Origin of the sequence: Candidatus Methanarcanum hacksteinii, assembly GCF_964305265.1 — an archaeon.
GTDB classification, from domain to species: domain Archaea; phylum Thermoplasmatota; class Thermoplasmata; order Methanomassiliicoccales; family Methanomethylophilaceae; genus Methanarcanum; species Methanarcanum hacksteinii.
Genome location: NZ_CAYATA010000002.1, coordinates 115344 through 230686, shown reverse-complemented (window position 1 = coordinate 230686; position 115343 = coordinate 115344). Strand labels below are relative to the sequence as shown.

The following is a 115343-nucleotide window of genomic DNA, read 5'->3' as shown; positions in this document are numbered from 1 at the left end:
AGGGTGAGCATGTGATCAAGCTCAAGGATCTTACCGGCAAGAACATCCAGGTCGTCGAATATTCGGACGATCCTGCACAGTTCGTGAAGAACGTGTTCCACATATACGATCCCCAGAAGGTCGAGATCGAGCAACGTGGAAACATCACGCATGCGACGGTCACAGTGGATCCCAAGCTCAAGGGCAGGGCGATCGGAAAGGCTGGAAAGAACCTCCGTATCGCAAGGGACATCGTCAACAGACACCACGAGATCCAAAGCATCAGCGTTGACTGATCGATCATCCCCACGGTCAGGGAATTCAAACCTCTTACAATTCTTCTTATTTTCAGTTGAGCGGTATGCGCTCCACTTCCAATCTATCCGCAGTAGGATATTCTTCCGAGATGTAGCATTTGAACGGGAGTTCGTCTGCCAATTCCTCGACGATCCATGAGGCTATCTCGATCCTATTCCTCTCTGAATCAATAAAGATCAATTCGTCTGGCACATCATATTGGTCTTTCATGTATGCGTCGGCTGCATCCAGATCATCCGCATAGATCAATCCCTTCAATATCGTTCCATCCTCTGTGACGATATCATATTCCTTAGCGATGTGGTTGGCGCGTCTGATGAGCCTGTTGCGTAATTGGACACCGTCCTTGAACGATGAGGAACAGAAATGGATCGATATGTCGGGGTACTTCTCGATCATCCTCATCGCTGTTTGTTCTGAACCCAATATGGCTGATGAGGTCTCATCCTTCAGTTCGTACCCCATCTCATCCATCATATCCCAATTGCTCTCGGAGAATTCGAGCTCATTCAGGTTGATGAATCTCACGCCGATGGAGCCCGCATAGGAGATGAGCGATGATAGCTCATCCTCATGATCAGGCAATGCTGGCACCTCCATCCCGACATCGATATCCATCTTGGCAATCTCGGAGAGATTCGTCTTCTCCAAGTTCTTCCAATTCTTGAGGGGTGGATGGAAACGTATCTCATCGAGTCCTGCTTCGATGAGTTTGGAGATCTTCTCCACATCCATTGTGGAGGTGTAAAGGTGGATGTGATGGTCATCTCCGAAATGTTCCTTCAGCATCCTGATCGCATTGATCGTGCGATCGATGCAAAGCAAAGGATCTCCGCCTGTGATACCTGTGCCTGTGGCATCCATGGATTCGGCTTCTGAGATTATCTCGGATCTGTCCGATATCCTCATCTCATTGGCATATATGACGTCCTTTCCCTTCTTTTCGAACGATACCGGACAGTAGAAACAGCCTGTGTTGCACCTTCCAGTGATGAACAGCACCATCTTACTTCCCTCGATGCAGTGTTCGCATCCCTTCGCCAATGTTCCGTTACATGCAGAACCGCATCCTTGACGCAATATGCCCATGGTATCCGCATGGGTATTGGATTTTAATAACGTGTGCACGATGTATGTCCGATCACATGAAGAAGGACAGCAGAATCGTGTTGGCTTTGGATGAGACTGACGGAGAGAAAGCCCTCTCCATCGTCAATCAGGTGGCGGATTATATCGATGCGGTCAAGATCAATTGGCCGTTGGTCCTGACCGAGGGCCCAGAGATGATAACCAAGTTATCCGAGATCACCGACGTCATATGCGATTTCAAGGTCGCGGACATACCTAACACGGTCTCTCTCATTGTCAGCAATTCCGTGAAGAGGGGGGCTTCCGCAGTCATCGTACACGCATTCCCCGGAGAGGATTCGCTCCAAGAGGCAGTGAAGGCCGCAGGCGATGCTGAGATATACGCTGTGACCGAGATGAGCCACCCTGGAGGAAAGACATTCACTGCATTGCATGCGGAGGAGATGGCGATGATGGGCGTCAGATGCAATGTCGCAGGTTTCATCGCACCGGCCACTCGTCCTGAGCGTATCGCTGCGATAAGGAAGATCATCGGCGACAGGAAGATACTCTCGCCAGGCGTAGGTGCTCAGGGAGGTTCCGCTTCATCCGCCATACAGGCTGGTGCGGACTATGTCATAGTCGGCCGTGCGATCTACAAGGCCGATGACCCTAGGGCAGTTGCCGAGGGAATCTTCAAGGAGATAAAGGCTGTCCTCTGATGGCCCTCTCATATCTATTTATTATTATATCGCGCGTGTCGCAAACCTATTATATATAATTGTCAATCGTCGCCCTATTCCACATAGCGGAGAATATAGAATGCTAAAAATCGGCAAAAAAACGAGTGACTCTCAGGAGACTGAGAGTGTGTCCGCACCCAAGAATGGGGGCGGAAATTGGTTCAAGAAGAACCAGCACATCGTTGCCATTGGCGCCATACTACTGATCGCATTTCTGATCAGGTTCATTGACGCTGCAGGACTATGCATAGGTAATGATTATGCGTTGTCAGGCGGAACGAGTGCTTCAGAACATCTGCACAGAATAACCAACATGCTCACTGGCGGAGCCATCTTCGGTCTCGACGGTGCTTTGAACTATCCGTTCGGTTCAGCTGATGCGAACCCCCCGCTCATGGATCTCATCATGGGTGCATTCGCATTCATCCTGAATGCATGTGGAATGAGTGCATCCGCAGCAGCGGGCGCTTCACTTGCATGGGGTGCAGTGATATTCGGAACATTCGCAGTCATACCTGCATACCTCCTCGGAAAGGAGATCCTTGAGAGCAAGGTGGCAGGCTATCTCACCGCAGTATTCGTTGCATTGTGCCCTATCGCAATCTCACAGACAGTGTTCTCCAACGGAACCGAGATCGGTTTCGTCATGTTCTTCACCCTGTTCATGTTCTATTTCCTTTTCAAAGGGATCAAAGCAATGGACAACGGGGAGTCAACAACGAAGTACATGGTGCTTACAGCTGTCTTCTCTGCAATAGTATCCTTCTCATGGATCGGCGCACGTTCGCTGTACGTCACGATCATCCTGATGATGGTTGTCCAGCTTCTGATCGGCCGTTTCAAAGGAAGGGAACTCATGTCAACGGCGATCTACTATTCCGTGCCTGTTCTGGTCGGTACGTTGGTCGCTACGATATTCTATGCGATCAACGGGCTCCTCGTATCCGTATATCTCGGAACGCTCCTGATGGTCGTCATTAGCCTTGTCTTCTGTGTTCTCTTTGCAGCACTGAAGGAAGTGCCCTGGACGATCACCATACCTGCGTTCGTCGTCGGTGCGATCGTTCTCTTCGTCGCATTATCATTCATCGCACCTGGAATCTTCGGTGACATCGTCGGAGGAATCTCTGGATTCGTAGGAACGTATGCTACGCTCATATCGACCACACTTGGGTTCTCCACTGTCGCGACATATTTCGGTTTCGTCACGATGTGGTTCGGTCTCTGTATGGCCCTCTACAGGATCTACATCCTCCCCAAGAACATCGATTCCCGTGCATTCGTATCCATCTTGGTATGGATGATCGTAGGCATGCTCTTCGCGATCACATCGAAAGACAACGCAGCCATATTCGCATGCACATACGCGGTTGGTTTCGCAGCGGTCATCATTTGGATCTGCTCCAGGATCGACTTCAAATCATATTGGGCATCGATCAGGAATGCCGATTTCAGGACTGTGTGGAAGAAGATCATAAAACCCGCACCATTCCTCGCAGTGGTCGGCGCAGTCGTTCTCATACTCGTCCCCAACTGCATGTATGCATTGGATGCAGGGGTCGCTAACAACGATTCGTCCAACCCAGCATTCCAGGGCTCAGTCAACTATTTTGTCAAGACCAGTGATGATTACGCATACAACGACTTCTTCTCGCACTACAAGGACGTGGAAGGAAAGGGCGGACTCGTCACATGGTTGGATTATTCTGCTGACGCGGCGACATTCGGTAACTTCAATGTCGTCACAGACAACAGAGGTAACGGAACATCCGCAATGGCCAACATACTGTTGTCCAACGGTTCTAACGGTTCAACGGTCGCAGCCATGCTCTACTATCTCGTCACATACGTAGGAGTGGATGAATGCAAGACGATCCTTGGTTCCAACTATGATGAGATCAAGAAAATCATAGAGAATCCCTCAGATTACAGAGAGGATGTCATAACGAACACCGACAGATACGGAATCGTTTCATCCAACATCTCTGATGAGAATGTATCCTACCTCTCCGCAGTAGCATACCTCAGGGACAACAACACATCGTACGAGATCTCAGAGATGTACGACAAGCTCTCAGCACAGAGCGGAAAGGACATAACATATGTCATGGCATCCGGAGAACTCATCCCCATCTCATATGGAAGTGAGACCACATTTATCGAGTTGGCGATGCTCAACGGTTATGCGTACAGTGTGATCAACGAGAAGAATTACAGCTACGTTTCCGTACCTCAATTCTACTCTGCAGGTTCACTCTTCACAAGCTACGCGGTCTATGACTTCACAGAGAGTCTCACCAACACATTCCTCTGGAGAGCATACGTCGGTATGTCGCCTGCAGAGGCAGGATTCTCAGGCTCATACGCCTCAGTCTCCTACATCTCGGCATTGTCCCGTTCTGACGGTACATACAAAGCTGTGCCTGGTTACGGTCTCGCTAATTTCGAGGTCGACTACAGCACGTACTACGTCAGCTACAACGCCGCAGACGATGGAAGCGGCAAGTGGGAGAAGATGCTCTACACAGAGGCTATCGCACTTCAGGAGAAGGATGGCGGATTGATCAACTATCTCGCAGGATATCCTGTGATGATGAAGTACATCTCATCCAACTCCAAGAAGGTCAGCGGTACCGTCTCGATCTCCGGAGAGAAGGTCAGCGGCGTTCGTGTCGCAGCCTTCGACTCAGAGGGAGTTCAGCGCTATACAACATTCACAGACTCCAACGGAGAGTACACGATCGTTCTCCCCACACAGATGTTCGATGCGAACAGTGGTGCTAAGATTGTCTACTCAGTAGGTTCGAAGAACGTCACTGGAGGAACACAGATCAGGTCCGTCGATTACACAGGTCAGACGACAGTCGACATCACTGTGACGGATGTGACATCACTTTCAGGAAAGATCGTTACAGAGAATGTCAACGTTGAGAACTATCTCGTCGAGATGGTCGGAACCGCAAGCGGCAAACTCTACAATGGAATGGGCGAGACGGATAAGGAATTCAAATTCTCCAACATCGTCCCTGATACGTACAACATCACGATCAAATCGATCGATGGAAAGATAACCTATGCCACAAAATCCTACACGACCGCCATAGGGGCCAATGACGGTCTCAGCATCGATCTCGACAAGTCGAAGATCACACTCACAGTCAAGGATGAGGCAGGAAATCTTGTCAAGGACATCTCCGTCGGAATCAAATCAGGTTCGACGGTGTTCAAGGGAACGACCGATGAGAAAGGTGTCGCAACATTCTACGCATCCGCTGGAAAGTACACATATGAGGTCTTCACGAAAGGATATGTGACGATCACTGATTCAACACTTGATGTGGAGAAGAGCAAGGAGAAATCCGGTTCATTCTCTGTCGTCACGACCAAGGATGTCAAGGTGGAAGGAGCGAAATCCGGATTCATCTACGGCAACTCATACAACGGTTCATTCACTGACGGTGTCGCAAAACTCCCTGTCGGACTTGCTAACGAGGCATCATACACCATCTACTCCGTCGATAAGGTCGGAGAAGGTGCAAAGGTCTCATGGGCAACCACCAACGGAAGCGATGTGACACTCACGCCTGTCAACGGTTACGCCATCACAGGAAAACTGAAGTCAGGAAGCGATGGAGTGACAGGAAAGATCACATTCATCGCCGATGATGGAAAGAGAATCACAGTTTCCGCTGATTCGAACAACGGATACACAGCAATCCTCCCCGCAGGAACATATGATGTGTATGCCGAGAGCGGTTCGAAGATATCGATGGACAAGCTTGAGGTCAAGGAATCCGCGACAAAGGACTTCGAAGTCAAATCCGGTAAGACCATCTCAGGAAACGTCTACTGGTATTCATCCAGCTACAAGCTGCAGTTCGCTACCATCAAGATAGACCTCACGATCGATGACAAGAAGAACACAGTCTACACATCGACCGATGCCAACGGAAAATACTCATACGTCATACCTACAGACGCTAAGTACAAGATCACAGCGATGCTCGAGAAGGACGGTCAGTTCTACTTCGAGGATCCTGAGGACAAAGAGAAGAAGGTCTATGAGAAATCCCTTGGAGACAACGAGTCCGGTGATTTCACCACGAAGGTCGACAAGATCACGATCGTCAACAAGAACGACTTCACGATAAAGGTGGAAGGAAAGGAGATCGAGAAGGACAAATCGCTCGAATTCGATTACAAGTCCACATCATTCTCCGTATCAGTTGATTACGCAACAGGATACTACTTCAGCGGAAACGTCTACATCTTGCCGACAGACAAGTATGAGATGAAAGTTGATGCGAAAGAGTACAAGTCCGTAACATTCACAGATGTCTCATCCACAGATGTGATATCGGTGACAGCTGCCGAGGATGGTAAGTACCACAAGGACTCACAGAAGGACGGAAAGGCACTCTACTACTTCCAGGTCGGAGACAAGTACACAGTCAAGGTCACGGATGCTGACAAGAAGAAGATCGCATACCTCGCTCTCGATATCAACGGAGAGACGAAGGATGGAGAGAGTCTGAAGGTAGAACTCGCCGATTCCGCTAACATCAAAGGATATGTCGGTATCGGAGGAGACGGAACCATAACATTCGATTCGAAGGACATCTACAAGTTCGATGTGAAATCCGGAAGGTATGACGTTGTCATGCCTGTAGGCGAACACTCGATCGCTGTCGATGTCACTAATAACGATCACGTCTACAACGGCACATTCAAGAAGGAATTCGCAGCTGGAAACAACGTCTTCAACATGGCAGTCCTCGGCGGAGAGCTGAAGGATGATACAAGTGACGTCTCCATGAAACTCGACATCACCAAGATGAGCGAGATAACTGAGAACACTCAGAGAGCGAAGATAACGTTCAAGGCGGACATCACTGTCGCAGAAGGAAACAAGAGCACATACCTCCTCAGCGGAGGAAGTGATTGGTTCAATGTGACCTTCTACTCCGATGAGGGACTCACACAGCAGATCACATCTGTCAACGATAAGGCTACCATCTATGGAGAGGGTATGATCAAGGTCAGCAAGGTCGCATCATGCTCTGAGAACCTCTCGGTCATACTGAAGGATCTCAACGGCAAGGAAGTCTGCAAGGGCACCTTCACAGAGGAGAACTGGCAGAAGACCACACCTAAGGATGACTCCACGAAGGTCAACTATGGAAAGGATAAGGTCAACGAGGCCGAGTACATGTACTCCATAGATGTCGTTAACGGTGACAACTTCAAGAAGACATTCAAGGCCAAGGTAACGGACACATTCGACCTCAGCAAATATGTGGTCACATTCCTCTATGGAGACAAGGTGTCCAAGGCCATCGACAACGATGGAAAGGCGATCGATGTGACGATGGAAGTCAATGGTTACTCCACACTCACGGTCTACGTGAAGGTGACGTTGATCAACGGCGAATCCAGCGACATAAAGACCATGAAGGTCAACACAGAGATCAACTTCGTCGGCGACTACAAGGTCACCACCGATGAGGAATCAGGCGTTGCCATCACAGGAACCAATGCGAAGGTCGTGTCAGAACACCTTGACGCATTCGCTTCAGTGAAGCTTTCTGCAGATGGAAGGGGACTCATCAACGAGAAATCATCGATACCCGCATACGTGTGGATATTGGTGGCAGCGATCCTGGTGATGCTTGTCCTCATTGTCTGGCTCGGAATCAGAAGGGGGGTGTTCACACGCAAAAACTAAGCTCATTAGCAGTAATCGCGATGGTCATCGCAGCCGGAGCATTATGCTTCTGTTTTGTCGCAGACGAATCGGATGCAGAAGCAGCAGGAAACACGGTCAGTGCAAGTGCCGACTTCGGAAAGGTCGGCACAAGCATCACCTTCACATTGAACGGTGATTCCGCATACGACTACAAGATATACAGGATGGACGGAGACTCTGAGAAGGATAAGAAGACAGGAACACTCAGTGGAGAGAGTTCCTACTCAGCAACTGTCGATGTCACACTACCGAGCAACGAAGGCAACTACAAGTATGACATCGTGTACCTCGATTCCGAAGGCAAAACGGTCTTCAAGGATTCGATAACCATCAAAGCAGTGAAACCGATCACATTGAAAGCCACCATCACCAACAACGGTGAGAGCACGATCAGTCTGTATGTCCACTTCCTCGTGAAAGAGGACGGTAAGGCAGTCAAGGTCGAAGGCAGTGAGAAGATCATCGATGTCGATGCAGGGAAGAGCAAGGATGCAACATGTGAATACATCACGAAGAACGCATCCAGTGTTGAGTTCTGCGTATCATCTGACAGCGACTCCGCAAAGAGTCTCGTCACTGGTCTGGACACATGGAAGACAGCATACGGATCCGATAATGATTACACATTCCTTATCGTATTCCTTGTGATCGTCATCGTGATCATGGCAGCTGTGATGATTTGGATCATCCGCAAACCTGTGGTAAACACTGGTAAGCCCAGATCAAGACGCTGAAAAAATGAGGGGGACACCCCTCCTCTTTATTTTATTATTTAATTATCTATAATATAGACTCAATTCTCTTTGAGTTTGTTGAATGAGGACATGACCGTTGCATTGGTCATCTCCGAACGTGTCCTTTCCAAGATGCCTCTTGCGATATCCTGTTTCCTTCTTATAGGCACGATCGCATCAGGCACGTCGAAGTTCATCACTTCGTTACCGATCTCTTCCATTATCTCGAAGTAGTATGATGCTTTGGCCATATCGCCCTTCATCAGATATGTGAGGATTATCCTTCTCAGTTCACCGATCACATCTGCAAGACCTAGCATCCACGATTGCGGTGTGATCTTCAAGGATTCGAATGATGGGATGTCCTTCTTCCTGACGATCGCCGATAATATCAACGCTTCAGAGTATTCCATCATGGCATCCTCCACTACGGCAGAATATAATACGGACGGCTCATCCTTGAGTTTCGATATCATGTCTCTGACGGATGCTTTCAATTCGCCCTGTATGGACATGAATTCCTCGCCTTGATGGATCGCATGGATCATGTTCTTCGTCCTTCTGATTATGGAACGTGACATTGCGATCGCAGATTCGCGTTTGACCTCTATCGCCGTCATCTTCTTGTTGATGGATTCGATGTTCTCGGTCAGTCCTTTCATATTCTGTATATTGAGGGGCGATATGATAAATGTTGCAATATGAAACGGCCCTATAATGATGAAAGGAATGTGTTTTTAGTCATTATCATGAACAATTCCTCATCTAGACGTTCCTGATATGCATCCTTCTCGGGGAATGTGAATGATAGGTCGTCATAATTGACTTCCATCAATGTAAGTGCCTCAGGTCTAGCTATTCCGAACTGTATGTCCTCTCCGTCAAGCGCTCTGCGAACATCATCGAGTGTCCTTCTTCCTCTTGCGACGGAATCTATCGCAGCCGATATTTTCCTGATCATGTTCCAAAGGAAGTATTGCGAATGGAAGATGAGTTCAAGATAACCGACCTTTTCGATGACATCTATGGAATCCATGGTGGTAACCGTAGGTTTGTCCTCATAGACCTTGCAGAATCTGATGAAATCGTGTTCGCCTATGAACAATCTGGCGCATTCCTTCGCAAGATCGATATCCAGGCCGTCGGATGGGAGTACATATCTGTACACCCTGCTGTTGGCAAAACGAGGGTTGAAATCAACACTCACGTCAGTAATCCCGCGATAGAATATGCTCTTTGAAACTGAATTCAATGCTCTTAACAATACGATGTTGTCATCGAAATCGGTGTTGATAGCGATGACGTTATCCAAGGCATTCACGCCTGCATCCGTTCTGCTGGACGGTTTTATGTCGAACCATTCCATGTCTCTCTTTGGATGGACCATAATGAGGTCGGAGATCACATCTCCGACCACTGTTCTTAGTCCTGGTTGATATTGGGAGCCACAGAATCCTGCTCCCATATATGCGATCTTTATAGCAACTCTTCTCATAGCCCGCGGAGTTGTTTCATGTGGTCCACTCTTCTTTGGACCAAGGCTCTGGTGCCGATATCATGGCGCACGGTGATGTGGTCGCATTTCACATATCTCAATGCGTTCTCGCAGTTGGATTCCGCCTCCTCCATCGTCTGTGCAACGCCCACTATACCTATGGATCTGGATGTTCCAGTGAGTAATTTGCCGTCCTTCTGATCGACGTTGGCGAAATATGCTCTTGCGCCACACCTTTCGATGCTATCGATGTCCACAGAGATCTCCTTCCCAGAGACGGATTTCACACCGTATCCCTCAGGCACGACATATTTGCAGACGGTAGCATCATCATAGAATTCCACATTATCGGCGAGTGTCCCCGTCGCCATCCTGTAGCACACATCGACGAAATCGCTCTTCAGGAGTGTTAGGACGTTCATCGCTTCAGGGTCCCCGAATCTTGCGTTGATCTCGATGATCTTCGGACCGTTCACAGTGAGCATGAATTGACCATACATAGGTCCGCGGTAGGGACAACCCTCTTCGGCCATGGCATCGACTATGTCTTGGATGATGTCAAGTGCCTCTTTCCTCTCCGATTCGGTGATGAATGGCAGGAGATGACCTGCATCTGTGTATGAGCCCATGCCTCCGGTATTCGGTCCGACATCTCCCTCGTATGCTCTCTTGTGATCCTGTACCAACGGCATCGGCGTAATGTTCTTCCCATCACAGAATACCATCTGCGTGAATTCCTCGCCAACAGCTTTCTCCTCGATTATGACTCCAGCGCCGCCTATGTTCATGTCGAAGATCTCATTGATGTAATCCATGATGTCCTGGAATGAGTGCAGGTGTTCGCCCTGTACCTTCACACCTTTACCACCGGTCAATCCGATGGGTTTCACGACAATCTCATGGTCCACATTCTTCACATATTCTTCCGCATCCTTCGCATTGTCGAATGATGCGTATGCAAGATTGCCTTTGATGTGATATTTGTCGACGAGACCCCTCATGAATGATTTGGACGTCTCTATCCTCGCAGCGGCCTTAGTGGGTGATGCACATAGGATGCCTTCATTCTCCAACGCATCCACGATGCCCACTTCCAATGGGGCCTCAGGTCCGATGAATGCTAATCCTACACCATTCTCCTTGGCATACTCGCATATCCTCTTGACATCCTTCTCGTCGCATAGGAGATATCCCTCAGCTCTATTGATGATGCCTGGATTCGCGTTCTTCATCACGGAGTAGATCTCTCCTCCTGATCTGTACAGTGCTTCCACAGCGGCGTGTTCGCGTCCGCCTCCGCCTACAGTCAATATCTTCATCTTATCACAGCTCCATCGCATTCAATACATCATCCAATCCGAGGTCTTTCTTCACACTGGTCTTGAACATGTGTTTGTTGCCCCCGGTGAGTTTCTCATAATCCTTCATAATCGTCTCAGGATCGACATCGACCGCATCAGCGATATCTATCTTGTTCAATATCGCTAAGTCCGAGTGTATGAATATGTCCGGATGTTTCCTGACCATATCATCACCTTCGGTCGTGGAGATGACAACCACTCTGTAGTCAGTCCCCAATGGGAAGTCTGCCGGACATACGAGGTTTCCGACATTCTCGATGAACAGCACGTCTATGCTGTCGAGATCCATTGTGTGTAACCTTTTGTGGATCATATTGGCGGTCAGATGACAGTCCTTGCCTGTGTTGCAGTTGACCGCTTTGATACCTGAGATCTCCATCCTCGTGAAATCATCTGCACCTGTCACATCGCCTGCTATGGCGGCCACTCTCAATCCCTTCTCTCTGAGCTTCTCAGCCAGTTTGATGATCATGGCGGTCTTACCGGCCCCGATGGAACCCATGAAATCGACTGATACTATGTTGTGATCCTTCAACATATGATAGTTCTCATGGGCTGTTTTGCTGTTCTCTCTAAGAACGTCGAATTCCATTCCGACGTCGGTAATCATGTGCATGGTCTACCGAATGGAGACGGCGGTTATAATATGAACGTTCGATGGGATTTGCCATGTCAGGACATGGTGCATCGTGCGTAATCTTCCTTATAAATAAGGAATATCTATGGAGGTCCGAACAGCATGACCTATTCAGCCGAGTTAACCAATAGATTGGAGTCCCTGGGCATCACCGAGGGATGTAAGATTTCTGTAGAGACGGACGGTAAGACATACACTGGGGTATTGATGCCCCATCACGAGTTCAGTGCACCCGATGTGGTCGTTCTGAAGATGAAGAGCGGATACAACATAGGTGTGAGGGTCACCGAAGGGACACGCATGGAGATGATCGAGGAACCGATCATCAGAGAGAAGAAGGATGTCGAGATCGAGGAGAAGAAAGGACTCCCGACATTGGTGCTCATCGGTACCGGAGGTACGATCGCATCCTATGTGGATTACAGGACGGGTGCTGTGCATCCCGCATTATCGACATCGGATATGGTGAATGCGGTACCTGAGATCAGAGAGATCGCGAACGTCCGTGCGAAGGTATTGTTCTCCATATTCTCTGAGAACATGAACATCGAACATTGGCAGGAATTGGCCAAGGCTGTGGCCGATGAGATCGACAATGGTGCGGATGGGGTCATAATACCCCATGGTACGGATACCATGGGTTACACCGCAGCAGCGTTGTCATTCATGCTCGGAGATGTTCCGAAACCTGTTGTATTGGTAGGTGCACAGAGGTCATCCGACAGACCATCTTCCGATGCATCCACGAATCTCATGGCATGTGCACAGTTCTGTACAAAATCGAACAAGGCAGGCGTATACGTCGTCATGCACGATACCTCTGGGGATGATTCATTCGCTGTTCACATAGGCTCCAGGGTAAGGAAGATGCATACGTCGAGGCGTGATGCATTCAAGAGCATCAATACCGTTCCTGCGGCCAACATCGATAAGGATTGGAAGATAACCCTGAACATGGACCTTCCTTCCAAACGTGACGGGAAAGTCATCGTCAAAGAGGGGATGTGCAGTAAGACCGTTCTTTTGCAATACTATCCCGGGATGGATTCCGCATTGTTCGAGGATGTATTCATGAAGAGTGAAGGCGTCGTCATAGCAGGTTCCGGATTGGGTCACGTGAATGAGAACATGATCCCGTTGATAGAGAAGGCTGTGAAGAACGGAACGATTGTCGTGATGACATCACAATGTATCAACGGTCAGACCAACATGAACGTCTACAACACAGGAAGGGACCTGATATCAGCAGGCGTGATCTCGGTCTTCGACATGCTGCCCGAGACAGCATATGTCAAACTCTCATGGGCATTGGCGAATTATGATAAGGGACAGGTCAAGGAGATAATGAGGACTCCATTGGCTGGAGAGATGAGCGAGAGGAGAGTGTTCTGATGGCAGAGCCTGAGATGATATGCGGAATAGAGATCCACCAGCAGCTGGATACGAAGAAACTGTTCTGTGATTGTGAATCACACCTCTGCGAGGAAGGTCATGGATCCGTTTACAGGAGATTGAGACCTACCACATCCGAGACAGGGGAGATCGACAGGGCGGCATTGGCCCAATTCCAGAGGAATCTCGGTTACAGATACCAATCGGTCGACGGGGCATCATGTCTTGTTGAATTGGATGAGGAACCGCCACATGGTATAAACTCCAACGCGATGGAAACGACATTGATATTCTCCGAGATGATGAACGCACGTGTCGTCGATGAAGTGCATTTCATGAGGAAGATCGTGGTCGACGGATCCAACACATCCGGATTCCAGAGGACCGCATTGGTCGCTACCGATGGTGAGATCGATGTCAATGGAAAGAAGATCTCCATCCTCTCTGTTTGTCTGGAGGAGGATGCATGCCGTAAGGTGGAGACCACGGATGCGGAGATAACCTATCGTTTGGACAGACTGGGGATACCGCTTATCGAAGTTGCCACCGGACCGGATATCCGCACACCGGAGGAGTGTATGGAGGTCGCATTGAGGATCGGTACGCTTCTCAGGGCGACCAAGAGGGTGAAGAGAGGGATAGGTACCATCAGAGAGGACCTCAACATCTCGATCCCTGGTGGCGCACGCATAGAGATAAAAGGTGTGCAAGAACTCAGACTCCTCCCATTGTACGTGGAGAATGAGGTCAACAGACAGAAGATGCTCCTGAGGATAAGGGACATCCTTCAAGAGAGATCCGTCAAAGAGGTACCATTCGAACCTGTCGATGTAACGGACATCTTCAAGGATTGCGAATCCAAGGTCATACAAGGTGCATTGAAGGATAAGGGCAAAGTGATAGCCGTACGTCTCCCAGGATTCTCCGGTGTCATGAACGGGGATGGAGGCAAACTGCGTCTCGGTGCAGAGATGGCACAGAGGGCCAGGACAAAAGGCGTCAAAGGCATATTCCACTCCGATGAACTGCCTAATTACGGTATCGAGCAGAGATATGTGGATTCATTGCGCGAGTATCTCGGCATGGTGAATGAGCATGATGCGTTCGTGATATGCGCTGCCAAGGAGAAGAGGGCCAAGGATGCATTGGAGGTCGCGGTCGAAAGGGCCAACATAGCACTCAAGGAAGTACCCGAAGAGACCAGGGACCCATTGCCTGATGGTACGTCGAAATACTCAAGACCGCTCCCAGGAGCTGCGAGGATGTATCCTGAAACAGATGTTCCGCCCACGGAGATAACACGTGACAGGATGTCGCACATACGTGAGAATCTGCCCGAATTGCCAGAGGAGATCGAGAAACGTCTCGTCTCACAATACGGCATCAACGCTCAGCAGGCAAGACAGATCGTCCGTCAGGACAATACCGATCTCTTCGAGAAGATATCCAATGAGTACGATCTCACTGCTGTGGCTGCTACAACATTCCTGAACACATACGGTGAATTGGAGCACGATGGCATCGACATCTCACCCCTTACGGATGAGAAGGTGATGCAGGCATTCGGTATGCTCAAGGATGGATGCTTCGCCAAAGAGGCATTACCAACACTCCTCAGGGAGATGTGTGCGGGCACGGATGCGGAGAAGGCGATCAAGAAACTCGGATTGGAAGCGGTAGATTCCGATGAGGCATCCAAGATAATCGCCCAGATCGTCAAGGAACGTGAGGATTTCATCAGGAGCAAAGGCGGATTGGCAGCGATCGGACCTCTTATGGGTCCTGTCATGGGTGCACTCAGAGGGAAGATCGACGGTCAGAAGGCCAATGAGCTCCTGTCCGCAGAGATAAAGAGACTCATGGGAATCTGATGATCTTACGCTTTCCTCAACTCCAGGACGGAGAGCTTCTCGAAGAACAGGGGTAACTCCCCTGTGACCTTCACATCATATCTGGATATCAGTCCGTTCAATCTATCCTGATCCATCAATGATGACACTACGATAACGATACGTCCATTGGGATCGAGATGTTCATCCGACCCTTCAAGTAATCCGGGCAATGGGCCGATACCGTCGGATCCGCCGGACCATGCCTTTTCAAGTTCCCCTTCTTCATCCACTGGCAGGTATGGGAGGTTGAACACTATACAATCAAAAATCCCATCCACTTTCTCGTAGAGGTCGGAGTGCAATACGGTGATATCGACATCATTCCTTTTCGAGTTCAATATCGTGCATTCGACCGCGTGAGGATTCACATCCGCAGCGGTCACCGAACATCCATTCTTCGCACAATGTATGGACACGACACCGGATCCCGGGCCGATTTCCAATATCCTCTCCCCTTCCTTGACATCCAAAGATTCTATCAGAAGTATGCTGTCCTCCGACGGAGGATAAACCTCAGGGAGTACTGTGATCTCTATGTCGGGGTCGTATTCCATCATCCGTGAGAGGGCTTTCATCATTGATAAGACATGTTCCGTATCCGACATCCATCCAGCGTTCGATGGGTACAACGATTGGATTATCTATCTTGTAGGCGATATCCGCTCATGAACAACACATTGGATGTCCTTGCCATCGGCAGTCTTGTACGTGATGAATCCGGGAACATATTGCATGCCGATTCCACATCCACGCTCATCAAAGCGGATGGGAAACTGATCGTAGTGGATACGAGCAGCAAGGACATGAGGCCGTCACTGAAGATGTCCCTCAAACAGATAGGTGTCTTCGCCAAGGACGTCGATATCGTGGTATTGACGCACAACCATAGCGATCATACTGCCAATGTGGACATGTTCCCCAACGCCAAGCTGTACATCCATGACGGAGAGGATGTGAAACCCAAAGGGGCAGAGGTGATCGATGGGGATGTCACCATCGCCAAAGGCGTTGAATTGGTGTACACACCAGGACACACATGGGATTCCATGAGTGTATTCGTCAACGGCATCGACAGGAAGTATGCCATAGTCGGTGATGCTGTTCCGCTTCAGGATAACATAATCAAAGGCGTTCCGCCAGGTATCTGCGTATGCAAGGATGTCGCTATGAAAAGTATTAAGACGATATGCGATTACGCGGATGTGATCATACCGGGGCACGGGGCTCCGTTCAAGATCTGAGGAGAGATTACCATGTCAAGAGAGGTTCCAGAGGAGATTTACTACGAGTGTGCCAAATGTGATGACTTTACGACGCATGAGGTACTCAAAGGAAGGATTGGTAAGGCATCTCTGGAAGGGACATTCCGTTGCGAGGAATGCGGTAATGTGTTCTCAGGAACGATCAAGATGCCAAGGATGTGCAAGGTATCCGTCATAATCAGCGATGGCCCCGTATCCGAGAAGACCGAGACCGAGATAGAGGAAGGGGAGACCGTAAGGATCGATGACGAGTTCTTCCTCGAGGACGGGAGACGTCTCAGGGTATGTTCTATCGATCTCGGTGACGGTCAGAGGAGAAAGAGGGCACAGATCGAGGACATCAAGACCATATGGGCTCAACAATTCGATGTACTGAACGTCAAAGTCACTGTCAACGATAACCGCAAGAGCTATTCAAGACGCATCGAAGCAGAACCCGATGATGAGTTCGTCATCGGACACGTACTCACGCTCCCTGATATGGAATGTTACATCCATGCGATCAAGGCACGCGACCGTCTCCACTCCAAAGGGTCGGTAGAAGCGAGAGAGGTCGTCAGGATTTACGGTAAGATGAAGAGAAGGGTCGTTCCGATCATCGAATTCGAAGATGAGGACGAAGAGGATATTGAGTTCTGATACCCTCAACAGTATCTCTCATTCTTGAGTATGACATCCAATATGTCAGATATGTTGTCACTTCTTATGACATGATCCGCAGCCTCTACGGTGAGATCATCGGTAGGGTTGAATGCGATGCTCATCCCCGTTTCATCGAACATCTTGATGTCGGTGTATGAGTTCCCTATGGAGACGACCCTACTCGGATCGACACCGAACTCATCGATGAACGCTCTTGTGCGAATACCTTTGTCACCTAAAGTACAACCCTTCACATATCCTCCGGTGAGTCTTCCGTCATCATCGGTCAGGAGTCTCACTCCGGAATAACCATCGAAATCGTATTCGTTCGCGATCATCCTGGATGCTAATTCCAGTCCTCCGCTGCAGATCACGCATTTGATGTCATTGTAGTGGAGGCATGCCACGGTCTCTTGTATCCCTTTTATCCATGGTATGGTCCTCAGGATGTGAAAGATCCTTTTCTCACTGATATCGGGGTCGACACCGAACCACAGGGACAGGTCGCGTCTTATGAACTCATCCTCATCGATCTCGCCGGAATTGAAGGCGGTCAACGAATCCTCATTGCTCACGCCCATCTCGTCGTGGATGTATCCCCATGTGCTTCTAGGGACGGTAAGGGTGCCATCCATGTCGAATATCGCCAAGTCGTAGCGTCTTCCCATACGTCCGTGGATAATATCTGTCATAATAATCTTGACGTTATCATTTATACCACGATACACATCACGCATCGATGATAACGATAATAGGCACGATACATGTTGTGAACATAGCCGAGCCTATAATGTTCTTCATCAAACACATATGGCCGGATGCCGTGCTCGTCGAGCTGGATGTCACGCGTTACAATGCCCTCCAAGGGAATTCTTCGGAGACCGATGGCGACAAGGCGGACAAGATGTTCGAACAAACCGCGAAATATCAACAGAAACTCGCTGAGAACAACAGGTCCAGTGTGGGCAACGAGATGCTCACTGCCGTACAGACGGGTAAATTGGTCGGTGCGGAGATTGGTCTCATCGATGATGATGCGATGAGGACTCTCCAGAGGGCATGGGATGCCATGCCGTTCGGGGAGAGGTTCAGATACAGATTATCGGTGATACGTGACCGTTTCAAGGGACAGAAGGATGTACAGAGGATCATCGACGATTCTAAGTATGCGGACCAGGCCATAGAGGATATGCGCCGCAGGTACCCCAATTTCGTGAGGGTGCTCGTGGATGAGCGCAATGAGAAGATGTCCGCGCAGATCAGAGATTACGCAGAAAGATTCACCAATATCGTCGTCGTTGTGGGGGATGCGCATGTCGAAGGCATAGCCGATGCCCTTTCCGACCTGGAAGTGAGGAAGATCAGGCTCGCAGACATATTAGATAAGGACAGACTTGATAAGGTCAGAGCGTCATTATGGAACAGAGGAGAGGAGAATGAGGGTCAAGTTGTTGGCGTACACGCAGAACGCTGAGGCGATCTGTGCAGCTGCAGGTAAATCATGCTATTCCGAGAGATCATCGATGGAATTGGTCGATGCACCCAATCCGGGTAAGGTCCTTGGGAAGATCGTTGGGATGGGGCACCACTCTGTCATAGAGCATGCTGTCTTCACATTCTCCATCGAAGGGGTGTCGAGATCATTGACACACCAATTGGTGAGGCACCGTGTCGCATCATTCTCGCAGCAAAGTCAAAGATACGTGTCCATGGATAAGCCCACTTATGTGATCCCCAAGACTGTCGAGGCGGATCCCGAGCTCAAGAAGGAATTCGAAAGAACGATGTCGGAGATATGGGCATCATACAACAGATTGGTCGAGAAGATCCCTCCAGAGGATGCGAGATATGTCCTTCCGAACGCATGCACGACCAACATAACGATAACCATGAACGCTAGGGAACTGATCCATTTCTTCTCACTGAGGTGTTGTAACCGTGCACAGTGGGAGATCAGGGAGATGGCAGATGAGATGCTCAGACAGTGCAAAGAGGTCTATCCTGTGATATTCAAGGGCGCAGGTCCGCCATGTGTGAAAGGAGCATGTCCAGAAGGTAAGCTCACGTGCGGTGCGCCAAGGGTCGAATTCAGGGATTGAGGCCCATCCAACGGGACCTCGTCCGCAACTCACCCATCTAGGATACCTTTATATAACGAATTATCTTAATCCGCTTTACTCGGTGAAGATACATGGGAAGAATCAGACCCACATACATCAAGAGAGTAGCGATTGATCTCGTTAACAAGTACCCGAAAGCATTCAACGATGATTTCGAGAACAACAAAGCAATGGTTGGAAGCCTCACAGACGTCTCATCAGTCACGATGAGGAACAGGATCGCAGGCTATATCACACGCTATGTTGACCAAGTAGAGATCTAAACGCTTTACACCTCTCATTATTAAACCCTAAATTCCGCATTATGATGAGCTCGCGTGGGGTAGCTTGGATATCCTCTGAGATTGCGGATCTTATGACCCGGGTTCGAATCCCGGCGCGAGCGCCATCCTGTATCTCAGAGTTCATCATTCTGGGATTCTTCAGGCCATACTTTCCTGACTATCTCTGCATCGCCAGGGGGTAGGATCCTTGATACCTCTTCTTCAGGTACCATCAATTCCTTCGCCATGAGCGCAGCGGTCTTTCCAGCCTTTCCTCTTCCAGGGTGGATGACGAAATATTTGTTGGAGAGCCTCTTCATGGATTCGAGCGGGGCGCACATGACCTTCCTTGAATTCTCATAGGTTATCTCTCCCACAGCCAGTTCCATCGGAAGATGGTATTCATAATTCCTCTTGCCGCGTATGATGAATGCGCCTCTGGGAACGAACTCCCCTGCTTGAGGTGTCTTGCTGACCTGATCGGTGTACACCCAATATGCACTTCCATCCGTGAGTGCGGCCACCCATCCTTTGGATTGAGCCAAGGCATAGATGCATGCTTCCCTCAGATCCTCTTCCGGAGCATCCTTCCCTTTCTTTATGATCGTGGATGGGGCCCCATGAAGGTCTGCGTGAGCGTACAGATCATCCTCCTTCAGATGCTTCTTGACGATGTTATCGTTCGTATGTGCATCCTTACCTGCTATCACGAGTCTTCCGGACGGCGCTATGAACCATTTGTATCTCTCGAACCAGAACTGTTTCGTCGGCTGTACCTTGTTGGCCATTGCGGCCTTGGTCTTCGCTAATCCTGCTTCCTTCTTCGCAAGTTCATCCAAACTGACATCAAGTGCGTCTTTGGCCCTTTTGGCCTTCTCGTTTATGTCCTTGCTCTGTTGATAGATGATCGATGCATTGGAATCTATCCCTTCCGTGTAGTCCAAAGGTATCCTTATGTTGTCGAATTCAGCGACCACCCTGTTCTTGGACGGATCGATCTCTGGAACGAACGGTATCTTCAGTGCCCCTTCCTTGAGTTTCTCCCATGTGAGCTTCTTCGATTGTTCTGAGAGCACAGCTAGGAGTTCGGTAATCTGTTGATAGTTGGCGTATATCGCGTCAGCTTTCAGTTTGAGATCGTCCGATTCCTCCTTGTATTGTTCGACCGTCTCGGTCTGTTTGGAGATCCTCTTCTGGAGCTTCACTATCTCCGGATCCACATATTCCTCTGCTTCGGCCTTCTCGGTCTCTGTTATGAACGCATCTATGGCCTTCGAGGTAGTATCGAATCTCTGTGCGGTGTAGTTGGAATAGATCGACATCTCCATCGGGGATATGTCGATGATATCGTCCCCGGATCTGTAGAGGATCGATCCATCTCCTCTCATCATCTTCTCTACGACAGAGCTCATGGATTCGAACAATCTTTTGAGATCGTCATCGGAAAGCTCATCGACTCTGGTGTTCTTCGGTATGCCTGCTACCTCGCAAGTCTCCTCAGCATACTGCCCTCCGAGATTGATCCCGGTGGCCAATGTCCTCACGGCATCGGATGTGGATGATCTCATTATCTCCATGAACTCTTCGAACGGCGAGGATGTGGGATCGAATCTGCGCTTTGGCATGATGTAATCCTCGCCAGGTCTGACGCTCCTGTCCCTCATCGTCTTATGGATCAGACAATTCACTATCTTGCCATCGAGCACTAGAAGGACATTGCCTCCGCCGAACATCTCGAAGATGAGCTTGTAGTCGCGATCGGCTTTCAGGACCTCCATGATGACCACGCGGTCGAAACCAGCCTGATATATCTCTCCGATGCGTGCGTTATCTAAATATTTCCTGAGGAATGTAGCGAACGACTGCGGGGTGACCGGAGTCTCTGGTTTCCTCTCAGGGAGATACAACCATCTCTTATCCTTGAAGAAGACGTCCTTCTTTCCCTGTCCCTGAACGTTGATACGTAACAGGACATTGTTGCCCCATTGGAATATCTTGTCCATGTGCGCATCCTTCAGTACTGCCATCTCATTGACGACCGAACGGACATCGAAAGAACTCATCTCCTTCTTCATGGACGGGGTTAGGTCCAGAGATTGAGATAAAGATATCCCATAGGTGTTCAGAAAGATTTATCAAGTGAACCCACATTGTACGCAATCGTGCTGCTGTGGCTAAGGGGTATAGCGGCGCCTTGGTAAGGCGCAGGCCGAGGGTTCAATTCCCTCCAGTAGCTCCATTCATTCTAACAATATATGATAATGTGATTGGGAATAGGTTTGTGGAGGTATAGTGCTATGGCACTACGCCATCTCGACTCAAGCCATTTTGTAGAAGACGAACCCTGACCAGATTTTCGGGAAGAAGAATGTGGTCTTCTTCGGCATCCTCTTTCCGATCATGGAGAGTTTCCATATGGTGTCAAGGCTAGGGTCGTTGAGTATGACCGCAAGATCGTATTCCTTGTTATCCATCTTCTTCTTCACAGACGGATATTCGGCGTCATATGCGATCGTTGCCTTGTCCTCATCCGATTTGTAGATGTCCTTGAGGATCAGTTCCTGCAGCACATAGGTGTCAAGGCTCCACATGGGATCGTCACCACTGTTGTATCTTGCAAGGATGTACCTTCCCGAGCGGAACATGAGTCCCATCTCCCAATCCTTGAGCTCTGACATCATCTCGTCCGCTGAATCCACTTCCTTGGTCTCGAATCTCTTCTGTACCTTGGATATGACACTCTTATCCGAGATCTCATCGCTCTTTACAAGTCTGTGCGTGGGCCATATGACCAATCCGCCATCGTCGGATGCAACAAGTGTCGCCAGGACATACGATTTCATCTCGTCATCAGGATTCTCCAATGAGTAGTTCAACGCAGTCTCATATCTGTGGTGACCATCGGCGATGAGCATCTTCTGATCCGTCAATTCCTTGGAGATCCTATCTGTTATGTCTTTATCCGAAATTCTGAAGTATTCGTGTGTGACACCTGCATCATCCTTGAATGAATACAGAGGTACGGCAGCCTTCGCGATGGCATCGTTGAGATCCTTGCTGAATCCTTCGAATATACCGAATATCGATTCCAGGTGCGTCTCCATATCCCTGAGGAGATTCAAACGGTCGGCTTTGACCTTGGAGAACGTCTCCTCATGAGGGATTATGTTCCCATCATCGTATCTTTCCGTCTTCAACCTTCCAACGAATCCTGTTCTGACCTTGGTGACACCATGGTCATCGAACGTCTGCTTGTACAGGTAGAAGGAATCATCATCCTGTACCAATGCACCATCCTCGATCCATGATTCCAGCTGTTCCCTGGATCCTTTATATCTCTTGTCAGGATCGGGCATGAGTGTGAGCCTGGTGACATTGTGGGGTTTGTTCTGAAGCTCATTGAGATAATCCCCGCTGATGACATCGTAAGGCGGGGATACGCGGTCCTCTATGCTCTCGTCACCTTTCAATGACGGCCTGTATCCTTTGAATGGAAGGAATGTAACCATGGTACACCTACTCATGTGTACCATTGGCGGTTATTATAATATTCCGTTATCGGGACTGTCAACAGATCCTGGGCACGGGGTCCCCTGCCGGCGGTTCGAGTATCCTCTTGCCGCCGATCTCCGTCCTCAGTATGACTCTGGGGATGTCGGATTCAGTGGCATGACCTATGATCGCAGCATCCCTTCCAAGCGGATGTTTCCTGAGTTCCTTGACTATCTCTTCGGCCATATCAGGTACGCAGCCGATGACGACCTTCCCTTCGTTGCCGATGCTGAGCGGATCGATGCCGAGCATATCGCATGCATTCACGACTCCGTCCCTGAGGGGGATGTCCGCATATTCGATCTCCATGCCGATCTTCGATTTGGAACACCATTCATTGAGTGTGTTGGCCAATCCACCTCTCGTCGGATCCTTCATGGCAACGATCCCTCCGGTCTTCAATCCAGTCTCGATGAGTCCGTTGAGAGGTGCGACATCGCTCTTCACCTCGCTATCAAAACCGTATCCTTCGCGGAACGACAACAATGCGATGCCATGGTCCCCGACATATCCGGAGACGATGATGGCATCCCCTGGTCTGACGTTGCTGTCGGTCGCCCATCTCGAATCGACCTTCCTGTATTGCTCAGCAACCTCCAGGTTGCTGTCCATGTATTTCGATCTCTTGCCTATGGCAGATGTGCACATGACCATCTGGTCCACAGCACCGGCTTCGACAACCTTCGTATCGCCTGTAGCTATCGGTACGCCGCACCCTTCAGCTGTCCTGCCCATGGATTCCAGGACCTTATCGACGATATCGATGTCCAATCCTGCTTCAAGGATGAGTGAGCATGAGAGTGCTAAAGGTGTCGCACCCATGACGGAGATGTCATTCACGGTACCTGCGACGGATATGGAACCGATATCCCCTCCGGGGAAGAACAATGGTTTGACGGTGTGTCCGTCGGTGGTGAATACGACATCATCTATGACGGCAGAATCATCGAATGAGTCCAACGGGACCTCGGCTTTCATCTTTGGAAAATGCGACGTGATATGCTTCGCGAGGAATTCCTGCATGACCTCCCCGCCTGAACCGTGGTTCATTACGACCTTTGCCATGTCCGTGCAATCACCCATCCATGCGATAAAGGTTTCTTTTCCCATCGCTTTGCTATGATGGTCCGATATATGCGTCACATAGTCGATTTCACCGAAGTGGTCAGATTATGAAATGATTTAACTATCTGTTAATGAATTGATGTGGCGGGCCCATGTGGTAGCTTGGATCAATCCTGATGGTCTTCGGAACCATCGACTCGGGTTCGAATCCCGACGGGCCCATATCTTCGTGAGATGTGCTTGTAATCCACGGGATTCAGTCATATGATCGGGATCATCCACTGTTATACGTATCATCAGATATGCAAAATCATCCAGATACGGTCCATTCAGAATGAAGGTTCAATCACCCTCACGGAGTCCTTCCCATTCATAGATCAGGATCTCATTATCCATCATGGATTGGAACAGTTCCTTGTTACGAACGGATTCCCTATCTATGATCCTGACCTTGGTACCGAAGAGATCCTCCAGCTCATCTGTGAACTCGAAGATGTCCCTCATGCTGACGAGTTTTCCTGAATCCATGGACAGTTCGATCCTATCTTCCGCCCTAGATCCTGTGGACATATAGATGCGATCGACCCCATATCTCTCAGCGATAGGCCTTATGGATGCAGAGATATCTTCCATGTTCATCATTTCCGTCAAGTATCTGGGCAGATAATATCCTATCCGTTTGGAAACGTTTATAATGTTCGTGGATGTCGGCGCCTCATGGAGATCGCATGGATATTGGTCGTCATCGCCGGTTTTCTTGAACCGTGTTGGGTATTCACTATGGAGAAATCTAATAGTTTCAAGGATCTGAAGTGGGGAGCTCTCACGATGGTGTTGATGGTGTTCGACCTATATCTCTTGTCGATCGTGATGCAGACCCTGGGCGCAGGATTGTCATATGCGATCTGGACCGGTATCGGGGCGGTCTGTACATTCCTTCTAGGCGTGTTCGTGTATAAGGAATCGGCAACGTTCATCAGGATCGCATTCATATTCATGATAATCGCAGGTATCGTCGGACTCAATCTCACGTCGGAGGTGCTCTGATGGATAAGCGTTGGTCCATGATATTCATTGCAGGACTGATGGAGATAGTCTGGGCGGTCGCTATGGATTACTCTGACGGTTTCACAATTTGGTACTACGATGTCATCGTAGCCGTATTCTTAGCCGGTAGCACGATCCTTCTTGCAAGATCGCTGAATGCAGGATTGCCCATAGGCACCGCATATGCTGTTTGGACAGGGATAGGTGCAGTCGGAACATTGGTCGTTTCCACCATTCTCGGTAACGAGGTGCTGTCGGTGTTACGCGTGATATTCGTGATCATGATCATCGGCGGGATAATCGGACTTCAGGTCACGACAGGCCCAAGATCGGAATGATGAACACAGAGGATATCTCTGCATCCATAATACCTATCGCTGAGAGATATTGGGTGTGTTCACCTTCGGTTGTATTTGTATCATATTAAATTTATTGGATATGTCCAACAAATCTCATATCCTCTCTAAGCTGAAGGGATTCTTCATGAAGTCTATGACGTTCATCACAGTAATTCCCATGCTATTCACATGACAAGGTACATCATCGCCTGTTATCACAAGTTTTCTGAATCCATCGTTCAGTTTCAGGAATGGACTGATCTCCTGTTCCTTTTTGATGTCATCATCCATGTGGTATGCTGATTGTATGTAGTACCGGCGATCGCCTTTGTTCGCAACGAAATCGATCTCCAATTGTTTGTATTCCCTCTTTCCGTCGATGTACTCTCTGATCCCTATGACGCCGACATCCACAGCGAACCCTCTGTATCTGAGTTCGTTGTATATCGCGTTCTCCATCAGATGTGCATATTCGTCTTGTCTGAATCCGAGTTTCGCGTTCCTTATGCCTAGGTCGGTGGAGTAGTATTTGGAAGGCGTGTCGATATAATCCTTGCCTCTTATGTCGAACCGTTTGGATTCTTCGAAGAGGAACGCATCCTCCAAATGCCCAACGTATTCGGATACGGTATTCCATCCAACATCCAATCCTTTGGTACGTATGGAACATTGCATCCTGTATGGGTTGGTCAAGGAACCAATGGCTGAAGAGAGCATATCGAAGATTTTGTTCAGAACATCGGGGTATTGAATGCCCTTCCTTTCCACTATGTCGCGAACATACACTGTGGATATCAAGGACGAGAGGTAGTTCATCCTATCCTCGTCTTCTAGCCCTATTCCTTCTGGAAGGCCTCCAAAGGTAAGGTATCTCTTCCATGCTGCACGTTCATCAAGGCCAGATACAGGAAGATATTCAGAGAAGGATAGGGGTTGGACCCTTATCTCGGTGCCTCTTCCTCTGAATTCGGTGACAATGTCTGACGAGAGGAATTTCGAATTGCTCCCAGTAATATATACATCCAATCTGCTGTCCGCGCGGAAACCATTGATCAAATCTACGAACCCATCTGCCAATTGTATCTCATCAATCATCACGTAGTATTGGCCGTCATCCTTGATGCGGGAGCGTATCTCGTGATCCGGCCAAGATGCTTCGCCTTATCCGTTCCTTGGCACGTAATGAGAGCACTACTGCATCCAAGAAGGCACTCAAGAGGGACATGTTGGAGAATCCTGATGATCCAACAATCGCTGACAATACTTTGGATGATTATCTTTCCGTTCTCGAAAGACTCCATTTCACGGATTTCCAATCTGCTTTCAACCCGAACATGAGGTCCTCGGTAAGAGTCGGGAAGACACCCAAGAGGCATCTGGCGGATCCATCCCTTACGGCTGCGGCGATGGGGATGGATACGGAATCTTACATCAACGACTTGAACTCGTTCGGATATCTGTTCGAGGCATTGTGCGTGCACGATCTTAAGGTGTATGCCATGATGTCGGATGGGAAAGTGATGCATTACCGCGACGGCGACGGGAACGAGATCGACGCAGTGCTGGAGCTTCCGAACGGAAGGTGGGGGGCCTTCGAGGTCAAGATCGGGGCCCAAGAGATAGATGAGGGTGCCGAATCACTGCTGAAGATAGACAAGAAGATACGTAATCAGGAGAAAGGAAGGCCTCCGGAGTTCCTATGTGTGATATGCGGCATGACGAACGCCGTCTACCAAAGGGATGATGGTGTGTACGTGGTGTCGCCGACAGTTCTCGGACCCTAAAGGCTAGTATGCTTCTCCTCCTTCTTTTTAACGTAGATGTTGTCTACGTTCGATACATTAGACATTGCGATTATGATGGGTCTGTAGCTCCCTTGACTACTTCCAATCTCAGGCGAGAGCAGTTGGGCATAGATGCCGAATCGTATTCCTCAGTCTATTTCAGCCTCTCGACCGTAATCTCTCCGGTCAGGATCCTGTAATCAGTTTCGAAGTCGTTTCTTAAGAGATTTATCTTGTTTTCAGGTAAGTTCATTGAGAACATTTCTTTTCAACCCTGGGCTTTCTTCGAAACCCAAGGCGACTGACCGAAGCCCTGCGTACACGACGCTTATACACTGTAAAGTGGAAAGCCCGATGACGCAAGGCAAGATAGCTGAAGGGTGGAAGAAAAAGCACAGGAGGGTTAGAACTTATCTTCCATGTTTGTTTAATAATATTGATATACGGTTATTCACTTTTTTCACATCATGCGCATCCAGATCAATTCCATTGATTTCAGGGGTTCCTTGGTCAATGGCCCTGGTATCCGCACCCTTCTTTTCCTTCAAGGTTGTGATAAGCGCTGCGAAGGTTGTCATAATACAAGTACATGGGACGTTAACAGCGGGGCCTGGTATGATGTATCTGAACTCTCCAATATCATCCGTGAAGGATGTCATAATAAAAAGCTGACCATCGCCGGTGGGGAGCCTTTTTTCCAATACGAGGCTCTTCTTGAATTGGTCCGTTCTCTGTCTGATTTCGATCTCTGCATTTACACCGGCAGTAATTTGGATGAGGTTCCAAAGGAGATCATTCCGTTCTTAAAGTACATAAAAGTCGGAAGATATGACAAGAGCAAGAGATGTACGACTATTCCGTACATCGGCTCGACCAATCAGAGATTCATCTCTTTGAGGGATAATGATGAACAGTAATGTCAGGTATGAGAATGCCTCTCAACGCAAGACCTACGTCGGTTACATTTATGATGTCGGTGAAAGAGCGAAGAAGGATTCCATCCTATCGTCTCTGCCGAAGGACTGGTCGGGCCTCCATGGGGATGGGCACATCCATATCCATGACCTCGACGCCTATGGTATCACTTACAATTGTCTCACCTTCGATCTTTTGAGACGTTTCCCATATGATGATTTCAAAGGTTTGTCTGACCACAGGGCGATAATCAAGTTGTTTACCTACTACAAGGAATTGATATCCAAGGTCGGGAACGAACAGTCTGGAGGTATGGCCTTTGCCAATTTTGACCAGGATACGGCCACAATCCTCATCAAGATCGGTGTCGCTGAGAATGAGTCCAATCTAGAGCTACTTTCCGATAGCATTTCCGATTTCATCGAGTGGTGCAATGCTTCCCACGAACGTATGGGGCAGGTCAGCTATTATGTCACACTCAATATCGGTCTGGCTGAGGGCAGACTCGCATCATTCATATGTAAATCTGTCATCTGGGAATTCGGTTCCCTTCCGAATACCGTGTTCAAACCCAATATTGTATTCAAGGTCAAGGACGGAGTCAATTATTCGCCGAATGATCCCAACAGATATCTTCTGGAGATGGCTCTGGAGTGTACTTCCCGCAAGATGATTCCGACTTATCTACTCTGTGATTGTCCAGCTGATAAGGGTGTGGATCCTCATCTCCTATCTGTCATGGGTTGTCGTACGAGAGTGGTTTCGGATATCTATGGGCATACCGGGGCGATAGGTCGCGGAAACATCGATAACATATCCATCAATCTTCCCAGGCTGGCCTTCGAGACGCTTTCTGCGCCAATCTCCGAGAGGTTGTCCATATTCAGACAGAAATGGTTGGATCTAGCCCAGATTGTGGCTGACATCCTTCTGGATCGTTATTACAAGACTATAGAGATGGAGCCCTCCGATTATCCCACAGTGTGCAGATACGGTCTGTGGATGGAGGATTTGGACGATCTCGAAGATGTATTCAGGCATGGGACTCTTTCGATAGGTTTCATCGGTCTTTCGGAAGCCTTCGAGATAATGTCCGGCAAGAAGATCTACTCAGATCGTGAGCTCATGGAAGAGTCACTCGATTTCATATCCTTCATGCGTGATTTCACTGATTCCTGTACCGAGCGCTACAAGCTTAATTTCTCCTTGCTGGCGACCAGTGGGGAGCTCATATCCGGAAGGTTCTGTGAATTAGACAGTAAGGTCTATGTGCACCCTGTTTTGGAGAAGGGGTATTACACCAATTCCTTCCATATAGATGTGGACAGTGAGCTTACCTCTCTGGAGAAGATATCGTTGGAAGGACCATACCACCGTTACTGCAACGGTGGCAGCATCTCATATGTAGAACTCGGAGAGGCCCCGATAGGCAATACAGAGGGCCTCATGGAACTTTTGAAATGTGCCGTCGATAGCGGCACCAGATATTTGGGATTCAATTTCCCGCAGGATATCTGTAATAAATGCGGCGAATCAGGTGTCTTCGATAGGTGTCCCAACTGTAAGTCCAAGGATATCCTGAGGATTCGCCGTGTCAGTGGATATCTCGAGGTCCTCGATTATTTCGTCAGCGGGAAGAAGAACGAGGTCGCTAATCGTAGGAGGAACTGATATGGCGAAGCATCAAGGTATACATATCGCGATCGAAGGCATGGACGGCGTGGGTAAGAGCACTGTCTGCAAGATCCTCAGCGAGAGGACCGGGTTTAAGAACATCGATAAGCCACTCAGGTTCCTTTTTAACGATGAGGGCGATTATGCAGAGTACATCCGTATCCGCGACAAGGTCAACGCTCATTCCGATCGTGTGTTTACATCATGGTTCTACGGTCTTTCTGCCACTTATCTGTATGCCGAGCATGAGAATGAGGACATCATAACCGACAGACATCTCGTCTCCAATTTCATCTGGAGCGGTGAACCTGATAGTTATAGGGTTTTTGACATCCTTGTGGAGGTTCTAGGCTGTCCAGACCTTACCGTCATACTGAAGGCCTCTCAGGATACGATACTTGAGCGTCTCAATCGCAGGGATGTCTGTGATTCCGATATCCAGAAAGCTGCCAAGACGGATTATTTCTATTCCAAGGTGGATTTTTTCTTCCAGAGGTATCCGATGCCTCACATCGAGATAGTCACGGACAAACTCACCCCTGGGCAGATCTGCGATATCATTCTGGATAAACTCGTTGCGGAGGGTATCATCAGTGGCTGATGTTACCGTCGGTACCCTGTTCATCGACATGAAATATGTCTTCCTGTACCATAAGTTGGGCTTCATCGAGGTCTCTCCGGATATTTTCATGAAGAGTTACGGCGGATTGGAGATAACAATAGATTCCGAGAACCAATCGTTCTCTTATCTGGAAAGAGATTATCCATTAACATCTCACAGGGACTTCGTTATTCTGGAGCTTTTGGATCGTCTTCTGACCTTGGGATACGGCACCAGCGATATCAGTTTGAACGAATCTGGGATAACTCTGGGGGAACTGGATATTCGCTGTGAACAGTGGGGGGATGACTTCGAGGCGGCATTATCCATGATGAATTTCGAGGATGGCCAGGTTCTGTACGAATCTCGTCTTTCAGGCGGTCTCATAGATATCGAATATGTCTGGTTTAAGGAGGATTTCAGATTCACCAGAGGGCTTTTCGAGTCTGGAATCGAGCCGTTCCGTTTTCTCCCTTCGAATTCGCCTGAATCCTTAGAGGTGCTTGAATATTTTGTCATGAAGGGTGCCGTATTGATCTCTTACACCGGGAACGATAAGATGGTGGAGATCCCACAAGGGATTGAGCGCATCGACACAGGAGCTTTCTGGAACAATACATCGGTCGAAGAGGTCTGCATACCAGATTCCGTCAGGGTGATTGCTGGAGATGCATTCGTCTACTGTTACAACCTAAAGAAGGTCAATATTCCATCCAGCGTAGCGGACATGGGTGACGATCCCTTCGCAGGATGCCCGGATTTGATTCTGTCCAATGACAGTAAGGCATTCGTTCTGGAGGATGGTGTCCTTTTCACATCCGACAGGAAAAGACTAATCCATTACACTCCTAGCAAGCTGGATTCCGAATACAAGATTCCCGATACAGTACTTTGGGTGGGTAAGCACAGTTTCTATGACTGTAATAACCTCCGTCTTGTGATAGTAGGCAAGAATGTGGATTATATGGGTAATAACCCCTTTTCAGATTGTCACAACCTCATCCTTAGGAACGAGAGTCCTAATTTCACCTATTCGGACGGTGCGCTTCTCAATCGTAACGGGACGACCATTCTCCACTACTCCCAGGGTCGTGATTCTGATGATTATGTGATGCCGGATTCCGTCCGCACTGTCGGCCGCAATTCTTTTTGGAACTGTAAGCGGATCAGGAGGCTGGTAATCGGAAGGAACGTGCGTCAGATAGGTTACAATCCCTTCGCCAATTGTACCAATGTCATCGTGGAGTCCAAGAGCCCCATGTATTCGGTGCTGGACAACGTCCTTTATGATTCCAACGCACGTGAGACATTCTGCTGCAGTTCGGCCATGGCCAAGGACGGTATTGTTCTTCAGCCCTCGACCGAGGTCATCGGCCGTAATTCCTTCGCTGGATGCGAGTCTCTCAGATCGATCGTCATCCCCGCATCTGTCAAGGTGGTTTCCCGCGGTGCATTCAGTCATTGTACCTCGCTCAAGTCCGTGATTTTCGAGGGAACCCCTAGGGTGATAGAGAAATGGGCCTTCAGCCATTGTCCGAACCTTCGCAGGATCGAGATCCCCAAGGGTACGGAGTTCGGTAACGAAGTCTTCATCGATTCTCCGACGGAGGTGGTCAGATTATGAGGTCCATCGAAGTCTTCGGTGACAATAGATTGAACAATCTGATCTATGAATCAGACAACCTCCCCGTTCTGAAGGAACTTGTAAGGGAAGGTGTCAAGGCGGATACGATCATTGTGGATCCCCCTTATAACACTGCCATCCCGTATATCGGCTACAAGGATTCCGATTATTCGGAAGGGTGGCCTGCATTCATGTCCGAAAGACTTGCCTTGTCCAAGGATCTTCTCTCTCCTACCGGTGTAATGTTCATCAATATCGATGAGAATGAGCTTGTCTCTCTCCTCACCGTATGTTACAGGTTATTCGGTCAGGAGAACGTCAATGTGCTTGTCTGGCCCAAGGTTGATCCCAGGTTCGATGCCAACAGGGTCGAGAAGCCCGTCTTTAATGTCAGGTCTGCTCATGAGTACATCGTTTTGTGCTATAACGACAAGAAGAATACTGTTTTCAAGAATACCTGTTTCGGAAAACCTCTCGAATCCATTGTCTCCGGATTGGGTACGACATCTTCGGCCAAGGATGAGATTGCGGCGATTCTGGGAGATAGGGGCTGTTTCTCCACACCGAAGCCGATGGCTCTTTTTAGAGAGCTGATCAGGGTATCGTCTGGAAAGGATTCATTGGTGCTGGATTTATTCGCTGGATCCGGGACCACCGGTCACGCTGTTATGGATCTAAATGCAGAGGATGGTGGAGGCCGCAGATTCATTCTGATAACCAATAACGAGAGCGATATCTGCCGTTCGGTGACCGTGCCTCGTCTGAAGAAGGTCATCGAAGCCGAGCATTACGACTCAGGCTTTGCTTTCATCCATGAAGATTGATCAATTGTACTCTTCGCTGGAGCATTCCCTGTAAGGCAGCGCCTTGTATATCGCATCCAGGTGCTCGCACACCGTGTTCCCCAGATCGGTGCGACCACGAGGGCGCTGTTCCTCGGTAACGTCCCCACGGACGGGTATCTTGCGAGCAACACCACGAGGATGTACGCCGACAAGGTCTCCAAGGAGCTCGGCATCGACATCGATCTCCGCAAGTGCAGACGCACCTACGGTCAGCGGCTCGTCGATGCGGAGGCGTCTATCTCAGTGGTAAGTGTGGTGATGGGTCACCTCAGCACCATGACCACCGAGTAGCACTACGCACGCGTCAAGCACGCGGTCGCCGTCAAGCAGTCGCGAAGACGTTCGAGCACCTCGACGAGGTACTTCAGGAGTTCATGGACTCCCAGATGCCGAGAGGGTTCGATAGCAGGCGCAATGCGCCATCGGAGGTCGAATGAGACTAGGGGATTTCGTAAAATCTCCACGAAACCACTTAATTTCACCGTGGAAAATCGGCAGCCTTGCTACGTTTTTCGCGGGAGAATGAATCGCTATGGCGAGAGAGTACCTCCTCGCCATGAGGGTGCCAGAAAGATAAGATGGCGCCGAGAGAGAGATTCGAACTCCCGAGGTTTACACCAGTGGTTTTCGAGACCACCGCCATACCGGGCTTGGCTATCTCGGCTTACGGCTCGCAATAATCTACATATATATTAATTTGATTTAAACGCCCCATGAAGTTCTGCGCCCGTTGTGGTTGTAATATGGAGGACGATGTAGAGACATGTCCCGAATGCGGTATGCCACAGATGTCGACTCCGATCATCAATCTGGATAAGAGGAAGGATGGCGGATGGAAATGGTTGTATGCTTCCCTCATCGTATCTGGCGCAGTGATATTCTGTCTGACCTATTTCTTACAGTTCTACCTCATGCTGTTCTTCTTCCCGATATTCTTCATCGGGGGTCTCGGAAGGGAGGGCAAGGTGGAATACACGCTTCAAGGGATCATCATCGGTGCGATCCTGGGTTACATAATGGCTGTCGTCGCCCTTCTGGTGCAGAGTATGCTGTGATCCGATGAGAGAATCGTATGTTACCATCAAAGGGCCTTTGGAACACGAGGTCACGATAAAGGGCTCTAGATTCATCTCATGCATATTGCCGTGTAGCTCGGAGAGCGATCTCGAGGAAGGATTGTCATACGTCAAGGAGAGATATCCCAATGCTACGCATTACTGCTACGCGGCACGTTTCTCGAGTAATGAGAGGTTCTCGGATAATGGTGAACCGTCAGGTACGGCCGGAAGGCCGATGATCCAAGTCCTCCGTGGCAGCGGGGTAGATGACATCATGGCAGTGACGGTGAGGTATTTCGGCGGAACGCTGTTGGGTACCGGTGGATTGGTACAGGCTTATTCGGATACGACATCGGAGGCGATCGGTTCAGCGCAACCCGTAAGGATGTTGTATTGCGAAAGGATAGCTTTCAAGTGCGGTTATCAGGAATACAACAGATTCCTGTCCGAATGCAACGCACTCATATGCGGAAGACCGGAGGAATCGTTCACCGATGTCGTGGATCTGATCTCGAACGTTCCATTGGAGAATAGGGAACGTTTCCTCAGGATGGTCAACGATATAACGAGAGGGAATGTTCATATCCGTACTTTGGGCTATATCTATGCGGAGGGATGATCGAATGCTACAGGTCACTGAATTGGAAATGCGTATGTCGAAGAGGATCGTCAGATACGATGAGTTCAGGAAGACTGTCCCAATTCTCGTGAAGAAATACTTCGAATCACCTCGCATATGGCTCGATACCGGTTGCGGTACGGGCGGATCCATACGCGATAGTATCGATATATTCCGTGATACGCAATTCGTCCTTGCGGACCCATCATCAGAGAACATCGAGATCGCAAAGCACACGATGGCTGGTGAGCAGAGGTGCCTCTATGTCACGAATCCCACGGAGAGGTTGAATTTCGGCCCGGATACTTTGGATGTCGTGACATCGATATTCTCACATCACTATTATAGAGATGACGAAGGAAGGGTGACAGCAACCAGGAACTGTCACCGCATGCTGAAGAAGGGCGGATTGTTCATCGTATCCGAGCATACGTTGCATCCGGAGGATCAAGATGGATCCGACGCTCAATGGAAGGCGTACATGAGGGACTCCGGTCTGCCTGAGCCGTTCGTAGAAGATATGATAACAAGAAGATACAATGAATATTTTCCGCTCACAGAGGCGGCCTACATCCAATTATTAAATGATATCGGTTTCTCAGAGGTAGGCGTATTCTGGTCGACATGTTCGGACATAGGACTGTACGCCATCAAATGAATATCATGTTCAGTGACCTATGCGGCCATCATCACAGGATTAACTTTATCAATGACCCCATGGTACATAATATGCAATACCCCTTTATTGCAGGAAAATCAGATGGTAACGACCGTTAAGAGGGCAATCATAAGTGTATCGGATAAGAGCGGGATCGTGGATTTCGCAAAGGATCTATCCGAACTCGGTATCGAGCTAATTTCGACCGGCGGTACATACAGACTTCTCAAAGAGAATGGATTGGATGTTGTAGAGGTATCCGACGTGACCGGTTTCCCGGAGATGTTGGATGGACGCGTCAAGACATTGCATCCTAAGATCCATGCAGGGATATTGGCTAGGAGGGATCTCCAGGACCATATGCAGGCCATCAAGGACAAGGGCATAGAACCCATCGACATGGTCGTCATCAACCTGTATCCATTCAAGGAGACTGTTCTGAAAGAAGGTTCCACGTTAGAGGATATTGTCGAGAACATCGATATCGGTGGGCCGAGCATGATACGTGCCGCCGCGAAGAACTATCATTCGGTGGCTGTGGTGACATCACCTTCACAGTATCAACCAATCCTAGAACAATTGAGGGACAAAGGAGAGCTCGATGATGCTCTTCTGTCGAGACTGATGTCCGAGGCATTCATCACCACATCCAACTATGATGCTATGATCGCATCACAGATGAACGGAAGGTTCGGTACATTGTTCCCCGAATCCTATCCCGTGCCGATGGAGAAGGTGCAGGACCTCAGATACGGCGAGAATCCCAATCAGAAGGCCGCGTTCTATAGGGATCCATTCACACCTGGTAACACGGTCGCGAAGATGGAGAAGATCCATGGTAAGGAACTGTCATACAACAACATCCTCGATATGGACAAGGCACTCGATATCTGCATGGATTTCGAGAAGCCCACTGCCGTGGTCATGAAACATACCAACCCATGTGGATTGGCATCTGGAAATGATATCTATGAGGCATTCTCGACCGCATATGCCGTCGATCCTCTCTCAGCATTCGGATGCGTCATCTGTCTGAACAGGAATTGTGACATGAAGACTGCACACGATATCGCAGAGAAGTTCGTGGAAGTGGTCATAGCACCCGATTATGAACCTGGTGTATTGGAGCTTTTGGAGAAGAAGAAGAACATCCGCCTCATGAGGACGAATGCGCCGATCGGTCCCGCATACAGGGTCAGAGAGATGAAGATCAAGAAGGTGCAGGGAGGATATTTGGCGCAGACGGATGAGGATGTGCCTATCGATCCGAAGAATCTCGAGGTCGTGACGAAACGTGCTCCCACACAAGAGGAGATCGATGCGTTATTGTTCGCATGGAAATTGGCGAAACATGTGACATCGAACTGTGTGGTCTATGTCAAGGGCGAACGTGCCGTTGGAATAGGGGCAGGTCAGATGTCCCGTGTGGATTCGGCCAAGATAGCATCCATGAAGGCCAATGAACCCACAGAGGGTTCTGTGATGGCATCCGATGCATTCTTCCCATTCAGGGATGGTGTCGACGAGGCAGCCAGAGCAGGGGTCACCGCCATAATACAGCCTGGGGGATCCATAAGGGATGAAGAGGTCATCGATGCCGCTAATGAGCATGGGATGGCCATGGTCTTCACCGGTTGCCGTGTGTTCAGACACGGATGAAAACATCTTCCGTGCCCGAAAGGGCACGGAGTATTCATCTCACATCTTCTTTTCGTTCGAATATTGCATAAGGTCATCAGGGATTATAGGTCTCCCTTCCGCCTTGGCCTTCATGTGTCCGCCTGGGCCACCTCTTGCGATCCTAGCCTTCTCTATGCATTCAGGATCGTTGCATACGAATGCTGCATAGACCACGTTCGTCGATTTTTTACCACAGAATTCACAAGGGTAGTCATCGAAGTTTATTGCCATGCGGTTGTGATGGTCTAGCTTGGAATTAAGGGTTTCTCATTATGACGTGAAGCCAAGATAGTACAGTCATCATGTCTCTATATCTACGTGTATTCGGATACATATGCTCATGGCGGAAGTCATAGTCAAGATGAAATTCTGCAACAAGACGCACAGGATAACTGTGAAGATGAAGGATGATGGTGACCTTTCATTGCATGTCGCTACCGATTGTCCTGAAGTGAAATATTATGCAGAGTGCCTGGGAGATACAATCACCATGGAGGATATCACAGACATCTCTAGCAGCAGGATAATGAGCCCTGAGAATCTGGAGAAGGTGACGATGACGTGTCTTGCGCCCAACGGGATAATAAACGCCGCATGGTTGGAGACAGGTATGATGTCCAAGAAGTTGGCCAAGGACGTCAAAGAGAATGTCATAAGTTTCGAGCGGGTCGATGATGACTGAACATATCGATGACGATCTGCAATCATATTTCGATGGATTGATGAACGATCTGAATGAAGATAAGGATCGTTCTGATGAATTGGATGAGTTGTTCCAATGGACATTCCTAGGTGATGCTGAGGCGAAGAGGAGAGCATCATGGTGTGTTGCCAAGATGGCACAGAATGGGATACAGGATCAGAGGATCATAGATATCCTGGTGCCGTTGACCGAATGTATCGATCCGGATACAAGATATAATGTGGCATGGGGCATCGGAGAGATGGCCCGCATCGGCATCGGTGACGACAGATGCGTCAACATCATAATGGAATTGATGTGCGACCTTGACTCGAAGGTAAGGGCCAAAGCGTTCTGGGCAGCGACGATGCTGAGAGATGTGCTTGGTATCAGGGATGCGTCATTATCGGATAGGATCGACTCATCCGACATCCAATGAAGCCACGCGTGACATTGGAATCACACATAATGCTTAAAAAATATGGAGATGGTGGGCCCAGCCGGATTTGAACCGGCGACCTCCACAATGTCAATGTGACGTCATAACCCCTAGACCATGGGCCCGATATTCCCCTTGATACAATCCTTATTAATAAAGGTGATGGGTCAAATCCTCACGATCCGATCCAACTGGCCATGTTCATCCTTTCTTTATCGGTAGTTTTCCTTCGTATTCAGCATCCATGTCCTGTATCATCGACCATGAGCTGTAACACATGTGTGCCGTCAGACATCCGCAGATGATCGATATTATGCTTAGCATAACGGACATGTCATTGAATACGTTCATCGAGAGTATCAGCATAACTCCGAGCAGGATGTTGATCGTCATCTGCACGTCCTCCTCCATCCTGTAACACATGAATGCGATCATCATAACCGCGATGAACATCACGATGTTGACGGCATCGCCTATCTCATAAGACCATATGTTGTTGCCGATGGACATGCAGATGGTCTCTATCGCTACCAGCAGGAAGAGATATCCGCTTATCAGATACCAGCTTTTGAGGCACAATCCCGCTACGACCAGGATCAGTATCCCCAGGACCGCATATATGAAGGTACAGTCTCCAAGATAGAATAGGTCCAGCCTGTCCCCGAATGTATCGATACCGAACAACATCAGGAGTATCGTGCATAGGAAGTAGCCTGTTACAGGCCCGCTCAGACTAGAATTCTCAATCTGTACCATCTAGATTACTCAATGTAACATTCGTATTTAAAACAATAATCGAAGGCGATATATCCCAACATGCATTTCTCCCGATTCGCAGATGATAACGATAGGTATCGAAGGAACAGCACATACCTTGGGAGTAGGTATCGTGGACAGCGATAGGAAGGTCATCGCCAACGTCCTGGACATGTATAGGCCTCCAGAGGGAGGTCTGCACCCAAGGGAGGCGGCGAACCATCATGCGGATGTCGTTCCATCGCTCATCGTCAAAGCCTTGGACGAAGCAGGAGTGTCGATGAAAGAGATTGATTTGGTATCATTCTCGAAAGGCCCTGGATTGGGCCCTTGTCTGAGGGTTGCTGCGACCGCTGCGCGGTCACTCGCCGTCTCGTTGGGAAAACCGATCGTTGGCGTCAATCATTGTGTGGCGCATGTCGAGATCGGCAGGGCTACGACAGGATGCAAGGATCCTGCATTGTTGTATGCTTCAGGCGGAAATACGCAGATCATCGCATTCGCTAACGGGAAATATCGGATATTCGGCGAGACATTGGATGTCGGGATCGGAAATATGTTCGATAAACTCGGTAGGGAGTTGGGGCTCGGATATTACGCAGGCCCGACGATCGAGAAGTTGGCGAAGGAAGGCGACAAGCTTCTTGAATTGCCATATTCGGTCAAGGGCATGGATATATCATTCTCCGGGATAATGACCGCAGCCATCAATCTCCGTAAGAAAGGATGCCGTCTCGAGGACATCGCATACTCCGTACAGGAGACTTGTTTCTCAATGTTGGCGGAGGTCACTGAACGCGCTATGGCCCACGTAGGGAAGGATGAGGTCCTTTTGGGCGGAGGGGTGTCACAGAACAACCGTCTTCGTGAGATGATCCGCGAGATGGCCGAGGAACGCGGTGCGGAGATGTTCGTACCTGATAGGAGATTGTGTGTTGATAATGGTGCGATGATCGCATGGCTCGGCAATCTGATGTACTCGTCCGGTGTGAGGATGAGTCTGGATGAGACCACCGTTGAACAAAGATTCAGGACGGATGAGGTCAAGGTCACTTGGAGGAACTGAGCTGTTCCCCTATGATCCTGTCCAAGGAATCTATGAATTCCTCTTCTTTACCATGTTCGAATGAACCGCCGCTCGCTATCCTGTGGCCACCGCCCTCGCCTCCGACAGCTTTGCATGATTCGTACAATGCTGTCGATAGGTCCAACCCCTTGTCAAGGAGTGAGTTGGTCGCCCTGGATGATACTTTGACCTTGTTCTCTGAACTGTTCATGGCGATGGTAGGTTTGTTGGGATCCGCGAAATAACGCATCGCGATCCCTGCAAGCACTCCGCTGTAGCCAGATTCGCTGGAATCGAAATATTGGATGTTGTCCCTCTGTACGAGACCCTTCTTGTCGAGTTCCAGTGTCGAATTCAATATCTCATGATTGTATTCGTCTCTGAGTTCGATAGCTTTCACTAGTGCATCCCTGTCCTTGAGGCAGAGGCTTACGCCGAGTCCTTGGAACAACATGCGACCGCAGGCATCCATCAATTCGGCGAATGACTCCGCATCCATGCTCCAATCTTTGAGGAAATATCTCGTCTTCATGAGTTCCTTCATGACCTCGGATGTGACATCCTGTTGCGTGAGTCTCACAGCGATCATCGATGACAGTCTTCTCCTCTCGTCCTCGGTCAGTGTTATGAAATCAGATTCCTCGGGGATATCGGCATCCTTGAGCATCTGCAGGACGTTCTCACGATCCCCTGTTATGCCTCTGATGTACGGGTCGGTGCTTGAGTACAATGATTCTCTCAATTGTCCGGATGGGATCATGGATCCTTGTGTGACATTGATCAGACCTCTCCTCACACCCTCGTCCAAAAGATATGTGTTGAATCCGCTGAGGCCGTTCAGGTGCTGTTTGTCACCGACTATGCCTCCGAATGCGATCTGAACGAGATCCCAATTGTTCTCATCCATGGTTATCGAGAGAAGGAATGACATCGTGGCGCCACATGCGCCTACCATCCCATCGATGCCGTAGAGATGTGGGTTCGCGTAGAGTATCCTCTCGGCATCATCGCGTACCGTGTGGTGGTCCAGAACGATGATCTCTTTGTCAGAACTGTCAAGTTCCTTGATGTATGATGCACCAAGGTCTGCGATGAGAACACAATCCGATTCACAATTCAATATGATGTCCAGGTTCTCTGGATTGAGTGTTTTGAAGGTCGTGATCTGGAATTCCTTCTCAGCCCTCAATAACATATTCGCTATAATCCCTGCAGAGGATAGACCATCAGCATCATAGTGTGTGTAAACTTGTATGAATCCGTGGCTACGGATGACATCCGTAGCCTTGGATAAAACTGAAAGTAGTTTAGAAGGAAGGACGTTACCGTCCATAGATCCTCACTTGAGCATGAGCTCCGCTGTGTTGAGTGAGTATTTCCAGTCCTTCGGGAGAACGCCGTTTCTCTTGTAGTAGCGTTCGAGCCTTCTGATCCTGGCTTCAATCAACATGAGGCCTCTCTTGTTGGAGATGTCTCCACGGTTCTCTTTGAGGTGGACGTTGAGATCGATCGCCCTTCTCATGAGGTTGGAGAGGTCTTCCGGAAGTGCCGGTGCGACACCCTTCTCTTTCATGATCTGTGTGATCGTCTTTCCTGTTGCAAGTTTTACATCTGGAACTCCATACTGATCCCTGAGCACAAGACCGATCTTTGCAGATACGTTACCGTCCTTTGCCATTTTCACGATGATGTCCTCGATCTCGGTGGCAGAGATCGTGACCCATGTGGGGTTTTCGGTGATCAGTGGGCGTTTCGAACATGACTTGCCCTTTCTTCTTGCGTGCATTCTTGCCATAATTTATTCCTCTGAATAATTCAGGCGGCGAGGCTGATTCCCATTAATCCGTCCATATATTTAAAGAGATAAGTGAAATCGTAATCATTTCAACTGTGATTTGGCCCAATCGATGACCATTGAATATTCATCGGTATCGAAGGCTAGGTCGGAAGGAAGGTCCTTGAAGAATTCACTCCTCATCTCTCCATCCTTGACCTTGTCACCGATCAGACCTGCACAGACGTCACAGTATCCTATGTTCATCTTTCCGATGACAGTTATCCCATATCCGGATTCTTCCATGAATTCCCTGGTGGCAGCTTCCTCTATGGTCTCTCCGCTCTCTATCTTCCCGCCAGGCATCTCCCATCCATCCCTCTTCGTATTGAACACCATCAGGAATCCGTCATCTTTGAAAGCTACGCTGTAGACGCATCTCTGTTTCTCGACAACGATCATCGCATGGTCCTTCTCATATGGGGACAGATCGACGATCTCCAGGACCTTGCATCCTCTCTCCTTTAGACGTTTCGCCGAGGCCTCGAACACATCCTTCGGGTTCGCAGTGACATCCTCGGAACGAGCCTTTATGCTGACCATCCCGTATCTGGCGTTGAAGCGTTCCATATTGTCCACAAGTATGTCCGCTTGTCTCTTCTGAGCGACATCCTCGTACACGATATCCACGCCGGAGACGGCGAAGGAATACTCTTCGGGTTTCGTAGCATCACCAAGGATGGGCATCATGTTGTCCCTTCCCTTCGCTGTGTTAACAAGATCCCTGAACGATCTGGGTGCGAATTCGACACAGTAGACGACGCCCTCGGACACTATATCAGATACATGCGAGGATGTCGTTCCGCTTGCTGCGCCTAGGTACAGCACCTTGGAGTCCTTCTTGAATGGGAACGTCCTTCCACCACAGGAGATGTATGCGGCGAGTTTGCTTCTGTTAGGCATCCATTCCCTGTATTCCGTACCATGGATGTTGATGAGACGCTCACCGTACACTCTGACACCTGGATTGTGTGAAACTGTGTAGATGTTCTTCCTTTCGGAGAATACCCCTTCCATGGCCTCAAGGCGTTCCATATCGCCGGCTATGGCTCAATACAATAAATCTATTATCATGTTCGATTGTACGTATCGTTATGATAGATGTGCTCAGGGCCATGGCCGAGGAGGTCAAGAAGGCCGTCTCTTTAATTCCGGACGATCAGAAAGGCGTCAACATCTGTATTGGCGCGGATGGAACACCCACCGAGGAGATAGACAAGGTGGCCGAGAACGCGGTCCTGAGATACATAGCAGCCAACAACATCCAGCTGAATGTCCTCTCTGAGGAGATAGGTTATGTGGACAACGGGGCAGACGAGACGTTGGTCTTGGATCCGATCGACGGCACTACGAACTCGATCGTGGGCATACCGATGTATACGGTATCCATGGCGATAGGGAAGAGCTCATTGAACGACGTACACACGGCACTGATCTACAATCTTGCTACGGGAGAGGAGTTCATGGCCATGAAGGGCAAGGGTGCATACCAGAATGGCAAGCATATCCATGTGAAACGTGATTTCGTACAGGACAAGGTCAGGATGTCGATCTATCTCGGCAGAGGTGCGAATCCGTTGGCCTTCGCATTGGCCAAGAGGATAAGGTCGACAAGGTCGTTCGGGTGCTCATCCTTGGAGATGGCTCTGGTCGCTAACGGTGCAACGGATGGATTTCTGATGCAATCCGATAGCTACAACAGGTCCATGCGCGTGGTGGATATAGCTGCAAGCGCATTGATCCTGAGGGAAGCTGGAGGGGAGGTATACACATTGGACGGGAATCTACTCGACATGCCGTTCGACCTCACCACGAGAATGAACTTCCTTGCAGTATCGAACAGGATCGTATTCGATTTCGTGATGAACGGGAACATGATCCTGAGTCCTCAGCGCGGTAAGCTGAGATACGGTATATACGCCAACATGAAACTGAACGATGTTGTTGACGTGACCAGAAGAGTGGTCGATGCACTCGGCGATGAGGAATATGTCCTCGACGTACCGATCGCTGATGCGATGGGGTTGAAGGGCGTGCCCGTGGATCAGATGGACATCGATGCGCTCATAACCATCGGCGGGGATGGTACGATCCTTCGCGCACTGCATAACATAGAGGTGCCGGTGATAGGGATCAACGCAGGCGGTGTTGGATTCCTTACAGAGATCTCTAAAGATGAGATAGAAAGTGGTATCGCAAGACTTCTGAGGGGAGAGTATACGATACAGAGCAGACCGAAGATCGCTGTGATGTACAACGGTGAGATCATCGGAGAAGCCGTCAACGAAGCTGTGATCCATTCTGATTCCGTTGCGAAGATAAGACGTTTCAAGGTGTATGTGAACGATTCACTCACCACGGACATACGTGCTGACGGGATAGTGCTCTCCACTCCTGTGGGCTCCACATCATACGCGATGAGTTTGGGCGGACCGATAATGGATCACAGGGTGGATGCATGGTTGATGGTTCCTATGGCAGCGTTCCAATTCGCATTCAAGGAGATGGTGGTACCATCATCTGTCAAGATAACCATCGAAGCGGTGCTCGATAAGGGATGTCTTCTGGTGATAGACGGTCAGAACGAGTTCAACATCCCTGGTGGTTCGAAGATCGATCTGGTGAAATCATCGAGAAGGGCATTATTCATCGTCTTCGAAACGGATTTCTATTCACGTGTAAGGAAGAAATTGGTGAGTACCTTATGAAGAAGATCTATGCAGTGGATGTAGGGATGATCGATAGCTTCAACGAATCCGCCAAGTCATGCTATCCGGATGAGTTCCTTTGTATGGTCAGGCAGGAGGACGGAGTTGTGAATGAATTGGTACTGCTCCCCGGCACTGTGTACGGTGACAGTCACAGTTTCTTGAGCGAATGGATGTCGCCGGTGGATTACAGTCTCGCAGGTACTGCACATTCCCATCCAGGTTATGATAATAGTGCATCGGACGAGGACAAATCATTGTTCTCGAATATGGGCGGGATACATTTCATCACATGCCAACCATACGATCGCAGTAGCTGGAAGGCATACAATTCCAAAGGGGAAGAAGTGACCTTGGAGGTCATCTACCGATAGTCATGAGACTGGATGAGACGATCTCCTTCCCCATCTCGAGAAGGCTGACAGTGTAGGCCTTATCCCTTCCCTCTGCCAATATATCTACGGCGCGGTCATAATCCGAGAACCTTACAAGCAACCAACCATCATTGAATTCGACCCTCCATCCATCACAATCGGATATCTTGTCGTATTCAAGCGAATACAGATTGTCGCTGAGCTTCTTCGAAAGATGTTCCCTGCTCTCATAGTGTCTGACGAATCCCTTAGCGCTATAGTATTTGGGAATCTCATCGACCATATCGCAGATCATACTCTCCGAAGCCATCTTTCCCAATGTTATCGCGGCCATGATGCCGTCGGAACAATATGAGGTCGAAGGGAATATGAACGTTCCATCATCCGAACCTCCGATGTCCGCTTCCTTGTCCTTGGTCATCTCCGCCAAACTCTGTTTGCTAAGTGGGGAGTATATGACGTTGCATTTCAGCATGTCACTGACAACCATCGGTGTGTTGATAGGCACAACGACAGTCTTCGGTTTGAGATATCTCATCATTATGGCGAGCAGATTGCTTCCGGAGATGTATCTGCTCCCTTCGTCTATGGCTGCGATGCGTGTTCCATCCCCGTTGAATGCAACGCCTATTCCATCGGTATTGATCTTAGCGCTCTTCATGAGCAATCTCAGATTGATCTCATCCGGTGGCAATTCCCTTCCTGGTGATCTGCCATCCATCTGACAGTTCAGAGTGGTCACATCCGCACCAAGATCCGTCAATATCGACGGTGCGATCAATGAGCATGGTCCGGAGGCACAATCGATGGATATCTCGCAATCGACATCATCGGAATCATTCACGATGCTTCTCCTGTAATCCTCCAATGTCCCTGAGATCACATCATAGTCGCCTATGTTGTGTTCGTTGGTGACGGACTTCATTGTTTGTATCTGTCTGTCGATCTGTTCCATCTGTGATGCGGTGAACAGTCTCCCATCAGTATTGTAGAATGTGATCCCGCCAACACGTCCCCTGTCCTCAGGGTTGCCGAATATGACGTTACACCTTTGATTCTCTTTGCAGAATGGCATCACCATAGGAGGTATCACTCCAATGTCCAATATGTCGGAACCTACTGATCTGGCACCTGCTATGAAACTATTCATCATCATCATACTGCTGGGAGTGAGATCCCTTCCGACGGCGATGACATTGTATTGCATGCCTGCTGCTTTGCCATAGCTCACCATGTGTTCTGGCGTAAGTTCACCGTCGGACATCCCTTGGATGCTTGCAGTATTGACCATCTGCATATTCAGTTCCAGAGCATCGGTCGATATAAGCATATTGTTCGATCTATGCGATGGTATCGATTCAAGAGGTTGTTTTCTTCATATCGGATCATGATCAGAATGACGTGGCCAAGGCATAATCGATGCGAAATCAGGGAGGATGGTCACCCGATCGATACGATAGTTGATTAACCTCATCCGTATTGTCCAATCAATCGATGAGATGGTCGGATGTATTGCAAAGGTTGCGGGAAGGAACTGAGCGACGGTATGAAGTATTGTTCTAGATGCGGGACCCAGCAAAACATAGTATTTTCGGATCCAAATAATATGGATAGTGGAAATGTCGGATGGGCATTTCTAGCGATCCTGATACCGCCAATAGGACTCACACTTTGGATACTTTGGATGAAGGATAAGCCCAAGACCGCGAGGATGTTGTTCATCGGTTCGTTGATCTCTATATTGGGATATGTGTTGACCGTTCTGATATTGTCATCTTCTTTGAGATTGATGATCTATTTTCAATGATCATGCTTCAACCATGGCACATGTGGCACGTTTCTAACTTTCGTATTATTTCGAAATAATTGATAATATTTATATACTGATTAAAGGAATTAGAATACTGGTTCTAATTAGGGGCTGAGGGAAAAAAAATGGTTATGGAAAAGATTGATTTTGCCAAAGCGAAGAAGATCGCATTGACAAAGGGCCTTAAGCCTGGAAAGGTAAAAGGAACAGAAGGTGTTCAATTCACCAAAGGATCCAACAACAGACTCGACGTAATCTCATGGGAAGAGTTCGAAGCAGCGCTTTCCAAGAGGGGTTTGGCCATCTACGAGAGTGGCGGCTGGATGAAAATAATGAAAGCTTGATGGTCACAGGCCATCAATGACATGTCTGGCATTTTGATGCAATCAGACAATTCAAACACCTTTACGCAATCATGCGTTCAATTCTGATTCTTGATATTATTTAAATATGAAAATGTGATTGGCATCGCCACCGCAAGGGTTACCGAGCTTGGCCAAAGGTGCTAGATTCAGGGTCTAGTCCTTAGTGGTTCGTGGGTTCAAATCCCATCCCTTGCACCAATTTTTCACTAGTCAGATATTAGTTCCGGTGCAATGCGCTCGTTGCACAAGCGAAAGCATCGGAATCGTTCCAGACCTGATCGAAGAGATCGAGTAGGCCTTTGGTTGCCTCGCCCGACATGCACAGGTTCGAATCGATACGGTTAGAAGCGGTGATTCCAAGACCGTCCGTGGTGAAATCGATGGTACCATTGATAGAAAGCTCATCAGAAGTCTCGTTGTGGACATGGATTATTCTGGGCTGAGATGCATTGGGAATCTTGAGAGGTTTGATATCAACCTTCTTCTGATCCAATCAGCACATTCTTTAGAAACTGCGGATCGCTTCATCTCGTTGCGGAGTTTTATCTCATAATCATTGCCCGAGACACCCTTCTCGTGATCTATCTAGAATTCACGGGAGACCTCAGTCTGCTCATCGACGAAGGTAGGTTCTGTGAAAGGAACATCAGTAATCGATCTTGTTGAGCTCCTTCTTTAATGCGGCATAGGCACATATGGTAAAATATCCGGAGACGACCGATATCTTGGAACCCGAACTGATGCTCTGCTGAAGCTCCTCATAGACCTTCCCGTGCATTTTATTGCCAAGTATCTGGAATCATCCCAAAGTTTTGATCCAGCTGAACAGTTCTTTACTCCAGGTCGCATTTACGAATCTGGAGGAAGATATTGGTCGAAGATATAGGGTGCGGAAGCGATATCGACATCGCCATGGATCAGCAGAGATTCGTTAAGACCGAGGTCCTGAGAGATGCGGCCCAAAGGATGGTCGCCGGATGCAATGTCAAGAAATGCGATAAGAAGGTATTGACGGATGATTGTGCGATACAGGTCGCTGATTTCGTAGTCGGCGCCGTGAATTACAGATACAACAATGGGGACGACACATACTACAACATGTTATCCGAGAAGATAGTCATAGCCCGCATGTACTAAGGGCCACCAAAGGTCGCCGACATACGGGTCTTACTCTGACTGCCCATATTATGGCGATAACATATTTCATATCATCCATTGTAATCGTTTTGTTATCGATTTGTCACACCCTATTTAAAAAAACCTTTTAAAAAGATAGCGAATCGGGGCCGGTGGCTGGTGCTGGACCGAGGTCCGACGCACCGGTGCCGCCAGGCCCCTGTGTCACCCGCATCTTTCGCTCCCTGAAGGTCGCTCCGGGTGCGCAACGTCCACTCACGTGTCCGTCGGGCGACTAAAGGATTCAGCAGTGTCCTGCACAGAGGTACTTTCGTGTTCTTGGTCCGATCTCAGAAGCTTGATGTTCCTTGCTTCGGATAGTCGATGTTCTCCACTATCTCCTCTTTGCGGGAACCTTTTCTGTTGGCGGTATCGTTCATGCATTCTGAGCAGGTCAAGGGCCAGCAGTGGAAGTCGATACCTTTGATGGAATTCGAGGACGACGAGATCAAGTAAAGGTTGCAGAAGTATGAGCAAGAACAATTTTAAATGATTTCCAAACAGCTTTCACTCGACGAGTGAATAAACTCTGACCCTGGTTAGGGATAGTTTTATCCCTATCAGTTGTCGGCAGTTGTAATCCGGAAAGATTTTCCCGACAGCATCGGTGATATCTGTAATAAGTATTCTGGAGTATGCTTGCTGACCAATCGTAAGTTTGCTTAAAGACTATGGCCTAATTTGGTTGATAGAGTAAAAGATAGAGTGTTAGAAGTTTCACGCAGGTGTAAAGCGACATATCTGTCAAGGTCAGGCTCTATCGATGCTATCTTACCATTACCCTACCAATACCTTACCAAATTGGTATGGTATTTATATTGTCATAGACATCATTGAGTATGCACTTTCCTAGAAATCCTCCAAAGATCGATATCATCCTGTCAGATGAACAAAAATCTAAAGCAGTTCTATCTGAGGAGATCAAAGAATTCGCGAAGGATTTCAACAAGAAATATCTTCATTGGTCAGAGGTTCGTATGAGAGATACAGGGCCGTTCGATCCGGACACAGTGTGGGCAAGGATGAAATTGGTCCGCATGGACAATAGCAACACATTGGTATTCGGTAAGACGCATTATCGTTATCTCATATCTGATAGGGCGATGAAGATGCTTCATGAATTCGACATGAGGACGTCCGTTGGATCATTCCCTGATGTGATGGATCCGCATAAGAAGTCATACTATTCCATCAGTTCCCTGATGGAGGAATCCATCGCATCCAGCCAAATGGAGGGGGCGATCACTACAACCAAGCAAGCAAAAGAGATGCTGCGTAAAAACGCTCGCCCTAAGGATAAATCTGAACGGATGATCGTCAATAATTACAAGGCTATGCGTTTCATCAAAGATCAAACGGAACAGCCACTAACTCTAGAACTGATCAAAAGCATCCATAGGATCGTGACCGAAGGAACTCTGGATGAGAGATACATGGGGATTTTTCGTGATAATGATGATGTCGTTGTACAAGATCCATCATCTGGGGAGGTATTCCATCAACCCATACCGATGAATGAAATTGAATCCGCGATGCAACAGCTTTGTGATTTCATCAATGACGAAGGAGAATCCCTCCATCCGGTGATCAAAGGGATGGTCCTCCATTATGCAATCGCGTACATACATCCTTTCGAAGATGGCAACGGGCGTGTCGCACGCACATTGTTCTATTGGTATGAATTGAAGAGCGGTTACCAGTCGATGGAATATCTGGCTTTATCCAGATACATTAAGGATCACAAGGGCAAATATGAGGAATCATACGTGTTTGGAGAGACTGATGGCAACGATATGACATACTTCATACATTACAATCTCAAAGCATTGATGGATTCTCTTGATAAATTCGAAGATTATCTGAAAAGGAAGATAAGAGAGGAGCGTTCGACGATGATTGAACTATCCAATCATGGGTTGAACGATAGGCAGATCAGGATCATCAATGGCCTCATGGGTGGCGGAACGGTCACTGTAAGATCGATACAGAATCAAAATCAAGTATCCTTGAATACGGCAAGAGCCGATATTAGGCATCTGATTGAAGCAGGATTATTGATAGAGGCGGGGAGAGAAGTCAATATGAAGGTCTACTCTTGGTCAGGAAAGAAGGTTTGATATTTTTAATACCCTACCAATACCTTACCAAATTGGTAGGATCTAACACGTTGGGTCGACTACTCGGCGTTATGTTCGGGAGCAGTATGTGCAAATGCTCAAGATCAGAATAGATTAGAATTCAAGTGTGTCCTGATGACGAATTGAGTGGGGGCTGGTCGCCCCCACTCATGAGTTTCAGTATGATATGCCCTGCCAGATCATGGCATTGGCGACCTTTTCGAATCCGGCAATGTTGGCTCCTGCAACGAGGTTGCCTTCCATGCCGTATCTCTTTGCGGCCTCTGATGCCTGTTTGTAGATGCTTCTCATGATGTCATGGAGTTTCTCATCGACTTCTTCGAATGTCCATGCCATCCTGATGCTGTTCTGAGACATCTCGAGTGCTGATGTGGCCACACCGCCTGCATTAGCTGCTTTGGCAGGACCGAAGAGGACACCCTCCTTGAGGAATACGGCGATCGCACCAGGTGTGCTGGGCATGTTCGCACCCTCTGCAACGGCGAAGACACCGTTCTTCACGAGGATCTTTGCAGATTCTTCATCAAGTTCATTCTGTGTAGCACAGGGGAGAGCGATGTCACAAGGTATCGTCCATATCCCTTTGCAACCCTCAGTGTATTTCGCGGTCTTGGAGTAGTTGACGTATGTCTTGATCCTGTCCCTTTTGACTTCCTTGATCTCCTTCATGATCTTGTAGTCGATTCCTGCCTCATCGTAGATATATCCGTTTGAATCAGATATAGCGACGACCTTCGCACCCAGTTCTGTCGCTTTCTGAGTGGCATATGTCGCGACATTCCCTGAACCTGAGATGACGACGGTCTTGCCTTCGAATGATTTTCCGGCATCCTTGAGCATCTCGTTGGTGAAGTAGCAGAGTCCGTATCCTGTAGCCTCAGTCCTTGCGAGCGATCCGCCACAGGTGATCGATTTGCCTGTGAGGACACCTGTGTACTCGTTCTGAAGTCTCTTGTATTGTCCGAAGAGATAACCGATCTCCCTTCCGCCGACTCCGATATCTCCTGCAGGAACATCTGTGTCGGGGCCGATGTGCTTGGCGAGCTCCGTCATGAATGACTGACAGAACCTCATGACCTCATTGTCAGATTTACCCTTTGGATCGAAATCGGATCCTCCTTTACCTCCGCCTATCGGAAGTGTCGTCAAGCTGTTCTTGAAGATTTGTTCGAATCCGAGGAATTTGAGGATCGATAGGTTGACGGATGGGTGGAGTCTCAATCCTCCCTTGTATGGGCCTATGGCCGAATTGAACTGTACGCGGTATCCACGGTTGACCTGGACCTTTCCATTGTCATCTACCCATGATACACGGAACATGACGACCCTCTCGGGTTCGACGATCCTCTCGATGATGCCATTGGCCTGGATCTCAGGTCTTGCTTCAACGACAGGCTCCAATGATTCAAGGACCTCTTCTACGGCTTGGAGGAATTCAGGCTCATCTGCGTTACGCTTCTTGAGGCCTTCGAACACCTCTTTGAGATAGCTGTTCTTTATTGCCATTTGATTCACCTATTGGATGCTGTATTTCATCATTGTATTGAGTATTTGAACATAGCCCCGTTTTATTAGAAATCATTTAATCATTTTTGATGAAAAATGTTCATATGAGCGAATAAAATGAAAAATAATTAGACATATGTCTAATTTAAGAATAAATAAAAAAGGAGATGACGGCATGGCCGTCATCAGTTTTCTTTGGCCTCATCCTTCACGAATACATCATAGATCTCGTACGGACAATCGATTCCCTCTTCGACGAGTTCTGAGTAGATCGATTCGTTGAGTTCACCAGTCACTCTGATGTTGTCCTTGAAGTTCTTGATGTATACGGCAAGACGGAAGGACATGTACGAATAGTCGAATGAATCCAATCTCACGGATGGTTTGAATCCGTCCTGATCGGTCACGACATCAGAGTTGTTGTATGCGTGTTTGAGGATGATCTCCTTGGTCCTCTCGATTGGTGCATCATAATCCACATCGAAATAGAGATAGATTCTGTAGATGTCGGTACGTCCTGTGATGTTGACGATGGATGATGTGGATACAGCGCTGTTCGGGAGTATGTAGTGCTCGCGGTTGGTCCAATTCTTGAATTCACAGTTCAAGAGTCCGATGCGCCTGACCTCGTAGATGTTCTTCTCCGTACCGATCTGCACCATGTCCCCGACCTTGAACGGACGTGTGACCAGGATGGAGACGCCTCCGAAGAATTCGGTGAGTATGCCTTGCGCTCCGAGCGATATCGCGATACCGACGATACCCGCACCTGTCAATATGGCCATGAGATTCATGCCGAGTATGGAGAGGAATGCAGATACCGAACATACGGAGATGACGACCTTTCCGATCATACGGAACAGTGGGATCAATGTCGTATCCACTCCGGTAAGCTTCCCATTCCTCTCTGATTTGTGGAACAATGTGGAGATCAGGTTCTTGTATATGCTCCAGGCGATTATCGTTCCAAGGGCCACCAATATGAGGTTGGTCACGTCCTCGACAGCATTGATGATAACGTCGTACGCACCGAATACGATGAGTGATTTGCGTATACCGATGACTATGATGACGAGTATCATCATCCTTCCAGTCGTCTTTGTGATGTCCTTGCGGTCATCGTCATCATTCTTGAATATACGCGCCCATATCATCCTCAATGCGACATATGCGAGGCAGGCGATACCGCACCACATCACGAATGTTATGCTTGCAGATATCAACGGCGTGTTGAATGGTTCAGGCAACGGGTCGAATACTCCGAATATCTTGTTGAATCCCCCGCTGTCCGAATATTCGGGTTCTATCGTGAGTTTGACGATGATGTTGGTCTCTTCATTGACATTGGTAGCGAAGTTGAACACATTCACGTGGATGTTGACCGAATAATCCCCATGTTCGCTGTATTTGGTAGTTTTGATATCCGCCGTACATTTGGCTGCGTTGCCTTTAGCGATATGATATTCATTCGTTTCGACCGAACATGAATAGTTCTTGCTGGGATCGATCTTCACGGAGGTGGAGATGTAATCTGTGCTATTGTTCGTCATCATGATGCTTATGGTGGCGGAATCCCCCGCGGCAATACTGACGTTGTCATCGAATGTGGATAGCGTGATGCCGTTTACCGTCACGGCCGTGGATGCATCTGATGAATCCATCGCGATAGGGGATATCAAAGATATCGCGATGATTGCCAACAGTATGATGCTTTTATTCTTCATGTGATTCGACCCCCATGATATTCGTTATAGTCATGTGTCCTGGAATGCGTATGTCATTCTCGTAGAATTTCTTCAGAACGGTTTCACGGATCATTCCCATATCATCGAACGAATCCCCATAGTTCTTGAAGTAACAGGCAAGTGTGAGGACCATGGCGCCATGGTCATTCGTATCGGATACCACAACAACCGGTCCGTGCATATCCTCTTTGGCCTCCAGTACGTTCGGATTTTCTGTGGCCGCTTCTATGATGAGTCTCTTGGCCAATTCGATATCGCAGGTTATAGGGACTCTGACATTCAATGTGCTACGGTAGTTCCTGTTCACCCAACTGATGTTCGTTATAGGCTTCGATGTGAGCATGCTATTCGGCAAGGAGATGATGTCGTTGGAGTATCCTGTGTAGAATGTGGTCTTCATCACGCCTACGCTCTTGACGGTCAGTGTATCGCCGCCATCCACTCTTATCAGATCGTCCTTGATGAACGGACGTGTCATGAGCACTATCAATCCAGAGAAGAACTCATTGATGACTGGTTTCGCACCCAGGGATACACCCAACGTCGCAACACCTGCTCCAGCGATCATGCCTGCAAGATTGACGCCCAATTTGGATAGGATGTATGTGACCACTACCAACGTTATGATGATCTTCCCTAACAGATGCGTGAGCGGTAACAGGGATGTATTGATTTCCGTGTTGAACCTCTCCGCTCTCTTGAGAAGATACAATACGAATGCCTTGTACACATCCCATGCAACCATCGCGCAGGTGAATATGTACACGAAGCTCATGACCATCTCGATCGTCGCCAATAGTTTGTAATCCACAGCCATGACGCGTGCGAGATTGATGATCCCTGTGGCGATTATCATTATGAATACGCCTGATGTGAATAACCAACCGTTCACAGTGGATCCTTCAGTCGCGAATCTCCTTCCTATAGCTCTTATGACGACGGATCCGATGATGGAGACGACTATCGCAAGACCTATCCATCCTATTATCGTGAATGTGATGCACCACATCTCCGTATCAAACGGTTCTGGGGGTGTGAACAATCCCATCACCGTCATGTAGTATCCGTTGCTGGAGAGGCTGCTCACGGTCGTGACCGTGAATCTAAATTCGGATTCATGCGGTGTCATCTCCCCTCTAATCACGCTGATCTTCAACTCGATCTCATAGTCATCGTCCCTGCAGAAACTCTTGGGTGCAAGTACGCCATTGACGTTCACTGTCTTCCCAGCATCAACGATGATGTCATCTTCTATGTTCACCTTGATGGGGCTGTCATCAACCTGTGATATGTTCACCATCACAGGGACATCGTTGCCATTATGGATGTTGAGAGTGAAATCAGAACTGTCCAACACACTTATCTCAATGTTGCCTGCAAATGTCATCACTGTTACGTTGTCGCACTCAGTGCTTGCAGCATCATACGCTGATGATGTTGGCATCGACAGTATAGACACTATCAATATCAGTGTCAAGGCAACAATCGATCTCCATTTCATGACCGTTCATGTATTTGTCCTATAATAAGGTCGATGTATGGGTATTCAAACATATTAATAATAAATATATTATAATATAGAATATGTGCGACCGCGACCTTTTGTTGATAGCTGGTGTACTGATCGTATTGATCTCAGCATCCTATCAGGACCACAAGCATCGCGAAGTCCATGACATCCACTGGTGGATCATAGGGTCGATGGGAGTAATCAGCGTGATGTCGGATGCCCAAGGGGTCCACGGCATCATGATGGCGACGGCTTCTGCGATGATAGCGATAGGTATACTATGGTTGGACACGGGCAGGATGATGGGAACGATCTATTGGATCATCACTATGTGTCTTTTTCTGATACCGATATCATTCTCGTCCGATGACTGTATCGTGAGGATGGGGGTATGCATCATGGTGTCTTCCATCACATTCTATCTGATGTATGTCATGGGGATATTGAGGGGTGGCGCGGATGCGAAATGTATGATCGTCATGTCGATAGCATTCCACAGGGATGTCTCGTCATATTGTTTGACAACAATGGCAGGTTCGAACATGCCGTTCACCATGTCTTTGTTGTTCTATGCTACATCGTTCACTTCGTTGTATGCACTATCGATCATCATCGGTAATCTTCTGAAAAGGGATATCGGATTCCGTCCATGGCGCAGGATGGAGTTGGAAGAGGCAAAAGGATCACACGTATGGCTGAAACAGGATGTGGTGGATGAAAAGGTCGTGATTACAAGGGGTGGCGCGGATGAAGGCGCATACGACAGGTTGGGTTCAAAAGGCATCAAAGAGGTGTTGGTCACACCGATGATACCCTTCATCATACCGATCACTATGGCATTCGTGTTCATCACCCTTGCAGGGGATCCTCTTTGGTCGATGATCAGTTCTTTATGTTGAGATGGGCACCACAGCAGGCACATCTGTTACCATCAAGATTTTCCAGATCCACCATGTATCCCGTTCTTCTTATGACCTCGGTATCGCATTGCGGACAGATGGTATCGTTCCCGCCTTCCACCATGACATTCCCTAGATATACGAACTCGAGTCCCGCATTCATGGCGATCTCCTTGGCAGCGATCATCGTCTCGACAGGGGTCCAAGGGACATCATCCATCCCATTATCAGGATGGAATCTTGTGAAGTGGACAGGCACATCTGATGATAGCTCGTTCACGACCCATTCGGAGAAATCCGTGAGCTCCTCCATAGAATCATTGTAGCCTGGGATCAACAGGTATGTGATCTCGAGATGTACTCCGGATCCATACACCAATTTGGTGGTTCTGAGAACATCATCCAGGTTGGCATGGCATATATCTCTGTAGAACTCATTCCTGAATGCTTTTATGTCTATGTTCATAGCATTCGTTATCTTACATAGATCCTTCAGCGGCTCTTCGTTTATGAAGCCGTTCGTCACAAGTACGAGCCTGAGATCCGGATCGCATCTCATGACATCCTCTATGTATTCAAGCCAGATCATCGGTTCATTGTATGTGAAGGCGATCGAATCCATGCCTTCGGACCTGCACATGTCCACAAGTGCCTGAGGGGAGACATACGTTGTGCGTTTCTTCCCTGTCTCCCTTTGTGATATGGAGTAGTTCTGACAGTGCTTGCATGTCATACTGCAACCGATGCCGCCCACTGAGAAGATCTTGCTCTTGGGATAGTAGTGATTGAGAGGTTTCTTCTCTATGGGGTCCACGCAAAGTGATGATACCCTCCCGTAGCTGTATGCCTCTAGGAAATCCTCATTCCCGCGTCTTGTACCGCAGAGACCGTATTTCCCTATGGCGATCCTGCAGTTGTGTGGGCAGAGGTGGCAGATGTACCCATCATCGGTACGCTCATAGTACCTCGCCTCTATCTTGACAGGACTAGTAGCACCCATATCCAAGCCTCACGCATTCATCATCTTCCAGAAGGTATGCTCCGTCATCATCGGTGATGTGACCGATTATGGAGAAGAACACGCCCGTCTTCTGAAGCGTCTCTATCTCGCTCTTGGGGAATGTGAACATGAGTTCGTATTCTCCGCCCCAATTCAGTACAAGGTCCTTCTTTGGGATCCTCAATCTCTCACAGACCTCATCGACATCCTGATCGATAGGGAGGAACTCGTACACTAGCTCCATGCCGACATGACTCTGTTCGCATATCGTGTTGGCTGCGGTCGCGAGACCATCGGACAGATCGATGCAAGATGTCACCTTACCGCATTTCGAGAGTTCGATGCCCTCATAGATCAGTGGAACGGGAGTCATGAGCTTGAAGATGGCATCCTCGGCCTCCAGATTGTTCTCGATCGCTTTGAATCCTGCAGCCGCACCTCCCAATCCGCCTGTGACGGCGACTACATCGCCTATGTCTGCGCCATTGCGCATCATCGGTCTGCGTCCATCCATGGTCCCTAGTGCGGTGCATGATATCGCCCCATGGCCTGGTTTCGTATCCCCGCCTATGACCGTCGTTCCTGCGAACTCGGCGCATTGGTCTATGCCGCTCATGATATCGTACAATTCACTCTCATCCATATCATCAGGCATGGCCAACGAAGCGAGGATGCCGATCGGTCTGGCACCCATCGCAGCCAGATCGCTGAAGTTGACAGCTGCCGCCGTCCATCCGAATTTCTCATAGGACATGCCCTTGGGCATATGCCTTTCGAATGTTACTATGTCGGAGCATGCGACAACGTCCCCATCCGTGGGTATCACTGCCGCATCATCCGCAGTTCCCTTTATTCCAGGGGATGGTCTTATGACTCCCATTATGTTCTCGATGAGATGACGTTCGCCGACTTCCTTCAATGATGACATCATTGCGGAAATCCTGTCAAACGATATTAAGCATTCTTGTCGGGAATGTATCCCTATGTCTGCCAGAATTAAAGTATTATTATTGGAGTACGACATTACGAAGTCATATGGGGCGTATAAAGCGGGTTAAGAGGAATCCGTTCACCAAGATCGAGAGCAGATCACTTCACGTGTTGGGTGTGGTGCTCCTATTCACATCACTCCTTATGATACCAGCACTGGCTGTGGCGATCTGGCAGGATGAATCTACATTGCCATTCCTGATCCCGGTGATACCATGTGTCCTGATATCATCAGCTCTGATGATCTTCTTCAAGAATCCGAAGGTCATGCGCCCGGTGGATGGTATCGTCATGATCATAACCCTCTGGGCAGGGTTGTTCGTCGTAGGTACCATCCCATATCTGATCTATGGACTGTCATTCGTGGACGCGATATTCGAATCCGTTAGCGGATTCACCACGGCAGGTGCGACGATATTGCCGGATGTCGCATCATTGCCTCAGAGCATGTTGTTGTGGAGAGCACTCACCCAGTGGGTGGGAGGTATCATCATCGTCACGATGTTCATGTTCATCATGCCGATGGTCGTATCCGGCGGCCGTAGTCTGTTACAGAATGAGATGTCGGGTTCGGGTTCCGGTAACCTATATCTCAAGATGGAGAGTGCGGCGAAGCAGTATGTTTCCGTCTATGTCATACTGACGGCGGCATTCTTTGTAATCCTGATGCTTCTGGGCCTATCATGGTTGGAGGCTAGCACGATATCGCTATGCGTCATCTGTACCGGCGGATTCATGATAACGAGCGATAGTTTCGCATCATATGGCGTGCTCGTCAAGATAGCTGTCATGATCTTCATGCTGATCAGCGCCACCAACTTCTATCTTCAGTACAAAGTGTTCGTCAAACGTGAGTTCGGTGCCATCCGCAAGAATGAGGAGTTCCGTTTCATGGTATTGTTCTTCTCGGCCGTGAGCGCATTGGTACTCGTCACGATGTTCATGAACGGACGCGGGACCGGGAATGTATTGGAATCTGTTGTCGATGTCCTGTTCTCCGTGGTATCGATAGGTACGACTACGGGATTCACCACCGTGGACTATACGACCGGATGGCCATTCATCGGGATGTCCTTGTTGTTGGTGGTCATGTTCATAGGAGGTTCCACTGGATCCACCGCGGGAGGTATCAAGATCTCCAGAGCATTGATAGTGCTCAAATCCATGCTGAATGAGGTCAGACAGGCAGTCCATCCCAATGCTGTCTACAGCGTGAGGTTCGATGGCAGAGGTGCTGACGAAGGCGTCGTACGCAGCGCTACAGTCGTAGCGCTCATGTTCATAATAACCATCTTCGTGGGAGCTATGGTGATGGACATGGAGATGGAGATGGGCGAGGCACTCTTCGCATCATGCGCATTGGTCTCCGGTACAGGCCCAGGCATGGGAGCGTTGTTCGGTAACTATTGTGCGATGTCAGGCGGTATGAAGCTGTTCTCATGCGGTCTCATGTTCCTAGGACGTGTCGAGATCGTTGCCATATTGGTCATCTTCACCAAAGGATTCTGGAAGGAACTGTTGGGAATAAGCAGTATGCTCGAGTTCAGGGAGAAGGTCCTGAGCGTACCGCATATGATCGTATCCCGTATCATCCGCAAGAAGGACGATGCGACATCGGATGATATCGGTCCGGAACCAGAACAGGCATCCATACCGAAGGATTGACGTACATCTTCGCGCGCACGCATTATATACTTTCTACTGGTTAATGCGTTCAGTCCTATGATAGTGGATATAAAGTACGGAAAGGATGAGATTCAGAAGACGGAGATCCCGGACGAGAATCTCATAGGCATCTTCTACCCAAAGGATGTCACATGCGGTTCGCCAGATGAGGTCATCAATGAATCCATCGACAACCCGATCGGTTACGATTCTTTGGATGAGTTCCTCAACGGCGGAGAGGATATAGTGTTCATCGTCAATGATGGAACAAGACCGACACCAACAGCGAAGGTACTCGATGCGCTTTCGAAGAGGATGGATCTCAGGAAAGCGAGATACATCATCGCCACAGGCAATCATAGAGATATGACTCCTGAGGAGTACGATTTCGTATTCGGTAAGCACTACGATGAGCTGAAGGACAGGATCATCTGCCACAACGCGAAGGAATCGGAATGTGTCTACCTAGGCAACTCCAAGAATGGTACGCCCATGGAGATCAACAGGGTAGCTGTCGATTCGGACCGTTTGGTCATAATCACAAGCGTGGAGCCGCATTATTTCGCAGGTTACACAGGCGGTAGGAAATCGTTCCTTCCCGGAGTGGCTTCGTTCAGGACCATCGAAGCGAATCACAGATTGGCCATGAGGCCTGAGGCACAGGCATTGGCATTGGACGGTAACCCTGTGCACGAGGATATGATGGATGCCCTAGAACAGGTCAAGGGTAAGAAGATCTTCTCGATACAGATCGTCATGGATAGGCACCAGAGCATCTACAAATGTGCCTCTGGGGATCTGAATGGAGCATTCAAGACAGCGGTCGGATGGGCAGAAGAGGTGTTCTGCGTACCCATCCCAGAGAAAGCTGACATGGTGATATCCGTCGCACCATATCCGATGGATGTCGACCTATACCAATCGCAGAAAGCCTTGGATAACGGTAAATGGGCACTGAAGGAAGGCGGGAAGATCGTCATGGTCTCGAAATGCAGAGAAGGCATAGGCCATGAGACGTTCTTACAGCAGTTGTCATCCTCCAAGGATCCGAAGATCGTGCTGGAGAACCTCAACAAGGAGTATAAGTTAGGATACCATAAGGCCGCCAAGATGGCGGAGATCGCCACATGGGCCGACATCTGGGCAGTGACCGGATTGGACAAGAAGCTCATGAGTGATGCCAACATGACGCCCTTCGATACCGTCGACGATGCCGTGAAAGAGGCATTGAAGGAGAACAAGGATGCGAAGATAATCATCCTCATGGATGGAAGCGTCACAATACCGATGGTGAATTAGATGACATTTGAAACAGATAGATTGGAATTGGTCAGGAATGCTGTCAATGTATGTACGATGTGCGGATTCTGTAAGAGCGTATGTCCGTCATTCAAGGCCATTGGTTGGGATTCAGCATTGTCCAGGGGACGTATCGTACTGACATACGGATTGTTGAACGGAGAGATAGAACCTGACGACTCCGTCGTTGAGAACATGTACACATGTACGACATGTGCGGATTGTGTACGCAGATGTCCTTCGAAGGTGAAGATCGTCGATATAATCGAACTGTGCAGAGCGGATCTCGTGAAGAACGGTCACATCCTGCCGAAGCACAAAGCGATGTGCGATAACATTCTGAAATACAACAATCCGTACGGAGAGGAGAAATCTGTCGTTGAGACTCTTGGCAGGACTCCGAAGAAGGCGGAGATCGGTTATTTCGCAGGTTGTACCGCCACATACAGGTCGAAGAAGACCTCACAGGCCTCGCTCTCGATATTGGACAAACTCGGTGTCGATTATACGACGGTCGACGAGATCTGCTGCGGTTCGGTGATGCAGAGGGTCGGTTGGGATATCGAAGATGTGAAGAGATACATGCAGAAGAACGTCGATGCGATCACTTCGATGGGCGTAAAGACATTGGTACTCTCATGCGCAGGATGTTACAGGATGTTCAAAGAGGAATACCCGAAATTCGTGGATGTTCCATTCGAAGTCAAACACATGACAGAATTCCTTGCCGAGCAGGAACTCAAGCTCAAACCCATGGAGGGCGTGGTGACATATCACGACCCATGTCACTTAGGAAGGCACGCAGGCGTGTATGACGCACCCAGGAAGGTGATCTCCATGATCCCTGGTATCGAATTCAAGGAGATGGAGTTCAACAAGGCGACAAGCCATTGCTGCGGAGGAGGCGGAGGCGTACGTTCAGCATACCCCGAGGAATCCAAGAAGATAGCGGCCACAAGGGTGGACGAGGCTTTGGCTGTCGGTGCTAAGACGATCATCACGGCATGTCCGTTCTGCGTCAGTAACTTGATATTCGGTTCGGAGGACAAGGATGTCAAGGTCATCGATCTTATGGAGATCGTGGACGAACTGTTATGACGAAGGTCATGGGCATCCTGAACATGACTCCCGACTCATTCTCGGATGGTGGGAAGCATAAGGAGGATGCATTGGAATTCGCCCTAGGGATGGTGGATGCAGGTGCCGATATCATAGATATCGGCGGAGAATCCACCAGACCCGGGGCCACTCCCGTCGATGCTGACGAGGAGATCAGAAGGATCATCCCGATAATCAAGGAATTGTCATCGGTATCGGATGTCAAGATCTCCGTGGATACCATGAAGACGGAGGTTGCGGCCAAAGCGTTGGGTGCAGGTGCAGATATCATCAACGATGTCTACGGCCTTCGTGCCGATGGTATGATGGAACTCATAGCATCGGCTGGCGTACCTGCAGTGATAATGCACATGTCGGGCATGCCATTGACGATGCAGGATAATCCACTGGGAGTTGAATCCGATCAATCCATCGTCGATTTTCTAAGAGAGAGGAAGGAGTGCGCATTGGATCATGGCATCAGGGAGATCATAATGGATCCCGGGATAGGATTCGGCAAGACTCCAGAGCTGAACATGCACATAATCGACAACTCATCGGAGTATTCCCTCGGATGTCCGGTGTTGATCGGGGCTTCAAGGAAAAGATTCCTCTCATTGTATTATCCCGATATGGAAGCGGATGATGCTACAGTACGTGTGACCATGCGTGCCATAGGATCCGGTGCGGACATAGTCAGGGTACATAACGTACCTGCGATGGTCGACGCCATATCAAAGAAATAATTTCATCAATACGCCTGCGATGAACAATCCGCCCAGTGTCGTTGCGATCATCGCATAGAACTTGATATCCTTCTTCTTGTCTGCCTTCTCCTGTTCTATGAAGAGTTCTCTGCAATAATCGTCACAGAATTCTTCTCCGTATCTTATCGGGTCCCCGCAGTATCTGCAGTGATCATGTTCGGGCAGTTGCATATCCATATGAACGGTTGTTTGGTATTTAGGCATATCCGATAGTTCTGTTCTTTGTAGTCATCTTCATTTTTCACGTGTTCTGGATGAAGTATTATATTTATATTATATATTCATAATATCTTAGATATAATATGTGATATGATGATCCACGTAGGCTTCGAGGATGATGACAGATACGACCGTATGAGGCGGTTCGAATGGATGGATATCGACAGGATACAGTCCGCTCGCTGTATGGTCGTTGGTGCAGGGGCTTTGGGCAACGAGGTCATCAAGGACATGGTCCTTGCGGGATTCAAGAGGATAATGGTCGTGGATATGGATGATATCGTACCATCCAATCTGAGCAGGTGTCTGTTCTTCAGGGAGGCTGACGTGAAAGTCTCTGGAAAGGCGGAGATCGTAGCGAAGAGAGGTATGGAACTCGATCCGTCCTGTTCGATAACAGGTATACATTCCAATGTGGAGGATGTGGTCGATTGGGATTACGACCTGATCATCGGCTGTGTGGATAATCTCAAGGCAAGGATGCATGTCAACGCGCACGCATATCATCACGGGGTACCGTTCATCGATGGGGCCATAGATGGATTCATCGGGAAGGTACAGGTGATAGTTCCAGGGGGGCCGTGTTTGGAATGTACGCTCAATCGTACCCATGTGAAACTCATGGAGATGAGGTTCACATGTACAGGCAACGGGGAGGCATTCGTCCCTAAGAAAGCATCGGACATCACTACTGCATCAATCATCGCAGCGATACAGGTGAGGGAGGCATTGAAGTTGATGTCCGATAAGCAGGAGCTATGCATACGCGACATATTGTATTACGACGGAATGAGTGGGAACATGGGCATCTACACTGTACCTGTTTCCACCTCCTGTCCGAACCACAGGTGTGTAGATGAGTCTGATAATAACAGTGAAGAACATGGCTAACGGCTCCACGATAAGGATGGAGGTCGAGTTAGAGGATAGGATCGGAGAGATAATCTGTAGTGCTGCAGAGTATTGGAAGAAGGACGCAGGAGCATTCGTCCTGAAGAAGGGGAGATCATTGTTGATATCAACGATGACGATGCATGAAGCAGGCATCGTGACCGATGACATGCTGGAGATGATCCCGGATCCAGAGGGTGGAGCATGAGTTATCCGAAAGAGATCGTCCTTCGGAGACTGATCAATGAGTTGAGGGATTGTTCGGACTTCATGGATGGAAATATAGAGATAGATCCCGAGAACACTGAGTTACCATTGACCATAGGCATGAAGATAACGGACACATTGGCCTATGCGACAAGGGACAAGGTGGTCTCTGAACATGAATTCTCCGTGACGATAACCAAGGACTATGGTCAATGCAAGCCCGAGGTCAGGTGGAAGACCGAGATATTCCATCCGAATATCATGAGTCCGAAGGATGGAGGATTGGTATGCATAAAGATGTTGAACGAGTGGACCTATGGTACGAGATTGTCATCATTTCTAAATGGGATAATGACATTGTTGGTCGAGCCGAACGTTGCAAGTCCATTCGGGACGGATTCGTGCAAGAAGGCCGCTGAATTCTTCGCTTCGAAGGGAAAGGCAAGGATAAGCGCCAGCGTAAAGTGATATCATGAGGATCGTTTCATCGGACAAGGGATGTGTGGAGTACAGGAAGAGGATGGTGAGGTCAGCAAAGATATTCGTTCCGGAACATGTGTTGTCCGAGATGACTGACCATGCACAGGCTGGTCTTGATGAGGGGTCCGAGGTCATAGGGTTGATCATAGGCGAGGTCTATGAGGATGATGGCGGGAAGTATGCTATCATTCACAGGACGACGACATCGGTCCTTTTGGCAGATAGCAGACATGCAGAATTCGATGAGAGGTTCTTCGACGAGATGTTCGCTTCCATGGAATTCGTTGGACGTGAATGTGTGGTGGGATGGTATCATTCCCATCTCGATCTCGGCTGCTACATGTCACCAGTGGATGTGAGGACACAGGACGGGATATTCTCTGGAGAATTCGGATTCGCGATAGTGATCGATCCTGTCAGACGTGAATTGAAGGTGTTCGATACTACGATCGGAGATCCACAACCGATCGACATGGTCATAATGGAAGCTGATTAGACCCAAATCGCATGTCTTCTGCGCATGGCATCCTCATCCATGCCTTTCCTTTCCATGATGGATGGGACGAGACTGTCGAAGAATATGCTGACGCTATCCTCGAAAATCGTTCCGAGAGGCGCATACTTCGCATCCTTATTCCCGTTATGATCGACGATTATAGCAAGATTCGATGCATGTGCAAGTTTGTTCTTCGCATTACTGGTAAGACATGCGACTCTGCACCCTATGCGTCTTGCGATGTTAGCAGTCTGTACGGCGGACATGGTCTCACCTGTGTTGGAGATGAGGATGGTGAGATCGTCCTTGCTTATGATCGGTGTCGTCATATCCCCGATGAAATGTACATCGAGTCCTATCTGTACAAGACGTACTGCGAACAGTTGCCCTACGAGTCCAGACCTTCCTGCGCCATATATGAAAACGGTCTTGGCCTTCACAATCTCATCTATGAGCTTCGTCTGTGATTCAGCATCGATGGACGATACCGTTCCTCTGATCTGATCGAGGATGTATTCCAAAGAATCGTTGGACATCTCATTCCTCTGCGGCGGCAGATTCCTCTTTCCTCTTCATCCTGAGCGCTTTGGCGACCTTCTTGCTGAGGTATCTCTCGTGGATGATCCTCATGTACATCGCATCGTGTTCCAAGAGCGGTGAGGATGAGATGACCGTCATATCGGGCCTCATGTCAACGAGACACTCGGCGAGGGTCTCGAATTTGAGATCCCCTTTCTTTATCGGTGTAAGCCTGAGTTCATTACCGTCCGAGTGTTCAGCACCTGCGAAGAGTGTGTGCAGGTGACCGTTACAATACGGTTCGGCCTGTTCTATCACATATTGGAAGTCCTCGGTCTCAAGGAGCGATCCGCCTGTACGCGAGTGGTAGTGCGGCCAATTGATCACGGGGACAAGTCCTTTGATGTTATGGCAGACGTCCAACACCTGCTCCAACGAACCGAAGACCTCCTGCTGTCCTGTGATCTCTATTCCGAGCTTTGGTTTCAATCCCTCGTCCTTCCACCACTCCATGAGCGCATCCACATTGTTGTAGATGTTAGCTTCAGATGCCTCTTCGTCATTTATATCGCTGTAGAGTCCGAGGTTGGTGACGACGATATCTCCTCCCAAGGCATTCTCGATGAGAGCCGCGTGCCTTATGCTGTTGAGACAATCGTCGGTGAGGGGCGAGTCCGATGCAAGATCGATGTAATTCGGCGTATGTAGTGACACTCCCACATCCAATTCCTTCGCAAGATCGCCTATCTCATACAACTCACCGAAGTTAGATGCGAATGCAGATGTCATCTGCACGAGGATATCATCCTCCTCGACAGGGATATTCAGATCGGTGATGGGTTCTTCGTCACGTATGACTTCGATGATGAAACGACCTTCGAGATCCTTCGCGGGTATCCCGATATCTTCCTCGTCGGGATATATGTCCACGGTTCCAGATCTGACCATTTGAATCTCGAGAGCCGTGAGACTGAGGTTGTGGACATCCTCTATCCCATCTCTCAATGTGCGTCCTTTACAAGAAAGTGGTATTCCAGCCGGGCCGAATCTTATCATCTGTAATACACCGTGAATGGGCTTATTGCATACCTGTATAAATCCATGTCGAGAAAATGATATAAGCATGATCGATCATCGGCACGTACGCTAAGGTATGTGCCAGGCATATGTTGTACTCTGAAAATACATTCAGATTTGCATATTGGCCGTATCCACTGTGGGCACTTTCCCTTCTTATTAGAGTAATGTAAAAGGGGGCAACCTTTATTAACAACGTCCCCATTGAGCGGTTACCCAATGTCGGGAGAGTCAGTAAAATGAAGCCACAGAGTTTCAACAAAACAGACCCTTCTCTCATTGCTTTGATCGATGATCTTAAAGCAAAAGAGAGGGAGAACGGGGCTGCTATCTGGCGAGACATTGCTAAGAGGCTCGAGAAACCCAGGAGGAACTGGGCAGAGACTAATCTTAGCAAACTTGACAGATATGCCGAGGACGGACAGACGATCATAATCGCCGGTAAGGTCCTTGCGGCAGGTAGCATCAGTAAGAAGATCACAGTTGCAGCATATGCTTTCTCAGCAGCAGCGAAGGAAGCCATCGTAGCAGCAGGCGGAAAAGCTATCACGATTTCAGAGTTGGTAGCGGAGAACCCCAAGGGCTCTAACGTCAGGATCATGAGGTGATTTGGATGGTTACAGTCATTGATGGAAGGAACGCAGTGCTCGGAAGGCTTGGAAGCGTCGTCGCAGAGAGGATCATGAACGGTGAGGAGATCGTCGTTGTGAACTCGGAAGCAATCGTCGTCACAGGCGAGAGAGATGTGATCTTCGCAGATTACAAAGCAAGAGTGGACCGTGGAGATACGACAAAGAGGAAAGGACCGTTCTACCCCCGTAGGGCAGATCTTCTCTTCAAGAGGAGTGTCCGTGGAATGATCCCCTGGACGACAACGTCTGGTAGGGATGCATTCAGGAGACTTCACGTGTTCGTAGGCACACCGAAGCAGTTCGAAGAGGTCGACAAAGAGAAGGTCGACTTCGCAATGAAGAAGGTCACAGGCAAATACACTACCCTTGGAGCGATCTCAAAGTTCCTCGGTTCAAAGGTTAGGTGATTCCAATGGATTGCGTCAACACAAGCGGAAAAAGGAAAACAGCAGTTGCAAGGGCAGTCGTGAAAGAGGGTACCGGTAAGGTCACCATCAACAAGGTTCCGATCGCATTGTACACACCCGAGCTTGCAAGGCTCAAGATCCAGGAACCCCTCGGACTCGCAGGAGACAAATCGGCAAAGGTCGACATCTCCGTTACAGTCCAGGGCGGAGGAGTCATGGGCCAGGCAACAGCTGTCAGGACAGCTATCGCAAGGGGTATGTGCGAATTCTTCAAGGACGACGAGCTCGAGGAGACATACAGGTCATACGACAGATCCCTCATCATCAACGATGACAGAAGGAAGCTGCCTAAGAACCCGATGGGTCCTGGTGCACGTGCAAAGAAGCAGAAGTCATACAGGTGATTTGATAACATGATCATTCCCGTAAGGTGTTTCACATGCGGTAAGGTCGTTGGATCGGCCTATCCTGAATATGTAAGACGTGTTGGAATGGGAGAGGATCCTCAGAAGGTCCTCGACGACCTCGGTCTCGAGAGATACTGTTGCCGTAGGATGATCATTTCACACGCTAACCTCATCGAAGAGATCTCTACTCTTGGATGAAGGGCTTGCGATTCATCTAAATCCAAACTTTTTACCTTAAACCTTTTACACATGGGCCCGTGGGGTAGCTTGGTATCCTTCTTGCTTGGGGTGTAAGTAACTCCAGTTCAAATCTGGGCGGGCCCACCAGTATCTGTTGTGTTTTTATTCTTGTTTCATGATAATATGACCAATGATTATGGTTGGATGTTAAATCTAAGTACATAGTTATAGGGAACGATGATTCATGATGGTAACAAGGGGGGGGGGGACCTGAGCATCTTTGGAAAGGGAAGAGGCTCTATTGCTTCAAATGCGGCCATCAGTGGATATCACGTTCTGAGACGAGGCCGAACGTCTGTCCGAAATGTCACATCCGTCGTTATGATATCCCTCCTGATAAGTACACATGCAAGTCATGCGGAGCCGAATGGAAACCAGGATGTGTGGATGACATCTGTCCGAAATGTGGTCATGCGATCACGGAAGGAACGTCCGTAAGAGAACATTCATGCAATCAATGCGGTCACATATGGACATCCAGGAATTCTGAACCTCCGGTGAGATGTCCCAACTGTAAGACAAGGAATTGGAATGAACCGAAGGTCCCGCAGTTCCTTTGTCATAAGTGCGGTTATGTCTGGAAGAGCAGGATAGGGTATCCGAATATGTGTCCTTCATGTAGATCCAAGAATTGGGATAAGGACACATTCAAATTGAAATGCTTCAAATGCGGCCATAAATGGGTGTTGAACGAGGGGATGGAACCCGATTCCGTCACGTCATGCCCTTCATGCAGATCAAAGAAATGGAATCAATTGCCGAATACATCCGAATGCGTCAGATGCGGTAGATTATTCATCGTTGGAAGGAAGAGGAATGTCTGTCCGGAATGTCGCGGATCACCTGGATGTAAAAGATGCGAATGCGGTTTCTGTGGAGCTGAATGGATCTCGGAGAATGATAAGGAGGATGTCTGTCCGATATGCGGAGAGATATTGTCGAAGGAAGGTTCATCCGAGAAGTTGATCGAATTATGGAAGAATGAAGAGTATAGGCTGAACTATCTTTTCAAGGACGGTATCGGTTGTATATATCTCTGGAGAGGGAAGCGCCCAGAGGCATGCAGATACATGGAAAAGATGCTCGATAAGTGGAATCTTTCATTCAACACGGCCATAGGCCGTGCCAAGTCCGAAAGATACAGAAGATTTTGGGAATCAATCATAGAGGATATGCTGTCACACAAGGATGATTTCAGAGAGAACATCCCATACTTGATGCGGCGTTTGAGATTGGATCCGAAGCAATCGGAGATACTTGCGTTGCATTTCACGGGAATGAGCCTTGAAACGATATCTCTGAGATTGGGAAGGCCCCTCAAGGAAATCAGGCATGAATTCACGAGGATACAGGCCGCATACAATGAATGTGGGATAATTGTGAACGATTCAGTGTACACTGAGAATCCCATGTCGTTGTACGATCACGATCCACGAATCATTGGTACATGAAGTTACATAGATTCCTTAGATAGTAAATGGGAAGTCGAAAATGATACATTGTCTGTCATTTTGGATAGATAATCTATATGGTGATAACCAGAATTGGTTGTATCATCCATTGACCAGGGGTGTGCAGGGTTGATCGATGAGAATGATTATCAGATAGGAATGAGGCGTTTGGAACGCATCATAAATCAGAATCAGAGTTGTGAAAGCACTGATAATAATCCGATCAACCAATGCAAGCTCTGCGGATATGTTTGGAACACTGGGGGAAATGACGAGAAACCCAAGATATGTCCGTTATGCAGATCCACGCTATGGGATTGCGAAGAAGCCAGGAAGGTCAAGTGTTTAAGATGCGGATATATCTGGCTGACGAAGAAGAATCCTTCGAAGTGTCCATCCTGTGGGAGTAAGAGATGGAACAAGGAGACACTGGCGATCATCTGTAAGAAGTGCGGGATGCGCTGGGAGGACAAGGTGAAGGATGGGATCCCAATATCATGTCCTGTCTGTGGCGATCTTGAATCGGATGAGTATAAGGTCGGCAGGATCCGTAAGGAATCATTGAAGGACGTGACCGATCACAGAAAGAGAAGCATTCCTTTGAATGAGAAAATCCTCAAAGAGATGTGGGATACCGAAGACGATCTGTACAGAACAGTCCTCTTAAGAAAACATGGGCTTACGCCAGAGCAAGCAGATATAATCGTCAGATTCGATCGTGACGAATCCGTCCCCGAGATCGCATCCAGCATGGGTATATCTGTATCAGAAGTCATGGATTCCGTGATTCAGTACATGAAGCTCTGCGAATCGCTGGGAGTAAAGTCATGGAACTGATGTATGACAACAACTGTGGCCCGGTAGCAAGATATTCTGACGCACATCTGTTCCTGGTATTGGACATCCTTCAGAGGAGAGGGCATATCGGCAGGAAGGGATTGATGGAGGATACCGGACTCGGAGAAGGAAGCACCAGAGGGATGCTCAAGGTTCTGAAGGATTGGAAATGGGTCGAGATAAAACAGACCGGTGTCTTCATCACGGAATTCGGCAGGCAGAGTTTCGAGAAATTCAAGATGAGATACACGGACGTTCTCAATGTGAATTATGCCGAGGGAAAATATCAGCAGGGGATCATCATCGAAGGTGTGGCCTACAAGGTGACCAACGGGATGGAACAGAGGGATCTTGCCGTAAGGAATGGGGCGACTGGTGCCGCAACATTCGTGATGAGGGATGACAGAGTGATATTCCCGAAGAATTGGGATGTCGATAAGAACGATCCAAGATTCGCCGAGGAGATAAGGGCCGCCGGAATGAAGAACGAGGACGTATTGATCCTAGTGGATTCGAACGATGCGAATCGGCTTAGGGTGATGGCAGCAGCGGTCGGATTGGCGATGAGATGAGATCCTTAGGCTCTTGAGATCCTAGGGACACGAGGTTTCTTGAACAATCTGCCGATGTGGCGACATCGACTATAATTTTCTATTTCTGTTGTGCAGGGACACATAGTTCATTCCCTTCTCATCATGGAGTCTCATACAGAGAGTCGCCTTGCCTATCTGGGGTGCACCTGTTATCAATGTGATGGGGCGGAGAGATATGCTATGGAGTATCTGAGGATAGATGACCCGTTCTATCATGGGTAAAGGATGGAGTTAGAAGTTTATGAAAATTCGGAATCAGATTCCGATTTTGCATGAAATATCATTTTGACATGATCGATTTGAGAGTCTATGATATTGGTGCTGGCATCGGCGTAAAGCCATTATAATCAATGGAATTTGATTTGCTAGGGACGATACTATATATACGGATGTCTGAAATCAGACAATTTGTATTTTGGCCGTCAAAGGGGGTAGAATTCGAACAGGGGTTTATATGCTATGAAAATGCGTATAGTAAACGAACTTTCTTGAGAAAGCAAGAAGGCCTAGATCACACAGAACAAAGGAGGTGTGGTAAGTGTCTCTTAGAAATTTTCTGAGAGGTAAAGTCAGTAACAAGATTGCAAGGAAAGTTCAGGGCAATATCAATCGGTCTTATGAAAGGGTTGGTGTGCAAATGATAAACGATTTACATTAATGGAGATCAAAGGTGATTATCCATGCAAAAGAAAGTAATTGCAGCAATGGTGGCCTTAATGATGGTTGCCACAGGAATCGTCATTCTCGAGATGACACAGGAGTCCGATGCTAGTGCAACGGATGGGCTTGCGACATACAATTTCTTCTTTGCTAAGCAAGGAGATACAAGTTGGACAACGCATCAGGGAAGTGGATACAATGCATTCATTGCATTGAAGGCAGTTTTAGATAATGAGGAAACTGGGTACACAGCAAATGAGAATTATACAGCTACGGTTGATAATTATACAACAATCAACTCATCGTACGGGCAGTTTACATCAATTGATGGCTTGATTGGCTCCACATATTCTGTATTTATGTATTCGAAAGTAACGGAATCATGGATTCCTGGCCCTACAACAGCATTGGGATTTTATCAGGCATATAGTGACTATGATGCCAATCTTAGGACAGCAAACATAATCATTTATGATGGAGTGATCACAACAGCTCAGGCAATTGGAATAGCACTTCCTAGCGGAAACAATCTCGCTAGTATATATGATGTGACGACGACTAATGCATTTAAGGTAACATTCCATATTTCTATTGCAAACGTTACCGCTCGCCCAACTAGTGTGTCCGAAGCGGATTGGAATTATGCAGTAGTACATCAGGGGACATATTATGGATACGGATCCAACTGTTATCTGGCCCTTCAGAATGCTATTTCAAGTGCATACGGGAACAATTCCATGTACAACACTAGCAATGGGGGAATCAATGTCAGTAGTTATGGATATGTTTCATCGATGATGGGTGTCAAAGAGGCAAACACATCAACTGAAACTCAGTCGATTTGGGACTACTGGTCGATCTATATCGGTTCATCAATTGCCCAGGATGGTTCAAATTATTCACTGTTCACAGGTGGATTTTTGACTCCTTTGTCTGGACTTGGAAGCCAATACGAATGCAGTGAATTGTGCTATCAGTTCGTGCACTCAGTATACCCCTGAGTGAAACGGCCTTGCCTGCATATTGCAGGCAGGCCACCATCACATGAAAACAAACTAGGTTTGATAGCAATCAGCGTGAGAAGCCTGGTTAAAACCTTTTTCACTTATGGTTAAAGTTTGGAAAAAGATGATCAATCAATCATTTAATTTCTGGCGAGATGGCTAGCGATTGCAAGACGGATGGATTAACATCCATTATCAGCAGTCGTTGTTACTGTTTCACCTTATCATGGCCTGTAGTGAATTAGACGGATGGTGGGAAAATGAATAAGAAATTGATAGGTTTGGCATTAGTATCTGCAATCTTGATCTTTGGTTGCATAATGATTTTTTTATCTGATGCTGACGCCAACGCGGGTTCTGTGACTATAAATGGTTATTCTCCAGCTGATAATTATGTTAAAGCAGGGAACGAAGTGTATGGCATAGGGTATTATTTATTGGATAGTGAAGACAATCCAACTTATGCAACTTTTGTAGGAATTTGGAGACTCAGTGGAGATAATAATAGTGCTACCTTTACTATTGCTTCATATCTGATTAAATCAGAAAAAGGATATGAGGCTAAGTACGACAACACTCAGGCCGATGGGAGGATTCCAGTCACTAATGTTGAAGGTAAGTGTGTAAAAAACGGCGGAGAGGAAACTCTTCGTAGTTTACTTGGATATAGATGGAGTGAAACAACCGTGGATGAGGGCGGAAATACCATTTATAAAGAATATGGGGTTAGATTTTTTGGTAAAAATGAAGGGACTACTGTTAATTCAAATAGCGATAACCCATCTACGAGTAGCACCGTTTTGAAACTTACAATACCAGCTACCATTAAGACAATTTCTGGTAGTAATACTTTGAAAATGAATAAAACTTCTTTGGATTTCAAAGAACGTACAGCAGAACAAAGTTTATCAATCGGATCTGGTGTTATTTCTGCAAGTTATTCGGGGGAGGATGTCAATGAGATACGTTTCCCTGATAATACAATTTTCATGAAAGATGCATTCAGTAATACTACTCGTAATTTGGACATCTATATAGGTGCGAATAGTAAGTTTGTGGATGATTTGAATAATGTGGATAATGATGGCAATGAAGTGATTACTAAGTTAACGAACGGAAGGATATATTCTGAAACTCATTTGAGCAGTCTTCTAAATGGTCATGGTGCAGGAAGTAACAAGTTCTATCAGTCAGTTTCTGCTGGAATATTTGACGAGATGCCCACATATTTGGCTGGATACTATCTGAAGGATATGGATAACTTTATAGTGGACTATGCGAAAAATATTGGGGATAATTTGGATGCTTATGTCATCTTTGATGACAAAGTAAAGGACAAACTAGATACAACTGAAACAAGAATCCAAAAGGATGGAACCAAGATATCTTTAACAGTCGTTAAGAAAGATAGTAGCATCAATCTCCAGGTTCAGTATGAAAATAACATATCAAGGGAGAATGATGGCGTTTTTGACATTAGTAAGGTATCGAAGTCTACAATCATACAAGTAAAATTGACTGATTGGAATGTTATGTGCATGTTGGATGATAATACTGTTTTTAAAACAGTTATCGTCGAGGATGGTGCAACATTTAACATAGAGGGAACACCGTCTAAAGATGGCGTGGTGTTCAACGGTTGGCAATTGGGCGATTCGGATTACGATTTTGGTGCCCCAGTTAGGTCTGACCTTACTTTAGTCGCTAAGTGGGCCGATGGGTATCTCCTGACCATTTCTTCATTATCATCAATAGTGTCTGTTTCGGGTGTTGGCAACGATGATTTGAATGAATATGGGATGATTAAACCCAATGGTTCTATCAAATTATCATTGCCTGATTTTGAAAAGATTGAGATAAGGCAGTGGTCCATTGCCAGCGGTAATTCTGATGTGGTGGATATTGAAGCTCCTGGTGTATATGGAAACATATCTTTGTCAAATAATTACAGAGAGTTGACAATCTCATCAATCAATTCGGATGTTGTTGTGGATTTGGATGCCATTTATATTTCCGAATCCCATGCTCCTACGCACATAGTTTCTGTTAACACACCTTCAAACGTCGCTGATTTGGTACAGAAGTGGGCCATAGGAACTGGACAGACATCTAACAATCAGAATATGTGGGCTGGCGGATCAAGTGAGCCATTGATTCTTGGAGATTATGCATATGTGCGTATGGGAGCTTCACTGTTCAAGATCGATACAAATAATGGAAATGTTGTTGCCACTGCAGAGTCTGGGTTGACATATGCATTCTTCCATAACTTGGGGTACCTTGGTAATGGATACATCGTTGATTATGTGACAGAAAATGTATATGATATGGATTTAAAGTCTGCTGGATTCAAAGTATCAGGGAAGGTTGTATTCGATGATGCGAATAAGATTGCTTATTCATTCAGTCCAAAAGATGATGTAACCAACAGTTCAGCTAAGATTTCATTGTACAATCCTTACGTAAAGAGTATTGAGAGAGGTTATCTTAAACCGGTATGGACGAAGGATATTGATCACGGGCTGTACATCAATCAAGGTGGCCCATCTTTGCCCTTAATTCTCGACGGTAGTGTTTATTGGTTGTCAGGAGAGAAGTATGATGATGGGAAGAATAAGATATGGATCAGTGTTGCATCATATACTGGTGATTCGAAGATAGAATCTTGTGAGATAGGTGGATTAAAGGGCCTTCTTCTCGATAACGGGTGGATTACTACTGATGGTGAGTTGATTTACGTTACCAGTTATGGTGTTCCATTATTATCTGGTTCAGGCTTGGGCCAAGGCAAAGTGGCTGTATTATCAAAGGATCTCAAAACAGTGAAAACATTGTTTTTGAAAGGAAGTAGCGAAGTCACATCAGGCATGGTGTTTGTAGATGGTCTAGCATTTGTGAAGGTCGGCGCAGATGTGTATGTGTATAAAAAAGATGCCATCACTGGTGCTGCAGATGATGCAATACCTGAGGCACTTAATTCAATTAAAAGTGTAAAATCCCATGGTTCGATAGTTGTGAATAAATGTGGTACAGCCAATGAATATTACATCTATTATGCAACATATGATGATGGAAAAATCCACATCATCAAGTATGATTCAGAAACCAATGTTTTCACAGATTCTGTGATGAATGATCTTCACACATATTGTTCACAAGGAATAAGAGTTTCACAGAGCGGTAATCTAATCTACTATGATGACACAGGAAAATTGTATGGATATGTTTCAGTCAAGAACAACACATATCTTTATGTGATCGACGATGGTAGCAACAAGATACTCGTAGAGAGCAAAGGGGCGGACCCTGCATCCGCATTATCGTCGTCGGGATATGGTTTTGTGACCAATGGCATTTTAAACGGGGTAAAAATATCTGCAGATGGTGAATTTGATAGTAGTTATTCATTGTTTGTTTTAGATTATGGCGTGTGGAAACCTATCGATAATAAAGATTTGTTATCTCAGGAGCACGGAAATACCTGGCTTATCACAAAATCGAAAGATTCACTTCCAGATAATACTACTTCTTTGTCATTGGCAGGAACTGATGTTGCAGTAACCTTGGATTATGCGATTGGTAATAGAGTCGATGTCAATTTTGGAAATGTCAAAATCGAATCGCCATATGCTTCATACAATGGGATGGTAGTAAGAATCTTTACTGATACAACAGAGGTTTTGACAATCAAGTCGAATCCAGAAGATTTGAATATAATATCTCACGGCCCAGGTAATGTGAGTTATTCATTCGTGATGCCAAATCAGGATGTTATTTTGACTGGTAATCAGCCTATCAAGTATACTGTAACATTTGTCAACGATGATGGAACTGTGTTGAAGACCACGCAATACGTTGCAGGTACCTTTGCATCCAGTATTGTAATGCCAGAGAATCCGACAAAAAAGGCAGACACTCAGTATACATACACATTCAGTGGATGGAATCCTGAGATTGCTGATGTTACTGGTAATGTGACCTATAAGGCAACATACACAAAATCGCCTATCTCATCTGGTGGAGTCAAATACACTTTGACTGGTACGGAGAGCATCTCCGGAGCCAATATGGTGATTGATCTGGACATCACTCGTTCATCAGGCGATATCAACATCTCCAACGCACGTCTCCTCGTGATTGCCATGTACGAAGGCGGAATATCTGTCAACGTATATTCAAAAGTGGATTTGGCATCGGATGGTTCTGCATCAGAACAGGTTGTTGTGAGTAAAGACAGACTACTCACAATCACTGTAAAGATGCTTGACGGGATACCAGTTAGTGGCCAACCATTCGATAACTTCGGTTCCTACGAATATAAGAAATCGGGTTCCTGAGGTGAATTTACATGGAAAGAACAAGGATGACTTTGATAGTTGCCATGATAGCGTTAGCCACCATTGCATTCTGCGGAATCATCCAGGAATCCGAAGGGGGCGGAAGTAGTTCGCTTTCGATTGATAAAGTGGATTACGATCCCTCCCTCGGAACCCTTACCATCGAAGGAACAGCCTTGTCGTCATCCATTGAAGCTTGTGTGGTAGCTGAGAACTATATCTCTCAATATTTCTCGTTCTTTCCTGATAACGGGCATTTTTCAGGTCAAATGAGAGTCGGAGATTTGAAACCAGGTGTTGCTAAGGTAACTGTATTCACATCAGCTACAACAAAGGCAGAAAAATCGTTCATTGTACCGAGCCTGTACATATCGTCAGTCAATTATGATTCTGAAAAAGGGATCGTTACTGTGAGTGGAGTATCAACTGAAAGGTCTGTAGAGATCTCTATAAAATCTCCTACTGGCGATCCCACTCCATACTACTCGTTCATTACGGAGGATGAGCTTTTCAGCGGAGAGATGAATGTTGGTGTTCTGGTTGCCGGAGATTATGAGGTGACTGCCTTCACGTCGTCTTCAAATGTCGCTAAAAAGACATTTACTGTATCCGGAACAATCATTCATGCTACGGGCATAAGTTTGGATAGGCATAAGGTCGATATCACTGCTACAAATAGTACATCATTAGTAGCCACGGTATCGCCATCGAATGCAACAGATAGTGTCATTTGGAGTACAAGTAATAACTTGATCGTCGAAGTAAGTCAAAATGGATTACTGATTCCAAAGGCTTGCGGTAAAGCAACGATCAAGGTAAAAGCTGGCGAATTTGAAGATACGTGTGAAGTTTCCGTAGGGTATGCACAACTGTTGATAAGCAGTGCTGAGATCTCCCTGTATGTTGGAGATTCATCCGATATCTCGATCACTGTACCAAGTGGATACGATGAATCTGATAAATCCAAATATGTCTGGAGGATCTCTTCAGGACAAGGGAAAATATCGTTGGATCATGACGGCAAGGTCGCAAACGTATCCGCAAAATATCCTGGAATGGCTGTAATCACTGCTATCTATGATAACCTCTATGAAGCGTCTTGTGAGATAAAGATATCAGAGAGGCCCCCGTCTACAGATACCTATGAGTATACATTCTTGATACGTATGGATTTCTGTGCTGAAGATGCGATTACAGGGGATTCTGGATTCGATGCCGCCTCTTTGAAGGATGGTGTGGTAATCAGTGCAGTGTCTACAGATGCGGGAACTGCATTGGAAAAGGCATTAAATGATAGCAAGATCCCCTGTATTTTCTTCAGCGGTGCTGGTGGTGGAGATGTTGGCACTGTTTATCACTGGGTGGATAACATATTTGGATTAGGTGACTATCAGTATTCAAACGGAACGTGGAGATATTGGATCCAATATCATAACGGCGTGTACAATAATCTGACCTTGGGTTACTACAAGGAGGGCGGTCATTTCGAAATAATCTATGGTATGACAGGCGCCCCTGATTCTGATAATGATGCCCCTGTGATAATGCCTGCTACAGTTCCTGAAGTTTCATTGACATATAATGGAAAGGAACAGGTTGGTATTCCAGATACATCGATGTACACTGTGAAATCAGGAGGTACAGGAAAGGACATAGGGGAATATCGGGCCGTACTATCATTGAAACCTGGATATGCATGGGCAGATCTGAGGGTCGCTGATGACGATTCAGCATTTGGAGACAAGGTGATTCAATGGCAGATTGTTTCTGGAGGTTCAACAGAACCAACTGATCCAGACGATCCTCCAGGGCCTGAGCCTATCGAACCTAGTATTCCTGACGCTCCGAACGATCACCTTGACCCCACGGATCCAACTGTAACGGTCGAGAAAGATTCCATTCAGAATGCCGATGGTACGACAACGAACGTCCAAACGCTTACCAAGACCGAAGAGGACGGAAAGACCACTACAACTGTGATCACCACCACTCCTCAGAATGATGGAACGGTCGAGGAGATCAAATCCACATCCAATTCTCAGACGAATGAGGGCGGAATAAAGACTGAATCATCCCTTGAGACAGTCACTATCAAAGATCCCAATGGGGGTGTGAAATCCGAGACTCACATCGAGGTCAGCGTGATAGACACCACCGGTTCTTCAGGTACAGGCACTAAGGGAGTCACCATAACTGCCAATGATAAGGGCGGAAACGCCACTGTCAAGGCAGAGTATCAGGAAGGTTCTCAGTCCGCGTCAGTCGTCACCGAGGTCAAGACCTCAGAGGAGAACGGACAGATAGTAATCTCTCATGAATCCCTTGATGTCGCTCTGAAGATGCAGGAGATGTATTCCAAGAAGATCGTCAACGAGAATGAATCCGTCAAGGATGCGACCAAAGTCATCCAAGTCGGATCAGAATCGTCCGATGCGAATGTCAAGTTGTCATCAGATATCGTCAAGAAGATAGCGGATGCCGATTCTGCCATCCTCGTTTCCGGTACGGCCGGAAGCATGGAGGTCAGTAAGGGCGTGATGTCCAACATCTCCGAATACGATAACATCGCGATATCGGTCGCTAAAGCCATCGAGGATATCCTTACGGATGAACAGAAGGCTGCTATAAACAGTGATGCCACTGTCGTCAAGGTCAAGGTCATGTCAGGTGACAAGAGCATCGGTGACAAGCTCAATGGAGAGATAACCATCAGCATCAAGCACGTTACAGCACCCGGAATGGTGCCTGTGGCGTACTATGTGCATGATGATGGTACGATGGAGAAGGTCGATGGAAAATACAACATGAAGAACAATGAGATGGCCGTCAAGACCACACACTGTTCGATATATGCTGTCATCGATGAGGCTCCGGAGTCATCGGATGGCAACATCCTGTTGTACGCAGGGATCGCGATAGCAGCAGTGATCATCATTGCTGCGATAGCAACATTCATGCTCAGGAGGCGTTAAGAACAACCAACACAAACAGGTCCGTTTCGTCATGGGGCGGACCGCCTTATCTTTTTTTTTCATTCAATCTATTTCAATACGACAAACATAGTCGTCGATTCCTACGAACATTCAGAACTTAACTGAATTACGATTAACTTAATTACGTTTCAGTTAAACCACATATTATCTAGTCGGAATCGTTCTTCTTATCATGGACTTCATAGGCAGGGAGAAGGAGACATCGTGAGGTGGATCTCTTTACCTCTATACGTCTCATGGATATGTCGAATTAATCCAGAGATCATTCCATCTTAAGATGAGTTTCTTCTCATTTCCCAAGACGTTTTTGAAGACGGATCAAGTAGTCATTTCCAGCTTCAGTAGTATTATGAATAACTTGGAATTGAGATGTGAGTCCACAGCGTAAGTAACCGCTATCTTTCAGAGAGTATATGATCTGATGATAATCCTCGAATTCCTCGTTAGAAAGAATGCCACCTTCTTTGTAGGTTTCAAGGATGTGCCTTTCAGCTTTCAATACATCATGGTCTGAATGTTCACTCATCCAAACCATTGACTTGACCTGTCTTTCCATGCTAGTTTTGCTGGTCATGAATGCATTCCTCCTTTTGTTGTAGTTTTGCGCGGAGTTGAGTTCTCGTATGCAAAACAAACACTCTCTTTTGTTCAATGGTATGCTATCGCGCGTATATGTATGCGGCCCATAATCAATGATTTCTCTCCAACCTCAGAGGTGTTTCGTTTCTCTGAAGTCACACGTTTCTGAGCGTTACGAAGTGGCTTTGCCTATAGCTCAGGATTCAAGAATTTTGGTCTTAGCATGGTTGGAATACATCTTTCAACCCAATCGCGGGACACTGTTCTTCTGCTCAAGGACATGTTTGTACCCGATCGGCATGACCTTCAGGAATCTCTTTACGTTATGTTCCCAATCATCCAGGAGATCTTTGGCCTTCTTGCTTCCAGTGTATCTGAGGTGTTTCTCCAGTATCCCTTTGAGTTCATCGATGTCCTGCGGGGATTCAACCAGAGATAGCTCTACCATGTCCATGTTGCAATGACGGTCGAAATCATCGGAGTCATTGAGGACATATGCGATACCAGCAGACATTCCTGCGGCGAAGTTCCTTCCAACATCACCGATGATCACGGTACGTCCTCCCGTCATGTATTCGCAACAATGGTCCCCAGCACCTTCGGCTACAGCTATCGCTCCACTGTTCCTCACGCAGAACCTCTCTCCGACGGCACCAGCGATATAGAGTTCGCCGGATGTGGCACCGTACAGGATCGTGTTGCCTGCGATAACATTCTCCTTCGGATAGCGTTCCTTGTGGAATATCGCGATACGGCCTCCTGACAGCCCTTTACCAACGAAATCATTCGCCTGTCCGGCAAGGTCGAACGATATGCCTTTGCATAGGAATGCACCGAAACTCTGTCCTGCAGTGCCTGTGAATGTGACGTTGATGGTATCATCTTCTAACTTGATGCCATTCCTTATCAGTGCGCCCGTGAGCATTGTACCGACGGATCTGTCGACATTGATCAGACTGTATGTGAGGTTCACCTTCCTTCCAGATTGTACCGAATGCATGGCATCGGCGATGATCCTCTTATCCAACACATCCTTCACGATGTCATTCTGTCCCTCGGTACAGGATTGTACGCCATCCACCCTTGTCAGCATCTTCGTGAGGTCCATCCTGTCGCATTTCAAGCCTTTGGCCGGTCTGCGCACCAATCTGTCCGAATGGCCTACCGCATCATCGATACTCTTGAATCCAAGGGAAGCGAGATTCCTTCTGACATCCTCAGCCACCATACGGAGGTAGTTGCGTATGTCATCCGCACATCCTTTGAATTTCATCCTGTTCTCTGGATCCTGCGTAGCAATCCCTACGGGGCAGGTGTTGGTCTGACATCTGCGGCACATTATGCATCCGATGGAGACCATGAGCGATGTTGCGAAACCGTATTCCTCGGCACCGAGGAGTGCTGCAACGACTATATCCTTGCCTGTCTTCAATTGACCGTCAACTTGAAGTCTCACCTTCTTCCTGAGGCCGTTCAATATCAGGGTCTGTTGTACCTCGGCGAGACCAAGCTCCCATGGCATCCCTGCATACCTCATAGATGATATCGGGCTTGCTCCAGTGCCTCCATCCGCGCCTGAGATGAGGATGACATCCGCTCCTGCCTTAACCACGCCTGCGGCAACGGTACCTACGCCTGCTTCTGCGACGAGTTTCACACTGATCCTTGCAGCAGGATTGATGCATTTGAGGTCATAGATCAATTGTTTGAGATCCTCTATGGAATAGATATCATGGTGCGGAGGAGGAGAGATCAATGTGATCCCTGGTATGCAATGCCTTGTGGCTGCGATGACAGCATCCACCTTATGTGCGAGCAATTGCCCTCCTTCTCCCGGTTTGGCTCCCTGTGCTACCTTTATCTGTATCTCTTCCGCATTGACGAGATACTCTGCGGTCACACCGAATCTTCCGGAAGCGATCTGCTTGACCTTGGATGACAGATCCTTTCCGTCGATGGGTTCGAACCTCTTCGGATCCTCTCCTCCCTCTCCAGTGTTGCTCTGCGCACCGATGGAGTTCATGGCTTCGGCGATGGTCTCGTGTGCCTCTTTGCTTATGGCGCCGAACGATATGCCTTCTGCCACGAAACGTCTCATTATGCTCTCTGTGGATTCCACCTCATTCAAAGGTATGGGTTTGGACGGTCTGAAGTCCATCATGTTGCGTATGAATATGTGATCGGAATCGACGGCATCGGCGAATCTGCCGTATGCGCCCATGTCATTGTTGGATGCGGCCTCGCGAAGGGACCTTACCGTAGATGGTACCCATGAGTGTCCCTCCCCTCCCTTGCGATATGCGTAGAATCCTTGATCGGGAAGTGTGCCGATACCCTTCATCGCATCATCGTGCGATGCGATCGCCTCGTTCTCGATATCCTTGATGGTCAATCCATCGATATTGGATACCGTGCCACCAAGGTATCTGTTACAGACGTCGGATGATATTCCTAACGCTTCGAATAGCATACAACCTCTGTATGAGCGTAAGGTCGCTATGCCCATCTTGGACATTATCTTCATAATCCCTTTCTCGATGGATGAGATGTAGTTGTGCTCCGCAGTATCCACATCGACCCTCATATCTTGATTGTTGGATACAGTCCTCTCGATTATGGCATAGGCCATGTACGGGTTGATGACGTTGGCACCGTATCCGAACAGGAGTGCGAAATGCATGACCTCCCTGGGTTCTCCGGATTCCACTATTATGTCTGTCTGCAACCTCAGTTTCTCATCGATGAGGTGTTGGTGTACTGCCGATACCGCAAGTACGGATGGTATGGGGATATGAATATCATCGGAACATCTGTCCGATAGCACTATGTACGAACCGCCGGATTTGACAGCTTCATCGGCCATCTCGCAAATGCGTTCCAGCGCTTTTTCCAATCCCTCATCCTTGGTGAAGACCATGGGGATGACCACTGTTCTGAATCCTCTGTACTTGAGATTCATGAGCAGGTCCAATTCCCTATTGGTTATGATCGGATGTTTCACCTTGACGATCTTACAGTTCGCAGGCGAAGGCATCAGCATGTTGTGATGGATCGATCCTATGTATCCGGTCAGCGACATGACCAATTCCTCCCTTATCGGATCGATAGGTGGATTCGTGACCTGTGCGAACGATTGACGGAAGTAATTGAACAATCTCTGATGCGAATCGGACATTATGGGCAATGCAGTGTCATATCCTGCAGAGCCGATGGGTTCCTTGGATTGGAGCATCATCGGCATCATCACCTTGTCGATGTCCTCCTGTGTGTATCCGAATTCAGAGAGTTTGCTGTCAAGATCATCCACATCGCGTCCGACCACCCTTCCGGATGATACCTCATCGATGTTCAGACGGTTCCTGTCAAGCCAATCCCTGTACGGGTATGCGGATGAGAGTGATGATTTGATCTCCTCGTCACGGAGTATCCTTCCCTCTGTGGTATCGATCATGATCATCTTTCCAGGTTTCAGACGTCCTGATTCCTTGACCTCGGATTCAGGGAATTGGATCACTCCCGTCTCGGAGGCCAATATGAACATGCCATCATCCGTGATAACATATCTCGCAGGACGTAGTCCGTTCCTATCGAGCATACCGCCTGCGTATCTGCCGTCCGTGAACAATATCGCAGCAGGGCCGTCCCATGGTTCCATGAGGATCGAGTTGTACTCATAGTATGCTTTGAGCGAATCCGGTATCGGATTCTTGTTGTTCCATGATTCCGGTATCAGCATGGACAAGGCATTGGGCATGCTCTTGCCTGCCATCGTCAGGAATTCGAAGACATTGTCCAATGATGCGCTATCGCTCATCCCGGGTTGTATCAGAGGGAACAGCTCCGGGAGGTCAGGGAGGAGGTCCGTCCCAAGTACGCTCTCTCTAGCACCCATCCACGACCTGTTGGCCTTTATGGTATTGATCTCTCCGTTGTGACATAGCATCCTGAACGGCTGTGCCAGCTTCCACATCGGGAATGTGTTCGTACTGAATCTTGAATGCACCATCGCGATCGCACTCTCGAACTCAGGGTCGGAGAGATCTAAGTAATACTGACCTATCTGTTTCGGAGTGAGCATACCCTTGTACGTGATCGTACGCGTGGAGAGGCTGCAGATGTAGAAATCATCTTTGTCCTTCATCTCAGAGGATACGATCCTGTTCGTTGCCCTCTGTCTGATGGAATAGAGCTTGCGCTCGAGTATCTCCTGACTGTCATAACTCGTGAGGAACAACTGCACGATGTATGGTTCATTCCTCTTCGCCATGGGCCCCTGGGCCGTATGGTCCACAGGCATATCCCTGCAGAGTATGGTGTAGACACCATACCTCTCGCATTCCTCCCTTATGACGGAGAGGCAGGTGTCCCGTTCGGTTCTCTTTTTCGGCAGGAAGATGTTCCCGACGCCGTATCTTCCGATCTCGGGGACATGGATCCCCATGGACAGGAAGAACGAGTGCGGTATCTGCACCGTGATCCCTGTGCCGTCGCCGGTCTTGCCATCGGCATTCTCAGCACCGCGATGCTCCATATTGTCGAGGATCCTGAGTCCATATTCGACTATGCGGTGACTCTTGGTGCCGTCGATGTTCAACGCAAGGCCGACACCGCATGAGTCCCTCTCATTCATCGGGTCGTAGAGGCCCACATTCCCTGGTCTCATCGGATCTTCCTTCAACTTATGAAGAGGAGTTCTCTGTATTTCGGCATAGGCCACATCTGATCATCGATGATCATCTCGAGCGTATCGAGCTCTGCCCTGATCTTCTCCATGATCGGTATGACCTTGTCGTGGAATTCGACAGCCTGTTCACGGCTTCCGATCTTCATGAGTCTGTCGCATTCGGTATCGATCCTTCCACAGCACTCGTAGACGTTGCAGACCTTCTTGGAGATCTCAGCCACTTGGGATGATTCGTATTCGATGTATTTCTTGTAGTCATCGCCATAGACCTCCTTGGCCTTCCATATGATGTCCAAGAGGTTCGATTTGTAGCTGACCGCGACAGGGAGGAGATGGTTGAGCGCCATATCCCTGAGTGTCCTTGCCTCGATCTCGATCTTCTTGCTGTACGTCTCCCAGAAGACCTCGTTCCTTGCTTTGAGTTCCACTTCGGTGAGGACGTTGGATTCCTTGAACACATCGATGGATCTCTTGGATGTGAACGCGTCGAATGTGATCGGTGCGGAGGATTCGCAATCGAGTTTGCGCTTCTCCGCCTCCTTCTTCCATTCTTCGGAGTATCCGTTTCCGTCGAAGCATATCTTCTGACAGGCCTTATACGTCTCACGGGTCTCGTTGAGTATGGCTGTCATCGTATCCTCTCCCTTCTCGATCCTCTTGTCGACGTTCTTCTTGAATTTGATGAGCTGACTTGCGACTATGGTGTTCAGCACCGTGATCGGTGCGGAACAGTTGGCTGACGATCCCACTGCTCTGAACTCGAATCTGTTCCCTGTGAATGCGAAGGGTGATGTCCTGTTCCTGTCCGTGTTATCCACCAGGAGCTCAGGGATCTGAGGTATGCCGAGGCTGTAGATCTTCTTCCCTTTGATCTTCACCATGTCCTTGCTGTTGAGCAGTTCTGTGAACGCTTCGCTGACCGTCTTCCCGAGGAATGATGATATTATCGCCGGGGGTGCTTCGTTCGCACCGAGCCTGTGGGCGTTGCTAGCAGTCATGATCGATGCCTTGAGCAGTGCGTTGTTGTCGTACACCGCTTTCAGGATGTTGCTCATGAACACGAGGAACCTGAGGTTCTCCTCTGTCGTCTTTCCAGGTGACAGCAGTCCGATGCCGCTGAGCGTTCCCAAAGACCAGTTGCAGTGTTTCCCTGAACCGTTCACGCCATCGTATGGTTTCTCATGGAGCAGGACCTCGAATCCGTGCTTCTCCGCTACATCCTTCATCAAGGACATCAGCAGGAGGTTGTGATCCACTGCGAGGTTCGCCTCCTCATACACGGGTGCAATCTCGAACTGGTTCGGTGCGACCTCGTTGTGCCTTGTCTTGACCGGGATACCAAGCTTGTATGCCTCGAACTCCAGTTCCTTCATGAATTCGAATACCCTTGAGGGGATCGCACCGAAGTAGTGGTCATCCAGCTGTTGGTTCTTGGAGCTGTTGTGACCCTGCAGGGTGCGACCTGTCATCATGAGATCCTGGCGCATTGAGAACAGATCCCTGTCCACGAGGAAGTATTCCTGTTCCCATCCGAGGTATGATTGCACCATCTCGTCCCCAAGTCCGAAGTAACTGAGCACATCCTTCGTTGCTTTGGATACTGCGGATATGGATTTGAGCAGAGGCGTCTTGTAATCCAATGCCTCCCCGTTGTATGATATGAATACTGTAGGGATACAGAGACAATCATCCAGTATGAATGCCGGTGAGGACGGGTCCCATGCCGTGTATCCTCTGGCCTCGAACGTGTTCCTGAGCCCTCCGTTCGGGAACGAGGATGCATCCGGCTCCTGTTGACAGAGGAGCTTTCCGCTGAATGATTCCAATGATCCGTCGTGTCCATAGGGTTCCGCGAAGGAATCATGTTTCTCAGCCGTTCCGCCAGTCAATGGTTGGAACCAGTGCGTGTAATGGGTGGCACCCATCTCCATAGCCCACTGTTTCATACCAGCTGCGACATATTCGGCGACCGACTTGTCGAGTGTGACACCCTGTTCGATCGACTCGTAGACCATCCTCCTGGTATCGGATGAGAGGTACTTCCTCATCGCAGATCTGTTGAACACTTTACAACCGAAATAGTCCGATGTCGCTTTGGACGGAGGTTCAACGACCAAAGGCTCTTTCCTACATGCAATCTCGACTGCATCAAGTCTGCCGTTTGTCATGATTCGTTCGTATATATGTGTAGCATATAAAGATTTCTCATTTGACGATTGTATGTTCGGATTTTTTCAATTGAATTAGACATTTGTCTAAATAATCGGATTATAATTAGATGATAGCTGATGTCTGGTCTGTCAGTTCAGGCAAGGGCTGTCGTTTTGTCGAATCGCGTATCCTTTATGCATATCATTCTGCACTGCCAGGGATGCGATCGTGTATGAAAGGTGCATACGATTTCTGTCAAAGTAATAAGACTTATAATTTTGAAAGAAGATAGTCTCATATGGAAGGCGTCTCCCGCATAAGCATATCATTGGACCCTGAATTGTTGGATGTTTTTGATGATCACATATCCGATAGAGGTTATGTGAGTCGCAGTGAGGCCATACGCGATCTCATAAGGGACGATCTTTCAGAGAGTGAGTGGAAGGATGATGGACAGTTCATGGTCGGTTCGATCATCATCGTCTTCGATTCCACGGTAACGGACATATTGAACAGATTGATGTCCATGCAACAGAATCTTGGTGCTGCATTGTTATCCTCGTCATACATATCATTGGGGGAGAATAAGTTCATGGGAGCGTTCTTCATCAAAGGTAAACTTTGTGAATTGAAGAATGTCTCAAGCGAAATCTCATCGATGAAAGGTGTCCTCAGAGGAAAACTCACGATGGTATCGCCGACGAGCGGACATATGCATCATATAGGGTGAGGTTCAACCCTCACTCATGTGAGTGATCGATCCTATCCTTCAGACTATATTCAGACTGGTGTGAAAGGCACTCAGTCGATAACTTTCTTCACATTCTTGAGCCAATCCGCTGTCGATAACGCGTATTGGTGTGTGTATGACGCAACGGCATTGTTCTTCGTCAATCCATCCATGCCATCGAGGATGCCTGTACCCCTCTCCACCGAGAACATGAAATCAGCATCATTCCCGAGTTCTATCTCGGAGTAATGGAATTCATGTCCGCGTATCGTCATGTCCTCGAACAGGCCCTTTCCTTTCGAGTGTATTATGTTATATGTCGGTCCATGACGTCCGCTCATCACGGCCTTGCCGTCGAATATGCCTGACATAATGTGTTCCACTCCATCCTTTCCAGTGATGGATCTGCACATGGTCATGAGGCCACCACATTCACCGATCACAATCTTCCCTTCCGAGGCAGCATTGTTGAGGCCTTCAAGGAAATCCCTGTTCTCGGATATCTCCTTCGCATGGAGTTCCGGATACCCGCCGCCTATGTAGTAGAGGTCGGCATCAGGAAGATGGTCCCCCTTCAGCGGACTGAACGTCTTGACGGAGATCCCTGCGGCCTCCATGCATTCTATGTTCTCTCTGTAGTAGAAACAGTAGGCATCATCATAGGGTATCGCAGCCGTCATGGAGTAGTCATGTTCAGCATACAACCGTCCCGTATCGTATGTGCGGTCATCGGATCCTTCAACGATGTCCATGAGCATGTCCATATCGAGATCATCAGTCAATGCCCTCAGGCCGATGACGGATTCTTTGGAACCCTCATCCACTGTCGCAAGGCCAAGGTGTCTTGAAGGGAGTTCTAGATGTTCGCGGTGCTTCACTATGCCTATCACGCGTATGTCACAATGTTTACCGATCGCGGACCTGAGCTTCTCCTCATGTCTCGGTCCCGATACATTGTTGAGTATCACGCCTTCGATATCCACATCCGGATCGAACATCCTGAACCCATTGATCATCGCTGCCGCCGATCTTCCGAGCGATCTCGCATCCAGTATCAATATCACTGGGAATCCGAGGGTCTTCGCTATCTCTGCGGTCGAACCGTCATCCGTCGTCCCTGTCAGTCCCTCATAGAGTCCTCTCACGCCTTCGACGATGCAAAGGTCCGCATCCTTGGATGCGTGTGAAGCGATACCTCTGACAACATCCTTGGATCCCATGAATGTGTCCAGGTTCCTGCTTCTCCTTCCGCATGCCAAGGTGTGATACATCGGATCGATGAAATCCGGACCTACCTTGAACGGTTGCACCCTCTTCTGTCTAGAGAGTTCTGACATTATGCCGGTGGTTATCGATGTCTTTCCGACACCGCTTCCCATGCCTGCTATGACGACGCCTTTCATATGTCCCTCAGAGGTACTTCTTCACCTTCTCAGCGAACAGGTCTGTGAGACGAGGGTCATCACCGATCGGCGAGAGGTAACAGATCCTGACCTTCTTGCCGTTGTAGTCGTATGTATCGTCGTTCACTCCGTCCACGAGGTGGATCTTCGGAGGGATGTCGTTCTTCAGGTGGTCTCCGAGCGATATGAACAACGGGAGTACGAGCACCTCATCTACGCCTCTCGAGAGCAATTCCTCAAGGATGTCCTCGATGGTGGGCTCGTTGAATTCGTTGAACGCGTAGAGCACATCATCGTATCCCATGTCCGTCAAGCGTTTGGCGTTCAAGGATATTATGTCCTTGTTGTAGTGAAGCTTCGATCCATGTCCTATGACCAATACTCCGGTCCTCTTACATTTCTTGGCCTCATCGATCTTCTCGCCGAGGATCTTCGCAAGCAACGGGTCCTCTCCGAACGGTTCGCCGAAGTGCATCATCATCTCATGTCCATCGACGGACACGACCATGTCCTTGCAATCATCCTTGAGTCCGAGTTTCGGAGGGATGTCCCTTGTCATGTGCAGTCCTGACGCGATGAAGAATGGGATCGCTACTACCTCTTCGATCCCGTCTGCTGCCATCTGTTCCATGGTCTCGCCGATGAATGGGTGGGATGTCTCGTTGAATCCGATGTATACATTCTCGAATCCCATCTTCTCTAAACGTTCTTTCTGCAATTCCATGATCTTCTTGTTGTATTCGTATCTCGATCCATGTCCTACAATCAATGTGGCCTTCTTAGTCATAATATCACACCTTGGAAATCGTTTCATCTGTCAGTTCTCTGATCGTGTCTCCGGTCTCCATGGAAATTATGTGATCCGTACCCATGACCATGGAATGCGACGATATCTCGCCCAACGACCTTTCGAATCCCTTGTTGAGAAGATTCGCTAACTGTCTTGGTTGATCCGTTATCAGAATGTCATTCGGAGAGAGTTCGGGATATGCATGGGGCATACCTACGATGATCTTCAGATCGGCATCGAACACATCCGCGGAATCCTTGGCCTTCTCGCCGATGGATAGCGCATACTCATCCAATCCTCCGATCACACTGTCTATCGAGATGTCATTCTCTGAGAGTTCATTCAATATATCATTGCAATAGCGCCTTATGCGCGGGAGTCCCTTGTCTTTGTCAAGGTTGGCGATGAAGTACGTCTCCCCTCCGAGTTTCCTCCTTGCATAATCGATGGCTAGGAATATGTCCGCGAAACGATAGGCCAATTCCTTCTTGGCGATCATTATCACTACGACCTTCTTCCCTTCGGAGAGTGCAGTTATTATCTCTTTGCATATCGTCATCTTCGTAGGTCCTCTCGTAGGAGAGAGATATCCCCTGCTAGCCATACCGAACTTCTTCTCCATCTCTGTGGCAGCCCTCATGTTGCTGATCTGCCTGGAGGCTTCATCAGCCGAGATGAGGCCCGCATCGCGTGCGGATTCTATCGCCATGGTGGCGCCTGCGGTGTTGTCGCCCATACATCCATGACAATCCACTGGGAAGACCAATGAATCCACCCCAGCCTTCCTTATTGATGCCTTCATGTCCTCGCCGATGATCATACTTGCGCAAGTGCCGATGACCGCGATGGTCTTCGGGTAGAATCTATCATAGGATTCCTTTATGGTCCTGATCAATTTCTCGGAACCTCCGAAGACGAGGTCATTCTCCACGAGGGCGGAGGTCACTACCCTTATGCCTGCTTCCTCCAGCATCCTGGATGCCATGAATCCGCATCCTGCTGGGCCATGCACTATGATGACATCCACGTCCAAGTCCCTGAGCGTATACATCGCTGCGACGATGGGATTCGGGCGCGGGTGTATCGTATTCACTGGAATCCCTCTTTGATGAATTTCAAGATCGTTTTTGTCCCTTCGGGAATCGTAACATCCTTGCTATCGTTCAAGAAGATCAATTTTACATCATACTTGTCGATGACATCCATGATCTGTTCGATATCCAATTTATCGCATACCCTTCTGTTCACAGGGTCCAGGATGACCGTGAGTCCATCCAAGGCATCCATCCTCTTCATCGTGGAGAGTGTCGATCCGATCGATATGTGCGATATGCCCGGATTCCTCTCTGTAACGGTCCAGATGCCATTCTCTTTCGATATCTCTCCCCTTCCGGGTATACCGCGGAACGATTCGAGTGCGGATATCATGACATCCTTCGGGATCGACATCTGTTCGCATATCGTGAGTGCAGCATCGATCGCATGGATGTATTCGAGTCCGAGGAATCCTTCGCCGAATCTCATATCATGCTTGCCACCATAGTCTATGGTGATGTCGAGCGGTTCTCCGAGTCTTGGAGAACCATTCACTTTGACCCTTCCGCCGTATCCTATGACGTCCTTGCCGAACCCTTTCCAGAATTCGCACTCGGATGATTCTACTATATTGATATTATCTGTAAGTATGGAAGCCTTCGATGTAGAGGCCTTCCCAGTGTTCTTGGCGATGCCATAGTCCTCCAACAGATTGGTTATGACTGCGATATCCGCCTTCCCGGAACCTCCGAGCGAGACCTCGGTGACCATGACATCATAATCCCCTTCGGGGAGTACGAGCAACGATGTCGGTGCAATGCTCATGAGTTTGTCTATGTGGTGTTCGCCGTTCACATATTGGCCTTGGCCACGGGATGTGTGGAGGAATACCTTCTTACCTGCCCTATCCAGTATGTGGGCCAACATGTAGCACAACGATGTCTTCCCTTTGACGCCGGTGACCTCGATCCTGAATCTCTTATCATCGATGAATTCACCGACAGCTTGGTGGAATGTGACCCTCTTGTCGACGATCACATCATCCCTCAGGAACATGTCCACCGGACAATGCGATGGTGCTAGGAGCAACGCATATTCGCCTGCCGGAGCTTCCTCCGAGAGATTGGCGCCCATCTCGACGATCCTATCTTTGATCTCCTGCTTAGCATATTTGTAGACATCGACACAATACACATCGTATCCTCTGTCCATGAGTTTCTTGGCGATGTAATCCCCGCCATGAATAATATCAAAAATCAATGCCTTCATAGTCTCATCCCTCCTTCCACATCATCCGATCTTGATAACATGACCTCGGCCAATCTCCTGTATTCGGATGCCATATCCGATTCAGGAGCACCTTCCACAACAGTCTTGTCATTCCCTTCGCATGTCTGTACGATGGGGTCTCTTCTGAGCCTGAATATGACATCAGTGCCGATCTCCGATGCTGCATTGTCTATCAATGAGTCCTCGTCCTTCACATTCCTCGAGTTCTGTATCAGGCCTGAGAATCTCGCATATCCGCTGTCCGAGAAATCCTTAACAGCCTCTGCGATGTTATTGGCAGCATAGAGGGACATCATCTCTCCTGAGGTTACTACGAAAACATCCTTCGCATATCCGTTCCTTATGGGCATTGCGAAGCCGCCACATACGACGTCCCCTAGGACGTCATATATGATCACATCAGGTTTCAGTTCGTTGACGACATTCTTCGATTCAAGGAATTCGAATGCTGCGATTATCCCTCTTCCAGCACATCCTGTGCCCGGTCTCGGTCCACCGCATTCGACACAGAAACATCCGCCGTATCCTTCGTGTATGACATCCGAGAGCTCGATGGCATCGCCGGTTCTCATGGCATCCAATACGGTGGTCTGTCTTTTTCCATTCAAAAGGAGTCTTGTAGAATCTGACTTTGGATCGCATCCAATCTGCAACACCCTCATTCCTTTGTCAGTCAATGCGGCGGTTATGTTGGCAGAGGTCGTCGATTTGCCGATTCCCCCTTTGCCATAGATGGCAATCCGTCTCATGGGCACAAAATGGAGCTTGTTATTATTAATATTTTGTAATTCGTGTTATTATTTGTCAGTTTTACGCTATCCAGTAATACTCTGATATTTAAAGAAAAGATATTGGAGATACCTAACGGTATCAAAACGTATTGGACGATATATCCAACTCATTGTTATTAACGCTTTCTCTTAGGGTGCACCGATTATCGATTTCTTTCAAGCTGGTGATTTAAATATGATGTGTAAATAAAACAGTTGGACATATAATCCAACGTGATATAATGAGTACAAAAATGATTGCTATAGGAATCATCGCGATACTCCTAGTCACCGGAATCGGTGTCGGTGTTGCTGCATCGAACAATGATAGCGGAGACAAAGGAATAGATATCGTCGATGGGGTAGGTACAAAGATACACTTCGATAAGCCGTGCGAGACCGCGGTTGTCTTCAGTAAGTACATCGGTGAAGCAATGATCCTGATGGGTGGTTCCGATAAGGTCGTCGGTACTACCACTACGATAAAGAAGGATACCAACTACTCGAAATACTACACCAACGCCAAGGATTTGGGTCTGAAGACCGTTGGTGATACTGTCATCTCTGAGATCATCAAGCTGAAACCTGATGTGATCTTCTCATACAAATCAAGTGATAACACTGCGCTCAAAGGAACAGGGGTCCCTGTCGTCGAGATCGGTGCATCCAAGATAACAGAGGTCGTTGACGATATCACCGTTCTCGGAAAGGTCATGGGAATGGAGAAGAATGCAGACAAGATCCTGGATTGGTTCAAACCACTCTACAAGAACTTCGAGAAAGAGAAGGAGAAATCCAAGACAACATTCCTAATGGAAGCATGGAGCGCAAAGGAGCAGATCAGCATCTGTAAAGGAAGCAGTACTGCAGGCGTTCTTATGAAATTGGCCGGAATGAACAACGTCTACGAGGAAGCAGGTACGACTGGAAGCTACATCTACCCCAGTGCAGGCGATGTCATCCCGAAGAACCCTGATGTTTACATCGTACAGACATACAACGCGAATTGGGACAAGGAACAGATCGATGCATACTACCAGAAGATAATCAACAGGCCGGGATGGAGCAGCATGAAATGTGTCGAGGACAAGAAGGTCTTCTTCATCTCCAACGACATCATGGGCGGTATCCGTTCAGTCATCGGAGCGATGTGTTTCATGTCATTCGCGGAAGGTGATTATTCGTCTGAGAACGTAGTGAAGATGGTGAACGATTACAACAAGATCGCTAACACCTCGTTCAATCCGAATCTTATAATCTCGTACTGAGGAAAAGGTCGAGATAAACATGAGTGGTTCAGGAGCGGATGAAGGAAGATCTGCCTTCATGGAGTTCACCGCATCTAGGAAACGCAGGGTCATCTTCATCGTTGTCGTAGCGTTGATGACCGCTATCGTCTCCATCGGTGTATTGGGCGTAGGGGGCGTGATCGTACCGTTCGATGATGTATTGAAGAGTTTATTTCATCCGCTCTTCCCACAATTCGTGCCCGAGGCCTCCGAGTCATACTATCCTGTGATCATCGAAGGCTATCGTGCACCCAGGGTCATAATGGGGATATTGACCGGAGCATGTCTTGCGGTGGCGGGAGCATCGATGCAGAGCATCCTGAAGAATCCGCTCGCGGATCCATTCACTTTAGGATTATCCTCTGCGGCATCATGCGGAGCGGGTATCGCCATAGCGTTCGGCCCAGCCATATTGGGGTCGACATACTACTATGGACTCACCATCTGGGGCAATTATGTCACGGTCGGATGGTTCTTCACGATAGTGATGGCATTCGGTTTCGGACTCGCCAGCACAGCGATATTGCTCTATCTTACGAAAGGGAGTGCTGTCAGTAAATCAACGATGATCCTCACCGGAGTGGTCATCGGATATCTCTTCTCTGCGGTCCTCTCATATCTGAAATACGTGTCCGAGGAATCCACTCTGAAGGATATCACGAATTGGCTTCTCGGAGGCATGTGGGGCTCGACATGGAGCTCTGTGATCCTCGTCCTGCCTATCGCGATATTGGGCATGATATTGTTGGAATCATACGCATTCGAGTTGAACACATTGTCATGCGGAGACGACGTGGCGAAGAATCTCGGTGTGGATGTCAGGAGACTGAGGGTCAAGATCCTTGTGATCTGTGCATTGATCACGTCATCCTGTATGGCGTTCACAGGGATCATCGGTTTCATCGGTCTGATGTCCCCGCACATAGTGAGGATGCTCATCGGCAATGACAATCGTTATCTGATACCTGCTTCAGCTTTCTTGGGCGCACTGATCCTGGTGAGCTGTGATGCGGTCGCAAGATACATCGTAAGGCCGGATGACCTTCCCGTGGGTATCATAATGTATGTCCTCGGAGGGATATTCTTCGTATTCTTGATCAAGAAGATGAGGGGAGGGTACGAGATATGAGGATGTCCGTACGCAATCTGGTCCAAGGATATGGCAGCAAGACCATACTCGACGACATATCCTTTGACGTGGATACAGGAGAGGTCTTGGCGTTGTTGGGACCGAACGGTTCCGGTAAATCGACGTTGATCAAGACCATATGCAACATCATGGAGCCAAGGTCTGGACAGATCCTGATAGATGAGACACCTATCGAGGATATCGACATAACCGATCTCGCCAAGATCGTATCGTATGTCCCTCAATCCACGGCAGCCGCCACATACACCACGGTCATGGACACCGTATTGTTGGGAAGGAAACCGTACGTCACATGGTCGTACAGGCAGAAGGATATCGATTATGCCCTGGATGCGATGAAGGCCATGCGCATCATAGGATATTCATCTCGCGATGTCTCCGACCTCTCCGGAGGACAGAGGCAGAGGGTGTTCTTGGCGCGTTCCCTCGCTCAATGCCCATCTTTCTTCATATTCGATGAGCCGACAAGCGCATTGGATCTGAAGCATCAGATGAACACGATGATAAAGATGAGGGAAGTGGTCCACGACAAAGGCGCAGGCATGGTCATCGCTTTGCATGACATCAATTTGGCCATGAACTATTCAGACAAGGTTCTGATGTTGAAGAACGGGAAGATATTCGCATACGGGACACCGGATGAGACGATAACGGAGGAGAACATCCGTGCGGTCTACGGAGTCGAATCCCGTATAATGGAGGCTGAGGGCAGGAGATTCATATTGCCCATGTCGCCAGATAATTTTGAGGATGATTGAATGAAAGAGAGGTTGAGCTATCCATTCACGGCCATCGTAGGCCAGGATGAGATGAAGGATGCATTATTGTTGAACACGGTGAACCCGTCTATAGGTGGGGTTCTGATCCGTGGTGAGAAGGGTACAGCAAAATCCACTGCAGTGCGTGCATTGGCGGATCTGTTGCCCGATAGGCGCGTGGTCAAAGGATGTCCATGCGGTTGCGCATGGAACGCATATGACACCGCATGTCCTGATTGTAAGGTCAGATTCGATGAGGGTACGGCCACAGAGGACATAGTGCCGATGGCAGTCGTCGAATTGCCATTGAATTCCACAGAGGATCGTGTGGCAGGCACACTGGATATCGAACGTGCAATAACCGCAGGTGAGAAGAGGTTCGAACCAGGGATATTGGCGAAGGCCAATGGTAACATCCTGTATGTGGATGAGATAAACCTTCTTGACGATCATATCGTCGATCTGTTGCTCGATGCAGCCGCCATGGGGATGAACTACATCGAGAGGGAAGGCGTGTCGTATCGTCACCCGTCTAGATTTATCTTGATAGGTACGATGAATCCTGAGGAAGGGGACCTGAGACCTCAACTGTTGGATAGGTTCGGATTGATGGTAGACATCAAGGGAGAACAGGATCCCAAGAAGAGATCTGAGATCATAAGCAGAAGACTGAGGTTCGAACGCGATCCGGAATCATTCGTCAGCGAATATGCCGATTCCAATGCGGAATTACGTGAGACCATACTTTCTGCACGTGACGTGGTCAGGGACATCGTACCTGATGACCGTACATTGGAGATGGCCGTCAGACTATCATTGCATCTCGGTGTGGATGGTCACAGGGCGGATCTCACTCTCGTCAAGACAGCATGTGCACATGCGGCCATGGATGGCCGCGATACCGTCACACCAGAGGATGTGGTCGCAGTATCGAAATTGGTCCTTCCTCATCGTATGAGGAAGAATCCGTTCCAGGATTCCACATTGGACATCGGGGGTCTGGAGAATTGGATGAGGGACACATTGGCAAGCCTGTGAGTGTTTGCCTGCCGATAACGGCGATGGAAGGCATGGAGGAGGCAAGGGATGCATTATCCGTGCTCCTCTGTTCTCCCGATGTGCATTCCCTGTTGATACGCGGTCCGTCAGGCACAGGGAAGAGCGTAGCTGCCAGATCGATATCCAGATTATCGGACATGGGAGTGATCGAGATACCGCAGAACATCACTCGCGAACAACTGTTCGGTTCGATAGATATCGAGACTGCCATGAGGACAGGTAGAAGGGTCGTTTCTGAATCCGTATTGGGACGTGCCGATGGCAAGATATTGGTAGTTGATAACGCGAATCTGTTGCCGGAGGATATCCTACAATCAATCGTGAATGCTGTATCGGACGGTATGGTGATGGCAGAGGTCGATGGGGTATCTGTGAATTCAGCCTTGGATGCGAAGCTGATATGCACAATGGATCCGAATGAAGGCGAACTTAGCGACCACATATTGGATCGGTTCGACATGTGCGTCATCACGAGTACCGAAGAGGATACGGTGCGTAGGAAGAATGTAGTACGCATGAATCTCGCGTATGAATCGGATCCTGATGGTTTCATCGAGAGTATGTCCGAATCAGAGAACAAACTGAGGGAAAGGATCGAAAGCGCAACACCAGAAACAGTCGATGTAACTGACAGTCTCATGTCCACGATCGCAGAGGTCTGTTCAAACATGTATGTGGAGGGACACAGAGGAGATATGTCCGTATTGAACGTCTCATGTGCCTTATCATCACTGAATGGGAAGGATTTCGTCGGACAGGATGAGTTGAAGGAGGCTGTTTCCCTTTGTCTTCAGCACAGGAGGCGTGAACCGCCTGATGAGGAGGATTCTCCACCACCCGAACAGAGTCCTGAACAGGAAGAGAGTGATGATGAGCAATCCCCTGAGGTGGAAGGTTCCGATGCACATTCCACCGAAGGCGAGGGACAGAACGCGGATGGGGATGATGGAGATGGCGACGGGGAGTCGCATGATGGTGGACAAGGAGAGAAGGTGTTCGCCATCGGCGAGAGTTTCGATGTACGCGATTTCGTACCGCCTGAGGACCGTTTCAATAAGAACAGGAGATCGGGTAAGAGGGATCTCTCCAGGTCAACAGATTCATCTGGGCGTATGATCGGTAACCGTATACCTGTGGGGATGACGAAGGATATCGCATTATGTGCAACTATACGTGCCGCAGCACCGTATCAGACCATCAGGGAACATAAGGGCCTTGCGATAGCCCTGAGGAAGGAGGACCTTCGTGAGAAGGTACGCATAAGGAAGAAGGGAACCAGATTGCTGTTCGTAGTGGATGGTTCCGGTTCCGTTGGAGCGCATGATCGCATGGTGTCGGTCAAAGGTGCTATTTTGTCAATGTTGGATGATGCATACAGGCGCAGGGACGAGGTCGGTCTCGTCGTGTTCAGAGGAGATAGGGCAGAGACCGTGCTTCCGATGACACGTTCCGTCCTCACGGCATACAAATGCCTACAGGACGTACCTACAGGCGGACGCACACCATTGATCGAAGGGCTCAAGCAAGGATATTCGATACTCAGCCGCGAGGCGGACATGGGTTATGAGCCAGTCATGGTGATATTGACTGATGGGAGAGGGAATTCAAACTCAGAGGGAAGGAAGCCGACCAAAGAGGAGTTCAATCATATGGCCGAGACTCTCAGGGACAGCGGGATACGCATGATCATCATCGATACGGAGACGGGTTACGTCAGATTCGGTAAGGCGACCGAGCTCTCGAATGCTATCGGTGCGCAGTACATGAGATTGGAGGAATTGAATGCAGAGCATCTCTCCGAGTCGATAAGGACTGCGATGAAACTTTTTGAATGAATCATTTTTAGAAGGATTATGTGAGGATATGGGTAGAAAGAAGATATTTGTGATGTTGTGGGCCAGCCACGTCCCCATTCTGAATCGTATAAAGGACGATCTGAATGTGGAATTGGACATAGCTACGGATGGTGGCCTGGATAGTCAATCGGATGTGGAGATGATCGTGGATAGGATGCGTTCCGCGGATGCCACGATATTGTACAGACATAACACGGACTTCATGGACAGGGTCGATGAGGCCATGGCCAAATACAGGAGCGAATGCAAGATAATCTCCTTGGCGAACGATCCCTCCATGTGGGGGTTGACGACCGTCGACCATGCCGATGCCGTTCAGTGCTTCATGTACATGCAGGCTAGCGGCGATGAGAATTTCCGCAGACTGTTCGATTTCATCGATAAGAGGATATTGGGTTCGGAAGGCGAACCGCTTCCGCCATTGGACATACCGTATGAGGCTGTGGTGGATATCGATGACAGTGAGATCACATACCTTACGACGAAGGAGTATCTCGAAGCTAAGCATATCGACACTTCCGGCAGATTCGTAGGGATCATAGCTTCGCGCCCATCGTATATGGCGGATGGACTCTGTGTCGAGAGGGCATTGGCCAAGGAGTTACGCAGCCTAGGTGTCACTCCGATTCTGATCTACTGCATGTTCTCCAAACGCAGCGATCTTGGCACAAGGAGCCATATCGAGTGCATAAAGGATTTCTTCTATCTGGACGGGGAGATGTTGGTGGATGCCATGGTCAAATTCTCCACTGCATTCATCCGTAACAGCAAGTATGACAATGAACCCGATCCGGATGATAACATATTGGCGGAGATGAACATCCCTGTCTACGCCCCGATAATCATGAACAGGATGTCGGTGGAGGAATGGGAGGCATCCAATGGTCTTACAAGCGATATCGTATGGCAGGTATCATTCCCCGAGTTCGAGGGATTGATAGGCCCGTATGTCATAGCTTCCGATATCGGATTTGTACGTAATGACGATCTGAAGGGAAGGACAGTCATACCTGAGAGGTGCAGACGCGTAGCGGAGAGGATATCCAACGATATCTCTCTGAGATACAAACCGAATTCAGAGAAGAAGATCCTGATATTCCTGAACAATTTCCCATGCTATGGTGTCGAGGCCAACGTGGGCAATGCAGCGGGATTGGATACGCTGGAGTCCGTAGCGGACATAATGAAGAGATTGAAGGCCGACGGATATACAGTGGAACCTCCCGAGGATGGGAAGGAACTGATCGACCTGATATTGAAGAACAAGGCGCTGTCCGAATTCAGATGGACCACCACAATAGAGATGAAGAAATGCGGTGGCGTCATCCATGAGATGGATGTCGATGAATATCAGAGATATTTCGATACCTTGACCAAGAAGGCACGCGACGATATAGTGAACACATGGGGAGAACCGCCTGGGAAGGCAATGGTCCTCGATGATAAGATACAGATCACAGGCGTGAATTTCGGTAATGTGATGGTAGTGGTACAACCTAAGAGAGGTTGTTTCGGAGCAAAATGCGATGGACAGGCATGCAAGATATTGCACGACCCCGCATGTCCTCCGACGCACCAATACATCGCGACATACCACTATTATGAGCATATCTGGGGAGCTGACGTCGTCATCCATACAGGGACACACGGTAGTATGGAGTGGACTCCAGGAAAGGGAGTCGGACTCACAGAGAGCTGTTACCCTGACATCTGCATGAGCAACAAGCCTCATCTTTACATCTACAACTCAGACAATCCCTCTGAAGGTCTTGTCGCCAAGCGCAGATCATACGCGACACTCATAGACCATATGCAACACCTCATGGTCGGGGTCAACCTGTACGGAGGGTATGAGGAGTTGGATCATCTTCTGGATGAATATGGTTCGGCAGCCAACGACCCTACGCATTCTGAGGAACTCAGGAAATTGATATTGAAGAAGGTGTCCGAGATCAAGATGGATGATCTTGGAATAGGCGAGGATACGCCATTGAAGGAATGTGTCCGCAGATGCCACGAGGAACTCTCCAAATTGAAGAACTCTCAGATGAACAAGGGGATGCACATCTTCGGAAGGATGCCGTCTGGAAATGATCTCGTGGACGGTGTGAATTCAATCGTCCGTTACGGCGAGGAACATGATTCGCTCAGGGATGTGATATCGGATATGATGGGGTACGACCTCTCGATACTGTACAAGGATCAAGGCGAATTGGATCCGAAGTCAGGTAAATCCTACGGTTCACTGATCAATGAGATCGGCAAGGTGACAAGGACATTCGTCGGATCGATAATCGAAGGGAAGGATGTTGCCACATCGATAGAGGATGCAGGTCTGACATTCACAGAATCTGTGAGATCGGATCTGGAGAAATACAGGGATATGATCCTGGATGTGGCCGATCGCATAACATCCTCGGATGAGGTCGGTTCATTGATGAACGGTATAGGTGGAGGATTCATAGAACCCGGACCATCCGGATACATCACGCGCGGAAGATACGACATAATGCCTACAGGACGCAATTTCTACTCCATGGATCCGTACTCGGTCCCCACAAGATCGGCATGGAATGTCGGGGTGAAGATGGCTGACAGCACCATACAGAAATACATCGACGATACGGGATCGATCCCGGAGAGCATTGGTTTCTTCTGGACGATGGGAGAACTGATCGCCACCGGCGGGGAGCTCATGTCCGAACTGTTCTACCTGATCGGTGTGAAGCCCGTATGGAGGTCGGATGGCAGGGTGATGGATTTCGAGATAATGTCGTTGGAGGAACTCGGAAGGCCGCGTATCGATGTGACGATAAACGTCTCATGCATCCTTCGCGACAACATGCTCAATGCGATAGATCTGATGGATCGTGCGATATCATCCGTCGCAACATTGGACGAGCCCGATGACATGAACTTTGTGAGGAAGCATACGATGGAATCCATATCCGAAGGTATGTCGACCACGGATGCCGTCGCACGTATGTTCGGTGCACCTCCGGGCACATACACATCAGGCGTAAATCTCGCAGTATTCGCAAGTGCATGGAAGGATGACAAGGATCTTGCGGACGTATATGTCAAGACCAAGGGACATGGTTACGGAGGAGGAAGGAACGGAAAACCGATGTACGAGCAATTCGCCACCGTGCTCTCAAAGACCGATGTCACATTCGATAGGACGACATCCGATGAGACGGATCTCCTGTCATGCAGCTGTCATTTCAGTAATATCGGTGGAATGGCCGTGGCGACAAGATATCTCTCAGGCAAGGATGTCAAGACATACTATGCCGATACGCGTGATCCGAGGGATATGACCGTAGGTACATTGGCAGAGGAATTCCGCCGTTCGATGCGCACGAAGACCTTCAACCCAGAATGGATAGAGGCGATGAAACAGCATGGATACAAAGGCGCGAACGACATGTCCAAACGCATCGTCAGATTGTTCGGTTGGCAGGCTACTACACACGAGGTCGATGATTGGCTGTTCGATGAGGTCGTCAATGTATTCGTCAACGATGACGAGATGCGCGAGTTCTTCGAGAAGAACAACCCATATGCATTCGAGGAGATGACACGTCGTCTTCTGGAGGCGCATTCGAGAGGCCTTTGGGACGCTGACGAGGAATCGTTGAAGTCATTGCAGGAGCACTATCTCGATATCGAATCGATGTTGGAGGATGCTGCTGGGGACGGCGAATTCCAAGGAGGGAGCGTGGACATATACAGTCAGAAGGATGTTGGCTGGGATGACCATGGTGTCTCCAACATGACGGATTCCATAAGGAAACGCAAAACAGAGAAGAGGTGAGGTTCCACCTCCCTCTCTTATTTTTTGAGATGATATCCTTCGATCATAGTATCTTGTGACATCATCGATGAGTGATAAAAAGCGGGATAACCCGCCCTCCCGGGATCCGGGAGGGAAGTCGTTTGTTAGAAAGCTTACTTCGCCCTTCTGCCGTTGGCTCTGATCGAAGGCCTGACCTTCTCAGCACCCTTTCCTTTCACGCGCATTCCACGGCCCTTCTGTCCAGCAGAGGTCTTACCGCGGTAGACACGTCCTTTCTGGGTGTTGTAACAGATCCAATTGATCTTGGGGTCTGCCTGGATGACGGGGTGTGCGGGGTCAACGAGAATGATCTCGTACCACTCGTACTGTCCGTCTGCACCGACCCAGTATGAGTTGAGAACCTCAAGGTTGGGGAATCTCTTCTGAGCCCTCTCCTCAGCGATCCTCTGCATACTCTTTCCGACAGTGATCTGAAGGATACCCTTTCTCTTGGCTCTCCTTCCTGCTTTGATCTTCCTCTTTCCGAAAGATCCTTTTCTGACCCTTCCCCTTACGAGGACGTAACCCTGTTTGGCCTTGTATCCGACGTTCCTGGCCTTGTCGAGTCTTGTCGGTTTGTCGATACGAACGAAGTTCTCCTCTCTTCTCCATGCGATACGGCGCTCTTTGTTGAGCTCCTTAAGGTATGATTCTGAGGGATTCTTCCATGCGTCTGCGATGTAGGAGTACATGCTCTTACCTTTCACAGACCTTACTTCCTGTGTTGTCTCTTCGGACATTTCAATCACCTGTTCGGATTCGCCCGTTAGGGTACATTTCCGTCGCAATCAAACTTGCGCAGATGGTCGTTAGGCATGATGGTATATAAATTGATGCTGTTCAGAAGAAGTCCGATAGTTTGGTATTCTTGGCTTTCGGAGCAGGTGCCTTCTTCTCAGGTTGCGCTTTCTTCTGAGGTTTGATACTCCTTTCGAAGGATTGGTCGAAGAGAGTGGATTGTTGCGAGCCCATCATTATGTCCTTCTCGCTCCATCCGAACACCTCTGTTATCCTGGATGCGGTCTGTGCGATCCTCTCCGCATAGTATCTGTAATCGGGTTTGGCGGTGAATTCCATTCCGCTGACGTATGGTTCCACCTTCTGGGGTGTGGTCTTGGAATCGGTGACGATCCATGATACCTTCATGCCGGGTATGAAGTCGTATCCCATGGCGATGAGTTTCTTGGCCGCCTGTACATTCGCCATCCTATCGGGATTCTCGTATGCATCGAGCCCCTTGCAACCTTTGGATATCACGAGTTTCTCCACAGGTACGTTTTCTGCGAGAAGATCGCGTATGGTGTTCCTGGTGAGTGTCAAAGCCATCTCATCGTTCTCTTCGAGGATGTAATCGAATAGTTTCATCAACAATTCCGATTGAAGATCGAATGAATCGGAACGTCTCACCTCATAACCTCTCACAAGAAGCTCTTTTTCAACCTTCGGATAGATGATCTTCCCCACATACCTCTTCTTCTTGCCATGTGTGAACAACGGTTCTAGGATCTTTTCGAATTCAAGCGTACCTCCATCCTTCGAGAATCTTTCCGCCATCCTGTTTCCGAATGCTACTGCCCCGTCGAGATTATGTTCCGGGGATTGCATGAACACGGAATCGGTATCAGAATAGATGACATCCACACCTTCGGATTTCACCTCGCTTATGATCCCTTTCACGGTCTGTCTCGCGAATGCTGTGATGGATGATCCTATGTTCTTATCGGTGAATCTGTAGAATGATGATGCGAACACTCCGTAGAATGTGTTCATGAGTACCTTGACAGCGGCTTGAAGACCGTCGAGATAATGATATTCATCCTTGTCGGATGTGGATTTCATCCTCTTCTTGATGTCATCCCTCTGTTTCATCAGTTCTTCGAGGATCGTTGGCAACAACCCTACGCGTTTATCCTTGGAGAGATAACGTGTGGTGCCGTCAGGGCTGACGATCTCACCATCGGATGACAATGTCGTGAAGCATATGTTCTTAGCGATGATCAATGAGGGATACATGGATTTGAAGTCCAGGACGCAGACCCAATGGTAGAGGCCCGGATTCATCGTATGCACATATCCTCCCTCTATCTGATCCGTCCTTGTCATCTTGCCTGTCATCGGGACGCCGATCTTATTGCGATCGGCTCTCCTTATCAGAAGAGAATCGGCCAAGGTGGATGTGCCTGATGTGAGAACATCCTCTACAGGTAACAATGATACTGCAGCAAGGTCCAATCCTTTCCTGATGGTCCCTACATATAGAAGGATCTTGAGTGCCAATTCTGCATCCTTGAAACAGTACTCGATCACTTTCTTGCTGTTCTTCACCCATTCCTCATCCATGTGCATGGGATTCACATCGAGTTTGGATTCCCCGAAGAGTTGCATCGATACTGCATTAAGCGTCTCCTGTTTCGGTCTGAGTTCCCTTCTGACGGCCCACCATGCATCGACAATGAGTCTGCCTTTGACCTTCCAGAACTTCTCTGAGAATCTCTTGGGCTGACCGTAGTCCCTTCCCCATCTTATCTTGGATTCAGCCTTGACGATCTTGGCACGTTCCATTATCTTGCTGATATCGTAGTTGTCGATGTTGTATCCCGTTATGACATCAGGGTCCTCTTTCAGGATGATCTCACTGAACCTCTCTATGATCTCGGTCTCTGTACCTGTCGCTGAATCGCAGTTGCGGATCTCACCGTTCTCATACACGCACGAGCATATCGTGAGTAGGAAATCGTGCAGGACACTGTTCTCTATGTCGAAGGAGAGGATCTTCAATCCAGGATCGAAAGAGTCTATGTTCTCGAAGGAATCCATCTTCACGATAAGATCCGTGGCATAATCCTTCTTTATTATCTCCCCTTTCACACGTATGCAGGAATGCATGTCCATGTCGTAGATGAATCTGTCAGGATAGCTTATGTCCGCTGCAAGGAGGTGGAATCTTCCTCTGAGCCTGTTCCTGAATTCGGACATCAGCCATGGGTACCTTATGGTGACCTTCAGGACATCCGTCTGTTCGCCTCTGTAGAGTAACTTATCATTCTCGGCGGAGATGACATTCTCATCCTTCAGGAGGTTCTCTGAAAGGTCATCACTTGGATTTATGGCGAAGAAATAGGTGTGGAATCCAGGATACAGGATGGTTATGGACTTCTGTTCTCTCGTCTTACCGAAGAGCTCTATCGTTACGTCGTCCTCGTTCCTGCAGTATGATGCGCTCAGTATCCTGACATCCCATTCGCCCATGTCACACCTCATTTGTTGGCAACTATCCTTATAACATCGCCGTCAAGCAATTCATAATCAGCTCCGACGGTACGTTTGGTCTTGGCATTCACAGCACGTATGAACTTCTCTCCGAGGTCTGTATGCACCTTGTATGCGAGGTCCCTTGCAGTGGAGCCTCTTGGAAGGAGATATGCATCAGGGAGGACACGTCCGAAATGATCCGTATACTTGTTCTCATCCTCTACAGGGTAGACGGTGATGAGGTCCAGCATGTCGAATGCCGCTTTCTCGAGACAGGTCTGCACGCCCGTTCCCCCATACTTCTCGATGTTCTCCTTCATGTATTCGAGAGCCTTCTTCTGAGGTTCGTTCAATGAGATGTGCGTGTTGATAGTGAACGTACTGTCTCCAGGTACGTATTCCACCACGCCCTTCTCAGCAGCCTTCTTGAGGGCAAGTTCCGTCTCGGCCATGGTCACGACATTCATGTCATTGATCTTCTGGATGAGCTCTATGTTGCCTTCGGGCGCTATGTCTGCCTTATTCATGGCGACGATCATGGGTTTTCCGTACTCCCTGACCTTCTTCGCTATCTGGAGCATTATCTCGTCATCCCATTTGGTAGGGTCGTTCGGGGGGTTGATGTCCATCAATGCCCTCTTGACCTGGGATTCCGTTATCTTCAGACCTGCCAATCTCTCATAGATCAACGCCTCGGGTTTCGCACCAGTCATCTTCGCTGTGCGTGCCATCTTGTTGAATCCATCCTTGAGGATCTCCCTGATCCACATATCGATCTCATTCTTGAGGAATTCGACATCCTCGCGCGGGTCGTGATCTCCAGGTTTTCCAGGGACTCCCTCTATGTTCGTGGAACCGCTGACATCGATGACATTGATGAGAGCATCCGCTTGTCTGAGGTCATCTAAGAACTGATTGCCGAGTCCCTTCCCCTGCCATGCATCAGGTACGAGTCCTGCGACATCCAACAATTCCACGGGGATCATCCTTGTGCCGTCGACGCATCCTGAGTTGTGTGGCGTACATTTGACACCGAGTTCCTTACAGGGACATTTCGATCTGACGTATCCTACGCCTTTGTTGGCCGCTATGGTCGTGAATGGATAATTCGCTATCTCAACCGGCGCCATCGTAGCCGCGCCGAAGAATGTTGACTTGCCTACATTCGGTTTCCCGACAATACCTATCTGCATGAAATCATTGGGTATATGCTCCCCTGAGATTATAGTTTATCTCCAATCTGAAAAGATGTCAGGGGTGCATGTATTCGAACACACGGTCAGATAGTTCGCCGATCTGTTCTGGAGTGAGTCTCTCGATCCTCTCGTCAAGGTATGGGATGTCCGCATCGTTCGGTATCATCTTTGCGGATTTGAGTGAGGTGCCGATCTTCTTCCTTCTATGGTTGAATGCTACTTCGGTCACTTTGAAGAATGTTCTTTCATCCTTCACTTTGAACGGGGATTCCCTCGGAGTTATCTCGACCAAGGCAGAATCGACCTTGGGTTTGGGTTTGAATCTTGATGCGGGTACCGTTTCGAGTATGCGGCAATCCGCCCTGTAGTAGAGGTTCACGGTCAGTCTTGAGTAATCATCGGTACCGACATCCGCTACCATGCGTTCTGCGAATTCCTTCTGTACCATGACGACCGCTTTCTTGAAGTCGTGATCAAGGAGTTTGAATATGACTGGTGTGGAGATGCTGTATGGGAGATTGCTGACGAAGCGGTCGAAAGGCGGGAAATCCACCTTCATCGCATCCCCTCTGATGAGTTTCACTCTATCGGAGTAGGTGTCTTCGATATAATCTGCCAATATGTCATCCAATTCTATGCATGTGACATCATCAGCCTTCTCTACCAATATCTTCGTCAATATGCCTAGGCCTGGGCCGACCTCAAGTACTCTGTCATCTTTGGAGATATCGGCAAAATCCACATGTCTCTGTGCGACACGCTCATCCGTCAAGAAATTCTGACCTTTACTCTTCTTCGGGACGATGCCCGTCTGAGATATGAGTTGGGTCGTCTCTTCTCTGTTCATCTTTGGATGAAGAGGTAGTGCCTTCTGTCGCGGTCCGATATCTCAAGTACGATCCTGTCAACGATGAGTTTTGCGGGATCTTTGAGAACAGGGACCCTTGCCTTCAGGTCCTCGAAGTCCTTGAATGGACCTGCCTTACGTGCAGTGAGAATCTCGGTCACGGTCTTCTTTCCAAGTCCGGGAAGTTCTTCGAGAAGGTGTTTCTTTATGGAGATAGGTCCTGCATCGTTGTAGAATTTGATGTATTTATCAGGATTCGCGAGAACGATGTCCTTGACAACGTACTCTATCTCCGATACTGCTGTTGCAGTGAGATCCTCATATCCTACGCGTCTCTTGACGTGATCGATGTGGTTCCTGAGCTTGGGGTCCTTGCCAATGTAGACCCTCTCGTCGATAGATATGGTCACACCTGCTTTCGGTACAAGTTCGAAGAGTTTGAATTCCTCCTCGCCCATCGCGTAACACAGACCATCCCTTTTCGAAGGGTTAAGTCCTGGTGCTAAATAATCAAGTATGTATGCGTATTCTTCCATGGTATCCCTCGGGTATTCACAGGTATTCTGCTACGATGTCCAGTATCTTCTGGATGTCATCGGACTCAAGGTTTATCCTTTCTTTGGAGAATATGGCGCGCACATCCTCAGGATACTTAGGAAGGATATCTGCGATCTTATATGAGGTCACTTCGTTCACGAATTCAAGCTCGCTGACCCTCTTGACGATCTCGTCAGCCTGCTCCTTCGTGATCTTCGCGATGGTCTGAGCGTGTGTCATTGCAGCTTTCTGAATCGTGCTAAGATCCCCTCTCTTGTCCAATTCTTCCGTAAGAAGGTCTCTGACTTCTGCTAAGGTTACATATTGCTCAGACATCTCATCGCCTCAGTTCTTTACAAGGTGTTCAGGACGTGCAACGACCATCTTGGTCTTGTTTCCTGATTTAACACTTACTTCGTATGCTGAGCCCCTCTGTCCGACGACGACTCCTGTGAGTCCGTGGAACCTGGAGAACGGCATTCCCTTGTGTACACTAGGGTCGATTATGATGTTGACTTTCTCTCCAGTCTCGAATGTCTGGAATCCTTTCGTGATTGGTGAGAGTCCGCGTGCCCTCGGCTTCTTCTGGAGAAGCATACGGGTCTTTGTCCTTAATCCTCTGGATGCTTGCATTTGAATCCCTCATTGATCGTTAATCGCTATTACGTCCAATTCCTCGACCTTGCATTGGATGCCCAATGCGTCCGAGAAGTTCGGCTGCGTCCTTCCTTCGTCACCGGACACGAACTCCTTGACATATGTCCCGGATTCCGTTTCGAGCGTGAGTTCGAAGGTATCGTCGCCGATATTGTCTGCCTTTACCCAAAGGATCGTTCTGTTCCTCACAAGGTCTGCACGTCTGTGCTCGACACGTTGCGGGGTCCTTTGGTCCAAGCATATATTCTTGAACGATGAGGCCGAGTTAATTACTGCTTCTTTATTAACTTTGCTCTCGGCTTTTACTTTTACCCTATATGTCTTGGTGGGAGTGGCCATCTTAACTCTCTGCACCTCTTCCCTCGGTACGAAGCGGAGATAGTGGTACTGGGCCAATTCTGACCTGTTGGCCCTTGCTTCGAGCTCATCGAGGTCTATGTCGCGTATGCGCGGTTCACTCAATTCCAGCACGAACGGCCTTCCCTCGCCGAGACAGAGTGCGTCTATATCCTCCCTGCCCATGCCGTGGAAGAAGTGCTCCTTCCCGCCGCTCATCTCCAATGCTATGTTGCCGATCTCCTCTTGGACAGATGTCTGGTACATCTTCCCTGTACCGTTGCATCTTGGACATCCTTTACCATGGCATACCCTGCACGGCCAAACCGTCTGCGGTATCTCCCTGCTGAGTTTGTTGTAACGTCCGTATATGAATACAGGCGAGATATCCAATGATACCTCTGCGAAACGTGTATCGATGCATGCGACGACCTGCGGTGCCTTGAACTCGACAGGACGATGTATCATGGGTAGTGCCAGTTTTCCGATCTCTCTGTTGAGTTCAGTCTTTATGCTCTCGCAGTCCTTGAGTTCAAATTCCTCTATGATCTCCTTCTCCTTCTTGAGCGATGACGGATCCACTCTGCTGCCGACGAGGAAGTTGTCCGATTCCACGGAATTGATACTCTCCGCGACAGCATCTGCGAAACGGCCCATCAGATCGAAGACATCGTCACATAACGGGCATGGGGATTGCACATTGCCTTCACGACCGTTCTCTCTCAAAGCATCACGTATCTTCGCACCTCTGACATCGTTCGTCATACCGGTGCTGATCTTGCCGAACATCCTTCCGAGACATCTGTCGCATATGCCTTTCTCGGCGACCTGTGCAGCTTTCTCTAGAAGTTCCTCTGTGATCCACTCTTCCATGACCTCACCTCACAGATCGAATCCCATCTCTGCGATCCTGAGCCTGGGCCTCTGACTTTCAAGGTAATGGTATACGGTGGCATGTTCGCTGCCATTCAATATGAGCTCGACAGCATGTTTCGCTACTGGGAGGCTTATGGAGTTCCCTATGAGCGCTACGGTGTTGCCGTATATGGTGACGTAGCAGCCCGTGAGATCCTCTATTATCTGTCTGGTCTTACCCCCAGTACCGATCAATCTCCCTCTGATCCTGGAGATCTGGTTGTTCCTTCCTCCAACGAATTCTTTGAGATCCACGACTTCAAGATATTCATCATCATCGAAGAGTCTCATCGCTCTGTCTGGGGCGAAGCCTCTTCCTATGGCTTTGATCACATCTATGATCTTCAGGGCCATCAACGGGTCTGCGGTCTCCACCTCATCGTGTATTATGACTTCCCCCTCAGTATCGACATCGATGTTGATGCCGGAGATGTTCTGAATCATCTTCTTCGTCTCGCCTTTGGTACCGATGATGGTTCCTACCCTATCTTGCGGTATTCTTATGGATCTCATTGTTTCTCACTTCCATTCATTGTCTTTTCGAGTATCTCTTCGGGATCTATGATATCTGCGCCCTTGTTCTTGAAGAATCTGTTGATGTTGTTGATATCCCTCATGAGGAAGTCCTTAGCGTTGAAATGATCCGATGTGAGGGCTTGTCCGCAATCTATCAGGACGGGTTTGTCCTTCCACATCAGGATGTTGTATTCGCTGAGGTCTCCGTGGATCAGATGTGCCTTCTTGTATCCGTCAACGATGAATGATATGCATTCCTTGTACGTCATGTTCGGTCTCTTCAGTTCCGCATCCTTAAGTTGCGGTGCAGGACCGTTCTTATCTCCGATGTATTCCATCAGAAGACAGTTCTTCTCGAATTCGATCGGCTCGGGTACGCGGATCCCGTTGACATGGTACCTTTGGAGATTCTTGAACTCCTTGTTGGTCCATGCGTAGATGAGTTTCCTCCTGTTGCCACAGAGCCCTTTGAATCTTGGGTCGCCCTCTATGTATTTCGATACACGTTTGAAGGTCGAAGTGGATGTCCTGAAGATCTTCAGTGCGAACGGCTGGTCATCCTCATCGGTGACATAGAACACATTGCCTTCTTTTCCGGTGGATATGGTGTAGTGCACGGAATCGACGTAACCCGCTGTCATGAAGTCATAGATGACCAACAGTGTCTGTTTGTCGAATACTTCTGCATCCGTCTGTCTTTCGTCACCGGTCTTATTGGTCTTAAGATCGTCAACGTGACGTTCTAAATGAGCATATATCTCATCATATGACGGCAAATGATCACACCGTTATCAGAATATGTCAAGATTCTTCGGAACTTTGCCCCTCTTACTGAGGTTAACGGCTTGTGTTTTTGTGTAACGGAATCTGACATCACATTTGTCAGGTTGGAAATCCCATATCGATATGATGAGGAGATCTCCTTCTCTGATCCACATCCTCTTCTTGATCTTACCAGGGATCCTTCCTACTCTGGACGTTCCGTCCTCGCACATGACCCTTATTTTGGATGCTCCGAGCAGCTGATCAGCTATACCGAACATCTCTCCTTCCTTGATGTTAGGAAGACGTACACGCGTTACATCCTCATCAGGACTCTCCATTGGCTCATCGGCGCTCATTTCGATAACTCCTTAATAATAAGGTTGATTAAATGCACCCTGTATATAAACATAGGGTAGGTTGTACCGATCTCAGGGTTTATGATGGGAGTTCGATCGTGATCGAGTTTCACTCAGTCGTATGATGCTAGAAGGTCATATTTCATTGTGAATAGTCGTAAAGAACGTGCAAAAAGTCCATATGCCCTATTTGCGAATGATATCAAATACTCAATTCCAAAGATCGCAGACACACTGGTTGTGACTTCAGAGTCATCTTTCTTTGAAGTTGTAATCTTTTCCACCAGCGCCTTATGAGAAACTTTTTAAATGATTTGTAGTATGCGCTCATACTCGATGCTCATGTAGTGTAGCGGCCAATCATTCGGCCCTTTCGAGGCCGACACTCGGGTTCGAATCCCGACATGAGCACTATCTTCTCTTCTGTTCTGTTCCATACAACATATGTCGAACGCATCTCTACATTGTCGTGTTAATTGCAATGTGATCCGTTGATATCTTCCAGTACTCTGTCCCGTACATCGGATCTTGGACACGTGTTCAGGATGTGATGTTTCACTCAGAGATGGGATCATGTGTGTTGGTATGATTTGGATCGTGTCGAAGGACGGCGTCATAGATGGGTGACCGTATCTGTATAAGACTCACTGATGGTGATCGTACATCGCCCCTGTTCTACGGACATTGGTGCGGTATCAGTGCATTGAAGGATATGAGCGATGCATTGCGCGATGAGAACAATGGTATGATGAATATCATGTGCAATTTCATCGTGAGGGTCATGGGTGGCAAGGTGCAACCTAGGAGTTACTATCTCTACAATTATGATGAATCCAATGCGACCATGGCGGATTGGGATAATTGGTGTTGGACCTTCGATATGGATAGAGGTCTTTGGACGACGACGTTCCCAGGATTGTCCGATAGATCAATGACTATGGATGATGTCGACGATTATGTCGCGAGGAATGGTGATGCAACGTGATCACCATCCGTATCTGAACGCGAACAGGCACCCGAAATACATATGGATGTTACGTGGCCGCGTGATACAGGCAAGGATTCCAGGCAGGATCACATGACCGCTTTTGAACGGTCTCACAGCATCATGCATGTCCTCTGGTGTCCATTCCTTGAGTCTGCGGTTGAAGTCCATGAATCTCCTGTCGGACAGTATGGTTCTGTCCCACCATCTCTGGAGTCTCTCAGGATCATCCCTGATGATCGATTCAGCAGCCTTCCTACCGGCTATCAATGCCGCTTTGAGTCCTCCGTAACATACTGGATTGGCCATGGCAGCGGCATCCCCTATCAGAAAGGCATGTCCTTTGACTATCCTTCCGACACCGCCGACAGGGATCTTCCTGGATCCTCTGAATATGTATTCGTCCTCTGAATGCTCTCCTTTCATTCCGCCGGTGCCGGTCATATCGCCATGCGGGAATTCCCATGAGTATGATCCGCTCCCGTTATCGGAGAGTCTTATGATCAATTCATCATCGGGTTGTCTGTCCACAGTGAACTCTGTGGCTGAGCATGATGATACGGGTTCACTTCCGAAGATATCCTTCCTGACGATGGATGAAGCTCCATCTGCTCCGATCACCCAATCGAACATCCCGACGTCACCATCGAGAGAATGTACCGAGAATCCTCCATCGATCATACATATGGAGTCTACGCTCTCATGTATGAATCTCACATCATCTCCACAATCGGATCTTAGGTGCGATAGGAATGTCGGGCGGTCGAGGATGTATCCTGGTGTCCTCATCCTGATCTCGGTGCCATCAGGCCATATGAGCTTGGTGTGTTCGAATTCATTCAGGATCCCTTTCGGTTCCATTGGAGATAGGGTCTTGAACGTGGATCTGCTGATCCCTCCTCCGCATATCCTGTGATATCTATCATATTGATCATTGCCGAGACGTTCCGCCACGGTCACGTCAAAACCATGGCCTGACAGGAAGAATGCTGCAGATAGGCCAGCAGGTCCGCTGCCTACGATCAGTACCTTCTGTTGCATTCCTCTACCTTCTTCCGGTATGCCTCGCTCTCTGCCACGATATCATCGACGTTATGGCGATCCACCCTTTTGACGTTCGGGAGTTTCTTGGGGAATCTGCGCAACATCTCGTTCATGAGATTCCTATCGGCGCATGGGCGTTCCTCGAGCCCCTTCCTATCCCAATTAT

108 protein-coding genes, 8 tRNA genes and 2 pseudogenes (2 of these 118 cut by a window edge) are annotated in these 115343 nt (G+C 48.4%); 67 read left to right on the top strand and 51 right to left on the bottom strand.

The genetic code is table 11. From position 1 onward, the window contains the following. A protein-coding gene (locus ACI2NF_RS02030; protein WP_177970899.1) for a NusA-like transcription termination signal-binding factor crosses the window boundary here: on the top strand, positions 1–275 show its 3' portion. The gene continues 154 nt to the left of window position 1, outside the view; only the last 275 of its 429 coding nucleotides appear in the window; its start codon lies off the left edge, out of view; it ends in the stop codon at positions 273–275. Positions 276–327: 52 nt separating this feature from the next. Here the strand turns inward: ACI2NF_RS02030 and ACI2NF_RS02025 are convergent, their stop codons facing one another. Continuing rightward, on the bottom strand, positions 328–1386 hold the full coding sequence (locus tag ACI2NF_RS02025; RefSeq protein WP_400151344.1) for a radical SAM protein: 1059 nt from the start codon (positions 1384–1386) through the stop codon (positions 328–330). Positions 1387–1442: 56 nt separating this feature from the next. Here ACI2NF_RS02025 and pyrF point away from each other — a divergent pair, with 56 nt between their 5' ends. The 3 genes from pyrF (at position 1443) to ACI2NF_RS02010 (ending at position 8588) form a co-directional block, all read left to right on the top strand. Further along, positions 1443–2087: an orotidine-5'-phosphate decarboxylase gene (pyrF, locus tag ACI2NF_RS02020; RefSeq protein WP_400147021.1), complete on the top strand. Its 645-nt coding sequence runs from the start codon at positions 1443–1445 to the stop codon at positions 2085–2087. A 100-nt stretch (positions 2088–2187) separates the two neighbouring features. Further along, the gene (locus ACI2NF_RS02015; RefSeq protein ID WP_400211000.1) at positions 2188–7833 is read left to right on the top strand and encodes an STT3 domain-containing protein; all 5646 of its coding nucleotides are present in this window, start codon (positions 2188–2190) and stop codon (positions 7831–7833) included. Between the two features lie 20 nt (positions 7834–7853). Further along, complete coding sequence (locus ACI2NF_RS02010) at positions 7854–8588, top strand: hypothetical protein (RefSeq protein ID WP_400147026.1); 735 nt, start codon at positions 7854–7856, stop codon at positions 8586–8588. A 59-nt stretch (positions 8589–8647) separates the two neighbouring features. Here the strand turns inward: ACI2NF_RS02010 and ACI2NF_RS02005 are convergent, their stop codons facing one another. The 4 genes from ACI2NF_RS02005 to hypB are packed head-to-tail and all read right to left on the bottom strand — an operon-like array spanning position 8648 to position 12060. Continuing rightward, the gene (locus ACI2NF_RS02005) at positions 8648–9250 is read right to left on the bottom strand and encodes a translin family protein (RefSeq protein ID WP_177970889.1); all 603 of its coding nucleotides are present in this window, start codon (positions 9248–9250) and stop codon (positions 8648–8650) included. A 50-nt stretch (positions 9251–9300) separates the two neighbouring features. Beyond that, positions 9301–10083 (bottom strand): tRNA pseudouridine synthase A, encoded by a 783-nt coding sequence (locus ACI2NF_RS02000; protein WP_400147031.1) that lies wholly within the window; start codon positions 10081–10083, stop codon positions 9301–9303. After that, positions 10080–11402: a phosphoribosylamine--glycine ligase gene (gene purD / locus ACI2NF_RS01995; protein ID WP_400149475.1), complete on the bottom strand. Its 1323-nt coding sequence runs from the start codon at positions 11400–11402 to the stop codon at positions 10080–10082. Before purD ends, ACI2NF_RS02000 begins: the two co-directional genes overlap by 4 nt. Positions 11403–11406: 4 nt before the next feature. Further along, a complete protein-coding gene (gene hypB, locus ACI2NF_RS01990) occupies positions 11407–12060 on the bottom strand; it encodes a hydrogenase nickel incorporation protein HypB (RefSeq protein ID WP_400147035.1) in 654 nt (217 codons plus the stop codon). Positions 12061–12183: 123 nt separating this feature from the next. Between hypB and gatD the strand changes: the two genes are divergently transcribed. Then, entirely contained in the window at positions 12184–13473 is a 1290-nt protein-coding gene (gene gatD, locus ACI2NF_RS01985) for a Glu-tRNA(Gln) amidotransferase subunit GatD (protein ID WP_400147036.1), read from the top strand. Continuing rightward, a complete protein-coding gene (gatE, locus tag ACI2NF_RS01980; protein WP_400152810.1) occupies positions 13473–15344 on the top strand; it encodes a Glu-tRNA(Gln) amidotransferase subunit GatE in 1872 nt (623 codons plus the stop codon). The genes gatD and gatE overlap by 1 nt, the downstream gene beginning before the upstream one ends. A 5-nt stretch (positions 15345–15349) precedes the next feature. Here the strand turns inward: gatE and ACI2NF_RS01975 are convergent, their stop codons facing one another. Then, the gene (locus tag ACI2NF_RS01975) at positions 15350–15922 is read right to left on the bottom strand and encodes a HemK2/MTQ2 family protein methyltransferase (protein ID WP_400147040.1); all 573 of its coding nucleotides are present in this window, start codon (positions 15920–15922) and stop codon (positions 15350–15352) included. A gap of 108 nt (positions 15923–16030) precedes the next feature. Here ACI2NF_RS01975 and ACI2NF_RS01970 point away from each other — a divergent pair, with 108 nt between their 5' ends. Both ACI2NF_RS01970 and ACI2NF_RS01965 read left to right on the top strand, forming a co-directional pair. Continuing rightward, positions 16031–16606, top strand: a complete 576-nt coding sequence (locus tag ACI2NF_RS01970; RefSeq protein ID WP_177970995.1) for an MBL fold metallo-hydrolase — start codon at positions 16031–16033, stop codon at positions 16604–16606. A 12-nt stretch (positions 16607–16618) separates the two neighbouring features. Next, the gene (locus tag ACI2NF_RS01965; RefSeq protein WP_177970997.1) at positions 16619–17266 is read left to right on the top strand and encodes an HVO_0476 family zinc finger protein; all 648 of its coding nucleotides are present in this window, start codon (positions 16619–16621) and stop codon (positions 17264–17266) included. 5 nt (positions 17267–17271) lie between these two features. On the opposite strand, the gene ACI2NF_RS01960 is transcribed toward ACI2NF_RS01965, so the two are convergent. Continuing rightward, positions 17272–17937: an HAD family hydrolase gene (locus ACI2NF_RS01960; protein WP_400147045.1), complete on the bottom strand. Its 666-nt coding sequence runs from the start codon at positions 17935–17937 to the stop codon at positions 17272–17274. 71 nt (positions 17938–18008) lie between these two features. Here ACI2NF_RS01960 and ACI2NF_RS01955 point away from each other — a divergent pair, with 71 nt between their 5' ends. From ACI2NF_RS01955 to ACI2NF_RS01940, 4 genes are all read left to right on the top strand, one after another. Continuing rightward, entirely contained in the window at positions 18009–18743 is a 735-nt protein-coding gene (locus ACI2NF_RS01955) for a TraB/GumN family protein (protein WP_400147047.1), read from the top strand. Continuing rightward, the gene (thyX, locus tag ACI2NF_RS01950; protein WP_400147049.1) at positions 18706–19368 is read left to right on the top strand and encodes an FAD-dependent thymidylate synthase; all 663 of its coding nucleotides are present in this window, start codon (positions 18706–18708) and stop codon (positions 19366–19368) included. Before ACI2NF_RS01955 ends, thyX begins: the two co-directional genes overlap by 38 nt. A gap of 92 nt (positions 19369–19460) precedes the next feature. Beyond that, positions 19461–19652, top strand: a complete 192-nt coding sequence (locus tag ACI2NF_RS01945; RefSeq protein ID WP_177971387.1) for a 30S ribosomal protein S17e — start codon at positions 19461–19463, stop codon at positions 19650–19652. Between the two features lie 48 nt (positions 19653–19700). Further along, a tRNA-Arg gene (locus ACI2NF_RS01940) sits at positions 19701–19777 on the top strand. A 9-nt stretch (positions 19778–19786) separates the two neighbouring features. Here the strand turns inward: ACI2NF_RS01940 and rqcH are convergent. After that, entirely contained in the window at positions 19787–21727 is a 1941-nt protein-coding gene (gene rqcH, locus ACI2NF_RS01935) for a ribosome rescue protein RqcH (RefSeq protein WP_400147051.1), read from the bottom strand. A gap of 89 nt (positions 21728–21816) precedes the next feature. Between rqcH and ACI2NF_RS01930 the strand changes: the two genes are divergently transcribed. Beyond that, positions 21817–21891: transfer RNA gene (locus ACI2NF_RS01930), tRNA-Thr, on the top strand. Between the two features lie 79 nt (positions 21892–21970). On the opposite strand, the gene ACI2NF_RS01925 is transcribed toward ACI2NF_RS01930, so the two are convergent. Both ACI2NF_RS01925 and hypE read right to left on the bottom strand, forming a co-directional pair. Further along, positions 21971–23176, bottom strand: coding sequence for a DUF1015 family protein (locus ACI2NF_RS01925; protein ID WP_400147054.1), 1206 nt, complete (start codon positions 23174–23176; stop codon positions 21971–21973). A gap of 43 nt (positions 23177–23219) precedes the next feature. Next, on the bottom strand, positions 23220–24269 hold the full coding sequence (gene hypE, locus ACI2NF_RS01920) for a hydrogenase expression/formation protein HypE (RefSeq protein ID WP_400149485.1): 1050 nt from the start codon (positions 24267–24269) through the stop codon (positions 23220–23222). Between the two features lie 146 nt (positions 24270–24415). On the opposite strand from hypE, the gene ACI2NF_RS01915 reads away from it, so the two are divergent. Further along, positions 24416–24491: transfer RNA gene (locus ACI2NF_RS01915), tRNA-Arg, on the top strand. A gap of 120 nt (positions 24492–24611) precedes the next feature. Here ACI2NF_RS01915 and ACI2NF_RS01910 read toward each other — a convergent pair. Next, a complete protein-coding gene (locus tag ACI2NF_RS01910) occupies positions 24612–24908 on the bottom strand; it encodes a hypothetical protein (protein ID WP_400147059.1) in 297 nt (98 codons plus the stop codon). A 78-nt stretch (positions 24909–24986) separates the two neighbouring features. On the opposite strand from ACI2NF_RS01910, the gene ACI2NF_RS01905 reads away from it, so the two are divergent. Continuing rightward, entirely contained in the window at positions 24987–25316 is a 330-nt protein-coding gene (locus tag ACI2NF_RS01905; protein WP_400149487.1) for a DMT family transporter, read from the top strand. Further along, positions 25316–25654: a DMT family transporter gene (locus ACI2NF_RS01900; RefSeq protein WP_177971391.1), complete on the top strand. Its 339-nt coding sequence runs from the start codon at positions 25316–25318 to the stop codon at positions 25652–25654. The genes ACI2NF_RS01905 and ACI2NF_RS01900 overlap by 1 nt, the downstream gene beginning before the upstream one ends. Positions 25655–25768: 114 nt before the next feature. Here ACI2NF_RS01900 and ACI2NF_RS01895 read toward each other — a convergent pair whose 3' ends face one another. Then, complete coding sequence (locus ACI2NF_RS01895) at positions 25769–26788, bottom strand: ATP-binding protein (protein WP_400152681.1); 1020 nt, start codon at positions 26786–26788, stop codon at positions 25769–25771. An 11-nt stretch (positions 26789–26799) separates the two neighbouring features. Here ACI2NF_RS01895 and ACI2NF_RS01890 point away from each other — a divergent pair. The 7 genes and pseudogenes from ACI2NF_RS01890 to ACI2NF_RS01860 form a co-directional block, all read left to right on the top strand. Further along, positions 26800–27438, top strand: a pseudogene (locus tag ACI2NF_RS01890) (ATP-binding protein); the annotation flags it as partial. Positions 27439–27905: 467 nt separating this feature from the next. After that, positions 27906–28355: a 4Fe-4S single cluster domain-containing protein gene (locus ACI2NF_RS01885; protein WP_177972097.1), complete on the top strand. Its 450-nt coding sequence runs from the start codon at positions 27906–27908 to the stop codon at positions 28353–28355. Further along, positions 28345–30024: an anaerobic ribonucleoside-triphosphate reductase gene (gene nrdD / locus ACI2NF_RS01880; protein ID WP_400210999.1), complete on the top strand. Its 1680-nt coding sequence runs from the start codon at positions 28345–28347 to the stop codon at positions 30022–30024. The genes ACI2NF_RS01885 and nrdD overlap by 11 nt, the downstream gene beginning before the upstream one ends. A 1-nt stretch (position 30025) precedes the next feature. Continuing rightward, positions 30026–30628, top strand: coding sequence for an AAA family ATPase (locus tag ACI2NF_RS01875; RefSeq protein ID WP_400210998.1), 603 nt, complete (start codon positions 30026–30028; stop codon positions 30626–30628). Further along, positions 30621–32252 carry a leucine-rich repeat domain-containing protein gene (locus tag ACI2NF_RS01870; RefSeq protein ID WP_400210997.1) on the top strand — a complete coding sequence of 544 codons (1632 nt, stop codon included), beginning with the start codon at positions 30621–30623 and terminating at the stop codon, positions 32250–32252. The genes ACI2NF_RS01875 and ACI2NF_RS01870 overlap by 8 nt, the downstream gene beginning before the upstream one ends. Beyond that, a complete protein-coding gene (locus tag ACI2NF_RS01865; RefSeq protein ID WP_400210996.1) occupies positions 32249–33076 on the top strand; it encodes a DNA methyltransferase in 828 nt (275 codons plus the stop codon). The genes ACI2NF_RS01870 and ACI2NF_RS01865 overlap by 4 nt, the downstream gene beginning before the upstream one ends. 60 nt (positions 33077–33136) lie before the next feature. After that, entirely contained in the window at positions 33137–33388 is a 252-nt protein-coding gene (locus tag ACI2NF_RS01860) for a hypothetical protein (protein WP_400210995.1), read from the top strand. 288 nt (positions 33389–33676) lie between these two features. On the opposite strand, the gene ACI2NF_RS01855 is transcribed toward ACI2NF_RS01860, so the two are convergent. Then, positions 33677–33761 (bottom strand) — tRNA-Ser (locus ACI2NF_RS01855). Between the two features lie 49 nt (positions 33762–33810). On the opposite strand from ACI2NF_RS01855, the gene ACI2NF_RS01850 reads away from it, so the two are divergent. From ACI2NF_RS01850 to purH, 4 genes are all read left to right on the top strand, one after another. Beyond that, positions 33811–34152: a hypothetical protein gene (locus ACI2NF_RS01850; protein ID WP_400149489.1), complete on the top strand. Its 342-nt coding sequence runs from the start codon at positions 33811–33813 to the stop codon at positions 34150–34152. A gap of 4 nt (positions 34153–34156) precedes the next feature. After that, positions 34157–34774, top strand: a complete 618-nt coding sequence (locus tag ACI2NF_RS01845; protein ID WP_400147068.1) for an IMPACT family protein — start codon at positions 34157–34159, stop codon at positions 34772–34774. 4 nt (positions 34775–34778) lie between these two features. Beyond that, a complete protein-coding gene (locus tag ACI2NF_RS01840) occupies positions 34779–35432 on the top strand; it encodes a class I SAM-dependent methyltransferase (RefSeq protein ID WP_400147071.1) in 654 nt (217 codons plus the stop codon). A gap of 102 nt (positions 35433–35534) precedes the next feature. Continuing rightward, positions 35535–37091: a bifunctional phosphoribosylaminoimidazolecarboxamide formyltransferase/IMP cyclohydrolase gene (gene purH / locus ACI2NF_RS01835; RefSeq protein ID WP_400147072.1), complete on the top strand. Its 1557-nt coding sequence runs from the start codon at positions 35535–35537 to the stop codon at positions 37089–37091. A gap of 39 nt (positions 37092–37130) precedes the next feature. Here purH and ACI2NF_RS01830 read toward each other — a convergent pair whose 3' ends face one another. Continuing rightward, on the bottom strand, positions 37131–37343 hold the full coding sequence (locus ACI2NF_RS01830; RefSeq protein ID WP_400147075.1) for a hypothetical protein: 213 nt from the start codon (positions 37341–37343) through the stop codon (positions 37131–37133). Positions 37344–37452: 109 nt separating this feature from the next. Between ACI2NF_RS01830 and ACI2NF_RS01825 the strand changes: the two genes are divergently transcribed. Both ACI2NF_RS01825 and ACI2NF_RS01820 read left to right on the top strand, forming a co-directional pair. Further along, positions 37453–37794, top strand: coding sequence for a DUF6951 family protein (locus ACI2NF_RS01825; protein ID WP_177972086.1), 342 nt, complete (start codon positions 37453–37455; stop codon positions 37792–37794). Further along, positions 37787–38233, top strand: coding sequence for a HEAT repeat domain-containing protein (locus tag ACI2NF_RS01820; protein WP_400147078.1), 447 nt, complete (start codon positions 37787–37789; stop codon positions 38231–38233). The genes ACI2NF_RS01825 and ACI2NF_RS01820 overlap by 8 nt, the downstream gene beginning before the upstream one ends. A gap of 49 nt (positions 38234–38282) precedes the next feature. Here the strand turns inward: ACI2NF_RS01820 and ACI2NF_RS01815 are convergent. Together ACI2NF_RS01815 and ACI2NF_RS01810 are read right to left on the bottom strand one after the other, a co-directional pair. Next, a tRNA-Val gene (locus ACI2NF_RS01815) sits at positions 38283–38358 on the bottom strand. A gap of 76 nt (positions 38359–38434) precedes the next feature. After that, positions 38435–38989 carry a hypothetical protein gene (locus ACI2NF_RS01810; protein WP_400210994.1) on the bottom strand — a complete coding sequence of 185 codons (555 nt, stop codon included), beginning with the start codon at positions 38987–38989 and terminating at the stop codon, positions 38435–38437. An 82-nt stretch (positions 38990–39071) separates the two neighbouring features. Here ACI2NF_RS01810 and ACI2NF_RS01805 point away from each other — a divergent pair, with 82 nt between their 5' ends. Continuing rightward, positions 39072–40055: a bifunctional N(6)-L-threonylcarbamoyladenine synthase/serine/threonine protein kinase gene (locus tag ACI2NF_RS01805; RefSeq protein ID WP_400147080.1), complete on the top strand. Its 984-nt coding sequence runs from the start codon at positions 39072–39074 to the stop codon at positions 40053–40055. On the opposite strand, the gene ACI2NF_RS01800 is transcribed toward ACI2NF_RS01805, so the two are convergent. The 3 genes from ACI2NF_RS01800 to ACI2NF_RS01790 all read right to left on the bottom strand — a co-directional run bounded on the left by ACI2NF_RS01800 (position 40039) and on the right by ACI2NF_RS01790 (position 42924). Continuing rightward, positions 40039–41388 (bottom strand): DHHA1 domain-containing protein, encoded by a 1350-nt coding sequence (locus tag ACI2NF_RS01800; RefSeq protein WP_400150848.1) that lies wholly within the window; start codon positions 41386–41388, stop codon positions 40039–40041. The two genes, ACI2NF_RS01805 and ACI2NF_RS01800, sit on opposite strands and share 17 nt — an antisense overlap. Before the next feature lie 6 nt (positions 41389–41394). Beyond that, on the bottom strand, positions 41395–41850 hold the full coding sequence (locus tag ACI2NF_RS01795) for a 30S ribosomal protein S15 (RefSeq protein ID WP_177971464.1): 456 nt from the start codon (positions 41848–41850) through the stop codon (positions 41395–41397). An 84-nt stretch (positions 41851–41934) separates the two neighbouring features. Next, positions 41935–42924 carry a fibrillarin-like rRNA/tRNA 2'-O-methyltransferase gene (locus tag ACI2NF_RS01790; RefSeq protein WP_400210993.1) on the bottom strand — a complete coding sequence of 330 codons (990 nt, stop codon included), beginning with the start codon at positions 42922–42924 and terminating at the stop codon, positions 41935–41937. A 59-nt stretch (positions 42925–42983) separates the two neighbouring features. Between ACI2NF_RS01790 and ACI2NF_RS01785 the strand changes: the two genes are divergently transcribed. Then, a complete protein-coding gene (locus tag ACI2NF_RS01785) occupies positions 42984–44597 on the top strand; it encodes an inositol monophosphatase family protein (protein ID WP_400196003.1) in 1614 nt (537 codons plus the stop codon). Continuing rightward, positions 44594–44971, top strand: a complete 378-nt coding sequence (locus tag ACI2NF_RS01780; RefSeq protein ID WP_177971466.1) for a Mov34/MPN/PAD-1 family protein — start codon at positions 44594–44596, stop codon at positions 44969–44971. Before ACI2NF_RS01785 ends, ACI2NF_RS01780 begins: the two co-directional genes overlap by 4 nt. Here the strand turns inward: ACI2NF_RS01780 and ACI2NF_RS01775 are convergent. Further along, the gene (locus ACI2NF_RS01775) at positions 44958–46268 is read right to left on the bottom strand and encodes a hypothetical protein (RefSeq protein ID WP_400210992.1); all 1311 of its coding nucleotides are present in this window, start codon (positions 46266–46268) and stop codon (positions 44958–44960) included. The two genes, ACI2NF_RS01780 and ACI2NF_RS01775, sit on opposite strands and share 14 nt — an antisense overlap. A 210-nt stretch (positions 46269–46478) precedes the next feature. Here ACI2NF_RS01775 and ACI2NF_RS01770 point away from each other — a divergent pair. The 4 genes and pseudogenes from ACI2NF_RS01770 to ACI2NF_RS01755 form a co-directional block, all read left to right on the top strand. Continuing rightward, a pseudogene (locus tag ACI2NF_RS01770) lies at positions 46479–46541 on the top strand (zinc-ribbon domain-containing protein); the annotation flags it as partial. A 36-nt stretch (positions 46542–46577) separates the two neighbouring features. Beyond that, complete coding sequence (locus tag ACI2NF_RS01765; RefSeq protein WP_400211154.1) at positions 46578–46778, top strand: hypothetical protein; 201 nt, start codon at positions 46578–46580, stop codon at positions 46776–46778. 134 nt (positions 46779–46912) lie between these two features. Next, positions 46913–47125, top strand: a complete 213-nt coding sequence (locus tag ACI2NF_RS01760) for a hypothetical protein (RefSeq protein WP_177971475.1) — start codon at positions 46913–46915, stop codon at positions 47123–47125. Between the two features lie 132 nt (positions 47126–47257). Continuing rightward, positions 47258–47344, top strand: a tRNA-Leu gene (locus ACI2NF_RS01755). 19 nt (positions 47345–47363) lie between these two features. On the opposite strand, the gene ACI2NF_RS01750 is transcribed toward ACI2NF_RS01755, so the two are convergent. Then, complete coding sequence (locus tag ACI2NF_RS01750) at positions 47364–47639, bottom strand: phospholipase D-like domain-containing protein (protein WP_400149502.1); 276 nt, start codon at positions 47637–47639, stop codon at positions 47364–47366. A 153-nt stretch (positions 47640–47792) separates the two neighbouring features. After that, positions 47793–47924 carry a hypothetical protein gene (locus tag ACI2NF_RS01745; RefSeq protein WP_400146921.1) on the bottom strand — a complete coding sequence of 44 codons (132 nt, stop codon included), beginning with the start codon at positions 47922–47924 and terminating at the stop codon, positions 47793–47795. A gap of 92 nt (positions 47925–48016) precedes the next feature. Between ACI2NF_RS01745 and ACI2NF_RS01740 the strand changes: the two genes are divergently transcribed. Together ACI2NF_RS01740 and ACI2NF_RS01735 are read left to right on the top strand one after the other, a co-directional pair. Further along, on the top strand, positions 48017–48283 hold the full coding sequence (locus ACI2NF_RS01740) for a hypothetical protein (RefSeq protein WP_400210991.1): 267 nt from the start codon (positions 48017–48019) through the stop codon (positions 48281–48283). 878 nt (positions 48284–49161) lie between these two features. Then, on the top strand, positions 49162–50439 hold the full coding sequence (locus ACI2NF_RS01735) for a Fic family protein (protein ID WP_400152440.1): 1278 nt from the start codon (positions 49162–49164) through the stop codon (positions 50437–50439). Between the two features lie 177 nt (positions 50440–50616). Here ACI2NF_RS01735 and gdhA read toward each other — a convergent pair whose 3' ends face one another. From gdhA to ACI2NF_RS01720, 3 genes are all read right to left on the bottom strand, one after another. Continuing rightward, positions 50617–51966: an NADP-specific glutamate dehydrogenase gene (gene gdhA / locus ACI2NF_RS01730; RefSeq protein WP_400146916.1), complete on the bottom strand. Its 1350-nt coding sequence runs from the start codon at positions 51964–51966 to the stop codon at positions 50617–50619. A gap of 185 nt (positions 51967–52151) precedes the next feature. Next, positions 52152–53690 carry a mechanosensitive ion channel family protein gene (locus ACI2NF_RS01725; protein WP_400210990.1) on the bottom strand — a complete coding sequence of 513 codons (1539 nt, stop codon included), beginning with the start codon at positions 53688–53690 and terminating at the stop codon, positions 52152–52154. Continuing rightward, positions 53680–55212, bottom strand: a complete 1533-nt coding sequence (locus tag ACI2NF_RS01720; RefSeq protein WP_400201623.1) for a mechanosensitive ion channel family protein — start codon at positions 55210–55212, stop codon at positions 53680–53682. The genes ACI2NF_RS01725 and ACI2NF_RS01720 overlap by 11 nt, the downstream gene beginning before the upstream one ends. Positions 55213–55295: 83 nt before the next feature. Between ACI2NF_RS01720 and ACI2NF_RS01715 the strand changes: the two genes are divergently transcribed. Beyond that, entirely contained in the window at positions 55296–56120 is an 825-nt protein-coding gene (locus ACI2NF_RS01715) for a hypothetical protein (protein ID WP_400210989.1), read from the top strand. Here ACI2NF_RS01715 and amrS read toward each other — a convergent pair. After that, positions 56104–57120 (bottom strand): AmmeMemoRadiSam system radical SAM enzyme, encoded by a 1017-nt coding sequence (amrS, locus tag ACI2NF_RS01710; protein ID WP_400210988.1) that lies wholly within the window; start codon positions 57118–57120, stop codon positions 56104–56106. The genes ACI2NF_RS01715 and amrS overlap by 17 nt on opposite strands. Continuing rightward, the gene (gene thiL / locus ACI2NF_RS01705) at positions 57107–58048 is read right to left on the bottom strand and encodes a thiamine-phosphate kinase (protein ID WP_400146837.1); all 942 of its coding nucleotides are present in this window, start codon (positions 58046–58048) and stop codon (positions 57107–57109) included. The genes amrS and thiL overlap by 14 nt, the downstream gene beginning before the upstream one ends. A 107-nt stretch (positions 58049–58155) precedes the next feature. Between thiL and ACI2NF_RS01700 the strand changes: the two genes are divergently transcribed. From ACI2NF_RS01700 to folP, 4 genes are read left to right on the top strand one after another with little or no spacing between them, the layout of a single operon-like run. Next, positions 58156–59775, top strand: coding sequence for a TrkH family potassium uptake protein (locus tag ACI2NF_RS01700; RefSeq protein WP_400146835.1), 1620 nt, complete (start codon positions 58156–58158; stop codon positions 59773–59775). Positions 59776–59832: 57 nt separating this feature from the next. Further along, positions 59833–61074, top strand: coding sequence for a nickel-dependent lactate racemase (larA, locus tag ACI2NF_RS01695; RefSeq protein ID WP_400151072.1), 1242 nt, complete (start codon positions 59833–59835; stop codon positions 61072–61074). Continuing rightward, positions 61075–62172, top strand: a complete 1098-nt coding sequence (locus ACI2NF_RS01690) for a (Fe-S)-binding protein (RefSeq protein WP_177971626.1) — start codon at positions 61075–61077, stop codon at positions 62170–62172. Then, positions 62169–62918 carry a dihydropteroate synthase gene (gene folP / locus ACI2NF_RS01685; protein ID WP_400151070.1) on the top strand — a complete coding sequence of 250 codons (750 nt, stop codon included), beginning with the start codon at positions 62169–62171 and terminating at the stop codon, positions 62916–62918. Before ACI2NF_RS01690 ends, folP begins: the two co-directional genes overlap by 4 nt. On the opposite strand, the gene ACI2NF_RS01680 is transcribed toward folP, so the two are convergent. Continuing rightward, complete coding sequence (locus ACI2NF_RS01680) at positions 62907–63116, bottom strand: DUF2116 family Zn-ribbon domain-containing protein (protein WP_400149685.1); 210 nt, start codon at positions 63114–63116, stop codon at positions 62907–62909. The genes folP and ACI2NF_RS01680 overlap by 12 nt on opposite strands. 132 nt (positions 63117–63248) lie before the next feature. Between ACI2NF_RS01680 and ACI2NF_RS01675 the strand changes: the two genes are divergently transcribed. Genes ACI2NF_RS01675 through ACI2NF_RS01660 form a run of 4 tightly spaced genes read left to right on the top strand, consistent with a single transcriptional unit; the run spans position 63249 to position 65232 of the window. Beyond that, entirely contained in the window at positions 63249–64049 is an 801-nt protein-coding gene (locus ACI2NF_RS01675; RefSeq protein WP_400210987.1) for a ThiF family adenylyltransferase, read from the top strand. Then, a complete protein-coding gene (locus ACI2NF_RS01670; RefSeq protein ID WP_177971629.1) occupies positions 64015–64257 on the top strand; it encodes a hypothetical protein in 243 nt (80 codons plus the stop codon). The genes ACI2NF_RS01675 and ACI2NF_RS01670 overlap by 35 nt, the downstream gene beginning before the upstream one ends. Beyond that, on the top strand, positions 64254–64724 hold the full coding sequence (locus tag ACI2NF_RS01665; RefSeq protein ID WP_177971630.1) for a ubiquitin-conjugating enzyme E2: 471 nt from the start codon (positions 64254–64256) through the stop codon (positions 64722–64724). Before ACI2NF_RS01670 ends, ACI2NF_RS01665 begins: the two co-directional genes overlap by 4 nt. Before the next feature lie 4 nt (positions 64725–64728). Then, positions 64729–65232: a hypothetical protein gene (locus tag ACI2NF_RS01660; RefSeq protein ID WP_400206829.1), complete on the top strand. Its 504-nt coding sequence runs from the start codon at positions 64729–64731 to the stop codon at positions 65230–65232. On the opposite strand, the gene hxlB is transcribed toward ACI2NF_RS01660, so the two are convergent. Beyond that, positions 65229–65768, bottom strand: coding sequence for a 6-phospho-3-hexuloisomerase (hxlB, locus tag ACI2NF_RS01655; protein WP_400148374.1), 540 nt, complete (start codon positions 65766–65768; stop codon positions 65229–65231). The two genes, ACI2NF_RS01660 and hxlB, sit on opposite strands and share 4 nt — an antisense overlap. Before the next feature lies 1 nt (position 65769). Continuing rightward, the gene (locus tag ACI2NF_RS01650; RefSeq protein WP_400148372.1) at positions 65770–66807 is read right to left on the bottom strand and encodes a TIM barrel protein; all 1038 of its coding nucleotides are present in this window, start codon (positions 66805–66807) and stop codon (positions 65770–65772) included. 260 nt (positions 66808–67067) lie between these two features. On the opposite strand from ACI2NF_RS01650, the gene ACI2NF_RS01645 reads away from it, so the two are divergent. The 11 genes from ACI2NF_RS01645 (at position 67068) to ACI2NF_RS01595 (ending at position 80368) form a co-directional block, all read left to right on the top strand. Beyond that, positions 67068–67436 (top strand): 50S ribosomal protein L18e, encoded by a 369-nt coding sequence (locus ACI2NF_RS01645; RefSeq protein ID WP_177971634.1) that lies wholly within the window; start codon positions 67068–67070, stop codon positions 67434–67436. Between the two features lie 5 nt (positions 67437–67441). Further along, complete coding sequence (gene rplM / locus ACI2NF_RS01640) at positions 67442–67867, top strand: 50S ribosomal protein L13 (protein ID WP_400148370.1); 426 nt, start codon at positions 67442–67444, stop codon at positions 67865–67867. A 5-nt stretch (positions 67868–67872) separates the two neighbouring features. Beyond that, on the top strand, positions 67873–68271 hold the full coding sequence (locus tag ACI2NF_RS01635) for a 30S ribosomal protein S9 (protein ID WP_177971636.1): 399 nt from the start codon (positions 67873–67875) through the stop codon (positions 68269–68271). A gap of 9 nt (positions 68272–68280) precedes the next feature. Beyond that, positions 68281–68472, top strand: a complete 192-nt coding sequence (locus tag ACI2NF_RS01630) for a DNA-directed RNA polymerase subunit N (RefSeq protein ID WP_177971637.1) — start codon at positions 68281–68283, stop codon at positions 68470–68472. Between the two features lie 53 nt (positions 68473–68525). Beyond that, a tRNA-Pro gene (locus ACI2NF_RS01625) sits at positions 68526–68601 on the top strand. A gap of 296 nt (positions 68602–68897) precedes the next feature. Next, a complete protein-coding gene (locus tag ACI2NF_RS01620; protein WP_400210986.1) occupies positions 68898–69965 on the top strand; it encodes a hypothetical protein in 1068 nt (355 codons plus the stop codon). 129 nt (positions 69966–70094) lie between these two features. Then, on the top strand, positions 70095–70802 hold the full coding sequence (locus ACI2NF_RS01615; RefSeq protein ID WP_400210985.1) for a hypothetical protein: 708 nt from the start codon (positions 70095–70097) through the stop codon (positions 70800–70802). Continuing rightward, positions 70793–71374: a DUF4443 domain-containing protein gene (locus ACI2NF_RS01610; RefSeq protein ID WP_400148364.1), complete on the top strand. Its 582-nt coding sequence runs from the start codon at positions 70793–70795 to the stop codon at positions 71372–71374. The genes ACI2NF_RS01615 and ACI2NF_RS01610 overlap by 10 nt, the downstream gene beginning before the upstream one ends. A gap of 701 nt (positions 71375–72075) precedes the next feature. Further along, positions 72076–73056: a hypothetical protein gene (locus tag ACI2NF_RS01605; RefSeq protein ID WP_400210984.1), complete on the top strand. Its 981-nt coding sequence runs from the start codon at positions 72076–72078 to the stop codon at positions 73054–73056. 263 nt (positions 73057–73319) lie between these two features. Further along, positions 73320–77396 (top strand): InlB B-repeat-containing protein, encoded by a 4077-nt coding sequence (locus ACI2NF_RS01600; RefSeq protein WP_400210983.1) that lies wholly within the window; start codon positions 73320–73322, stop codon positions 77394–77396. Positions 77397–77407: 11 nt separating this feature from the next. Further along, positions 77408–80368 carry an Ig-like domain-containing protein gene (locus ACI2NF_RS01595; protein WP_400210982.1) on the top strand — a complete coding sequence of 987 codons (2961 nt, stop codon included), beginning with the start codon at positions 77408–77410 and terminating at the stop codon, positions 80366–80368. A gap of 310 nt (positions 80369–80678) precedes the next feature. On the opposite strand, the gene ACI2NF_RS01590 is transcribed toward ACI2NF_RS01595, so the two are convergent. From ACI2NF_RS01590 to ACI2NF_RS01580, 3 genes are all read right to left on the bottom strand, one after another. Continuing rightward, positions 80679–80963, bottom strand: a complete 285-nt coding sequence (locus ACI2NF_RS01590; protein WP_177971646.1) for a hypothetical protein — start codon at positions 80961–80963, stop codon at positions 80679–80681. 246 nt (positions 80964–81209) lie between these two features. Next, positions 81210–85631: a glutamate synthase large subunit gene (gene gltB, locus ACI2NF_RS01585; RefSeq protein ID WP_400210981.1), complete on the bottom strand. Its 4422-nt coding sequence runs from the start codon at positions 85629–85631 to the stop codon at positions 81210–81212. Between the two features lie 11 nt (positions 85632–85642). Next, positions 85643–87820 (bottom strand): glutamine synthetase III family protein, encoded by a 2178-nt coding sequence (locus ACI2NF_RS01580; protein ID WP_177971648.1) that lies wholly within the window; start codon positions 87818–87820, stop codon positions 85643–85645. A 281-nt stretch (positions 87821–88101) separates the two neighbouring features. Between ACI2NF_RS01580 and nikR the strand changes: the two genes are divergently transcribed. Next, positions 88102–88533 (top strand): nickel-responsive transcriptional regulator NikR, encoded by a 432-nt coding sequence (gene nikR, locus ACI2NF_RS01575; protein WP_400148352.1) that lies wholly within the window; start codon positions 88102–88104, stop codon positions 88531–88533. A gap of 71 nt (positions 88534–88604) precedes the next feature. Here the strand turns inward: nikR and ACI2NF_RS01570 are convergent, their stop codons facing one another. The 5 genes from ACI2NF_RS01570 to ACI2NF_RS01550 are packed head-to-tail and all read right to left on the bottom strand — an operon-like array spanning position 88605 to position 93800. Beyond that, positions 88605–89936, bottom strand: a complete 1332-nt coding sequence (locus ACI2NF_RS01570; RefSeq protein ID WP_400210980.1) for a cobyrinate a,c-diamide synthase — start codon at positions 89934–89936, stop codon at positions 88605–88607. 7 nt (positions 89937–89943) lie between these two features. After that, the gene (locus tag ACI2NF_RS01565) at positions 89944–90723 is read right to left on the bottom strand and encodes a sirohydrochlorin chelatase (RefSeq protein ID WP_400210979.1); all 780 of its coding nucleotides are present in this window, start codon (positions 90721–90723) and stop codon (positions 89944–89946) included. Between the two features lie 4 nt (positions 90724–90727). Next, positions 90728–91819 (bottom strand): Ni-sirohydrochlorin a,c-diamide reductive cyclase catalytic subunit, encoded by a 1092-nt coding sequence (cfbD, locus tag ACI2NF_RS01560; RefSeq protein ID WP_400152779.1) that lies wholly within the window; start codon positions 91817–91819, stop codon positions 90728–90730. After that, entirely contained in the window at positions 91816–93030 is a 1215-nt protein-coding gene (cfbE, locus tag ACI2NF_RS01555; RefSeq protein ID WP_400210978.1) for a coenzyme F430 synthase, read from the bottom strand. Before cfbE ends, cfbD begins: the two co-directional genes overlap by 4 nt. After that, positions 93027–93800 (bottom strand): nucleotide-binding protein, encoded by a 774-nt coding sequence (locus ACI2NF_RS01550; protein ID WP_400206841.1) that lies wholly within the window; start codon positions 93798–93800, stop codon positions 93027–93029. Before ACI2NF_RS01550 ends, cfbE begins: the two co-directional genes overlap by 4 nt. A gap of 275 nt (positions 93801–94075) precedes the next feature. On the opposite strand from ACI2NF_RS01550, the gene ACI2NF_RS01545 reads away from it, so the two are divergent. Genes ACI2NF_RS01545 through ACI2NF_RS01520 form a run of 6 tightly spaced genes read left to right on the top strand, consistent with a single transcriptional unit; the run spans position 94076 to position 103750 of the window. Continuing rightward, entirely contained in the window at positions 94076–95089 is a 1014-nt protein-coding gene (locus ACI2NF_RS01545; RefSeq protein ID WP_400151250.1) for an ABC transporter substrate-binding protein, read from the top strand. Positions 95090–95108: 19 nt separating this feature from the next. Further along, complete coding sequence (locus ACI2NF_RS01540; RefSeq protein WP_400148553.1) at positions 95109–96239, top strand: FecCD family ABC transporter permease; 1131 nt, start codon at positions 95109–95111, stop codon at positions 96237–96239. Further along, the gene (locus ACI2NF_RS01535; RefSeq protein WP_400148551.1) at positions 96236–97018 is read left to right on the top strand and encodes an ABC transporter ATP-binding protein; all 783 of its coding nucleotides are present in this window, start codon (positions 96236–96238) and stop codon (positions 97016–97018) included. The genes ACI2NF_RS01540 and ACI2NF_RS01535 overlap by 4 nt, the downstream gene beginning before the upstream one ends. Continuing rightward, positions 97019–98056, top strand: a complete 1038-nt coding sequence (locus ACI2NF_RS01530; protein WP_400148549.1) for an ATP-binding protein — start codon at positions 97019–97021, stop codon at positions 98054–98056. Then, complete coding sequence (locus ACI2NF_RS01525; protein WP_400196615.1) at positions 98026–99912, top strand: VWA domain-containing protein; 1887 nt, start codon at positions 98026–98028, stop codon at positions 99910–99912. Before ACI2NF_RS01530 ends, ACI2NF_RS01525 begins: the two co-directional genes overlap by 31 nt. A 28-nt stretch (positions 99913–99940) precedes the next feature. Further along, complete coding sequence (locus ACI2NF_RS01520) at positions 99941–103750, top strand: cobaltochelatase subunit CobN (protein ID WP_400210777.1); 3810 nt, start codon at positions 99941–99943, stop codon at positions 103748–103750. Between the two features lie 134 nt (positions 103751–103884). Here ACI2NF_RS01520 and ACI2NF_RS01515 read toward each other — a convergent pair whose 3' ends face one another. From ACI2NF_RS01515 to eif1A, 11 genes are all read right to left on the bottom strand, one after another. Then, complete coding sequence (locus ACI2NF_RS01515) at positions 103885–104511, bottom strand: 50S ribosomal protein L15e (RefSeq protein WP_177971661.1); 627 nt, start codon at positions 104509–104511, stop codon at positions 103885–103887. Positions 104512–104611: 100 nt separating this feature from the next. Then, the gene (locus tag ACI2NF_RS01510; protein ID WP_400210977.1) at positions 104612–107020 is read right to left on the bottom strand and encodes a DNA-directed DNA polymerase; all 2409 of its coding nucleotides are present in this window, start codon (positions 107018–107020) and stop codon (positions 104612–104614) included. Positions 107021–107028: 8 nt separating this feature from the next. Next, complete coding sequence (locus ACI2NF_RS01505) at positions 107029–108216, bottom strand: redox-regulated ATPase YchF (RefSeq protein ID WP_400151262.1); 1188 nt, start codon at positions 108214–108216, stop codon at positions 107029–107031. Positions 108217–108274: 58 nt separating this feature from the next. Then, positions 108275–109066 (bottom strand): 16S rRNA (adenine(1518)-N(6)/adenine(1519)-N(6))-dimethyltransferase RsmA, encoded by a 792-nt coding sequence (gene rsmA / locus ACI2NF_RS01500; RefSeq protein WP_400148538.1) that lies wholly within the window; start codon positions 109064–109066, stop codon positions 108275–108277. Then, positions 109063–109602: a DUF655 domain-containing protein gene (locus tag ACI2NF_RS01495; protein WP_177971910.1), complete on the bottom strand. Its 540-nt coding sequence runs from the start codon at positions 109600–109602 to the stop codon at positions 109063–109065. Before ACI2NF_RS01495 ends, rsmA begins: the two co-directional genes overlap by 4 nt. 16 nt (positions 109603–109618) lie before the next feature. After that, entirely contained in the window at positions 109619–109939 is a 321-nt protein-coding gene (locus ACI2NF_RS01490; RefSeq protein WP_400148536.1) for an RNA polymerase Rpb4 family protein, read from the bottom strand. A gap of 9 nt (positions 109940–109948) precedes the next feature. Then, positions 109949–110236 carry a 50S ribosomal protein L21e gene (locus tag ACI2NF_RS01485; RefSeq protein ID WP_400148534.1) on the bottom strand — a complete coding sequence of 96 codons (288 nt, stop codon included), beginning with the start codon at positions 110234–110236 and terminating at the stop codon, positions 109949–109951. A gap of 9 nt (positions 110237–110245) precedes the next feature. Continuing rightward, positions 110246–111469 (bottom strand): tRNA pseudouridine(54/55) synthase Pus10, encoded by a 1224-nt coding sequence (locus tag ACI2NF_RS01480; protein WP_400148532.1) that lies wholly within the window; start codon positions 111467–111469, stop codon positions 110246–110248. 9 nt (positions 111470–111478) lie between these two features. Next, positions 111479–112024, bottom strand: a complete 546-nt coding sequence (locus ACI2NF_RS01475) for a KH domain-containing protein (RefSeq protein ID WP_177971906.1) — start codon at positions 112022–112024, stop codon at positions 111479–111481. Further along, positions 112021–112803: a serine protein kinase RIO gene (locus tag ACI2NF_RS01470; protein ID WP_400201835.1), complete on the bottom strand. Its 783-nt coding sequence runs from the start codon at positions 112801–112803 to the stop codon at positions 112021–112023. Before ACI2NF_RS01470 ends, ACI2NF_RS01475 begins: the two co-directional genes overlap by 4 nt. Positions 112804–112818: 15 nt before the next feature. Further along, positions 112819–113148, bottom strand: a complete 330-nt coding sequence (gene eif1A, locus ACI2NF_RS01465) for a translation initiation factor eIF-1A (RefSeq protein WP_177971904.1) — start codon at positions 113146–113148, stop codon at positions 112819–112821. A gap of 338 nt (positions 113149–113486) precedes the next feature. Here eif1A and ACI2NF_RS01460 point away from each other — a divergent pair. Next, positions 113487–113559: transfer RNA gene (locus ACI2NF_RS01460), tRNA-Glu, on the top strand. Positions 113560–113767: 208 nt separating this feature from the next. Then, positions 113768–114133, top strand: a complete 366-nt coding sequence (locus ACI2NF_RS01455; protein WP_400152418.1) for a hypothetical protein — start codon at positions 113768–113770, stop codon at positions 114131–114133. On the opposite strand, the gene ACI2NF_RS01450 is transcribed toward ACI2NF_RS01455, so the two are convergent. Continuing rightward, entirely contained in the window at positions 114134–115174 is a 1041-nt protein-coding gene (locus ACI2NF_RS01450; protein ID WP_400151271.1) for an NAD(P)/FAD-dependent oxidoreductase, read from the bottom strand. Next, positions 115156–115343, bottom strand: partial view of a hypothetical protein gene (locus ACI2NF_RS01445; protein WP_400210976.1) — the 3' end only. The gene runs 928 nt beyond the window's last position; 188 of the gene's 1116 nt are visible here — the last part of the coding sequence; its start codon lies beyond the right edge, outside the window; it ends in the stop codon at positions 115156–115158. The genes ACI2NF_RS01450 and ACI2NF_RS01445 overlap by 19 nt, the downstream gene beginning before the upstream one ends.

Excerpts from the sequence above, each read along its gene's own strand:
- ACI2NF_RS02025 (WP_400151344.1), bottom strand. The coding sequence starts at position 1,386 with ATGGGCATATTGCGTCAAGGATGCGGTTCTGCATGTAACGGAACATTG.
- pyrF (WP_400147021.1), top strand. The coding sequence starts at position 1,443 with ATGAAGAAGGACAGCAGAATCGTGTTGGCTTTGGATGAGACTGACGGA.
- ACI2NF_RS02015 (WP_400211000.1), top strand. The coding sequence starts at position 2,188 with ATGCTAAAAATCGGCAAAAAAACGAGTGACTCTCAGGAGACTGAGAGT.
- ACI2NF_RS02010 (WP_400147026.1), top strand. The coding sequence starts at position 7,854 with ATGGTCATCGCAGCCGGAGCATTATGCTTCTGTTTTGTCGCAGACGAA.
- ACI2NF_RS02005 (WP_177970889.1), bottom strand. The coding sequence starts at position 9,250 with ATGAAAGGACTGACCGAGAACATCGAATCCATCAACAAGAAGATGACG.
- ACI2NF_RS02000 (WP_400147031.1), bottom strand. The coding sequence starts at position 10,083 with ATGAGAAGAGTTGCTATAAAGATCGCATATATGGGAGCAGGATTCTGT.
- purD (WP_400149475.1), bottom strand. The coding sequence starts at position 11,402 with ATGAAGATATTGACTGTAGGCGGAGGCGGACGCGAACACGCCGCTGTG.
- hypB (WP_400147035.1), bottom strand. The coding sequence starts at position 12,060 with ATGCACATGATTACCGACGTCGGAATGGAATTCGACGTTCTTAGAGAG.
- gatD (WP_400147036.1), top strand. The coding sequence starts at position 12,184 with ATGACCTATTCAGCCGAGTTAACCAATAGATTGGAGTCCCTGGGCATC.
- gatE (WP_400152810.1), top strand. The coding sequence starts at position 13,473 with ATGGCAGAGCCTGAGATGATATGCGGAATAGAGATCCACCAGCAGCTG.
- ACI2NF_RS01975 (WP_400147040.1), bottom strand. The coding sequence starts at position 15,922 with ATGATGGAATACGACCCCGACATAGAGATCACAGTACTCCCTGAGGTT.
- ACI2NF_RS01970 (WP_177970995.1), top strand. The coding sequence starts at position 16,031 with ATGAACAACACATTGGATGTCCTTGCCATCGGCAGTCTTGTACGTGAT.
- ACI2NF_RS01965 (WP_177970997.1), top strand. The coding sequence starts at position 16,619 with ATGTCAAGAGAGGTTCCAGAGGAGATTTACTACGAGTGTGCCAAATGT.
- ACI2NF_RS01960 (WP_400147045.1), bottom strand. The coding sequence starts at position 17,937 with ATGGGAAGACGCTACGACTTGGCGATATTCGACATGGATGGCACCCTT.
- ACI2NF_RS01955 (WP_400147047.1), top strand. The coding sequence starts at position 18,009 with ATGATAACGATAATAGGCACGATACATGTTGTGAACATAGCCGAGCCT.
- thyX (WP_400147049.1), top strand. The coding sequence starts at position 18,706 with ATGAGGGTCAAGTTGTTGGCGTACACGCAGAACGCTGAGGCGATCTGT.
- ACI2NF_RS01945 (WP_177971387.1), top strand. The coding sequence starts at position 19,461 with ATGGGAAGAATCAGACCCACATACATCAAGAGAGTAGCGATTGATCTC.
- rqcH (WP_400147051.1), bottom strand. The coding sequence starts at position 21,727 with ATGAAGAAGGAGATGAGTTCTTTCGATGTCCGTTCGGTCGTCAATGAG.
- ACI2NF_RS01925 (WP_400147054.1), bottom strand. The coding sequence starts at position 23,176 with ATGAGTAGGTGTACCATGGTTACATTCCTTCCATTCAAAGGATACAGG.
- hypE (WP_400149485.1), bottom strand. The coding sequence starts at position 24,269 with ATGGCAAAGGTCGTAATGAACCACGGTTCAGGCGGGGAGGTCATGCAG.
- ACI2NF_RS01910 (WP_400147059.1), bottom strand. The coding sequence starts at position 24,908 with ATGAACATGGAAGATATCTCTGCATCCATAAGGCCTATCGCTGAGAGA.
- ACI2NF_RS01905 (WP_400149487.1), top strand. The coding sequence starts at position 24,987 with ATGGAGATCGCATGGATATTGGTCGTCATCGCCGGTTTTCTTGAACCG.
- ACI2NF_RS01900 (WP_177971391.1), top strand. The coding sequence starts at position 25,316 with ATGGATAAGCGTTGGTCCATGATATTCATTGCAGGACTGATGGAGATA.
- ACI2NF_RS01885 (WP_177972097.1), top strand. The coding sequence starts at position 27,906 with ATGCGCATCCAGATCAATTCCATTGATTTCAGGGGTTCCTTGGTCAAT.
- nrdD (WP_400210999.1), top strand. The coding sequence starts at position 28,345 with ATGAACAGTAATGTCAGGTATGAGAATGCCTCTCAACGCAAGACCTAC.
- ACI2NF_RS01875 (WP_400210998.1), top strand. The coding sequence starts at position 30,026 with ATGGCGAAGCATCAAGGTATACATATCGCGATCGAAGGCATGGACGGC.
- ACI2NF_RS01865 (WP_400210996.1), top strand. The coding sequence starts at position 32,249 with ATGAGGTCCATCGAAGTCTTCGGTGACAATAGATTGAACAATCTGATC.
- ACI2NF_RS01850 (WP_400149489.1), top strand. The coding sequence starts at position 33,811 with ATGAAGTTCTGCGCCCGTTGTGGTTGTAATATGGAGGACGATGTAGAG.
- ACI2NF_RS01845 (WP_400147068.1), top strand. The coding sequence starts at position 34,157 with ATGAGAGAATCGTATGTTACCATCAAAGGGCCTTTGGAACACGAGGTC.
- ACI2NF_RS01840 (WP_400147071.1), top strand. The coding sequence starts at position 34,779 with ATGCTACAGGTCACTGAATTGGAAATGCGTATGTCGAAGAGGATCGTC.
- purH (WP_400147072.1), top strand. The coding sequence starts at position 35,535 with ATGGTAACGACCGTTAAGAGGGCAATCATAAGTGTATCGGATAAGAGC.
- ACI2NF_RS01830 (WP_400147075.1), bottom strand. The coding sequence starts at position 37,343 with ATGGCAATAAACTTCGATGACTACCCTTGTGAATTCTGTGGTAAAAAA.
- ACI2NF_RS01825 (WP_177972086.1), top strand. The coding sequence starts at position 37,453 with ATGGCGGAAGTCATAGTCAAGATGAAATTCTGCAACAAGACGCACAGG.
- ACI2NF_RS01820 (WP_400147078.1), top strand. The coding sequence starts at position 37,787 with ATGACTGAACATATCGATGACGATCTGCAATCATATTTCGATGGATTG.
- ACI2NF_RS01810 (WP_400210994.1), bottom strand. The coding sequence starts at position 38,989 with ATGGTACAGATTGAGAATTCTAGTCTGAGCGGGCCTGTAACAGGCTAC.
- ACI2NF_RS01805 (WP_400147080.1), top strand. The coding sequence starts at position 39,072 with ATGATAACGATAGGTATCGAAGGAACAGCACATACCTTGGGAGTAGGT.
- ACI2NF_RS01800 (WP_400150848.1), bottom strand. The coding sequence starts at position 41,388 with ATGGACGGTAACGTCCTTCCTTCTAAACTACTTTCAGTTTTATCCAAG.
- ACI2NF_RS01795 (WP_177971464.1), bottom strand. The coding sequence starts at position 41,850 with ATGGCAAGAATGCACGCAAGAAGAAAGGGCAAGTCATGTTCGAAACGC.
- ACI2NF_RS01790 (WP_400210993.1), bottom strand. The coding sequence starts at position 42,924 with ATGGAACGCCTTGAGGCCATGGAAGGGGTATTCTCCGAAAGGAAGAAC.
- ACI2NF_RS01785 (WP_400196003.1), top strand. The coding sequence starts at position 42,984 with ATGATAGATGTGCTCAGGGCCATGGCCGAGGAGGTCAAGAAGGCCGTC.
- ACI2NF_RS01780 (WP_177971466.1), top strand. The coding sequence starts at position 44,594 with ATGAAGAAGATCTATGCAGTGGATGTAGGGATGATCGATAGCTTCAAC.
- ACI2NF_RS01775 (WP_400210992.1), bottom strand. The coding sequence starts at position 46,268 with ATGCAGATGGTCAATACTGCAAGCATCCAAGGGATGTCCGACGGTGAA.
- ACI2NF_RS01765 (WP_400211154.1), top strand. The coding sequence starts at position 46,578 with ATGGATAGTGGAAATGTCGGATGGGCATTTCTAGCGATCCTGATACCG.
- ACI2NF_RS01760 (WP_177971475.1), top strand. The coding sequence starts at position 46,913 with ATGGAAAAGATTGATTTTGCCAAAGCGAAGAAGATCGCATTGACAAAG.
- ACI2NF_RS01745 (WP_400146921.1), bottom strand. The coding sequence starts at position 47,924 with ATGCACGGGAAGGTCTATGAGGAGCTTCAGCAGAGCATCAGTTCGGGT.
- ACI2NF_RS01735 (WP_400152440.1), top strand. The coding sequence starts at position 49,162 with ATGCACTTTCCTAGAAATCCTCCAAAGATCGATATCATCCTGTCAGAT.
- gdhA (WP_400146916.1), bottom strand. The coding sequence starts at position 51,966 with ATGGCAATAAAGAACAGCTATCTCAAAGAGGTGTTCGAAGGCCTCAAG.
- ACI2NF_RS01725 (WP_400210990.1), bottom strand. The coding sequence starts at position 53,690 with ATGAAGAATAAAAGCATCATACTGTTGGCAATCATCGCGATATCTTTG.
- ACI2NF_RS01720 (WP_400201623.1), bottom strand. The coding sequence starts at position 55,212 with ATGAAATGGAGATCGATTGTTGCCTTGACACTGATATTGATAGTGTCT.
- ACI2NF_RS01715 (WP_400210989.1), top strand. The coding sequence starts at position 55,296 with ATGTGCGACCGCGACCTTTTGTTGATAGCTGGTGTACTGATCGTATTG.
- amrS (WP_400210988.1), bottom strand. The coding sequence starts at position 57,120 with ATGGGTGCTACTAGTCCTGTCAAGATAGAGGCGAGGTACTATGAGCGT.
- thiL (WP_400146837.1), bottom strand. The coding sequence starts at position 58,048 with ATGTCATCATTGAAGGAAGTCGGCGAACGTCATCTCATCGAGAACATA.
- ACI2NF_RS01700 (WP_400146835.1), top strand. The coding sequence starts at position 58,156 with ATGGGGCGTATAAAGCGGGTTAAGAGGAATCCGTTCACCAAGATCGAG.
- larA (WP_400151072.1), top strand. The coding sequence starts at position 59,833 with ATGATAGTGGATATAAAGTACGGAAAGGATGAGATTCAGAAGACGGAG.
- ACI2NF_RS01690 (WP_177971626.1), top strand. The coding sequence starts at position 61,075 with ATGACATTTGAAACAGATAGATTGGAATTGGTCAGGAATGCTGTCAAT.
- folP (WP_400151070.1), top strand. The coding sequence starts at position 62,169 with ATGACGAAGGTCATGGGCATCCTGAACATGACTCCCGACTCATTCTCG.
- ACI2NF_RS01680 (WP_400149685.1), bottom strand. The coding sequence starts at position 63,116 with ATGGATATGCAACTGCCCGAACATGATCACTGCAGATACTGCGGGGAC.
- ACI2NF_RS01675 (WP_400210987.1), top strand. The coding sequence starts at position 63,249 with ATGATGATCCACGTAGGCTTCGAGGATGATGACAGATACGACCGTATG.
- ACI2NF_RS01670 (WP_177971629.1), top strand. The coding sequence starts at position 64,015 with ATGAGTCTGATAATAACAGTGAAGAACATGGCTAACGGCTCCACGATA.
- ACI2NF_RS01665 (WP_177971630.1), top strand. The coding sequence starts at position 64,254 with ATGAGTTATCCGAAAGAGATCGTCCTTCGGAGACTGATCAATGAGTTG.
- ACI2NF_RS01660 (WP_400206829.1), top strand. The coding sequence starts at position 64,729 with ATGAGGATCGTTTCATCGGACAAGGGATGTGTGGAGTACAGGAAGAGG.
- hxlB (WP_400148374.1), bottom strand. The coding sequence starts at position 65,768 with ATGTCCAACGATTCTTTGGAATACATCCTCGATCAGATCAGAGGAACG.
- ACI2NF_RS01650 (WP_400148372.1), bottom strand. The coding sequence starts at position 66,807 with ATGATAAGATTCGGCCCGGCTGGAATACCACTTTCTTGTAAAGGACGC.
- ACI2NF_RS01645 (WP_177971634.1), top strand. The coding sequence starts at position 67,068 with ATGAAGCCACAGAGTTTCAACAAAACAGACCCTTCTCTCATTGCTTTG.
- rplM (WP_400148370.1), top strand. The coding sequence starts at position 67,442 with ATGGTTACAGTCATTGATGGAAGGAACGCAGTGCTCGGAAGGCTTGGA.
- ACI2NF_RS01635 (WP_177971636.1), top strand. The coding sequence starts at position 67,873 with ATGGATTGCGTCAACACAAGCGGAAAAAGGAAAACAGCAGTTGCAAGG.
- ACI2NF_RS01630 (WP_177971637.1), top strand. The coding sequence starts at position 68,281 with ATGATCATTCCCGTAAGGTGTTTCACATGCGGTAAGGTCGTTGGATCG.
- ACI2NF_RS01610 (WP_400148364.1), top strand. The coding sequence starts at position 70,793 with ATGGAACTGATGTATGACAACAACTGTGGCCCGGTAGCAAGATATTCT.
- ACI2NF_RS01605 (WP_400210984.1), top strand. The coding sequence starts at position 72,076 with ATGCAAAAGAAAGTAATTGCAGCAATGGTGGCCTTAATGATGGTTGCC.
- ACI2NF_RS01600 (WP_400210983.1), top strand. The coding sequence starts at position 73,320 with ATGAATAAGAAATTGATAGGTTTGGCATTAGTATCTGCAATCTTGATC.
- ACI2NF_RS01595 (WP_400210982.1), top strand. The coding sequence starts at position 77,408 with ATGGAAAGAACAAGGATGACTTTGATAGTTGCCATGATAGCGTTAGCC.
- ACI2NF_RS01590 (WP_177971646.1), bottom strand. The coding sequence starts at position 80,963 with ATGACCAGCAAAACTAGCATGGAAAGACAGGTCAAGTCAATGGTTTGG.
- gltB (WP_400210981.1), bottom strand. The coding sequence starts at position 85,631 with ATGAGACCAGGGAATGTGGGCCTCTACGACCCGATGAATGAGAGGGAC.
- ACI2NF_RS01580 (WP_177971648.1), bottom strand. The coding sequence starts at position 87,820 with ATGACAAACGGCAGACTTGATGCAGTCGAGATTGCATGTAGGAAAGAG.
- nikR (WP_400148352.1), top strand. The coding sequence starts at position 88,102 with ATGGAAGGCGTCTCCCGCATAAGCATATCATTGGACCCTGAATTGTTG.
- ACI2NF_RS01570 (WP_400210980.1), bottom strand. The coding sequence starts at position 89,936 with ATGAAAGGCGTCGTCATAGCAGGCATGGGAAGCGGTGTCGGAAAGACA.
- ACI2NF_RS01565 (WP_400210979.1), bottom strand. The coding sequence starts at position 90,723 with ATGACTAAGAAGGCCACATTGATTGTAGGACATGGATCGAGATACGAA.
- cfbE (WP_400210978.1), bottom strand. The coding sequence starts at position 93,030 with ATGAAGGCATTGATTTTTGATATTATTCATGGCGGGGATTACATCGCC.
- ACI2NF_RS01550 (WP_400206841.1), bottom strand. The coding sequence starts at position 93,800 with ATGAGACGGATTGCCATCTATGGCAAAGGGGGAATCGGCAAATCGACG.
- ACI2NF_RS01545 (WP_400151250.1), top strand. The coding sequence starts at position 94,076 with ATGATTGCTATAGGAATCATCGCGATACTCCTAGTCACCGGAATCGGT.
- ACI2NF_RS01540 (WP_400148553.1), top strand. The coding sequence starts at position 95,109 with ATGAGTGGTTCAGGAGCGGATGAAGGAAGATCTGCCTTCATGGAGTTC.
- ACI2NF_RS01535 (WP_400148551.1), top strand. The coding sequence starts at position 96,236 with ATGAGGATGTCCGTACGCAATCTGGTCCAAGGATATGGCAGCAAGACC.
- ACI2NF_RS01530 (WP_400148549.1), top strand. The coding sequence starts at position 97,019 with ATGAAAGAGAGGTTGAGCTATCCATTCACGGCCATCGTAGGCCAGGAT.
- ACI2NF_RS01520 (WP_400210777.1), top strand. The coding sequence starts at position 99,941 with ATGGGTAGAAAGAAGATATTTGTGATGTTGTGGGCCAGCCACGTCCCC.
- ACI2NF_RS01515 (WP_177971661.1), bottom strand. The coding sequence starts at position 104,511 with ATGTCCGAAGAGACAACACAGGAAGTAAGGTCTGTGAAAGGTAAGAGC.
- ACI2NF_RS01510 (WP_400210977.1), bottom strand. The coding sequence starts at position 107,020 with ATGGGCGAATGGGATGTCAGGATACTGAGCGCATCATACTGCAGGAAC.
- ACI2NF_RS01505 (WP_400151262.1), bottom strand. The coding sequence starts at position 108,216 with ATGCAGATAGGTATTGTCGGGAAACCGAATGTAGGCAAGTCAACATTC.
- rsmA (WP_400148538.1), bottom strand. The coding sequence starts at position 109,066 with ATGAACAGAGAAGAGACGACCCAACTCATATCTCAGACGGGCATCGTC.
- ACI2NF_RS01495 (WP_177971910.1), bottom strand. The coding sequence starts at position 109,602 with ATGGAAGAATACGCATACATACTTGATTATTTAGCACCAGGACTTAAC.
- ACI2NF_RS01490 (WP_400148536.1), bottom strand. The coding sequence starts at position 109,939 with ATGTCTGAGCAATATGTAACCTTAGCAGAAGTCAGAGACCTTCTTACG.
- ACI2NF_RS01485 (WP_400148534.1), bottom strand. The coding sequence starts at position 110,236 with ATGCAAGCATCCAGAGGATTAAGGACAAAGACCCGTATGCTTCTCCAG.
- ACI2NF_RS01480 (WP_400148532.1), bottom strand. The coding sequence starts at position 111,469 with ATGGAAGAGTGGATCACAGAGGAACTTCTAGAGAAAGCTGCACAGGTC.
- ACI2NF_RS01475 (WP_177971906.1), bottom strand. The coding sequence starts at position 112,024 with ATGAGATCCATAAGAATACCGCAAGATAGGGTAGGAACCATCATCGGT.
- eif1A (WP_177971904.1), bottom strand. The coding sequence starts at position 113,148 with ATGAGCGCCGATGAGCCAATGGAGAGTCCTGATGAGGATGTAACGCGT.
- ACI2NF_RS01455 (WP_400152418.1), top strand. The coding sequence starts at position 113,768 with ATGGGTGACCGTATCTGTATAAGACTCACTGATGGTGATCGTACATCG.
- ACI2NF_RS01450 (WP_400151271.1), bottom strand. The coding sequence starts at position 115,174 with ATGCAACAGAAGGTACTGATCGTAGGCAGCGGACCTGCTGGCCTATCT.